This is a genomic window from Halorubrum ezzemoulense (genome assembly GCF_004126515.1).
GTDB classification, from domain to species: Archaea; Halobacteriota; Halobacteria; order Halobacteriales; family Haloferacaceae; genus Halorubrum; species Halorubrum ezzemoulense.
The window spans coordinates 170427-283184 of record NZ_CP034940.1 but is presented as its reverse complement, the minus strand read 5'-3'; the positions used below and the strand labels follow the sequence as shown (position 1 = coordinate 283184).

105 protein-coding genes, 1 tRNA gene and 4 pseudogenes (1 of these 110 cut by a window edge) are annotated in these 112758 nt (G+C 69.6%); 71 read left to right on the top strand and 39 right to left on the bottom strand.

The window, feature by feature from the left end; genetic code table 11:
- Positions 1-30 precede the first annotated feature (30 nt).
- The 3 genes from EO776_RS01290 (at position 31) to hisE (ending at position 1203) form a co-directional block, all read left to right on the top strand.
- Positions 31-192, top strand: coding sequence for a preprotein translocase subunit Sec61beta (locus EO776_RS01290; RefSeq protein ID WP_049910744.1), 162 nt, complete (start codon positions 31-33; stop codon positions 190-192).
- Between the two features lie 94 nt (positions 193-286).
- Positions 287-880, top strand: a complete 594-nt coding sequence (gene pdxT, locus EO776_RS01285; RefSeq protein WP_099288965.1) for a pyridoxal 5'-phosphate synthase glutaminase subunit PdxT — start codon at positions 287-289, stop codon at positions 878-880.
- Positions 877-1203 carry a phosphoribosyl-ATP diphosphatase gene (gene hisE, locus EO776_RS01280; RefSeq protein ID WP_049931812.1) on the top strand — a complete coding sequence of 109 codons (327 nt, stop codon included), beginning with the start codon at positions 877-879 and terminating at the stop codon, positions 1201-1203. The genes pdxT and hisE overlap by 4 nt, the downstream gene beginning before the upstream one ends.
- Positions 1204-1223: 20 nt before the next feature.
- Here hisE and EO776_RS19210 read toward each other — a convergent pair.
- Positions 1224-1463, bottom strand: a pseudogene (locus tag EO776_RS19210) (hypothetical protein); the annotation flags it as partial.
- Positions 1464-1649: 186 nt separating this feature from the next.
- Positions 1650-1877: a hypothetical protein gene (locus EO776_RS01270; RefSeq protein ID WP_099288759.1), complete on the bottom strand. Its 228-nt coding sequence runs from the start codon at positions 1875-1877 to the stop codon at positions 1650-1652.
- Positions 1878-1993: 116 nt separating this feature from the next.
- Here EO776_RS01270 and EO776_RS01265 point away from each other — a divergent pair, with 116 nt between their 5' ends.
- The 8 genes from EO776_RS01265 to EO776_RS01230 all read left to right on the top strand — a co-directional run bounded on the left by EO776_RS01265 (position 1994) and on the right by EO776_RS01230 (position 17511).
- Complete coding sequence (locus EO776_RS01265) at positions 1994-2956, top strand: glycerophosphodiester phosphodiesterase (RefSeq protein ID WP_241897876.1); 963 nt, start codon at positions 1994-1996, stop codon at positions 2954-2956.
- 69 nt (positions 2957-3025) lie between these two features.
- Positions 3026-5326, top strand: a complete 2301-nt coding sequence (locus tag EO776_RS01260; protein WP_129452290.1) for a hypothetical protein — start codon at positions 3026-3028, stop codon at positions 5324-5326.
- Positions 5327-5431: 105 nt separating this feature from the next.
- Complete coding sequence (leuS, locus tag EO776_RS01255) at positions 5432-8104, top strand: leucine--tRNA ligase (RefSeq protein WP_099288756.1); 2673 nt, start codon at positions 5432-5434, stop codon at positions 8102-8104.
- A 70-nt stretch (positions 8105-8174) separates the two neighbouring features.
- Positions 8175-9587: a kynureninase gene (kynU, locus tag EO776_RS01250; protein ID WP_099288755.1), complete on the top strand. Its 1413-nt coding sequence runs from the start codon at positions 8175-8177 to the stop codon at positions 9585-9587.
- A 111-nt stretch (positions 9588-9698) separates the two neighbouring features.
- The gene (locus tag EO776_RS01245) at positions 9699-12335 is read left to right on the top strand and encodes a PAS domain-containing protein (protein WP_099288754.1); all 2637 of its coding nucleotides are present in this window, start codon (positions 9699-9701) and stop codon (positions 12333-12335) included.
- 189 nt (positions 12336-12524) lie between these two features.
- Positions 12525-15479, top strand: coding sequence for a DEAD/DEAH box helicase (locus EO776_RS01240; RefSeq protein WP_186279038.1), 2955 nt, complete (start codon positions 12525-12527; stop codon positions 15477-15479).
- Positions 15480-15559: 80 nt separating this feature from the next.
- Entirely contained in the window at positions 15560-17065 is a 1506-nt protein-coding gene (locus tag EO776_RS01235; protein ID WP_099288753.1) for a stage II sporulation protein M, read from the top strand.
- Between the two features lie 92 nt (positions 17066-17157).
- Complete coding sequence (locus EO776_RS01230; protein ID WP_049931797.1) at positions 17158-17511, top strand: hypothetical protein; 354 nt, start codon at positions 17158-17160, stop codon at positions 17509-17511.
- 230 nt (positions 17512-17741) lie between these two features.
- Here EO776_RS01230 and EO776_RS01225 read toward each other — a convergent pair whose 3' ends face one another.
- The 10 genes from EO776_RS01225 to ahaH all read right to left on the bottom strand — a co-directional run bounded on the left by EO776_RS01225 (position 17742) and on the right by ahaH (position 27289).
- Complete coding sequence (locus EO776_RS01225; RefSeq protein ID WP_094495448.1) at positions 17742-18131, bottom strand: DUF6276 family protein; 390 nt, start codon at positions 18129-18131, stop codon at positions 17742-17744.
- 116 nt (positions 18132-18247) lie between these two features.
- Positions 18248-18946 (bottom strand): V-type ATP synthase subunit D, encoded by a 699-nt coding sequence (locus EO776_RS01220; RefSeq protein WP_094520634.1) that lies wholly within the window; start codon positions 18944-18946, stop codon positions 18248-18250.
- Between the two features lie 153 nt (positions 18947-19099).
- Positions 19100-20524, bottom strand: coding sequence for a V-type ATP synthase subunit B (locus tag EO776_RS01215; RefSeq protein ID WP_049931791.1), 1425 nt, complete (start codon positions 20522-20524; stop codon positions 19100-19102).
- Between the two features lie 2 nt (positions 20525-20526).
- Positions 20527-22290, bottom strand: coding sequence for an ATP synthase subunit A (locus EO776_RS01210; RefSeq protein ID WP_049931790.1), 1764 nt, complete (start codon positions 22288-22290; stop codon positions 20527-20529).
- 1 nt (position 22291) lies between these two features.
- Positions 22292-22621 carry a V-type ATP synthase subunit F gene (locus EO776_RS01205; RefSeq protein WP_006629423.1) on the bottom strand — a complete coding sequence of 110 codons (330 nt, stop codon included), beginning with the start codon at positions 22619-22621 and terminating at the stop codon, positions 22292-22294.
- Entirely contained in the window at positions 22618-23664 is a 1047-nt protein-coding gene (locus tag EO776_RS01200; RefSeq protein WP_049931788.1) for a V-type ATP synthase subunit C, read from the bottom strand. Before EO776_RS01200 ends, EO776_RS01205 begins: the two co-directional genes overlap by 4 nt.
- Complete coding sequence (locus EO776_RS01195) at positions 23661-24239, bottom strand: V-type ATP synthase subunit E (protein ID WP_129452289.1); 579 nt, start codon at positions 24237-24239, stop codon at positions 23661-23663. Before EO776_RS01195 ends, EO776_RS01200 begins: the two co-directional genes overlap by 4 nt.
- Before the next feature lie 21 nt (positions 24240-24260).
- Positions 24261-24512, bottom strand: a complete 252-nt coding sequence (locus tag EO776_RS01190) for an ATP synthase subunit K (RefSeq protein WP_049931785.1) — start codon at positions 24510-24512, stop codon at positions 24261-24263.
- 202 nt (positions 24513-24714) lie between these two features.
- Positions 24715-26928, bottom strand: a complete 2214-nt coding sequence (locus tag EO776_RS01185) for a V-type ATP synthase subunit I (RefSeq protein WP_094519947.1) — start codon at positions 26926-26928, stop codon at positions 24715-24717.
- 4 nt (positions 26929-26932) lie between these two features.
- Positions 26933-27289 (bottom strand): ATP synthase archaeal subunit H, encoded by a 357-nt coding sequence (gene ahaH, locus EO776_RS01180; RefSeq protein WP_049931783.1) that lies wholly within the window; start codon positions 27287-27289, stop codon positions 26933-26935.
- Positions 27290-27456: 167 nt separating this feature from the next.
- On the opposite strand from ahaH, the gene EO776_RS01175 reads away from it, so the two are divergent.
- The gene (locus EO776_RS01175; RefSeq protein ID WP_094519945.1) at positions 27457-29100 is read left to right on the top strand and encodes a nucleotide-binding protein; all 1644 of its coding nucleotides are present in this window, start codon (positions 27457-27459) and stop codon (positions 29098-29100) included.
- Between the two features lie 18 nt (positions 29101-29118).
- Here the strand turns inward: EO776_RS01175 and EO776_RS01170 are convergent, their stop codons facing one another.
- Complete coding sequence (locus EO776_RS01170) at positions 29119-30090, bottom strand: transcriptional regulator (protein ID WP_049931780.1); 972 nt, start codon at positions 30088-30090, stop codon at positions 29119-29121.
- Between the two features lie 197 nt (positions 30091-30287).
- On the opposite strand from EO776_RS01170, the gene EO776_RS01165 reads away from it, so the two are divergent.
- Both EO776_RS01165 and EO776_RS01160 read left to right on the top strand, forming a co-directional pair.
- Positions 30288-31676, top strand: coding sequence for a tRNA(Ile)(2)-agmatinylcytidine synthase (locus EO776_RS01165; protein WP_094495450.1), 1389 nt, complete (start codon positions 30288-30290; stop codon positions 31674-31676).
- Between the two features lie 26 nt (positions 31677-31702).
- A complete protein-coding gene (locus EO776_RS01160) occupies positions 31703-32056 on the top strand; it encodes a VOC family protein (RefSeq protein WP_049931776.1) in 354 nt (117 codons plus the stop codon).
- 45 nt (positions 32057-32101) lie between these two features.
- On the opposite strand, the gene EO776_RS01155 is transcribed toward EO776_RS01160, so the two are convergent.
- Both EO776_RS01155 and EO776_RS18765 read right to left on the bottom strand, forming a co-directional pair.
- Complete coding sequence (locus tag EO776_RS01155; RefSeq protein ID WP_094580245.1) at positions 32102-32332, bottom strand: DUF7543 family protein; 231 nt, start codon at positions 32330-32332, stop codon at positions 32102-32104.
- 91 nt (positions 32333-32423) lie between these two features.
- Positions 32424-32594, bottom strand: coding sequence for a hypothetical protein (locus EO776_RS18765; protein WP_167373102.1), 171 nt, complete (start codon positions 32592-32594; stop codon positions 32424-32426).
- Between the two features lie 93 nt (positions 32595-32687).
- Here EO776_RS18765 and EO776_RS01150 point away from each other — a divergent pair, with 93 nt between their 5' ends.
- From EO776_RS01150 to EO776_RS01125, 6 genes and pseudogenes are all read left to right on the top strand, one after another.
- A complete protein-coding gene (locus EO776_RS01150; RefSeq protein ID WP_099288751.1) occupies positions 32688-33848 on the top strand; it encodes a M24 family metallopeptidase in 1161 nt (386 codons plus the stop codon).
- 270 nt (positions 33849-34118) lie between these two features.
- On the top strand, positions 34119-34418 hold the full coding sequence (locus tag EO776_RS01145; protein ID WP_049931770.1) for a DUF5789 family protein: 300 nt from the start codon (positions 34119-34121) through the stop codon (positions 34416-34418).
- Positions 34419-35114: 696 nt separating this feature from the next.
- Positions 35115-35858, top strand: a pseudogene (locus tag EO776_RS01140) (IS110 family RNA-guided transposase); the annotation flags it as partial.
- An 81-nt stretch (positions 35859-35939) separates the two neighbouring features.
- Entirely contained in the window at positions 35940-37274 is a 1335-nt protein-coding gene (locus EO776_RS01135) for an IS4 family transposase (protein WP_129452284.1), read from the top strand.
- Between the two features lie 242 nt (positions 37275-37516).
- Positions 37517-37777: pseudogene (locus EO776_RS01130) on the top strand (transposase); the annotation flags it as partial.
- Between the two features lie 504 nt (positions 37778-38281).
- Positions 38282-38740 carry a hypothetical protein gene (locus EO776_RS01125; RefSeq protein ID WP_241897915.1) on the top strand — a complete coding sequence of 153 codons (459 nt, stop codon included), beginning with the start codon at positions 38282-38284 and terminating at the stop codon, positions 38738-38740.
- A 406-nt stretch (positions 38741-39146) separates the two neighbouring features.
- On the opposite strand, the gene EO776_RS01120 is transcribed toward EO776_RS01125, so the two are convergent.
- Entirely contained in the window at positions 39147-40154 is a 1008-nt protein-coding gene (locus tag EO776_RS01120; RefSeq protein ID WP_094580236.1) for an IS110 family RNA-guided transposase, read from the bottom strand.
- Positions 40155-40412: 258 nt separating this feature from the next.
- A pseudogene (locus tag EO776_RS01115) lies at positions 40413-40670 on the bottom strand (cation:proton antiporter); the annotation flags it as partial.
- Between the two features lie 51 nt (positions 40671-40721).
- On the opposite strand from EO776_RS01115, the gene EO776_RS01110 reads away from it, so the two are divergent.
- The 3 genes from EO776_RS01110 to EO776_RS01100 all read left to right on the top strand — a co-directional run bounded on the left by EO776_RS01110 (position 40722) and on the right by EO776_RS01100 (position 43064).
- Complete coding sequence (locus tag EO776_RS01110) at positions 40722-41093, top strand: DUF7562 family protein (protein WP_099288931.1); 372 nt, start codon at positions 40722-40724, stop codon at positions 41091-41093.
- 71 nt (positions 41094-41164) lie between these two features.
- A complete protein-coding gene (locus tag EO776_RS01105) occupies positions 41165-42466 on the top strand; it encodes an RNB domain-containing ribonuclease (protein ID WP_094495453.1) in 1302 nt (433 codons plus the stop codon).
- Between the two features lie 40 nt (positions 42467-42506).
- Complete coding sequence (locus tag EO776_RS01100) at positions 42507-43064, top strand: hypothetical protein (RefSeq protein ID WP_094592901.1); 558 nt, start codon at positions 42507-42509, stop codon at positions 43062-43064.
- 16 nt (positions 43065-43080) lie between these two features.
- Here EO776_RS01100 and EO776_RS01095 read toward each other — a convergent pair whose 3' ends face one another.
- The 3 genes from EO776_RS01095 to EO776_RS01090 all read right to left on the bottom strand — a co-directional run bounded on the left by EO776_RS01095 (position 43081) and on the right by EO776_RS01090 (position 44934).
- On the bottom strand, positions 43081-44364 hold the full coding sequence (locus EO776_RS01095) for an MFS transporter (protein WP_099288932.1): 1284 nt from the start codon (positions 44362-44364) through the stop codon (positions 43081-43083).
- 185 nt (positions 44365-44549) lie between these two features.
- A complete protein-coding gene (locus EO776_RS19565) occupies positions 44550-44678 on the bottom strand; it encodes a hypothetical protein (protein WP_255375966.1) in 129 nt (42 codons plus the stop codon).
- 184 nt (positions 44679-44862) lie between these two features.
- Positions 44863-44934 (bottom strand) — tRNA-Ala (locus EO776_RS01090).
- 258 nt (positions 44935-45192) lie between these two features.
- On the opposite strand from EO776_RS01090, the gene EO776_RS01085 reads away from it, so the two are divergent.
- The 3 genes from EO776_RS01085 (at position 45193) to EO776_RS01075 (ending at position 48063) form a co-directional block, all read left to right on the top strand.
- Complete coding sequence (locus EO776_RS01085) at positions 45193-45951, top strand: DUF120 domain-containing protein (RefSeq protein ID WP_049931759.1); 759 nt, start codon at positions 45193-45195, stop codon at positions 45949-45951.
- Positions 45951-46703 (top strand): 3,4-dihydroxy-2-butanone-4-phosphate synthase, encoded by a 753-nt coding sequence (gene ribB, locus EO776_RS01080; protein ID WP_099288933.1) that lies wholly within the window; start codon positions 45951-45953, stop codon positions 46701-46703. Before EO776_RS01085 ends, ribB begins: the two co-directional genes overlap by 1 nt.
- A gap of 430 nt (positions 46704-47133) precedes the next feature.
- Entirely contained in the window at positions 47134-48063 is a 930-nt protein-coding gene (locus EO776_RS01075) for a branched-chain amino acid transaminase (protein WP_049931757.1), read from the top strand.
- Between the two features lie 87 nt (positions 48064-48150).
- On the opposite strand, the gene EO776_RS01070 is transcribed toward EO776_RS01075, so the two are convergent.
- Complete coding sequence (locus tag EO776_RS01070) at positions 48151-48864, bottom strand: DUF502 domain-containing protein (RefSeq protein WP_049931755.1); 714 nt, start codon at positions 48862-48864, stop codon at positions 48151-48153.
- Between the two features lie 84 nt (positions 48865-48948).
- A complete protein-coding gene (locus EO776_RS01065; RefSeq protein WP_099288934.1) occupies positions 48949-49788 on the bottom strand; it encodes a proline dehydrogenase family protein in 840 nt (279 codons plus the stop codon).
- A gap of 132 nt (positions 49789-49920) precedes the next feature.
- On the opposite strand from EO776_RS01065, the gene EO776_RS01060 reads away from it, so the two are divergent.
- The 6 genes from EO776_RS01060 (at position 49921) to EO776_RS01040 (ending at position 55404) form a co-directional block, all read left to right on the top strand.
- Positions 49921-50463, top strand: coding sequence for a CDP-2,3-bis-(O-geranylgeranyl)-sn-glycerol synthase (locus EO776_RS01060; RefSeq protein WP_049931752.1), 543 nt, complete (start codon positions 49921-49923; stop codon positions 50461-50463).
- 151 nt (positions 50464-50614) lie between these two features.
- Positions 50615-50797, top strand: a complete 183-nt coding sequence (locus EO776_RS01055) for an HVO_0416 family zinc finger protein (RefSeq protein ID WP_049931749.1) — start codon at positions 50615-50617, stop codon at positions 50795-50797.
- A 78-nt stretch (positions 50798-50875) separates the two neighbouring features.
- Complete coding sequence (locus EO776_RS18760; RefSeq protein WP_006111597.1) at positions 50876-51034, top strand: DUF7563 family protein; 159 nt, start codon at positions 50876-50878, stop codon at positions 51032-51034.
- 106 nt (positions 51035-51140) lie between these two features.
- Positions 51141-52985 (top strand): UvrD-helicase domain-containing protein, encoded by a 1845-nt coding sequence (locus tag EO776_RS01050; RefSeq protein WP_049931748.1) that lies wholly within the window; start codon positions 51141-51143, stop codon positions 52983-52985.
- Positions 52982-54337, top strand: a complete 1356-nt coding sequence (locus EO776_RS01045) for a M24 family metallopeptidase (RefSeq protein ID WP_099288935.1) — start codon at positions 52982-52984, stop codon at positions 54335-54337. The genes EO776_RS01050 and EO776_RS01045 overlap by 4 nt, the downstream gene beginning before the upstream one ends.
- A gap of 158 nt (positions 54338-54495) precedes the next feature.
- Entirely contained in the window at positions 54496-55404 is a 909-nt protein-coding gene (locus EO776_RS01040) for a BGTF surface domain-containing protein (RefSeq protein ID WP_241897916.1), read from the top strand.
- 13 nt (positions 55405-55417) lie between these two features.
- On the opposite strand, the gene EO776_RS01035 is transcribed toward EO776_RS01040, so the two are convergent.
- Entirely contained in the window at positions 55418-55687 is a 270-nt protein-coding gene (locus EO776_RS01035) for a DUF7533 family protein (protein ID WP_049931745.1), read from the bottom strand.
- Between the two features lie 117 nt (positions 55688-55804).
- Here EO776_RS01035 and EO776_RS01030 point away from each other — a divergent pair, with 117 nt between their 5' ends.
- Positions 55805-56428 carry a riboflavin synthase gene (locus EO776_RS01030; RefSeq protein WP_099288937.1) on the top strand — a complete coding sequence of 208 codons (624 nt, stop codon included), beginning with the start codon at positions 55805-55807 and terminating at the stop codon, positions 56426-56428.
- A gap of 25 nt (positions 56429-56453) precedes the next feature.
- Here the strand turns inward: EO776_RS01030 and EO776_RS01025 are convergent, their stop codons facing one another.
- Positions 56454-57158, bottom strand: a complete 705-nt coding sequence (locus EO776_RS01025; protein ID WP_049931741.1) for a phosphoglycerol geranylgeranyltransferase — start codon at positions 57156-57158, stop codon at positions 56454-56456.
- A gap of 90 nt (positions 57159-57248) precedes the next feature.
- Positions 57249-58328, bottom strand: coding sequence for a tubulin/FtsZ family protein (locus tag EO776_RS01020; protein ID WP_049931740.1), 1080 nt, complete (start codon positions 58326-58328; stop codon positions 57249-57251).
- Positions 58329-58402: 74 nt separating this feature from the next.
- On the opposite strand from EO776_RS01020, the gene EO776_RS01015 reads away from it, so the two are divergent.
- The 12 genes from EO776_RS01015 to EO776_RS19560 all read left to right on the top strand — a co-directional run bounded on the left by EO776_RS01015 (position 58403) and on the right by EO776_RS19560 (position 71249).
- The gene (locus EO776_RS01015) at positions 58403-58972 is read left to right on the top strand and encodes a DUF7310 family coiled-coil domain-containing protein (protein ID WP_086216920.1); all 570 of its coding nucleotides are present in this window, start codon (positions 58403-58405) and stop codon (positions 58970-58972) included.
- A 7-nt stretch (positions 58973-58979) separates the two neighbouring features.
- Positions 58980-59444: a DUF7311 family protein gene (locus EO776_RS01010; RefSeq protein WP_086216921.1), complete on the top strand. Its 465-nt coding sequence runs from the start codon at positions 58980-58982 to the stop codon at positions 59442-59444.
- A gap of 143 nt (positions 59445-59587) precedes the next feature.
- A complete protein-coding gene (locus EO776_RS01005; RefSeq protein ID WP_094580731.1) occupies positions 59588-61606 on the top strand; it encodes an ATPase, T2SS/T4P/T4SS family in 2019 nt (672 codons plus the stop codon).
- Positions 61603-63426 (top strand): type II secretion system protein, encoded by a 1824-nt coding sequence (locus tag EO776_RS01000; RefSeq protein ID WP_129452288.1) that lies wholly within the window; start codon positions 61603-61605, stop codon positions 63424-63426. The genes EO776_RS01005 and EO776_RS01000 overlap by 4 nt, the downstream gene beginning before the upstream one ends.
- 85 nt (positions 63427-63511) lie before the next feature.
- The gene (locus EO776_RS00995) at positions 63512-64012 is read left to right on the top strand and encodes a DUF7283 family protein (RefSeq protein WP_049931733.1); all 501 of its coding nucleotides are present in this window, start codon (positions 63512-63514) and stop codon (positions 64010-64012) included.
- A 6-nt stretch (positions 64013-64018) separates the two neighbouring features.
- Complete coding sequence (locus tag EO776_RS00990) at positions 64019-64483, top strand: DUF7285 family protein (RefSeq protein WP_049931732.1); 465 nt, start codon at positions 64019-64021, stop codon at positions 64481-64483.
- Positions 64474-65082 (top strand): DUF7284 family protein, encoded by a 609-nt coding sequence (locus EO776_RS00985; protein WP_129452287.1) that lies wholly within the window; start codon positions 64474-64476, stop codon positions 65080-65082. Before EO776_RS00990 ends, EO776_RS00985 begins: the two co-directional genes overlap by 10 nt.
- Positions 65076-68297: a DUF7286 family protein gene (locus EO776_RS00980; RefSeq protein ID WP_094580729.1), complete on the top strand. Its 3222-nt coding sequence runs from the start codon at positions 65076-65078 to the stop codon at positions 68295-68297. The genes EO776_RS00985 and EO776_RS00980 overlap by 7 nt, the downstream gene beginning before the upstream one ends.
- A gap of 83 nt (positions 68298-68380) precedes the next feature.
- Positions 68381-68833 (top strand): DUF5791 family protein, encoded by a 453-nt coding sequence (locus EO776_RS00975; protein WP_086216871.1) that lies wholly within the window; start codon positions 68381-68383, stop codon positions 68831-68833.
- Positions 68830-69732, top strand: coding sequence for an NAD-dependent epimerase/dehydratase family protein (locus EO776_RS00970; protein WP_049931726.1), 903 nt, complete (start codon positions 68830-68832; stop codon positions 69730-69732). Before EO776_RS00975 ends, EO776_RS00970 begins: the two co-directional genes overlap by 4 nt.
- Positions 69733-69855: 123 nt before the next feature.
- On the top strand, positions 69856-71028 hold the full coding sequence (locus EO776_RS00965) for a DHH family phosphoesterase (RefSeq protein ID WP_049931724.1): 1173 nt from the start codon (positions 69856-69858) through the stop codon (positions 71026-71028).
- Between the two features lie 89 nt (positions 71029-71117).
- Positions 71118-71249, top strand: coding sequence for a hypothetical protein (locus tag EO776_RS19560; protein WP_254921855.1), 132 nt, complete (start codon positions 71118-71120; stop codon positions 71247-71249).
- Positions 71250-71321: 72 nt separating this feature from the next.
- Here the strand turns inward: EO776_RS19560 and pan1 are convergent, their stop codons facing one another.
- Positions 71322-72536 carry a proteasome-activating nucleotidase Pan1 gene (gene pan1 / locus EO776_RS00960; protein WP_094580727.1) on the bottom strand — a complete coding sequence of 405 codons (1215 nt, stop codon included), beginning with the start codon at positions 72534-72536 and terminating at the stop codon, positions 71322-71324.
- A gap of 193 nt (positions 72537-72729) precedes the next feature.
- On the opposite strand from pan1, the gene EO776_RS00955 reads away from it, so the two are divergent.
- The 4 genes from EO776_RS00955 to rad50 all read left to right on the top strand — a co-directional run bounded on the left by EO776_RS00955 (position 72730) and on the right by rad50 (position 77496).
- A complete protein-coding gene (locus tag EO776_RS00955) occupies positions 72730-72993 on the top strand; it encodes a MarR family transcriptional regulator (RefSeq protein WP_049931722.1) in 264 nt (87 codons plus the stop codon).
- Between the two features lie 86 nt (positions 72994-73079).
- Positions 73080-73496, top strand: coding sequence for a hypothetical protein (locus EO776_RS00950; RefSeq protein ID WP_094580726.1), 417 nt, complete (start codon positions 73080-73082; stop codon positions 73494-73496).
- Positions 73493-74812 carry a DNA double-strand break repair protein Mre11 gene (mre11, locus tag EO776_RS00945; protein ID WP_099288939.1) on the top strand — a complete coding sequence of 440 codons (1320 nt, stop codon included), beginning with the start codon at positions 73493-73495 and terminating at the stop codon, positions 74810-74812. Before EO776_RS00950 ends, mre11 begins: the two co-directional genes overlap by 4 nt.
- A complete protein-coding gene (rad50, locus tag EO776_RS00940) occupies positions 74809-77496 on the top strand; it encodes a DNA double-strand break repair ATPase Rad50 (protein ID WP_094580724.1) in 2688 nt (895 codons plus the stop codon). The genes mre11 and rad50 overlap by 4 nt, the downstream gene beginning before the upstream one ends.
- A gap of 381 nt (positions 77497-77877) precedes the next feature.
- Here the strand turns inward: rad50 and EO776_RS00935 are convergent, their stop codons facing one another.
- The 3 genes from EO776_RS00935 to EO776_RS18755 all read right to left on the bottom strand — a co-directional run bounded on the left by EO776_RS00935 (position 77878) and on the right by EO776_RS18755 (position 79064).
- Entirely contained in the window at positions 77878-78345 is a 468-nt protein-coding gene (locus EO776_RS00935) for a DUF7346 family protein (RefSeq protein ID WP_086216174.1), read from the bottom strand.
- Between the two features lie 25 nt (positions 78346-78370).
- Positions 78371-78793 carry a DUF7322 domain-containing protein gene (locus tag EO776_RS00930; RefSeq protein ID WP_086216173.1) on the bottom strand — a complete coding sequence of 141 codons (423 nt, stop codon included), beginning with the start codon at positions 78791-78793 and terminating at the stop codon, positions 78371-78373.
- Positions 78794-78890: 97 nt separating this feature from the next.
- Positions 78891-79064 (bottom strand): DUF7331 family protein, encoded by a 174-nt coding sequence (locus EO776_RS18755; RefSeq protein WP_167373101.1) that lies wholly within the window; start codon positions 79062-79064, stop codon positions 78891-78893.
- A 102-nt stretch (positions 79065-79166) separates the two neighbouring features.
- On the opposite strand from EO776_RS18755, the gene EO776_RS00925 reads away from it, so the two are divergent.
- From EO776_RS00925 to EO776_RS00900, 6 genes are all read left to right on the top strand, one after another.
- On the top strand, positions 79167-81965 hold the full coding sequence (locus EO776_RS00925) for a DNA-directed DNA polymerase (protein WP_094580723.1): 2799 nt from the start codon (positions 79167-79169) through the stop codon (positions 81963-81965).
- A 146-nt stretch (positions 81966-82111) separates the two neighbouring features.
- Positions 82112-83038, top strand: a complete 927-nt coding sequence (locus EO776_RS00920) for an ABC transporter ATP-binding protein (protein ID WP_049931712.1) — start codon at positions 82112-82114, stop codon at positions 83036-83038.
- A 52-nt stretch (positions 83039-83090) separates the two neighbouring features.
- Entirely contained in the window at positions 83091-84521 is a 1431-nt protein-coding gene (gene sufB / locus EO776_RS00915) for a Fe-S cluster assembly protein SufB (RefSeq protein ID WP_129452286.1), read from the top strand.
- Position 84522: 1 nt separating this feature from the next.
- Complete coding sequence (gene sufD, locus EO776_RS00910) at positions 84523-85737, top strand: Fe-S cluster assembly protein SufD (RefSeq protein ID WP_094495581.1); 1215 nt, start codon at positions 84523-84525, stop codon at positions 85735-85737.
- 139 nt (positions 85738-85876) lie between these two features.
- Positions 85877-86362, top strand: coding sequence for a rubrerythrin (locus EO776_RS00905; RefSeq protein ID WP_049932324.1), 486 nt, complete (start codon positions 85877-85879; stop codon positions 86360-86362).
- 43 nt (positions 86363-86405) lie between these two features.
- Complete coding sequence (locus tag EO776_RS00900) at positions 86406-86849, top strand: metal-dependent transcriptional regulator (protein WP_049932320.1); 444 nt, start codon at positions 86406-86408, stop codon at positions 86847-86849.
- A 29-nt stretch (positions 86850-86878) separates the two neighbouring features.
- Here EO776_RS00900 and prf1 read toward each other — a convergent pair whose 3' ends face one another.
- The 4 genes from prf1 to EO776_RS00880 all read right to left on the bottom strand — a co-directional run bounded on the left by prf1 (position 86879) and on the right by EO776_RS00880 (position 91952).
- The gene (gene prf1, locus EO776_RS00895) at positions 86879-88129 is read right to left on the bottom strand and encodes a peptide chain release factor aRF-1 (protein ID WP_100050426.1); all 1251 of its coding nucleotides are present in this window, start codon (positions 88127-88129) and stop codon (positions 86879-86881) included.
- 135 nt (positions 88130-88264) lie between these two features.
- The gene (gene argS / locus EO776_RS00890) at positions 88265-90073 is read right to left on the bottom strand and encodes an arginine--tRNA ligase (RefSeq protein ID WP_094520549.1); all 1809 of its coding nucleotides are present in this window, start codon (positions 90071-90073) and stop codon (positions 88265-88267) included.
- A gap of 285 nt (positions 90074-90358) precedes the next feature.
- Positions 90359-91294 carry an NAD-dependent epimerase/dehydratase family protein gene (locus tag EO776_RS00885; protein ID WP_094520550.1) on the bottom strand — a complete coding sequence of 312 codons (936 nt, stop codon included), beginning with the start codon at positions 91292-91294 and terminating at the stop codon, positions 90359-90361.
- A gap of 217 nt (positions 91295-91511) precedes the next feature.
- Positions 91512-91952 carry a DUF302 domain-containing protein gene (locus EO776_RS00880; RefSeq protein WP_049932310.1) on the bottom strand — a complete coding sequence of 147 codons (441 nt, stop codon included), beginning with the start codon at positions 91950-91952 and terminating at the stop codon, positions 91512-91514.
- Between the two features lie 162 nt (positions 91953-92114).
- Here EO776_RS00880 and EO776_RS00875 point away from each other — a divergent pair, with 162 nt between their 5' ends.
- The 7 genes from EO776_RS00875 (at position 92115) to EO776_RS00850 (ending at position 96895) form a co-directional block, all read left to right on the top strand.
- Positions 92115-92531, top strand: a complete 417-nt coding sequence (locus EO776_RS00875) for a helix-turn-helix domain-containing protein (protein ID WP_049932308.1) — start codon at positions 92115-92117, stop codon at positions 92529-92531.
- 84 nt (positions 92532-92615) lie between these two features.
- The gene (locus tag EO776_RS00870; RefSeq protein WP_089308653.1) at positions 92616-93899 is read left to right on the top strand and encodes a M20 family metallopeptidase; all 1284 of its coding nucleotides are present in this window, start codon (positions 92616-92618) and stop codon (positions 93897-93899) included.
- Positions 93900-93986: 87 nt separating this feature from the next.
- Entirely contained in the window at positions 93987-94136 is a 150-nt protein-coding gene (locus tag EO776_RS18750) for a hypothetical protein (RefSeq protein WP_158093825.1), read from the top strand.
- A gap of 2 nt (positions 94137-94138) precedes the next feature.
- On the top strand, positions 94139-94732 hold the full coding sequence (locus EO776_RS00865) for a class I SAM-dependent methyltransferase (protein ID WP_094520551.1): 594 nt from the start codon (positions 94139-94141) through the stop codon (positions 94730-94732).
- Positions 94733-94875: 143 nt separating this feature from the next.
- A complete protein-coding gene (locus tag EO776_RS00860) occupies positions 94876-95112 on the top strand; it encodes a sulfurtransferase TusA family protein (RefSeq protein WP_086216166.1) in 237 nt (78 codons plus the stop codon).
- Entirely contained in the window at positions 95109-96254 is a 1146-nt protein-coding gene (locus EO776_RS00855; protein WP_094520552.1) for an NAD(P)/FAD-dependent oxidoreductase, read from the top strand. The genes EO776_RS00860 and EO776_RS00855 overlap by 4 nt, the downstream gene beginning before the upstream one ends.
- Positions 96255-96256: 2 nt before the next feature.
- A complete protein-coding gene (locus tag EO776_RS00850) occupies positions 96257-96895 on the top strand; it encodes a DUF1641 domain-containing protein (RefSeq protein ID WP_086220081.1) in 639 nt (212 codons plus the stop codon).
- 144 nt (positions 96896-97039) lie between these two features.
- Here EO776_RS00850 and EO776_RS00845 read toward each other — a convergent pair whose 3' ends face one another.
- Together EO776_RS00845 and EO776_RS00840 are read right to left on the bottom strand one after the other, a co-directional pair.
- A complete protein-coding gene (locus EO776_RS00845) occupies positions 97040-97627 on the bottom strand; it encodes a DsrE/DsrF/DrsH-like family protein (protein ID WP_086220080.1) in 588 nt (195 codons plus the stop codon).
- Between the two features lie 2 nt (positions 97628-97629).
- Complete coding sequence (locus tag EO776_RS00840; protein WP_049932293.1) at positions 97630-97875, bottom strand: sulfurtransferase TusA family protein; 246 nt, start codon at positions 97873-97875, stop codon at positions 97630-97632.
- Between the two features lie 246 nt (positions 97876-98121).
- Here EO776_RS00840 and EO776_RS00835 point away from each other — a divergent pair, with 246 nt between their 5' ends.
- The 4 genes from EO776_RS00835 to EO776_RS00820 are packed head-to-tail and all read left to right on the top strand — an operon-like array spanning position 98122 to position 101528.
- Positions 98122-99315, top strand: coding sequence for an MBL fold metallo-hydrolase (locus EO776_RS00835; protein WP_049932291.1), 1194 nt, complete (start codon positions 98122-98124; stop codon positions 99313-99315).
- Positions 99316-99323: 8 nt separating this feature from the next.
- Positions 99324-99881, top strand: coding sequence for a YeeE/YedE family protein (locus EO776_RS00830; protein ID WP_049932290.1), 558 nt, complete (start codon positions 99324-99326; stop codon positions 99879-99881).
- Positions 99882-100340 carry a YeeE/YedE family protein gene (locus EO776_RS00825; protein ID WP_049932289.1) on the top strand — a complete coding sequence of 153 codons (459 nt, stop codon included), beginning with the start codon at positions 99882-99884 and terminating at the stop codon, positions 100338-100340.
- A 12-nt stretch (positions 100341-100352) separates the two neighbouring features.
- Positions 100353-101528, top strand: coding sequence for an inorganic phosphate transporter (locus EO776_RS00820; protein WP_094520554.1), 1176 nt, complete (start codon positions 100353-100355; stop codon positions 101526-101528).
- Positions 101529-101556: 28 nt separating this feature from the next.
- Here EO776_RS00820 and EO776_RS00815 read toward each other — a convergent pair whose 3' ends face one another.
- A complete protein-coding gene (locus EO776_RS00815) occupies positions 101557-102402 on the bottom strand; it encodes a universal stress protein (protein ID WP_049932286.1) in 846 nt (281 codons plus the stop codon).
- A gap of 259 nt (positions 102403-102661) precedes the next feature.
- On the opposite strand from EO776_RS00815, the gene EO776_RS18745 reads away from it, so the two are divergent.
- Both EO776_RS18745 and EO776_RS00810 read left to right on the top strand, forming a co-directional pair.
- On the top strand, positions 102662-102826 hold the full coding sequence (locus EO776_RS18745) for a DUF7512 family protein (RefSeq protein ID WP_167373091.1): 165 nt from the start codon (positions 102662-102664) through the stop codon (positions 102824-102826).
- Positions 102816-103874: a sulfite exporter TauE/SafE family protein gene (locus EO776_RS00810; protein ID WP_394334817.1), complete on the top strand. Its 1059-nt coding sequence runs from the start codon at positions 102816-102818 to the stop codon at positions 103872-103874. Before EO776_RS18745 ends, EO776_RS00810 begins: the two co-directional genes overlap by 11 nt.
- A gap of 158 nt (positions 103875-104032) precedes the next feature.
- Here EO776_RS00810 and EO776_RS00805 read toward each other — a convergent pair whose 3' ends face one another.
- Entirely contained in the window at positions 104033-105643 is a 1611-nt protein-coding gene (locus EO776_RS00805; RefSeq protein WP_049932282.1) for an ABC transporter permease, read from the bottom strand.
- 113 nt (positions 105644-105756) lie between these two features.
- On the opposite strand from EO776_RS00805, the gene EO776_RS00800 reads away from it, so the two are divergent.
- The 3 genes from EO776_RS00800 to EO776_RS00790 all read left to right on the top strand — a co-directional run bounded on the left by EO776_RS00800 (position 105757) and on the right by EO776_RS00790 (position 108889).
- Positions 105757-106320, top strand: coding sequence for a gluconate 2-dehydrogenase subunit 3 family protein (locus EO776_RS00800; RefSeq protein WP_094520555.1), 564 nt, complete (start codon positions 105757-105759; stop codon positions 106318-106320).
- The gene (locus EO776_RS00795; RefSeq protein WP_094495588.1) at positions 106317-107987 is read left to right on the top strand and encodes a GMC family oxidoreductase; all 1671 of its coding nucleotides are present in this window, start codon (positions 106317-106319) and stop codon (positions 107985-107987) included. The genes EO776_RS00800 and EO776_RS00795 overlap by 4 nt, the downstream gene beginning before the upstream one ends.
- A gap of 248 nt (positions 107988-108235) precedes the next feature.
- Positions 108236-108889 (top strand): dolichyl-phosphate hexose transferase, encoded by a 654-nt coding sequence (locus tag EO776_RS00790; protein WP_233125185.1) that lies wholly within the window; start codon positions 108236-108238, stop codon positions 108887-108889.
- A 472-nt stretch (positions 108890-109361) separates the two neighbouring features.
- Here EO776_RS00790 and EO776_RS00785 read toward each other — a convergent pair whose 3' ends face one another.
- A complete protein-coding gene (locus EO776_RS00785; protein WP_094520557.1) occupies positions 109362-111665 on the bottom strand; it encodes a DUF7846 domain-containing protein in 2304 nt (767 codons plus the stop codon).
- 64 nt (positions 111666-111729) lie between these two features.
- Positions 111730-112758: the 3' portion of an extracellular solute-binding protein gene (locus EO776_RS00780; RefSeq protein ID WP_049932273.1), read on the bottom strand. It continues 120 nt past the right edge of the window; the window shows 1029 of its 1149 coding nt (coding positions 121-1149); the start codon falls outside the window, past its right edge — the gene reads right to left on this strand; it ends in the stop codon at positions 111730-111732.

The following is a 112758-nucleotide window of genomic DNA, read 5'->3' as shown; positions in this document are numbered from 1 at the left end:
TTTAGGACGCGTCGCCGTCCAGAAGCGGACATGAGTGGTTCCAACTCTGGCGGGCTGATGTCCAGTGCGGGACTGGTCCGCTACTTCGAGAACGAGGACCGGAACGCCATCGCGATCGACCCCAAGACGGTCCTCGCGTTCTGCGTCCTCTTCGGCGTGTTCGTCCAGATCCTCTCGCTGACGGTCGCGTAACGACCCCGCCGTTCCCGTTCTGCCGACGCACCGATCCCGAGTCGACCGGTCGCGTAGCGCGCCCTTTTTCCACGCGCCCGCCCCACCGATACGTATGAAAGCAGGCGTCATCGCCGTCCAGGGCGACGTGGCCGAACACGCCGCCGCCGTCCGCAACGCCGCGGCCGCCCACGACGAGTCCGCGGAGGTCGTCGAGATCCGAGAGTCGGGGGTCGTGCCCGACTGCGACGTCCTCCTGATGCCGGGCGGGGAGTCGACGACCATCTCGCGGCTGATCCACCGCGAGGGGATCGCCGCGGAGATACGGGACCACGCCGCGGCCGGGAAGCCGATCCTCGCCACCTGCGCCGGACTGATCGTCTGCTCGACCGACGCGAAGGACGACCGGGTCGAGCCGCTGGGGCTGGTCGACATCTCGGTCGACCGCAACGCGTTCGGCCGGCAGAAGGACTCCTTCGAGGCGAAGGTCCCGGTGACCGGCCTCGACGACCCCTTCCACGCCGTGTTCATCCGCGCGCCGGCCATCGACGACGTGGGCGACGGCGTCGAGACGCTCGCGACCGTCGACGGGCGCCCGGTCGCGGTGCGCGACGGGCCGGTCGTGGCCACCGCGTTCCACCCGGAGCTCACCGACGACCCGCGGATCCACGACCTCGCCTTCTTCCCCGAGCGGGAGGTGGTCGCGTGAGCGATCCGGCCGAGGGCGAATCGAGCGCGGACGAGCCGCCCGAGGCCGTCCTCGACGAGCTGTTCGCCACCATCGAGTCGCGCAAGGAGGAGCTCCCGGAGGGGTCGTACACCGCGTCCCTGTTCACCCACGAGAAGGGAGAGAACGCGGTCTTAGAGAAGGTCGGCGAGGAGACGACTGAGGCCATCCTCGCGGCGAAGGACGACGACCGCGAGGAGCTCACCGCGGAGAGCGCCGACCTCGTCTACCACCTGCTCGTGTTGTTCGCGATGAAGGACCTCGGCGTCGACGACTTACGCGCTGAGCTCCGCGAGCGGTTCTGAGTCCCCGCGGTGGTCGACGCCTACCGCTCCCGTTCGAGTTCGCGGTCGATCTCGTCGACCTCCTCGGTCTCCAACTCCTCGCCGATGCGCCGCTCGAACTCCGCCTCGCTGATCTGTCCCTCGACGTACTGCTTCCGGAGGCGGTCCTGACGGCTGCTCCCGGCGTCGACCGAGGTCGACGAGGCGGACTCCGAGCCGATCGAGTCGAGCGACGGCGAGCCGCCCTCGCCGAGCAGCCACGAGCCGGCCTTGTAGGCGACTCAGCTTTGAACGTTGTCGTGTTGACACTATTGGACCCGAAATCGGAGGAAAAGACGTTCTACGAGGAGTTTACGGTATCGGCCGAACTGGAGAGTGATTCACAGAGGATAATGAAGGCAGCGTTCACGGCGTTTGAACCTCTAGTGGAAAGTGGAGCGTCTGCGGCTGAACCCCCTTTTCCGTGTTCACACCGTCTCAGCCGCCATTTTCGGTCGATTAAGTGTTGGATACTCAACGTTCAAAGCTGAGTAGGCGACGTAAACGAGCCCCGCCAGCACCGCGAGCGAGACGACCCCGGAGACGATCGTCCAGACGAGGCTCACGAGCGCGGAGACCACGCTGACGACGATACCGACCCCGATCAACACCGCGATCGCGATCGCCGCGTAGTAGAGGGCCTGCTTCCCGTCCATACCCCGGAATCGGGCTGCCGGCCGCAAATACCTTCTCCCGGAGACGCCGTCGCGCGGTTCGGTCCGTGCCCCCGGACTTTTGTCCGTGGCGCCGAACGTCAGACGGTGAGACCGCCGTGTGCGACGCCGCCCCGCCTGGATCCGACGCGCGGACGGAAGCGACCCGCAGAGCGATGCTTCGGCGGAGCGGGGCGCTCGCGGTCGGTGCGGTCGCGGCGACGGGGTCGGCCGCCCTCGCCGGTTGCGCCGGGCGCGGGAGCGGCGATGCCGGCGGAAACGACGGCTACGCCGCGGGGGCCGGCGCGGCCGCCGGTAGGGGGGACCCTCCGCTCGTCGCGCACCGCGGCTTCGCGGCCGAACACCCGGAGAACACGGTCGCGGCTATCGAGGCGGCGACGACCGTCGTCGACCGGGTCGAGCTCGACGTGCGCCGCTGCGGCACGGGCGAGCTCGTCGCCTTCCACGACGCGACGCTGGGGCGGGTGACGGACGCGACCGGTCGCGTCGGCCGGACCCCGGCGGGGCGGCTCGCCGAGCTCTCCGTCGAGGGGTCGGGAGAACCGGTGCCGACGCTCGCCGCGGCGCTCGACGCCGTGCCGTCGGACGCGTGGGTCCTGCTCGACCTGAAGGAGCGCGGCGTGGCGGCCGACGCGGTCGCGGCCGGCGCGGAACGCGACCACGGGCTCGCCGTCGCCGCCGACGACCCCGCGGCCATCGAGGCCGCGAACGCGGCCGACCCGACGGTCCCGACCGTCTACGGGGCCCGGGAGTCGGTCCCGGCGCGGCCGCTCAGGCCGCTGATCCCGGGGAGCCGAGCGGGGGTCGGACTGCCGAGGTGGGCGTATCCGCCGCAGGACGTGGCGGGGATCGTCGAGACAGCGACGGCACTGGGCTGTGCGGCGGTGTCGCCGCGGTACGAGCTGTGCCTCCGGACGGATATCGTCTCGCGGGCCGCGACCGCCGGGCTGCGGGTGCTGCCGTGGACGGTCGCCTCGGCCCGGGAGTACGGCGCGGTGGCGTCGGTCGACGGCGTCGGCGCCGTCGTCTCGGATGTCTCGCTGGGACGCCGGGAGCCGTGACAACCGAGACGAACGAGCGGCTCGCGGGCGGCAGAAGTGTTATTCGTGCGGCTCACGTCGCCCGAGAAAATGGATCGGGACGCCGACGCCGGCGACGGTGCGAGGGGGAGCGGGCCGGACGAAGCGCCCGGCGGGGCGCCCGCGAGCCGCGTCGACCGCCGGACCGTCCTCGGCGCGCTCGCGGGCGCCGGGAGCGCCGCGGTCGCGGGCTGTTCCGGCCCTGAGCCGGACGACGCGTCGACGACCGATCTCGACGCGGACCGGCTCGACGAACTCGCGGCGCGGTTCGCGCCGACGCTGTACTTCGACAGCGCCGAGCCGTGGTACCCGACCGACCCGCGACCGTACGCGAGCGAGGCAGACGGCGAGACGGTCGTCGACGGCTTCGCCGCGTTCGACGGCTACCACGAGCGGTACGACGAGGCGGGCGAGCCGCCGAACCCGACCGTCTTCTACAACGGGATGCGCTACGAGGACTCGCCGCTGGCGGTCGTCCAGTTCTGGCTCTACTCCGCGTTCGACCAGTTCACCGCGAACTTCCACTGGCACGACTGGGAGGTGCTCCACGTCTTCGTCGACCTCGACTCGGGCGACCCGCAGCTGTACGTCGCCAGCTCGCACTCGCGGAGCGTGCCCAACAACGAGTTCCTCGACCCCGACCCCGAGGTCGTCCCGCGGATCCTCCCCGAGCTCGGCTCGCACTCCAGCACGCTCTCGATCAACGAGATCCCGGACGGCTTCCGGCGCGTCGGCGAGGAGGGCCTGCTCGCCGACATCACCAACACGACGATCGACACGGTCGAGGACCTGCTCGGGATTCCGATCGCCTACGGTCTGCCCCGCGACGAGGGGGCCCGACTGCCGTTCGTCGTCCCCGAGTACGAAGGGGAGCCGATCTACGACCACCCTGACCTCCCGTCGGTCTCGGAGTCCTCGCTGGTCGACGGCGCGCTGACGGTCCGGTCGCTCGACGCGCTGCGTTCGCCGCCGACCGACCTGCCGCTCCGGGAGACGGGGATCGCCTTCCGACACGGCGAGCGCCCCGACGACGGTGACGACGCCGCGCTCGCCGCCGAGGCCGCCGAGTCCGTCGTCGAGTACGAGCTGGTGGAGAGCGCCGAGCTGGAGGACATCGACGCGTTCACCAGCCCGCAGCTCAGCTTCGAGTTCGCCGTGCCCGAGGCCGTCGAGGACGCGGTCGCGAGCCACATCACGACCACCGGGGTCCCGTGGGAGCAGCCGCGCTACGAGAACCCCGCGCTCGACGTCACTGCGGGGAACCACCGGTCCGAGATGGCGGACCGGTACGACGCGATCGCCGACGACCCGTCGTTCGGCGACGAGGCCGCCAGGGGGCTCGACGCCGTCGTCGCGCGCGTCACGCGGGCGACCGAGAGCGACGAGGCGCCCGACGGCGAGGGGTTGACCACGACCGAGTCGAGCGTCGAGTCGTTCGTGCTGATCGAGAGCGACCCGGAAGCGGTGCCGACGTTCGCCGGCGGCGTCGCGGTCGCGAACGGCGTCCCCGAGGGCGATCACCGCTTCACGGTCAACGGCGCCGGGCGGGCGCCCCACAGCGAGCGGCTGACCGTCGCGGCCGACGAGGCCGTGACGACCGCCGGCGTCGACGGCGAGATTCCGCTCGTCGCCCGCGAGAACGCGCGGAAGGTCGAGCTGTCGGACGCGGAGAGCGAGGTCGACCTGACCCGGACCGCGATCGAGGACGACTTCGCCGGGCGGATCTACGACTCCGCGATCGAGGGGAGCGACGCCGCCTACGTCCACGCCGGCGGCGCGTACACGACGGAGGTCCGCGACGACGACGACGAGGTCGGCGCGTACCGCGTCAACCCGGACCGGCCGGGGACGGGAGACGACGGCGACGAGGGAGACGGTCCGGACGCCGGCGACGACGCGATCCGGATCGAGCGCCCGGAGACCGGGGCGGCCCCGCTCGCGGGCTACGTCGCCGACGTGGCCGAGGAGACGCGCGCGGCGGTCGCGGCCGCGGCGGCCGAGAGCGACGGCGGGGACGGAGACGGCGGCGCGGGCGGCGGGAGCGGCGGCGGAAACGACAGCGGCGGGAGCGGCGGCGGTTCGGGGGGCCCGTCGAACGCGGTCAACGGGCTCGAACGCGCCCTCGCGGCCGCGGTCGACGCCGCGGAGCGGGCCGAGGAGCGCGCCCGCGAGGGCGACGCCGAAGGGACGGAGCGTCAACTGGCGAACGTGCTCGACCGGATCGCCCGGATCGAGGAGCGGCTCGCGGCCGCGCGGGAGGGGCTCCCGCCCGGGCTCGCGAACGCGACCGGAAAGCGGGTCGAGCAGGCGACGAAGCGGGTCGAGCAGGCGAGGAACGCCGAGAAGCTGTAGGCCGCCAGCGCGCGGGCGCGCGCAACGACCGCGTCGCCCCGTGTCACGGCGCACCACTGGATGGAAAGCTATACGACGCAGAACCGACCACGAGTATATAAGCAGATGTCTCAGGAGAGATACGACCACGCGGCGGTCGAAGAACGGTGGCAGGAGGCGTGGGACGACGCCGACGTGTACCACGTCCCGGACGAGGCCTCGGACCCGACGTACGTCCTCGGGATGTACCCGTACCCGTCCGGGAAGCTCCACATGGGTCACGTCCGCAACTACACGATCACGGACGCGTACGCCCGGTACCGGCGGATGCGCGGCGACGACGTGCTCCACCCGATGGGGTGGGACGCGTTCGGACTGCCCGCCGAGAACGCCGCCAAGGAGCGTGACACCAACCCCCGCGACTGGACGTTCGACTGCATCGACACGATGAAGGGGCAGATGAAGTCGATGGGGTTCGGCTACGACTGGGACCGCGAGGTCACCACGTGTACCCCCGACTACTACCGGTGGAACCAGTGGCTGTTCCGCCGCTTCCACGAGGCCGGCCTCGTCGAGCGCCGCGACGCGGAGGTGAACTGGTGTCCCTCCTGCGAGACCGTCCTCGCCGACGAGCAGGTCGAGGGCGACGCGGAGCTGTGCTGGCGCTGCGACACCCCCGTCGAGACCCGCGAGCTCGACCAGTGGTTCCTGAAGATAACCGAGTACGCCGACGAGCTGCTGGACGCCATCGACGACCTAGAGGGGTGGCCGAACTCGGTCCGGCAGATGCAGCGCAACTGGATCGGCCGACAGCACGGCAGCGAGGTCGACTTCTCGATCGACGGGTACGGGGACGTAACGGCGTTCACGACCCGGATCGACACGATATACGGCGCGACCTTCTTCGCGATCGCCCCCGATCACCCGATCGCCGAGGAGCTGGCCGAGGAGGACGACGAGATCCACGAGTTCGTCCACCACGAGGCCGACCCCGACGGCGACGAGCCGAACGGGGTCGAGACCGGACTGACCGCGACCAATCCCGCCACCGGCGAGGAGATCCCGGTGTACGTCGCCGACTTCGTCCTCTCGGACGTGGGGACGGGCGCGCTGATGGCCGTGCCCGCCCACGACGAGCGCGACCACGCGTTCGCGACGGAGAAGGGCGTCGAGATCCGACCCGTGATCGCGCCGGAGTCCGACGACCCCGACGGCGAAGCGGTCCCGGACGCACCGGACGTGGAGGAGGCCGCATTCACGGAGGACGGCGTCCTAATCGGCTCCGGCAAGTACACCGGACTGGACAGCGAGACCGCGCGCGAGCGGATCACAGACGATATCAGGAGCGCCGAGCCGGCCACGCAGTACCAGCTGCGCGACTGGGGCATCTCCCGGCAGCGCTACTGGGGGACGCCGATCCCGATGGTCCACTGCGACGACTGCGGCGCGGTCCCGGTGCCCGACGAGGACCTGCCCGTCGAGCTGCCCGAGTTCATCAACACCACCGGGAACCCGCTCGACGCCGCCGACGAGTGGCAGGAGACGACCTGTCCGGAGTGCGGCGGGCCGGCGACCCGCGAGACCGACACGATGGACACGTTCGTCGACTCCTCGTGGTACTTCCTGCGGTACGTCTCGCCGGACCTGGCGGACGCCCCGTTCGACCTCGGCCGCGCGAACGACTGGATGCCGGTCGACCAGTACGTGGGCGGCATCGAACACGCCGTGATGCACCTGCTGTACTCGCGGTTCTTCACCAAGGTGTTGGCCGACGAGGAGGACCTCGACCACCGCGAGCCGTTCACCAACCTGCTGGCACAGGGGATGGTTCAGCTGGAGGGCGAGAAGATGTCCAAGTCGAAGGGGAACGTCGTCTCGCCGCAGCGGATCGTCGACGAGTACGGCGCCGACACCGCGCGGCTGTTCATGATGGAGGCCGCCCAGCCCGAGCGCGACTTCGACTGGTCCGAGGAGGGCGTCCGGTCCACCCACCGATTCCTGACCCGCCTCAGCGACCTCGTCGAGGCGCACGCCGCGGGCGACGTGGCGACGGCCGACCCCGACGCCGACCGCGATGAAATCGACGACTACGTCGCCGACGAGACCGACGCCGCGGTCGCCATCGCCGGCGCGGAGTACGACCACCTGACGTTCAACGTGGCGCTGCGGGAGGCGCAGGACCTCGTGGGGACGCTCCGGAGCTACCGCGAGCACGCCGACCCGCACCCCGCCGTCTTCGAGCGCGGCGTCGACGTCGCGGTCCGCCTGCTCGCCCCCGTCGCGCCCCACCTCGCCGAGGAGCTGTGGGAGTCGCTCGGCCGCGACGGGTTCGTCGCGGAGGCCGACTGGCCGACCGCGAGCGTCGACCGCGAGACGGTCGAACGCCGGCGCCGGCTGGTCGAGAACACCCGCGAAGACGTGCGCGACATCGTCGAGGTCGCCGGGATCGACGACCCCGAGCGGATCGACGTGGTCGTCGCGCCCGACTGGAAGTACGACGCGCTGGAGATCGCGATCGACAGCGACGCCGACAACCTGATCTCCGAGCTGATGGCCGAGAGCCACATCCGCGAGCGGGGCGACGACGCCGCCTCGTACGGGCAGGACCTCCAGGCGAACCGCGAGGCGCTCCGTGAGACGCTCGACGGCGACGCCGAACACGACGCCCTGCGAGCGGCCGCGTGGCTGATCGAGCGCGAGTTCGACGCCCCGGTCCGCGTCGAGCGCGCCGCGGACGCCGAGGAGGCCGTCGTCAGCAAGGCGGAGCCGGGCCGACCCGCGATCGACATCGTCGAGTAGGTCACCCGACCGTTTCGCGGCCCTCGCCGGACCCCGGAAACGCTTAGTCGCCGGCGCGGCGCCCTCGTGTATGGACGACTCGTACGCCCCCGCGCGCGACGCCCTCGCGGGCGAGGGACTCGGCGCCGACGACGGAGAGGACGCCGACCCCGCGGTGCTCGCCGCGCGACTCGACGAGGACGATCCGCTCGCGTCGTTCGCGGACCGCTACCGGGTCCCTGACGGTGTTCTCTATATGGACGGGAACTCGCTCGGCCCCGCGAGCGACGCCGCCCTCGCGAGCCTCGACCGCGTGGTCGACGAGTGGCGCGAGCTGCTCATCTCCGGGTGGACCGACGCCGACCCGCCGTGGTTCGATGTCGGCGAACGACTCGGCGACGCGCTCGCGCCGCTGGTGGGCGCGGAGCCGAGCGAGGTGGTCGTCGGCAACTCGATCACGGTGAACATCCACACCCTGATCGGCACGTTCCTCGACGAGCTGCTGGCCGGGAACGGGCCCGAACGCGAGGACGTCGCGGCCGCGGACGGAGAGTGGGCGCCGGACGGCGACCCGGACGCCGACCCCGCGGTCCTCGTCAACGAGCTCGACTTCCCCTCCGACCACTACGCGCTCCGGGCGCAGCTCCGGCAGCGGGGGATCGACCCGGACGAGAAGCTCCGGGTCGTTCCGAGCCGCGACGGGCGGACGATCGATCCCCGGGACATCGAGGCGGCGCTGGCGGCGCACGACGACGTGGGGATCGTGTTCATGCCGACCGTGCTGTACCGCTCGGGCCAGCTGTTCGACGTCGAGCGGATCGCGACGGCGGCCCACGAGGCGGGCGCGTACGCCGGCTTCGACGCCGCCCACTCCGCGGGCGCCGTCCCCCACGCGTTCGGCGACGCCGGCGTCGACTTTGCGGTGTGGTGTACGTACAAGTACCTCAACGCCGGACCGGGGTCGATCGGCGCGCTGTTCGTCGCCGAGCGCCACCACGGGCTCGACCCCGCGCTGGCCGGGTGGTGGGGCCACGAGAAGGCGACGCAGTTCGAGATGAACATGACCTTCACCGCGGCCGACTCCGCCGGCGCGTGGCAGATCGGCACGCCGCCGCTGCTTTCGGCCGCGCCGCTTGAAGGGTCGGTCGAACTCCTGCGCGAGGCCGGGATCGACCGCCTGCGGGCGAAGTCGCTCGCGCTCACCGACTTCCTCATCGCCCTCGTCGACGACCGGCTCCCGGGGGTCTCGGTGGGAACGCCCCGCGAACACGCCGCGCGCGGCGGTCACGTCGCCCTCGAACACCCCGAGGCCGAGCGGCTGAGCGAGGCGCTCAACGACCGGGGCGCGGTCGTCGACTTCCGACCGCCGAACGTGGTGCGGGTCTGCCCCGCGGCCTCCTACACCTCCTTTGCCGACGTGCTGGAGGTCGTCGACGAGATCGAGGCGATCCTCGACTCGGGGGCCCACGAGGCGTACGCGACGGGCGAGGGCGGCGTAACGTAGCGGGCGCGGCGCCGTGAGGGGCCGCGAGCGGGGTCGACGGGCGGTCTGTTCCCCGCGTTGACATCCGCAGTATTATTACTCTCAGTAACGTAAAGAGAAAAGAGCGAGATCATGGGAAGAGGTTCATCTACGAACGGTGCCGATCGGTTCGGATCGGACGGCGATGAGGTGACGAGCGTTTACGAGGCGATGTTTCAGGAGGCTGACGACGCGATCTTTCTCGTTGACGTGGCGCGGACGGACGGCGAGTACGAGTTCACGTTCAGGCAGAACAACACCGCACACCAGCGACAGACCGGGCTGACCGAGGACGCGATGTTCGGGAAGACGCCGCGGGAACTCCTCGGAGAGCAACAGGGGGCCGCGGTCGAGGCGAACTATCGGCTCTGCGTCGAGCGGGGGACGACGATCGAGTACGAGGAGCGGCTCGAGTTCCCGGGCGGGGCGACCGACTGGCAGACGAAGCTTACCCCGGTCGTCGACGACGGAACGGTGACGCAGATCGTCGGCGTCGCCCGCGACGTCACGCAACAGAAGGAGCGGGAGCGGGAACACCGGCGCACGCACCGGCGGTTCCAGACCGTCTTGGAGACGATGTCCGCGGCGGTGTTCCTGAAGGACACCGAGGGGCGGTACCTGCTGATGAACCAGGCGTGCCGCAACGTGTTCGACGTCGACGAGGACCCCGTCGGGATGACCGACGAGGAACTCTTCCCGGAGGCCGTCGCGGCGCAGGCCCGCGCTGACGACCGCCGGGTCGTTGAAGACGGCGAACGGATCGAAGTCGAGGAGACGGTGCCGACGCCCGCCGGAGAGAGCGTTCGGCTGACGCGGAAGTCCCCCGTGTACGACGAGGAGGGGGAGATACGCGGTGTGTGCGGCGTGTCGACCGACATCACCGAACAACGGGAGCGAGAGCGAGCGCTCCAACAGATCAAAGACCGCCTCGAACTCGCGGTCGAGGGCGCACAGATCGGCGTCTGGGACTGGGACATGGCCACCGACGAGGTCGAGTTCAACGACCGGTGGGCCCGGATGTTGGGCCACGCGCCCGACGAGATCGAACCGCACCTCGACGCGTGGGAGCGGCGCGTTCACCCCGACGACCTCGGGCCCGTCGAAGACGCCCTGTCGAGCCACATGGCCGGCGAGACGGAGCTCTACGACACGGAACACCGGATGCGCACCGCGGCGGGGGACTGGAAGTGGATCCGGGACGTCGGGAAGGTCGTCGAGCGCGACGACGACGGGAAGCCGGTCCGCGCGGTCGGGGTCCACCTCGACATCGACGACCAGAAGCGCCGGGAGGCGGAACTGGAACGCACGCGATCGGTCATCGAGCGCACCCAAGAGAGCGCGTCGATCGGCTGGTGGGAGGCCGATCTGGTCGAGGACTCGCTCACGTGGAGCGACGAGGTGTACCGGATCCACGAGGTTCCGCCCGACGACACGATCCGCCTAGAGGACGGGCTCAGCTTCTACCACCCGGACGACCGCGACGCCATCGAGGCGGCGTTCGACCGCCTGACCGAGGCGGGCGAGTCGTACGACCTCGAACTCCGCATCGTGACGGAGTCCGATCGGACCAAGTGGGTGCGGGCGATCGGCGATCCGCAGTACGACGACGCGGGAAACGTCGTCGGGGCGCTGGGGCTGTTCCAGGACGTCACGGAGCGGAAGGAGTACGAGCGGGCCATCGAGGCGACGCGCGAGGAGCTCCGGCGGATCATCGACCTCGTGCCCGATCTGGTGTTCGTGAAGAACCGGGAGGGCGAGTACCTGCTGGCCAACGAGGCGACCGCGGCGGCGTACGGGAAGACGCCGGAGGAGGTAGAGGGCAAGTCCGAGGCGGAGATCATCCCCAGCGCCGAGGACTCCGAGGCGTTCAGACAGGACGACCTCGCCGTGATCGAGTCGGGCGAGCCGAGGACGATAGACGAGGAGACGCTGACCACGGCGGACGGGGAGACGCGCATCCTCCAGACGACGAAGATACCCTACGAGGTTGCCGAGACGGGCGAAGACGCCGTCCTTGGATACGCCCGCGACGTGACCGAGCTCAAGCAGTACGAGCGGACGCTCGAAGAGCAGCGGGACAACCTCACGCTGCTCAACCAGGTCGTCCGCCACGACATCAGAAACCAGCTGATGGTGGTCGAGTCGTACACCGGACTCCTCGAGGACGCGCTCGTCGACGACCAGAGCCGGACCTACGCGCGGACGGTCATCGAGGCGGCGAAGCAGGCGGCGGACATCACGGAGACCGCCAGGGACGTCACCGACGTGCTGCTACAGGCCGGCTCCGACCTGACGCCGATGAACCTCCGAGCCGAGCTCAACGGACAGATCGAACAGGTCCGGTCGGAGCAGGACCGGGCGACGGTCACGGTGAGCGAGTCGATCCCGGACGTGACGGTGGCGGCGGACGACCTGCTGGAGGCGGTGTTCCGGAACCTGCTGACGAACGCGGTCGTCCACAACGACAAGGAGAGGGCCGAGATCACGGTCTCGACGCGCGTCGCGGACGACTCGGTGCGCGTGTCGATCGCGGACAACGGCCCCGGGATCGACGACGACCACAAGGAGGACATCTTCCAGGAGGGCGCGAAGGGGCTCGAGAGCGGCGGGACGGGGATCGGTCTGTACCTCGTCGAGACGCTCGTCGACAAGTACGGCGGCGACGTGTGGGTCGAGGACAACGAGCCGACAGGGAGCGTGTTCGCCGTCGAACTGCCCCTCGCGAACTGATCGGCGCGCGCGAGGCGGGCGCCGTGCGTCGCCGTCCCGCGCGTCACCATCCAGCGCGTCGCCGTCGCCGCGCGTCTCCATTCAGCGCGTCGCCGTCGCCGCGCGTCGCCGCCGCCTCACGTCGACCGTGCGCGTCGCGCGGGGCGACGGGCTTAATCGCCCGAGCGCCCAAGGTCCGACGATCAGACAATGGCGGAATCGTCGGGCATGGACGCGTTCGCGCACCTCGGGAGCGATATCCGCGAGGCGCTCTCCGACCGGGGCTTTTCCACGCCGACGGAGCCCCAGCGCGAGGCGATCCCGCCGCTCGCCGACGGGCGGAACGCCCTCGTCCTCGCGCCGACGGGGACCGGGAAGACGGAGACGGCGATGCTCCCCGTCTTCGACGCGATCGTCGCGGCCCGCGACGCGCCCGGCGACCCGCCGCGGGAGGGTATCTCCGCGCTGTACATCACCCCGCTGCGCGCGCTCAACCGCGACATGATGGACCGGCTTGAGTGGTGGGGCGACCGCCTCGGCGTCGAGGTCGCGGTGCGCCACGGCGACACCACGCAGTACGAGCGGTCGAAGCAGGCCGACGACCCGCCCGACGTGCTCATCACGACCCCGGAGAGCCTCCAGGCGATCCTCACCGGCTCGAAGATGCGGGTCGCCCTGGAGGACGTGGCGCACGTCGTCATCGACGAGGTCCACGAGCTCGCCGCGGCGAAGCGGGGCGCCCAGCTCACGGTCGGCCTCGAGCGCCTCCGCCGCGTCGCGGGGCCGTTCCAGCGCGTCGGCCTCTCCGCGACGGTCGGTGACCCCGAGGAGGTCGGGCGCTTCCTCGTCGGCACCGGCAAGCGCGACCCCGACCGCCCCGGCGACCGCGCGTTCGAGACGGTCGAGGTCGCGGCCGGGACTCGGACCGACGTGCGCGTCCTCGATCCGGCGATCACGGACCGCGATACCACGCTCGCCGGCGAGCTCGCGGTCGACGAGACGACCGCGAGCCACGTCCGGACGATCCGCGAGATCGTCGCCGAGAACGAGTCGACGCTGATCTTCGTCAACACGCGCCAGACCGCGGAGGCGCTCGGCTCGCGGTTCAAGACGCTCGCCGAGAACGAGCGGGAGGCCGCCGAACGCGACGGGCGGGACGACGCCGCCGACCCCACGGAGATCGAGCTCCACCACGGATCGCTCTCGAAGGAGGTCCGGGTCGACGTGGAAGACCGGTTCAAGTCGGGCGATCTGGACGGGCTCGTCTGCACCTCCTCGATGGAGCTCGGGATCGACGTGGGGCGCGTCGACCACGTGGTCCAGTACGGGAGCCCCCGCGAGGTGGCCCGGCTGCTCCAGCGCGTCGGCCGCGCGGGCCACCGCCGCGACCTCGTCTCGGAGGGGACCGTCGTGACGCAGGGAGACGACGACACGCTCGAAGCGATGGCCATCGCGCGGCGCGCCGGCGAGGAGCTCGTCGAGCCCGCGAACATCCACCACGGGAGCCTCGACACGGTCGCCAACCAGATCGTCGGGCTCGTGATGGACGAGGGCGAGGTCCACGCCCGGGAGGCGTACCAGACGATCACGAACGCCTACCCGTTCGCCGACCTCTCGGAGCCCGAGTTCCAGGAGGTCGTCCGAGAGCTCGACGGGAACCGCCTGCTGTGGCTCGACGAGGAGACGGACACTCTCGAAAAGTCGGGCGGCACCTGGCAGTACTTCTACGCGAACCTCTCGATGATCCCCGACGAGTCCACCTACGAGGTGTACGACATGTCCTCGCGGCGGGGTATTGGCACCCTCGACGAGCAGTTCGTCGTCAACTTCGCCGGGCCGGGCGAGACGTTCGTCCAGCGCGGCGAGATGTGGCGGATCACCGAGGTCGACGAGGAGGAGGAGCGCGTGAACGTCACGCCGATCCCCGACCCGACCGGCGAGGTCCCCTCGTGGGTGGGCCAGGAGATCCCCGTCCCGAAGCCAGTCGCCGAGGAGGTCGGCCGGATCCGAGGCGAGGCCGCGGCCGCCCTAGCGGCCGGCTCCACGCCGACGGCGGTCGCCGCCGACCTCGCCGAGCGCTACCCGACCGACGAGGAGACGGTCGCGGCCGCGCTGAAGGCGGTCGTCGACCACGTCGACGCCGGCCACCCCGTCCCGACCGACGAGCGGATCGTGATCGAGGGGAGCGCCCGCACCGTCGCGGTCAACGCCGCCTTCGGCCACGAGGTCAACGAGACGCTCGCGCGGTTGCTCGCTGCGCTCGTCGGCCAGCGCGCCGGCTCGTCCGTCGGGATGGACGTCGACCCGTACCGGATCGAGTTCGAGGTGCCGAACGGCGTCAGTCCCGGAACCTTCCGCGAGGTGCTGGAGACGACGGACCCCGACCGGCTGGAGACGTACCTCGAACTCGCCGTGAAGAAGTCGGACGCGCTGAAGTTCACGCTCGCGCAGGTCGCGGCGAAGTTCGGCGCCGTCAAGCGGTACAAGGAGGGGCGCGGCCGATTCGGCGGCGACCGCCTGCTCGCGGCCCTCGAAGACACTCCCGTCTACGACGAGGCGCTCCGTGAGGTGTTCCACGCCGACCTCGCGGTGCCGGAGACCGCGGACCTGCTCGCGGCGCTCCAGCCGGACGACGGGGGACGGGACGGCCCGCTCGACCTCACTATCGCCCGCGAGCGCACCCCGCTCGGCACCGCGGGTCGCTCCGCCGGCACGGAGTTCCTCGTCCCCGACAACGCCGACGCCGACGTGATCGAGACGGTCAAAGAGCGCATCCGGGACGACCGAGTGATCCTCTTTTGTCTCCACTGTACGGACTGGAAGCACACGACGAAGGTCCGGCGCGTCCGCGACCAGCCCGAGTGCCCCGAGTGCGGGTCCACCCGGGTCGCGGCACTCAACCCGTGGGACGACGAGACGGTCGCCGCGGTGCGCGCGGCCAAGAAGGACGACGAGCAGGAGCGCCGCACCGAGCGGGCGCACCGCGCCGCGAGCCTCGTCCAGACGCACGGGAAGCGGGCGGTGATAGCCCTCGCGGCGCGCGGTGTCGGGCCCCACAACGCCGCGCGGATCATCAATAAGCTCCGCGAGGATGAGGACGAGTTCTACCGCGACGTGCTCCGCCAGGAGCGCGAGTACGCGCGCACGCAGTCGTTCTGGGACTGACCAACGGCGGCCCGGACCGCGCCGAACCGCTCCCCCGTCCGGACTCCCGTTTTTAAGTTGCGGACGACCGAACCGACCGTATGGACCTCTCCGCCGCCGTCACGGCAACGACTGCGACCCTCCGTCGACGCCCCGCCGACGTCCTCCCCTTTTACCTCCTCGGCACCGCGGTGCCGGCGATCGCTCGGCTCGGCCCGTTCGCGGCGCTCGCGGGGATCTACCTCCACCTCGAACTGAACGGCCGCCTCGCCGCGGCCCGCGACTCGCTCGCCGGGGTCGAGCCGCCGCCGGAGACGCAGGACCCCGAGGCGCTTCAGGCGTGGGCCGAGGGGTTGGGCCCCGCGTTCGAACCGCTGCTCACGCCGACCGTCGTGGTCCTCTTCGCCGGGGGCGTCCTCCTCGCGGTCGCCCTCTCGGTCCTCGCGTACGCCGTCGTCTCGGCCGGCCAGCTCTCGGCGGTCGCCGCGAGCCTCCGCGACGACCGCGGGCTCGTCGCCGGGATCGCGGGCGCCCGATCCCGGTGGCTCACGTTCCTCGGGCTGTACGTCGCCGAACTCATCCTGTGGATCGGCGTGGTCGCGCTCGGATTGATCGCGGTCGGCGCGGCGTTCCTCGCGAACCCGTTCCTCGGGGCGGCGGTGGCGATCGGCGCCCTGCTCGCCGGCTTCGTTGCCCTCGCGCTCGTTCGGATCCTCTTCGCGTTCGCGCCCGCGGCCGTCGTCGTCGACGACGCCGGCGTCGTCGCCGGGGTCGAGGGCGCCGGCGGCTTCGTTCGCTCGAACCCCGTCGACGCCGCCGCGTACCTCGTGGTCGCGATCGGCGCGCTGGTCGTCGTCGCGTCGGTCGCCTCCGGGATCGCGTTCGTCGGCGGGGGCCCCGTCGTCGCGCTCGCCAGCGCCGTCGTCGTCGCGCCCGCGCTCGACCTGCTGAAGACGGTCCTCTACGGCGACTACCGCGGGACGGTCGACCCCCTCTCGCCGACGGAGGCGGGCCTCCGGGCCCAGCTCGGCGGCGGCCTCCGACGCGGGTGGCGGGAGCTGCGCGGGTTCGTCCGGTCGACGCCGGGCTCCCACGCGCTCGCGCTCGGAGTGGCCGTCGGGTTCGGCGCGCTCGGGTGGGTCGCCGCCGCGCCGTTCGCGGAGATGGCCCCGACCTCGATCGAGGGTCGGATCGCCGGACAGATCCCGCCCGTAGCGGCGCTGACGTACTTCGGGAACAACTGGGGGGTCGCGATCGCGACCGCCTTCTCGGGCGTCGGGCTTGCCCTCCCCGCGCTCTCGTCGCTCGCGTTCAACGGCCTCGCGCTCGGCGCCACCGCGGCCTTGGAGGAGAACCTCTCCGCGCTCGTCGCGTTCGTGGTCCCGCACGGGATCTTCGAGATCCCCGCGCTCGTCGTCTCCGGCGCGCTCGGCGTCCGCCTCGGCGCGGTCTCGTGGCGGACGTTTCGCGGCCGCGCGAGCCGCGAGCGGTTCGCCGACGCCTTGGAGACAGCGTTCTGGGTGACCGTCGGGATCGGGATTCTGATCACCGTCGCCGCCGTTATCGAGGGGTTCGTCAGTCCGTACTACTGGCGGCCGTTCCTCTAGCTCGCGACCGAGCGGCGACCCGTCTGCGGGCGTCCGGCCGGAGAGGCGCCGGCCCGCCCGCAGCCTTATTACCGCGCGGGCGAAGCGTCGGTATGCGACCGCTCGTCGCCGTCATCCTCGTCGGCGTCCCGCTCATGTGGCTCGTCGGCTTCGCCGCCTACGCGTACGTCGACGCGCCCAAGTACGGAATGGACCCGCGCAAGTGGGCGCTCATCTCGTTCGTCGTCCCGCTGTTCGGCTTCTTCGCGTACGTCTTCGAGCGGGGTGAGCGCGACTACGACCCGGACACCGACCCGTACGCCGGCGGGAGCGACGAGCGGACCGGCGGCTTCGCCGTCCACGAGTCGCGGCAGGGCGAAGAGCGGCTCGGCCCGGCGGGGACGGAGGCGGACGACGGTGACGACGCGGACGACGAGTGGAACGACCCGGACGGCGTCGACCTCTGACGGGACGATCGGGACAGGCCCCGGTCAGTACCGAGACGGCGGTGAGTGAGACGGTACGTAATCACCGATGAGGCTGGGGAGGTGTGCGATGCTGTGTAGTGCCGTACTGGGCGGGGCGGGAGTCAAAAGGGCAGCCGCGGGGCTTTAGCGGGTTTCGCTGCCGATGTACTCGCCACGATTTAGTTACGGTCGGCGTCACCGTTCGACAGAAGCGACCAATCGTACCAGTACTAAATCGCGTCGCGGAGCGCCGTTCGCCGACGGTCGAGGTCGAACGCGGCGTCAGGTGCGTCGAGCCGGTCGAAGAACGCGAACGCGTCGGCGCCGGCGCGCTCGGCGTGGCCGATCAGCGCCTCGATCGCCGCACGGTTGAGCGCGAACGACTCCAGCTTGCCACAGCAGAGCGCCAGCGCGACGCCCGCCTCGCCGGAGGGGAAGGCAGGATCGATAACCGACAGGTCCGGGTCGACGGGCGCGTCGCCCGCGACCCCCGCCTCCGCGGCCGGGACGACCCGCAGGCACCGAGTACAGATCGCGACCGCGTCGGCCGGCGCGTACTCGCGGATCGGGGGCGGCACGGCGAACCCGACGGCGTCGGCGTCGCAGTGAGGACAGGGCACGACCGGAGATAGGCGGCGCTCGAAACTTAAACGCGGCCGTCTTCGGTGCGGCGAGAGCGGCGAGGGAAAACGGACAGAGCGATCGACAGAAAGAACGGCCGACGCGCGGTGGACGGTCAGTCGGCGGGCTCGGGTTCCTCGGTCTCCGCGGCCGCGACCTCTGCGGCCTCGGCCTCCTCAGCGGCCTCCTCTTCCTCCTTCTTCGCTTTGATCTTCTTCATGCGGAATATCTCCTCGCGCTCCTGCTCTTCGAGCTTCTGCTCGATGTACTCCTGATTCTCGTAGAGGCTCGGGAGCAGGGTGAACTCCAGGGCGTTCACGCGGCGCTTCGTGGTCTCGATCTCCGTGAGCATCTTCTTCATCGCCGTCTCCACCTCGGCGGCGAGGATGATCGACTCGAGCAGCTCCTCGTAGGCGTCGGCCGCCTCGTCGATCCGCGCCGAGGAGCCGAGGAGCCCGTACCCGCGCTCGTCGAGGCTCTTCTGTACCTTCGAGGACTCGATCTGCGGGACCACGACGCCCATGATGTTCTTCGACTGGGTCGTGATCTCCGGGTGCTCTTTCAGCGCCGCGGCCGCGCCGCGGACCGCCACGTCGCCCTCCATCGCCCGGGCCATGTCGATCTTCCGCTGGGCCGTCTCGTAGTTCTCGGAGACCTCCGACCGGACGTCCTGCGCCTGGTCGAGGATGTCCATGAACTCCATGATGAGCCCGTCGCGCTTCTGTTCGAGCGTGTCGTGACCGCGCTCGGAGAGCTCGATGCGGTCCTCGATCGCCATCAGGTTCTTGCGCGTCGGTTTGACGTCCTTGGCCATCTTGAGGGTAGGTTCCGCTCCGAGGCGGTTAATTCTTTTCAGACGCGCCGGATCGGCCGGGCAGCCGCCGCGGATCGGCCCCCGAGCGCGGTCACCGCGGCGCGGTCGCTGGCGAGGGGTATCGACCGCGGGTAAAAGGTGAGTCGAGGCGGATCAGTCGGCCGCTTCGACGACCTTGCGCTCGGAGTCGTCCTCGCGGTAGTGCTCCTCGATGAACTCCTCGTCGATCCGGTTGAGGGCGTCCTTCGGCAGCATCGAGAGGAGGTCCCAGCCGATCGAGAGCGTCTCGTCGATGTCGCGGTTCGTCTCGAAGCCCTGGTCGATGAACTCGGACTCGAACGCGTCCGCGAAGTCGAGGTACTTGTTGTCGAGCTCCGACAGCGCCTCGCGACCGACGATGTTCACGAGGTCGCGGAGGTCCTCACCTTCCGCGTACGCCGCGAACATCTGGTCTTTCACGTCGGCGTGGTCGGCGCGGGTGAGCCCCTCGCCGATCCCGTCGTCCATCAGCCGCGACAGGCTGGGGAGGACGTTGATCGGCGGCTGGAGGCCCTGGCTGTTGAGGTCGGGGTCGACGTAGATCTGCCCCTCCGTGATGTACCCGGTCAGGTCCGGGATCGGGTGAGTGTCGTCGTCGCCCGGCATCGTGAGGATCGGGATCTGCGTGACCGAGCCCTCGCGGCCCTTGATCCGGCCCGCGCGCTCGTACAGCTGCGCCAGGTCGGTGTACATGTACCCGGGGTACCCGCGGCGGCCGGGCACCTCCTCGCGGGCCGCCCCGATCTCGCGGAGCGCCTCGCAGTAGTTGGTCATGTCCGTCAGGATGACGAGGACGTGGTAGTCCTTCTCGAAGGCGAGGTACTCGGCCGTGGTGAGCACCATGCGCGGGGTGACCGTCCGCTCGACGGCGGGGTCGTCCGCGAGGTTCATGAAGACGACGGAGCGCTCCAGCGCACCGGTGCGCTCGAAGTCCTCCATGAACTCGTTCGCCTCCTCCTGGGTGATCCCCATCGCGCCGAAGATGACGGCGAACTCGGAGCCCTCCTCGTCGTCGCCGCCTTCCTCCTCCTCCGGCACGCTAGCCTGCCGGGCGATCTGCATCGCCAGCTCGCTGTGCGGCTGGCCGGAGCTGGAGAAGATCGGGAGCTTCTGCCCGCGGACGAGCGTGTTCATCCCGTCGATGGCGGAGACGCCCGTCTCGATGAACTCCTCGGGGTACTCCCGGGAGTACGGGTTGATCGCCGCGCCGACGATGTCCTGTCGCTCCTCGGGGACGATCTCCGGGCCGTCGTCGATCGGGCGGCCGGAGCCGTCGAGCACCCGCCCGAGGAGGTCCTCGGTGACGGGCATCTTCATCGTCTCGCCAAGGAAGCGGACGGACGCGTCTCTGTCGATACCGCTCGTCCCCTCGAAGACCTGGATCGCGACCACGTCCTCCGAGGATTCGAGCACCTGTCCGCGCAGCGTCTCGCCCTGTGCCGTCTCGATCTCGACGATCTCGTCGTAGCCGATCGCCTCGTCGACCTCGGCGTACACGAGGGGGCCGCTGATCTCGGTGATGGTTTGATACTCTTTCATGGTCAGTAGAGGCTCCGGAGCTCCTCGGTGATCTCCGACTTGAGATCCTCGACGTACTCCTCGTAGTCCTCTTGGACGCCGATACGGTTAATCCGCGGGGCCGACTCGATGTCGATGATCTCCTCGACCGGGACGCCGGCGTCGAGCGCGTCGAACGCCTCGTCGTTGAACGTCTGGATCGTCGTCAGCATCAGGTACGTCTTCTCCGGCGGACAGAACGTGTCGACCGGGTGGAACGCGTTCTGCTGGAGGTACGCCTCGCGCAGGTAGCGCGCGACCTCCAGCGTCAGCTGCTGGTCGTCGGGCAGGGCGTCCTTCCCGACGAGCTGGACGATCTCCTGAAGCTCCGTCTCTTCGTCGAGCACGTCGACCGCCCACTGGCGGCGCTCCGCCCAGTCGTCGGCGACCTCGTCCTCGAACCAAGGGTCGAGCTGGTCTTTGTACAGCGAGTAGGACTCGTTCCAGTTGATCGACGGGAAGTGGCGCCGCTCCGCCAAGTCCGCGTCGAGCGCCCAGAACGTCTTCACGATCCGCAGCGTGTTCTGGGTGACCGGCTCGGAGAAGTCGCCGCCGGGCGGCGACACCGCGCCGATCGCCGAGACGGAGCCCTCCGTCCCGTTGATGTTCTCGAAGTAGCCGGCGCGCTCGTAGAACTGCGCGAGCCGGGCGGCGAGGTACGCGGGGTACCCCTCCTCGCCGGGCATCTCCTCCAGCCGGGAGGAGATCTCGCGCATCGCTTCCGCCCACCGCGAGGTGGAGTCGGCCATCAGCGCCACGTCGTACCCCATGTCGCGGTAGTACTCGGCGATCGTGATCCCGGTGTAGATACAGGACTCACGCGCCGCGACCGGCATGTTCGAGGTGTTCGCGATGAGCGAGGTGCGGGCCATCAGCGGGTTGCCGTTGGCCGGGTCCTCGAGCTCGGGGAAGTCCTCGATGACCTCGGTCATCTCGTTGCCGCGCTCGCCGCAGCCGACGTAGACGATGATGTCCGCGTCGGCGTACTTCGCGAGCTGGTGCTGCGTGACCGTCTTCCCGGAGCCGAACGGGCCGGGGATCGCGGCCGTCCCGCCCTTCGCGATGGGGAAGAGTCCGTCGAGGATGCGCTGGCCGGACACCAGCGGCGTCCGGGGCGTCTTCTTGTCGTTGGCGGGGCGCGCCTCGCGCACCGGCCACTCCTGGTGCATCGAGACCTCCTCGCCGTTGTCGAGCTCGACGACCGTCTCGGTGACGTCGAAGGATCCGGACTCGGCGGCGACGACCTCGCCGCCCTCGTAGTCCGGCGGCACCATGACCTTGTGGTCGATGGTGACCGTCTCCTCGACGACGCCGACGATGTCGCCGGGCTCGACGACGTCGCCCGCCTCGACCTCGGGCTCGAACTCCCACTCCTCCTCGAGGTCGATGCCGGGCGCGTCGACCCCGCGGTCGAGGTACGGACTGCCCATCTTGCCCTCCAGCACGTCCAGGGGGCGCTGAACGCCGTCGTAGATGGCGTCCAGCATCCCCGGGCCGAGGTCGACCGACAGCGGCTCGCCCGTGTTCTCGACGGGTTCGCCGGGGCCGACGCCGGAGGTCTCCTCGTACACCTGAACCGTCGTGAGGTCGCCCTCGATCTCGATCACTTCCCCCATGAGCCCTTCGTCGCCGACGTAGACGACGTCGTTCATGCGGGCGTTGAGATCGCGGGCGGTCACGACCGGACCGCTCACGCTCTGGATGACGCCGCTGTCTTCGACGGCGTCGGTTGTGTCTGCTTTGCTCATATTAGTCGTCTTCCTCCATCAGGTCGATGCCGATGGCGCGTTTGATCTGGTCGCGCAGCCCGCCGCTCCCGGCGCCGGAGCCGCCGAGCGTCACGAGGACCGGTTCGATGCTGCCCTCGACCGCCTCGCGGGTCCCCCGCGAGAGGTGGTCGAGGTCGTCGTCGTGCATCACGATGATGCCGACGCCCTCGTCGTCGAGCGTCCGCTCGACGGCGTCGTCGAGCTTCTCGTCCTTCTCGTCGTCCGGCACGTTCTCGAACGCCCGAACGCCGGCGAGGCGGAATCCGGTCGTGAACTCCGGGCTGCCGACGACCGCTATCTCCTGGCTCATGTTATCACCAGCTCCGATTCGATCTCGTCGGCCGAGAGGCCGGCCTCCTTGCCGCGGGCGATCGCCCGGATGTTCTCCGTCTCGCGCTCCTTCGCGAGGATGTACGAGATGACCGGGGTGACCGACACCGGGTGGATCGTGCCGAGCCGGTCGCCGTACGCCAGCAGCGCGCCGTCGATCGCGTGTTCGAACGCGATGAGGCTGTCCGCCTCCTCGAGCTCGCGCAGCGCGGGCCCGAGCTCCTCGCCGTACTGGCTGTCGCCGATGTACTCGACCAGTTCGTCGAGGTTCTGCGCCAGCCGCGCGAGCGACGAGCGGGTGAACAGGTCGCCCCCCTCGATGAAGTACGCGGCGGGGTCGATGTCGGCGCCAGAGCGGGCGAGACGGAGCGCGTTCGTCGCGTTCCGGAAGTCGACCTCCGCCACCAGGAACGACTCGTACTGCCGGGTCGGCTCGTCGCCGCCGAGCCCGGAGAGGAGCCGCTCGTAGAACGCGCGGTCGACCGCGTTCTCTAAGGGCACCAGCACGTCCGTCTCCTCGAACTCGGCGTACGCCTCCCGCAGCGGCTCCCCGTAGATCGTGTCTTCGAGGACCTCGATCACGCCGTCGATCGAGTCCGCCTCAAGCAGGCGACGGATCCGGCGGTCGTCGAACTCGCCGGCGCGGATCAGGTCGACCTCGACGGCCGACTGCTCCGCGTCGGTGTAGACGCCGCGGATGACCGTCTTCACGTTCCAGGCGTCGAACTTCCGGAGGTACCGGGCGATCAGGTCGTACAGCGACCCCTCGCTCCAGTCGAGGATGGCGTCGAACTGCTCGGCGAGGTTCCGGTTCAGCGCGTACTCGATCAGGTCCACGCCGCCGTGGCGGCTGCCGAGCGCGTTGATCTCCTCGCCGTAGCTCGACTCCTCCATGAACCGGGCGATCTCGGCCGGGCCCATCCGGGTGAGCTTGCGGTACTCCTCGTCCCCGTAGAGGCTGCCGCGGCGGGCACGAACCCGCGCGACGACGTACTCGGGGTTCGGGCTGCCGGCGGCGCTCATTGGTCGAACAGCCGCTCCGAGATGTTCTTCAACTCGTCGTCCCAGACTGCCTCCAGGACCGAGTCGAACGTGTTGTTCACGCGAACGCGGGAGGTGTCGCTCTCCGCGACGACGCCGCCGAGGCAGTCGACCTCGCCGTCGACCTCGGCGTTGCGGTCCGAGACGAGGTCTTCGAGCAGGTCGACGTCCTCGGCGCGGGTGTAGACGGCGACGGCCTCGTCGTCGTCGAACTCCGCGAGGCTCGCGTCGAGTAAGGCCTCGGTGAGCTCGCGGCGATCGTCGCCGTCGAGGGCGGCGATGGCCGCTTCGACGTCGTCGTGGACGTCCTCCAAGACGTCACGTCGAGCGCCGAGCCGCTCCTGTTTGGCCTCGAGCTTCGCCGAGGAGAGCGTCTGTTCGCGCTCTTGGTCGATCTGGTCTTCGACCTCGGCGAGTCGCTCCTCGCGGATGCGCTCCGCGTCGGCCTCCGCCTCGGCGACGATCTCGTCGGCCTCCGCCTCGGCCTGTTCGCGGATCTCCTCCGCACGCGCGCGGGCCTCATCTTCGACGTCCTCAACGACGGTTTCCAAACTCATTGGTGTGGAAGGAAGTACCGCTTAGACGATGAAGACGACGACGAGTGCGAGGATGACGATCGTCTCGGGAAGGACGGTCAGGATGAGCCCGTTGACGAAGAGGTCGTCGTCCTCGGCCATCGCCCCGACGGCGGCCGACCCGATACCGCGCTCCGCGTAGCCCGCGCCCAGCGCCGCGAGCCCGACGGCCAGCGCCGCCGCGGCGTTGGGGTCAGTCAGCGTTCCACCAGTCGACAGTACGAGGTTCCCGAGTTCGTTGGTAGCTTCAAGCATTGGTAGTAGTTGCGGTTGCTCGTCTCCGAACGGTTGCTATTTGCCCCCAGAGGAGTCATAAAGCTTCCCAAAACGACCGGACAGAAGACGGAAGAACGGAGGCGAGAGCGGACGCTATCGCGTCGAAACCCGACGGAACCGTCGCGTTTCAACCGGCTGCGAAGCGGCGAGACCGGCGGACGACAGACGGTCGGGTCGACCGTCAGTCGTCGCGGGTGTACTTCCGGTCGCGGCCGAACGGGAGGTACGCCCGCCCGCCGCCCTCGTAGAAGTTCCCGAAGAACTCCACGTACTCGAGGCGGACCGCCTGGATGCCGGCGGACGTGACGCCGAGCAGCAAGACGACGAGGTGGCCGACGAGCGCCACGACGATGCCGCCCACGAGGGCGACGATGCCCATGAGACCGATCGAGGCGGGGTCAAACGCGGTGGTGATCCCCGCGAAGACCAGCTCCTCGCTCGGCGTCTCCTGGACGTGATGGAGGTGCTCCGCGGAGAAGATGAAGTGGAAGCTCCCCTCGCCCCCCTTGTCGATGTACGCACCGAACGCGAGCAGGTTGACCGCGAGCGCCATCCCGCCCTTCGCGAGCAGGACGGCCATGATCCGGGCGTACGAGATGACGTTGACGATGGGCGAGAGGAACTCCGCGAGCTCCGGCGGCTCGCCGATCCCGAGCAGGACGAGCCCAAGACCCGCGGCGACGGCGCCGGCGATACCGACGACGACCGGGAAGCCGCTGAACGAGACCGTGCCGAACGTGAGGAGCGACACCGACTCGAACAGGAAGTCGGGCTTCGGGCCGGGGACGTGCTGGCTGAAGATCCAGATCCACGCGCCGTTGAGGATCAGGAGCCACGAGCCGGCCTCGTAGAGCGCGTGCTTCACGTCGTGCTGCTGGAGCGTGCTCACGAACGAGAGCACGTGGCCGATGTTGAGGTGAACGATACCGAACACCACGCTGACGACGAGGAATGAGAGCCCCCAGTCGAGGTCGGCCGGTGAGAGCCCCTTCCCGGCGACGGGCCAGTGGACATCGCCCGGCAGCAGCTGGTAGGCGTGGTAGCCGAACAGGTCGATGCCGAAGTAGATCCCGAACAGTATCGTGAAGCCGCCCGCCCACATCGCGACGGAGCCGAGTTCGCGGAACGCGCCGTCGAACCGGGAGTACATGAAGAACCCGATGGCGGCGTACAGGACGCCGTACCCCACGTCGCCGATCATGAACCCGAACATCGCCGGGAACGTGAGGAACACGAGCAGCGTCGGGTCGAACTCGGAGTACTTCGGCCGCCCGAACGCCTGGACGAGCAGTTCGAAGGGGCCGGCCGCGCTCCCGTTGTCCTGGACGACCGGCGGGTCGTCGGTGCCGTGCGCCGCGTGGCCGCCGTCGGTAGCGACCGCCGCTTCTGTTTCGGCGGACGCACTGCCGTCGTCGGCCGACGGCGACTCGGTGCCGCCACTCCTGTCGACCGGCTCGGAGTGGTGGTCGCCGTCGGGGGTGAACGAGGCGCGTTCGAGCTCCTCGACCTCGACGTGGTCGCCGACCGCGTCGACGACCGCCGCCTCGAAGTCGGGGTACGACTCGGTCGGCACCCACCCCTCCGCGACGAACGCGTTCTCGGTGGTCGCGAACGAGAGCGGCGCCTCCTTCTTTTCGGCCTCGATCGTGAGCTTCTCCTCGGCGCGCAGCAGGAAGCCCGCGGCCTCCTCCTTCACCGAGTCGAGCTCGGCTTTGACGCCGTCGAGCTCGTCGCGGAGGTCGGCCTGCTCGGCCTCCAGCTCCGCGACGTACTCCTCCGGGCTCGCGTCGGCGTCCGGCACGTCGAGCAGCGCGATGTCGACGCCGACGAGCGCGTCCTGAACGACGCCCTCCGCGTCGCCGTCGGTCGGCCTCGCGACGATGGCGAGCACGTCGCCGCCGACGAACACGTCGAAGGCGTCGACCGTCTCGGCGTCCCCGAGCGCCGCCTCGACGGCGGCGGGTTTCGCCTCGCCGACGACGACCTCGACCGAGTCGTAGCCGCGCAGGTAGTCCAGGTCGATCCCGAGCTCCGCGAACGGCTCCATCCGGTCGATCTCCTCCTGTCGGTCGCGGATCGCGCCCTGTAGCTCGTCGCGCCGGTCGTTGAGCTCGTTGACGCGGTCGCGGACACGGTCGAGCTCGGCTTCGAGCTCGTCGTCGTCAAGCGACCGCGCGACCTCGGCGTCGTCCTCGTCGACGTCGAGGATGCTCTCCAGCGACCGAACCGTCACGAGCCGCTCGTTGACGGTCTCGGCCCCGTCGAGCGACGTTCCGGGGTCGAACCCCTCGTACCGGTCGTCGTAGTCGGTGACGTGCAGGGAGTGGTGGGCGTACGCCGCCTCGATGACGTCGTCGATGACGCGCTTCGAGCCCGTCACCGACACCCGGCTCATCTGCTCAGGCCTGAGCATCCACCGCCTCCTCGGCCTGCTCGTGAACCGCCGCCTCGAACCGCTCGACGGCGTAGTCGACGGCCGATTCCACGCGGTCGCGGGCCTCGCGTTCGAGCTCGTCGCGGTCGGCACGCCCCGACTCGAGGATCTCCTCGCGCCGCTCCTCGATCTCCGCTCGGGCCGTGTCGAGCCGCTCTTGGGCCTCGGACTCCGCCTCCTCCTCGGCCTCGGCGCGGATCTCGTCCGCGCGCTCTCGAGCCTCGGCGAGGCGCTCTTCGGCGTCGGACTCCGCTTCCGCGACGATCTCGTCCGCCTCCCGTTCGGCCTGCTTGATGGATTCGAGCACCTCTGGTCTCGCCATGCTACTAATCGCCTGAAACTCTAGAAGCGACGTATAAGGTGTTTGCGAAAGCCCGCGGGGGTGCGACCGGATTCTGAGGCGATTCGGCGGTACTTCGAGCCGAACGCGTCGGCCGCAGTCGCGCGCCGCCGCCTACATTTAAGTAGCAGTCGCCGGACCGTCACCGTATGGCAACGGTGTATGCGGTCGCGTCGGCGAAGGGTGGCGTCGGGAAGACCACCACGACCGCCGCGCTGGCGACGGTGCTGGCGGACTCGGGCGCCGACGTCGTCGCGATCGACGCCGACCTCGGCATGGCGAACCTCGCGGACGCTGTCGGGGTGACGCCCGGCGAGATCACGATTCACGATGTACTCGCCGGCGACGCGGACCCGGCGGCGGCGGTCCGGGAGGGGCCGTCCGGGCTGCGGGTCGTGCCGGGGGCGGCCGACCTCGACGCGTACGCGGCCGCGGACCCCTCCAGGCTCCGCGGGGTCGTCGAGGCGTTCGACGGCGCCGACTACGTGTTCGTCGATGCGGGCGCGGGACTGTCGCACGACTCCACGCTCCCGCTCGCGATCGCCGACGAGACGCTGCTCGTCTCGACGCCGGAGCGGAGCGCCCTCGGCGACACCGAGAAGACGCGGCAGTTGACGGAGCGACTCGGCGGGACGGTCGCGGGCGCCGCGATCACCCGCGTGACGGCCGACGCCGACGAGGTCGTCACGGCGCTGCTCGACGCTTCCGTCCTCGGACGGATCCCCGAAGACGAGGCCGTGGCCCGGGCCGCGGCGGCGGGCCGGTCCCTGCCGGAGGCCGCGCCCGACGCGCCGGCGACGCGGGCCTACCGCGACCTGACCCGAGCGCTGACCGGCGCCGAGGTGGAGGGGGCGGGACTCGACGGGTCCGCGGCCGACACCGCGAGCGGAGCCGGGGCGGACGACGCAGAGGGCGACGGCGAGCCGACCGCGACGGACGACGACGCCGTGATCGTCGACGACGGACCGGCGGCGGACGACGCGGACGACGGCGGCCCGAGCGAGGTGAGCGAGCGGGACGCTGCCGGGGAAACGGATGGGGACGCGGCCGCCGAGGCCGAGGCGGACCAAGACGAGGGCACGGAGCCCGAGTCGGACGAAGACATCATCGTCGCGGACCCCGACGCGAGCGGCGTGGCCGAGCCGGGCGACGGCGACGACATCATCGTCGCGAGCGAGAGCGAACCGCCGGACGGCGACGCGGACGAAAAGGTGAGCGACGACGCGGAGGGAGACGTGGGCGACGATACGGAGGAAGGCGGTGACGACGGCGCGGACGGAGACGTGAGCGACGATACGGACGGGGAAGCACGCGACGCCCGCGGCGACCCGAAAGAGCCCGTCGAGAACGACGAGCCGACTCGCGAGGCCGTCGGCGATGCGGCGAGCGACGACGAGGCCGGCGGAACCGACGCCGGTGACGAGTCCATGGCTGGAGGGAGGGCGGCCGCCGAGCTCGAGGCCACCGGCCCCGAGGCCGAGACGGAGGAGGAGCCGGACGCGATTCCCGACGCGGACGAGACGGCACGCGAGGCGGCCACCGAGCGCGGAGAGGCGGACGGCGAGGGGACCACGAGCGCCGACCCGGCGGCGGACGACATCGACGATGAACTCGCGGGGAGCATCCCGTTCCGCGACGACGACACCGGGACGATGAACACCGTGCTATCGGACGAGGACGAGCCGGACGGCGACGCCGGAAGAGAGGCGACAGACGACGCCGACGCGTCGTCCGCTGACGAGGAGGAGGAAGAGGGCGACGGCGGATTTTTCAGTCGGCTACTCGGTCGCTGAGCGGAGCGCGGCGGCTCGTCAGGCCTCCGAGGGAGCGCGGGCCCGGTCGCGGATCAGCTCGCGGATCTGCTCGGGGTCGGTGACGTCGGCGAGTTCCTCGCAGGAGACCAAGGCGGTGCCGTCGACCGATTCGCGCTTCTCCTTCTCCTCGGTGAAGTACACCGATCGGGTCCGGGCGACCTCGCCGATGGAGGACATGATCCGGGCGCGCTTCTCGGCCGCGGCCGTGAACGCGGAGTGGCCGGTGAGCACGCGCGTCTCGGGGCTGTCCTCGTCCTCGGAGACGGCCTTGAACGGGGCGCGGGCGGTCGGGTGGACCGTGAACCCGGCGCTCGTCAGCACGTGGAGGACGTGCTCGTCGTCCGGGTCGGCCTCGGGGGCCGACGGCGTCGGCTCCGAGTCGCGGACCTCGTCCGCGCCGTCGAGCACGTCGACCGGGCTGGAGAACGGCTGGTCGAACAGCTCCTCCAGCTGGATCGCCACCTCGATGGAGGCGTTCATCCCGTCCTCGTACTTCGAGACGGTGCGCCGGGAGACGCCCAGCTCGTTCGCGAGCCGGCCGAGCGACCAGCCGCGCTCCTCGCGCTCGTCGGCGAGGAGGTCGCCGTCGAGGCTGACGTACAGCCCGCCCGGGGCGGCGTAGATGAGCGGCGGCATCCCCTCGACGAAGAGGTCGTAGGCGGTGTCCGGGTTGATAACCGGGACGCCGTGTCGGAAGTAGACGACGCCGGGCTTCAGTTCCTCGTCGCGGGTCCGGATCCCGATCACCATCGGCGTCCCCCTGAGGTACTCGCCGAGCCGGCGCATCTCCGCGCCGGTCTCCGCGTCGAGCGCGTCGACGTTGCCGAGGATCTTCAGGAGGAGGAGGTCCTCGTTACGGCGGGCCGCCACGTCGAAGCTCTTGGGCCGGACCGCACACCGGTCGCTGACGAGGAACCCTGCGTCCTCCAGCATCGCGGTGACGTTCCCGATGAGCGCAGTCCGGGACATAGCCGGAACAAGCGTCTCGCCGTATATATGCGTTGTGTCGCCCGTTCGCCGGCGAACCCACCGCCCGCGGGCGATTTCTTCCTCCCGCGGCGGGAAACGGTTATATACCCGAGCGGTCGCTGTATCGCCTCAGCCGGCCCGGAGCAGCCTCGACCGGCCTCGAAAGGGGCTTGCCTCGGCGACGCGAACGTCGCGACATGCCGATCGTCGCCGTCGACGACACCGACTCCCGCGAGCGCGGGATGTGTACGACCTACGTGGCGACGCAGATCGCGGAGCGCCTCGCTGACGCCGGGGCTCGGGTCCGGCGCCGGCTGCTCGTCCGCCTCAATCCGGCCGTGAAACACAAGACACGCGGGAACGCCGCGGTCGCGCTCCACGTCACCGGGACGGACGCGGAGTCGGCCGCGTCGGTCGCGGCGGAGGCGGTCGAAGCGTTCGCCGCGGCCGCGGACCCGCGTACCTCGCCCGGCGTAGTGGTCGCGGACCTCGACGTCGCCGGCGACCCCTTCGATCCGACCGGAACGCCGATCCCCGACGCGGTGGCCGCGTTCGCGCGGCGCGCGCTCCGCGAGCGGCTCTCGGTCGCCGAGGCCGTCGGGCTGGCCGACGAACACGGGTTCCGACACGTCGCGGTCGGGTCGGCGGGCGGCGCGGGCGAATCGGACGCGGTCGCTGGCCGGGGGCGGATCGGCGCGCTCGCCGCGGTCGGCGCGCCGGCCGCGTTCGACGACTGGACGTTCGAGCGCATCACCTACCGCGAACTCGACCGCTGCGGGACGCCCCGCGAGGTCGACGCCGAGAGCGTCTTCGCCGCCGCCGACGAGGGGTATCCGGCGGTGTGGGACACGGTCGACCGCGGCACGGGGAAGACCGTCTGCGTGCCGAACGCGCCCGGCCCGATCCTCTACGGGATCCGGGGGGACGACGCGGCCGCGTGTCGAGCGGTGGCGGCCGCCGTCGACGGCGAGCCGACCGAGCGGGCCGCGACGTTCCTGACGAACCAGGGCACCGACGCCCACCTCGCACCCAGCCGGATCGGCGACCTCCGCGACGGCGCGGGCTATCGGGTCGCCGGCGCGGTGGCGAGCGCGCCGGAGACGAAGCGGGGTGGCCACGTCCACGTCGATGTCGCGAGCGACGCCGCCGGAGTGGAGTCGGACGGTGAGACCGACGCCGACCGCCTCCGCGCCGTCGCGTTCGCCCCGACGGGCCGGTTCCGCGACCGCGTCCGGGCGCTCCGCCCCGGCGACCGGGTCACGCTCTGCGGCGAGCACGAGGTCCGGGACAACGCGGACGAGCCGGCGAGCACCCTGAAGCTGGAGAAGTTCGCCGTCCGCGACCTCGTCCGGACCGCGCCCGCGGTGCCGACCTGCCCGGACTGCGGTCGCTCGATGTCGTCGGCCGGGAGCGATCAGGGGTACCGGTGCCGCGACTGCGGGACTGAGGCGCCGGGGAAGGTCGCGGAGCCGATCGAGCGCGACCTCGAGGCCGGCTGGTACGAGGTCCCGCCGAGCGCGCGCCGACACGTCGCGAAGCCACTCGTCCGGGGCGGGTTCGACGCGCCGACCCACCCGGAGCGATAAAGTGCTCGCCGCGCGAGCGGGCCGACGTGACCGGAATCGTCTTCCACGCGACGGAGCGGCGCGAGGCGGTCGTCGAGTTCTACCGCGAGCGACTGGGCGCGACGGTGCGGGTCGAACAGCCCGACTGTACGATCCTGGCGTTCGGCGGCTTCCTGTTCGGGTTCTGCGAGCGCGACGAGGTCGACGACTGCGGCATCCTCACGTTCGTCTACCCGGACCGTGACGCGGTCGACGCCGCGAGCGAGCGGCTCGGCGACGCGGTCGTGACGCCGCCGCGTGAGAACGAGACGTACGACATCTACCAGTGTTTCGCCGAGGACCCCGAGGGCCGGACCGTCGAGTGTCAGGTGTTTCTCGACGAGGAAGTCGACATCGAGTAAGTTGGAGAGCAGGCGAACCGCCCTCGGTTGTCGGAGCGGCCAGCGTCAGTCGTCGAGATCGCGGGCGTCGCGCCACGCCACCGCGCGCTCCTCGGCGGCATCGCGGTCGTTGAACCGCTCCCGCTCGTAGGCGGAGTCGTCGGCCGCCTGCTCCATCACGTCGAGGCGGACGACGAACTCCCCGTCGGTTCGTTCCCGGAGCCTGACGGTCGCGTACCCGTCCGATCGCTCCCACTCGGTGACCGTGCCGTCGTCGCGCTCCAGCGACCAGCCCATATCGGACCCGACGCGCCCCGCGGCTAAAGCGGTGCGGTTCCGAGGCGGTCGCGCGGGTGCCTCCCGACTTCGAGGCCTGTGTCCCCGCGAGTCAGTCGCCCGCGCTCGGCGAGCGGTCCGCGCTCGACGACCGCTCCGGCGTGGCCGCGTAGCCGCACACCGGGCAGACGACGTAGCCGAGCGAGTCGTACGGGACCGACGTCGAGGGCGCGCTCACGTCGCACTCGGGGCAGTCGAACGTCGCCGCGTTCTCGGTCGACATGGTATCACGTAACAACCGCTCACCAGTAGTTATGCGCCGCTTGCTGCCCCGTCAACGCCACCCTACTTATATACCGAGTCCGAACGTCGGCGCGTGACCGACGACGCACACGCGGGCGGGGCGGGAGCGGAGGGGTCGACCCGCCCGCACGAGCGACGACGCGGGCGGACCGCGCGCCGGTTGGACGCGGTCGACGCGGCCGGACTGGTCGCGTTCCCGAGCCGCAACCTCGAATACCTCACCGGCTTCGCCGAAGAGCCGGGCGAGCGACACTTCTTCCTCGTCGTGCCGGCGGCGGGCGCCGCCGACCCGGAGCCGGCGCTGCTCGTGCCGGCGCTGTACGAGACGCAGGTCCGCGAGGCGACGACCGTCAGTGAGGTCCGGACGTGGGCCGACGGCGAGGACCCGGTCGCGGCGACGCGCGAGCTGCTCGCGGACCGGGGGCTCGACGGCGGGCGGCTCCTCGTCGATGACACCATGTGGGCGCGGTTCTCGCAGGACCTCCGGGCGGCGGCCCCCGACGCGACGTGGGGGCTTGCGAGCGAGGCGCTCGCCGACCTCCGGGTCCGGAAGGACGAGGCCGAGGTGGCGGCGCTGCGGAAGGCCGCGGGGGTCGCGGACGCGGTCGTCGGCGACCTCCGGGAACTGGGCCCGGACGCGGTGGGCATGACGGAGGCCGCGCTCGCCGAGTGGATCGCGGACCGACTCGCCGAGCGCGGGGGCCGCGGCGTCAGCTTCGAGACGGTCGTCGCGGCGGGCGAGAACGGCGCGAAACCCCACCACGGCCACGGCGACCGGGAGATAGGCGCGGGCGAGCCGGTCGTCCTCGACTTCGGGACGCGCGTCGACGGCTACCCGTCCGACCAAACGCGGACCCTCGTCTTCGGCGAGGAGCCAGACGAGGCGTACGCCGAGGTCCACGAGGTCGTGCGCGAGGCGCAGGCGGCCGCGGTCGAGGCGGTCGTGCCCGGCGTCCCCGCGTCCGCCGTCGACCGCGCGGCGCGGGAGGTGATCGAGGCGGGCGGGTACGGCGACGCGTTCGTCCACCGGACGGGCCACGGTGTGGGCTTGGACGTCCACGAGGAGCCGTATCTCGTCGCCGGAAACGACCGCCAGTTGGAGCCGGGAATGGTGTGTTCCGTCGAGCCCGGGATCTATCTCGACGGACGGTTCGGCTGCCGGATCGAGGACCTCGTGGTCGTCACCGAGGACGGCTGCGAGCGGTTGAACCGGACCGACCGCGGCTGGGAGTGACGGGCGAGGGTGTCCCGGCTGCCGGCGGCGGAACACCTCGTCGTCAGGGTGAACGCGTCGGAAAAGCGCAGCGACAGGCGCTGCGAGCGTCGAATCGCAGATTCGGGAGTCGTGTGCTGTTCCCCCAACCGAAAATTACGGCCGGATAACATAACAGTATCACCGAATTATTTCGGTGTATTTCACCCGGCGGACCGAACGCGCGGACCGTCCCCGCGCGGCCCGAGCGGCATCGAAACCATTAGTGTCGCCCGAGCGGAACCGCGGGGCATGAGCGACACCGATGCGGACGAAGACGAGGAGGCGGAAGCGGAGCCGGCCGTCGAACTCGGCGACGGGCCGGACGTGGCCGGCGAGCCGGTCGCCCGCGTGGCGTCGCGGCTCACCTGGCCCGCGACGCGCAGCGACGTCCGCGAACAGGAGGGCGACGCCGAACTCCGGACGCCGGACGGCCCCCGAGAACTCGACGAGGTGCTCGCGGAGAGCGAGGTCCCCCTCTTCGAGAGCCGAAGCGACTTCGTCCAGGCGGTCGAGGACGTCGTCGGCCGCGGCCCGGTCGCGACCGAGTAGGCGTCGAGCGCGCCGAACCTATTTATAAACAGCAGCTGAGACGAGGAGGGACGCCCATAAATTGGCGATCGGCGCGCGCCTGCGAGCGGTCGATAGGCCGCGAGCCAGCACGCGCGAGGGAGTCGGCCGACCAGAGGGAGGCCGACGAGGCTGGGGAGGCGTGAGGTGCGGGGCGGTCGCGGTCGGGCTGGGACTCAAAGGGGCAGTTGTGAGGGCGGCGTAGACGACGTAAGCACCGAAACGAGGGAGCGAACGAAGTGAGCGACCGAGTGAGGAGCGCAGCGAGCGTACGCCGCCCTCACGACCGGGGCTTTAGAAGTGTTCGCTGTCGATCCACAGTCAGTTATTTATAAACGAGCGACGGGGACTTTGGTGGTTTCATCGGTCGATCAGCAATCAACTATTTATAAGTAAGCGGCTGGGGCTTTGGAGGTGTTCGCCACCGGTTTGAAATCGGCTATTTGGCTCTGTTGACTCGATGGAAACGCTGCTACCCTAGCAGAGCGTGAAACAAGATATGGGGCGCAAGAGACCGACCTGGATTTCGTGCCATAGAGCACGTTCTGTTGACTGGTCCGTGTGCGAAAGAAGCCGAGTCATGGGCGCTACAGCCCGGATGCCGCGCCCCGCGGCATCCGGGAAAGCCCGAATAGGTGAATCTCTGCTTCACGCACTGGCGTCCCGGGTGAACCAACCATGTACCTCGGAATCGACGTCCACAAACGGTACGCACAGGTGGCAGTAATGGATGAGGCTGGGAAGATCGTCGAAGAGGTTCGCGTCGAGAACGCGAACCTCGACGACCTCGCCCAGCGGTACGCCGGCGCACAAGCCGTGCTTGAGGCGACCTCCAACTACTACCACATCCACGACACGCTGTCGGAGCACTTGGATGTGACCGTTGCTCATCCCAAAAAGATCAACCAGATCGCAGACACCGACAAGAAAACAGACCGCGTGGACGCAAAAGAACTCGCGCGGATGCTCCGGTTAAATTCGGTGCCTGAAAGCTACGTTCCGACCGAGGAGGTCAGGGAAGCCCGCGCACTCGTGCGCGGGCGACAGACCCTGGTCGAAAACCGTACCAAGTACGCCAACAAGGTCCATGGACTCCTCTCCGATCACGGCATCACCGAAGACGTGAAACCGCTAACCGTGGAGGGACGAGAGTCCCTGCGGGGACTCTCGATCCCGACGCCGTTCGACACGCTGCTCGAGTCGTACCTCGACCTGATCGAGTCGCTCACCGAAGAGATTCAGAAGCTCGATGAGACGATCGAAGAGCGCGCTGGGTCTCTGAAGGAGACCCAGCTGCTCATGACGATTCCCGGTGTGAGTTACTACACTGCGCTGACAATCTACGCGGAGTTGGGTGGGATCGACCGGTTTGACGGTGACAAGGAGGTTGTCAGTTACGTGGGATTGAACCCGGTGATCCGCGCATTCGTTGTAGTTTAACGCCTCACGCCAGCGCCGTCTGCTGATTTGAATATCGTTGGGACTACCTGTCAGAGAAACCCGGTGGCTGCTGTGAGTTACGAACCACCGGATTCAGTGATTGTCGACCGGATCAAAAGAGCGTTTCCCTCTGAGGAGTTGCGCGAGCGCGCTCGCGCAACGAATCTCGTCCAACGAGAGCGCAAGTTCGACACTGTCGCGTTGTTCTACACCCTCTCACTGGGTTTCGCTGCTGGATCAGATCGCTCTATTCAGGCATTTCTCGAACGGTTTGTCGAAATGGCTGACTGTGACGAACTCGCTTATCCAACCTTCCACGGCTGGTTTTCACCCGCGTTCGTTGCACTCCTGCGAGAGATTCTCGATGACGCCATCGAGAATCTCGAACCGGGACAAACCGACCTCAGCGGACGTCTCGAACGCTTTCGAGACGTCCTCATTGTTGACGCTTCTATCATCACACTCTACCAAGACGCTACAGACGTCTACGCAGCGACTGGCGAAGATCAAGCTGGCGTGAAGCTTCACCTCACGGAATCACTCTCAACCGGACTTCCTACGCGGTTTCAAACGACTGACGCCAAAACGCAGGAACGGAGCCAGCTACCCACCGGCGAGTGGGTAGCTGGCGCACTCGTCTTACTCGATCTCGGCTTCTACGACTTCTGGTTGTTCGACCGTATCGACCAAAACGACGGCTGGTTCGTCTCACGGGTCAAAGATGACGCAAACTTCGAGATCGTCGAAGAGCTTCGCACATGGCGGGGAAACAGTATTCCACTCAAAGGCGAGTCGCTGCAGGACGTCCTTGACGACCTGCAGCGACAGGAGATCGACGCTCGGATTACCCTCTCATTCGACCGCAAGCGAGGGTCGGGCGTCAGCACGACCCGAACGTTCCGACTCGTCGGTGTGCTCAACGAGGACAGCGATGAGTACCATCTCTACCTAACGAATCTTGCCAGAGACAACTACCACGCGCCCGATAGAGCTGTGCGATATCGGGCGCGCTGGGAGATTGAGCTGCTGTTCAAGGAACTCAAATCGCGCTTCGGTCTCGATGAGATCAATACGACAGATCCCTACATCATCGAAGCGCTGATCATCGTAGCGGCGCTCTCGCTGCTGATGAGCCGCGTTATCGTGGATGAACTCCGCAAATTAGACGCAAAGCGGCAGGGGAGCGACGACGACGCGGCCGCGTCGTCGACGCGTCTTCCACGTCGTCGGTGTTCTCATGCGCTCGAACGTCACGCACACCTAGTCCAGCTGTACCTGATGCTGGATCTCGGGTATGAACTGCCAGATCTCGACGAATTGCTGTTGTGGTCGTCACGAGATCCAAATCCACATCGACCAAGATTACGTGAGCAGGTTGAGTCAGGCGAGTTCTGGTAGAAACTCGCCTGACGAGCCGGTTAGCTCAGAGGTAGGTAGTAGCGACAGCTCTGGATCGGCGACGCACTCACCGGAGTGAGTGCGCCGCCTTCAGAGAGTGACACAGATCTCAGCATCCGAGACAGAAGAACATCCGTTCAGTTCTCCGATCACGCTTCATTAGCGATTCGACTCAACACCGTCTTGCTCAACTATCCGCATAAACACCGCCTCGACGCGCCGCTAAACTACAACGGATGGTGATCCGCGAGTCAGGCGACTCGCGGATCGAAGGGAGTATTTCGAAACGTGGATCAGGGCGTGTACGATGGCTGCTCGTCCAAGCAGCAAACACCGCAGTTCATACGAGTAACGACGAGTATCTCAGTCGGTTTTACGACCGGTTAGCAAGCCGGAAGAACTCACAGAAAGCGATCGTGGCAGCAGCTCGGAAGATGCTGGTATCGATCTACCACATGCTTGATCGGGGAGAAGCGTACGATCCACCGGGTGTAACCGCATAGACGAGGGATCTGAGGGCCGCCGGTCCGGCGGCCCTCAGTGGCCGGCCGAGGCCCTCCGTGAGCGTCAGCTATCGCCAGACAGCGACCGCACCGCAGACACGTTCCGACCGCCTACCGGCTGTGAAAACAACAGATCCCTAGACGGCGTAATCATTTTGTCGCTAGACGTGGTTTGCCCGGGTAGCAGCGTTTCCATAGGTGAAATCCTCGACAGATAACATATACTCGCCCGGTCTCGCTCGGTACAGAGTAGAAATATGTCGACTGAGCTGTCTTCGATTATTCGGCGAGTAGACTGTTCTACCTGTGTATCTGGTCTATCCCGGAGTCGAGGCTGCCCCAGATAAGGAGATGGACAGCGAGCCACTGTCCAGCCGGCGGAACGAAGTACGTTCAGATACGATTTATCAGGGGGTGAGTGTCATGGTAGCCAGGCTGGACCGAGTTGTGCGGCTGTACGGTCGATACGGACCGTCACGGTTGCCGCTCGGAGACCGACAAGACGTGGGGGCTGGCTACAGTATGGCGGCCGGTGTCCTCGCCGGTGGAATCGTGTTTGCTCCGGTGAGTACGCTGGTTTCGGGTACGGCGGCTTCCGCAGGGGAGGTTCTGTCTGCGATCCCGGTGTACCTCGCCACGGGATTCGTGGTCGGGGCGCTCACGTGGCGCTTCCTGTCGTCAAGTGTCCCGTACTACAGGGCCGTCGCAGCGCTGGTCACGGTCATCGGGAACTACCTCGCCGGGACTGCCGTGTGGTTGCTACTGGCTCCGGTGTACGGCTACGAGGTTTTGAACCCGTACGTGGGGGCCGACCCGCTGACCTCGCTCACCGAGTTCCTCGGAGCGTTCTTCGAGCTGTACCCCCTTACCGTCTTGACAGTGGTCGTGTGGACGATCTGGATAGCCGTCCCACTCAGCCTGATTTTCAGCTACGTCCACGAGCGCAGCCGTAGCGGAGAATAGCCGATACGTTCGCACTCTTCAGCGATCGGCTGTTTCAGGCGAAAACGTATCTGAAGAACAGTGTTTCAACACCTATGAAAGCCTGCTAGCTCAACAAACCACGTCTGCGATACTATATTTTTCGTCAGGATCGATGCCGAGCTTGGTCACGAGAGAAAATTACAAGCAGGAACGGTGATGGCTCAGGAACCAGCCGGCACCTATGAAAGCCTGCTAGCTCAACAAACCACGTCTGCGATACTATATTTTTCGTCGGGATCGATGCCGAGCTTGGTCACGAGAGAAAATTACAAGCAGGAACGGTGATGGCTCAGGAACCAGCCGGCAGGCGGTCAGAACGTGAACGCGTTAGCTGTGGCTCACACCCGCTGCGACCGGCCGATGAGGGCCGCCGGCTCGGCGGCCCTCAGGCACTCACCTCTGGTGGATCGTACACCTCCGTGCGATCAAGCATATGGAAGATCGACACGAGCAGTTTTCGCGCCGTTGCGACAATCGCTATCTGGTGGTTCTTCCGCTGTTTCAATCGAGCGTAGAACCGTCCAAGATACGGATCGTTGCACCGGTGAACCGCTGTTTGAACACACTGAACGAGGATCCAGCGTAAGTCTCCACTTCCGCGTTTCGAGATCGATCCTTCCGTCCGCGAGTCGCCTGACTCGCGGACGACCGGATCCAATCCCGCGTAACTCACCACCTGCTTTGCCTCGTCGAACCGGTCGATCTCACCGATCTCCGAGGTGATTAGCAGCGACGAGTAGAAACTCACGCCCGGAATCGTCATCAACAGCTGCGTCTCCTCGAGAGACGCAGCGGTTTCCTCGATCAACGATTCGAGTTCTTCTATTTGAGCGGTTAACTCGTCGATGATCGAGAGGAACGACTCCATCAACTGATCGCCGACCACACCGAGCGAGACATCCTCGCCGGCGAGGATGTCTCGCCCGTTCACACTGAACGGATCCCAGTCGTAGGTGATCCCGTGTTTGTCGAGTAGGGCGTGGACTTCGTTTTTGAAGTCCGTACGCTTTTCGACGAGTCTCTTCCGGCCGCGCACAAGTGCGCGGCGCTCCCGGAGCTCTTCGGACGGAACGTAACTCTCAGCGATCATGTCGGCTCGGCGAAGTTGCGCGAGCAACTTCGCGTCGAGCCGGTCGTTTTTCACCTCAGCATAGCCGATCGCCTTGGTTTGGGTAGGATCTGCGACAACCACGTCGAGGTGTTCGTCGAGGGTGTCGTAGACCGTGTAGTAGTTGCTGGTTGCTTCGAGCGCCGCTTTGGCTCCAGCGTATTCTTCGGCAACGTCGTCGAGATTCGCGTTTTTGACGCGAATCTCTTCGACGACCTCGGCATCGTCGTCCAAAACAGCGACGTGCGACTCATCTTTATGAAGGTCGATTCCGAGGTAGTACATGGTTCCTGTGAGGCGGTTTGTGCGTGAAGGGAGCCACACCTATTCGGGCTCGCCGCCCGGATGCCGACGGCATCCGGGCGGCCTCCCATGATAGTGCGTCCTTGGCAGGTAGGCCAATCAGAGCCACGCGTTCTATGACGCTGTTGAATCATCGGCCTTTGACCACCCCAGTACCTCTTCACGCACGCTGGGGACTTAGCAGGCTTTCATCCCATCAGAGCCGACTGTTTATAAATAAACGCCCGCTGCGCCGAAATCCTATCCACTCGCCCCACTGCCGTCCGCTCCGTCGCGGTCCAGCCACGCGGTCGCGATCGACTCGAACGGCGCGGAGTAGCTCATCAGCGTCGTGCCCAGCACCGCCATCACGAGGACGTAGCCGACCGCGAACGCGTTGATCGTCCCCGCGAGCGCCGGGTCGAACGTCCCCGCGTTCGCGCCGGTGACCGCGACAGTCGCGATGATCAGCGAGAACTCGCCGCGGGTGGTCATCTCGAGTCCCACCCGCGTCGAACGCGCGTCGGCCGCGCACCAAACGCTAAGTGGGGCGGGAACGAGATGCGCGGTATGTGGGGCTCCCGGGGAAGTCGGGACCGGCGAACGGTCGTCTGTATCGCGTGCGGGGACTCGGTGCTGCGGGAGGACGCCCGCGAGTACGACAAGGAGGGCGACCGCTGGAGCCGGCGCGACAAGGAGTTCGAGTACCTCTGTGCCGACTGCGACGACGGGATCTGTCACCAGCCCCGCGACGGGCTCGAATCGCTACTGCGCTCCATCGAGGCGGACGGGCTCACCGACGAGGAGTTCCTCGACCGCTACGTCGAGGCGGTGACGAGCGGCGACGGTGACCGCACCGACGAGGACAGATCGGGTGCGCGCTCGGACCGCGGCCAGTCGGATAGGCAGCGCTCCGACCGCGACCGCGACCGAGACCGGTAGCCCCGTCGCCGGATCGAGTCCCCGTCAGCCCGCCCGACAGGCCTTTCTAACGGACCCGCGTTGGTGGAGGTATGTCAGACGACGAGCCGAAGCCCGGGTCCGCCGAGGACCAGGGCCCCGTGACGATCACGCCGGAGCTCGCGGACCGACTCGCGGAGAAGCGCGAGGAGCTGTTCGAGGAGTTCGAGATCCGCGACGAGTTCCCGAGCGAGGTCCTCCGCGAGGCGGAGGCGCGGACCGAGGGCGTCTACGAGGAAATCGAGGCCGAGATCGACAAGCGCGAGGACCTCCGTGACCTCACCACGTGGACCACGGACCCGGTCGACGCGCAGGACTTCGACGACGCGATTTCGATTAAACGCGAGGAGGGCGCCTACCGGCTGTGGGTCCACATCGCCGACGTCACCCACTACGTCACCCCGGACACCGCGATGTGGGAGGAGGCGGTCGAGCGCGCCAACACCGTCTACCTGCCCGACTACACGATCCACATGCTTCCGCCGGTGCTGGCCGAGACGGTCTGCTCGCTCGTCCCGAACGAGGACCGACTCGCGCACACCGTCGAGATGGAGATCGACGACGAGACGCTATCCTTCGAGGACATCGACATCTACAAGTCCGTCATCAACTCCGACGAGCGACTCACCTACAAGGAGTGCGAGAACCGGCTGGAGGACCCCTCGCTCCCCCTCGGCGAGGAGAACGCGCTCGCCTTCGAGCTCGCCGACCGCATGCACGAGCAGCGCAAGGCAGACGGCTCGCTCGTCTTAAATCCCCGGCGCGACCGCGCGCACACCATCATCGAGGAGTCGATGCTGAAGGCGAACAAGGCGGTGACGCACACGCTGATGTGGGACCGCGGCGTCGAGGCGATGTACCGCGTCCACCCGCAGCCGACCCCCGACCAGTGGAACGAGGCGCTCAAAGAGATCCAGGAGCTCGACGGCGTCTCCATCCCGGGCGAGGCGTGGGGCGACGACCCCCGGAAGGCGGTCAACGCCGCCTTGGAGGAGTCGCCCGAGCGCCAGCTCAACAAGATCCAGCGCGCCGTGCTGAAGGTGATGCCGCGCGCGAAGTACATGAACGACCCGTTCGGTGGCCACCACGCGCTCAACTTCGACATCTACGGCCACTTCACCTCGCCGATCCGCCGCCTGTCGGACACGATCAACCACTGGATCGTCCACGAGAACGACGTGCCCGAGACCCTCGTCGAACTCTGCGACCACGCCAGCGACAAGCAAAAGGACGGCGAGACCGCAGAGCGGCTGTACAAGCAGTTCCTCCAAGAACAGGGGCTCGACCCCTACGCGGTCAACAACCGCGGCGTCGAGATCGTCGAGGATTCAGAGGAAGCGAAACACACCGCCTGAGCGGCGAGAGATATAGACCTGTGCGGCCGCAAATCGTGGTATGGACGCACACGACCACGACAGCGCGGACCGGCACGAAGGGGACCCGCTCGAACCGACCGGCGATCCCGAGCGCGACGCGGAGCGCGCGGCGACGGTCGGCGGCTTCACCGGGGCGGTCCTCGGCGCTCGGGGCGGCCCCGTCGGCGCCGGCATCGGCGCGCTGCTGGGCGGGTCGACGGGCTACGCCGTCGGCTACGCACTGAGCGAGATGGAGTCGGCGGAGGACGAGCCGTTCGAGCACGACGAAGCCGGACGCGAGACGACGGAGGCCGATCCGGACGCGACCGAGACCGACAGCGGGCCCGTCACGATCGACGTCCAGTCGGAGGGAGAGCACGACGGAGATGCGGACGACGGAGGGGAAAGAGGCGATCACGAGGAGTACGAGGCGGACGACGAAGCGGCAGGAGCGGGCGACCACGGGGAGGGCGAGGCGGACGACGGAAGAGGGGAAGCGAACGGCCACGGGGCGGACGATCACGACGATTCCGGCGAACGAGCGCGCGACGACGACTCAGCCGAGGACGAAGGCGACCGCGACGGGGGCGCGGACTGACCGGCGGCGCCCCGGATCAGTCCCGTCGCGTCGCAAAGCGTGACACCGCCGTCGCTGACACCGCGCCGAGCGCCGCGATGATCGCCAGCACGACGAACAGCTCCGACGGGCCGGCCCGGGTGAGTATCGTTCCGGCCAGCGTCGACCCGAGCGCGCCGATCCCGAAGATCCCGACGTACGTGTAGCCGAACGAGAGGCCGCGCGCCTCGCTGGGCGAGTATGCCGCTACCGTCGCCTGCGAGAGCGGCTGGACGGTGAACAGCGCGACGCCGAGCGCGAGCGACACCGCGACGAACGTGGCGATCGTCCCCGTCGCGGGGATGAAGAGCAGCGCGAGCGCGGACAGAATACCCATCAGCGCCATCAGCCCGCGCTCCGGCGGCACGCGGTCGGCGATCCGACCGCCGAGGAACTGGCCGAACACGCCGACCGTGAGGACCGCCACGTAGAGGTACCGTCCCGCGTCGAACTGATCGGCGTACGGGCTCTCCGGGTCGACCAACTGGAGGTCGACGAGCCCGCCGAGCACGTCGCCGAGGAGGTCCGGCAGAAACGTGAGGAACGTCCGGTAGTAGAGCCCGCTGAACGTGACGAACGCGAACACGAGCAGGAACCCCCCGGCGATCAGGATCCGAGTGTCCGTCGCGACCGACGACAGCGAGACATCGCCGCTCGCGCCGCCGGTCGAGTCCCCGTTCGGACCCCCGTCGGCGGCCGACGCTCCCGGCTCGGGGTCCGCGGACGAGAGCGCCGCGTCCACGTCGACGGTGACGCCGTACGCGGCGACGGCGACCGCGGGGAGCGCGAGCGCGGCCGTGACGAGCCGCCAGTCGAACGCCAAGAGCAGCAGCGCGGTCGCCAGCGGACCGAGCGCGATCCCGAGGTTCCCGCCGATCCCGTGGTAGCCGAGCGCGGTCCCGCGCTGGTCGACCGAGGTCGAGAGCAGCGACAGCCCCGCGGGGTGATAGACGCTCGCAGTGAGTCCCCATATCGCGACGGCCACGGCGAGGACGGGGAGCGTCGGCGCGAGGCTCACGGCGAGGAACGAGCCCGCCATCCCGGCGAGGCAGGCGAGGATGAGCGGCTTCGACCCGAAACGGTCGACCAGGATACCGCCCGGCAGCGCACCGACCCCGAACAGCCCGTAGCCGAGCGTGACGATGACGCCGAGCGCGGCCGCCGTCGTCGAGAACTCACCCACCCACACCGTCAACAGGATTGGGATCGACAGCTCGTATGTGTGGACGAGCCCGTGCGATCCCGCGGTGAATCCGACTATCCGTCGCTCGGCGGCGTCCATGTGAGTCGCGGGTTCGGCGGGTCCGTTCATAACCTCGGGGGTACCCGCCGCGGTTGCCGAGAGTGCGGGGCGTCGGCGGCGTCCCGAGGCGGACGACGACGACGAACGCTGTTCCGAGAGGTCTGACGGGACGCAGAAAGCGCCTCGCACTCGGGCCGCGCCCGCCGGACCGGTCGGGAAGCCGGTTATAGCGTCGACGTGTACAGGAGCAGACCGACGGCGATCACCGAGACCAACAAGATCCACCCGACCATGATTACCCCCATCTGACGGTGCGTGAGGTTGGTTCCCTCGAGTATCTCAGAGACGCTCATACGCCGACGGATTCGCCGAGGGTATTTAATCGCTTCCAACGGGAGAGATCCAGCGTGCGAACCGGGTCGGAACGACCGAAACGGGAGTCGAGTGGGCTCACAGGGGTCTCGTGAGGATCAACGAACGGGACCGAGCGAGCTGCGCGGGTTGCGCCGCTCGCGACCTTGCTCGCGGCGGAAAACATGGACTCGCGGGGATTTGAACCCCGGGCCTCTTCCTTGCGAAGGAAGCGATCTGCCACTGATCTACGAGCCCTCATGACGAATCAATCGCCGTTCGTATTTGTACCTTACCTTTCGACGACCCGTGCGGGAGTCGCTCGCATCCGGCGGCCGAATCGGTTCGGTCGAGGAACCGAAACATCGCGAAGCCGGCCGGCACCGACGGGGTTACATGTCCAGCGGGCGAACTGTTTGATCCTGCGGTTCTTGGTCGGCTCTACGACTACATAACGTTTTTGAGATGCGTACCACATTCGTTACTCTTTTGCCCGCGGACGACCGACTGTAAGGTATGTCAGACGCGACGGCGACCGACGCGGACACCGACGTGGACTCGGCCGCGCTCGCGGCCCTCAAACACGTCGGGCTGGTCGGCGGGCTCTCCGAGACGAAGGTGTCGTGTGCGGCGCTCGGTGACCGGCTCGACGCCTCAACGCAGACCGCCTCTCGGCGCCTCCAGACCCTCGAATCCGCGGGTTACGTCGAGCGCGACGTGGTCAGTGACGGGCAGTGGGTCCGCGTGACGGACGCGGGCGAAGCCGCGCTCCGCGCGGAGTACGCCGACTACCGCCGGCTGTTCGAGTCGGACGTCGGACTCTCGCTCCGTGGGTCGGTCACCGGCGGGATGGGCGAGGGGCGCCACTACATCACGCTCTCGGGCTACGCCGAGCAGTTCCGCGAGCGCCTCGGCTACGACCCGTTCCCGGGCACGCTCAACGTCGACCTCACCGAGGAGAGCGTCCGCCGACGCGGCGAGATGGCCGGTATCGACGCCGTGCCCATCGACGCGTGGGAGAGCGAGGAGCGCACCTACGGCGCGGCCACCTGCTACGGGGTCACCCTCGTCGCGGGCGACGAGCGCTACGAGGAGGTCCACGCCATCGTCCCCGATCGGACCCACCACGACGACGACCAGCTCGAACTGATCGCGCCGGACCGGCTGCGCGACGCGCTCGACCTCGCCGACGGCGACGCGGTGGAGGTCCGCGTCGAGCCGACGAGCCGGGCCGACGAGCCCGGATCGGTCGCGGCCGAGACGGAGGTCGCCTGATGCGCGCCGACGTCGACGCCGACCCGGAGGCGAGCGCGGGCGGAGCGGAATCGGCCGACGCCACCGAGGGGACCGAGCCCGCGGACGACGCCGACGCGGTCGAGCGCGCGCTTGACGCCTTCCGCGCCGGCGACCCCGTCTGCGTCCACGACTTCGCGGACCGTGAGGGGGAGACAGACATCGTCTACCCCGCGGGCGCGGTCGACGAGGCCGCGGTCACGCACATGCGCAACGACGCGGGCGGCCTGATCTGCGTGGCCGTGAGCGACGCGGTGGGCGACGCGTTCGACCTGCCGTTCCTCGCTGACGCGCTCGACCACCCCGCGGTCGACGACGACCCGGACTACGACGACCGCTCCTCGTTCTCGCTGCCCGTGAACCACCGCGAGACGTTCACCGGGATCACCGACGCGGACCGCGCGAAGACCATCGCCGAGGTGGCGAACGCGGCCGGCCGCGTCCGCGGCGACCCGGGCGGGTACGGCCCGGAGGACTTCGCCGCGGAGTTCCGCGCGCCGGGTCACGTTCACGTCCTGCGCGGCGACCGCGACGGGCTCTCGGGGCGCACCGGTCACACCGAACTCGGCCTCGCGATGGCCGAGGCGGTGGGCGCCGCGCCCGCCGCCGTGGTCTGCGAGATGCTCGACGACGAGACGGGCGACGCGCTCTCGCCCGCGGACGCCGCCGCCTACGCGGCCCGCCGCGACATCCCGTACGTCGAGGGCGCGGCCCTCGTCGAGGCGCTGAAATAATCGACCGCCGCTGCTGTCGGCGCGCGCCTGCGAGCGGTCGCCCTCGGCGACCGCAAGTCAGCGCGTGCGAGGGAGTCAGTCGCCGGAGCGAAGCGGAGGCGACTGACGGGGCTGGGGAGGTGAGAGGTGCTGTGCGGAGCGGTGCGGGGTAGGACTCAAAGGGGCAGCCGTGAGAGCGACGTAGGCGACGCAAGCACTGGAACGAAGGAATAAACGCAGTGAGCGGCCGAGTGAAGCGCGCAGCGAGCGTACGTCGCCCTCACGGCTGGGGCTCTGGCGGTGTTCGTGTCGGGATCGTCTCTGTTTCGCCGAGCGGCTGGGGCTTTGTAAGTGGTTGTCGTTGTCCCGTCAGAGGAATCGAAACTCGGTCCGTCCCGACAACCCCGACCGGTTGTCACAGTTTTAAGCCCGCCGGCCGCAACTACCGAGTATGGGATTCGACGAGATGGACGTCGACACGATCTGGAAGAACGGGGAGTTCCTCGACTGGGAGGACGCGACGACCCACGTTCTGACCCACGCGCTCCACTACGGGAGCGGCGTGTTCGAGGGCGTCCGCTGTTACGACACCGAGCAGGGGCCGGCGATCTTCCGGTGGGAGGAACACCTCGACCGGCTGTTCGACTCGGCGAAGATGTACGACATGGACATCGAGCACTCGCGCGAGGAGATCACCGAGGCGACCCTCGAACTCCTCGATCGGCAGGACCTCGACTCCGCGTACGTCCGGCCGATCGCCTACTACGGGTACGATTCGCTCGGCGTCTCGCCGAAGGGCTGCCCGACCGACCTCGTCCTCGCCGCGTGGCCGTGGGGGGCGTACCTCGGCGAGGAGGCCCTCGAGGAGGGGGTCGACGTGATGGTCTCCTCGTGGCGGAAGCACGCCTCCTCGCAGGTGCCGACGAACGTGAAGACGACCGGGCTCTACGTCAACTCCATGCTGGCGGGCGAGGAGGCGCGCCGGAACGGCTACGTCGAGGCCATCGTCCTGAATAAGGAGGGGAACGTCGCGGAGGGACCGGGCGAGAACATCTTCATGGTCAACGACGGCGAGATATACACCACCGGCCCCGCGCAGTCGATCCTCGAGGGGATCACCCGCGACACCGTGATCGCCCTCGCCGAGGAGCGCGGCTACGAGGTCCACGACGAGGCGGTCATCTCCCGCGGACAGCTGTACACCGCCGACGAGCTGTTCTTCACCGGCTCCGCGGCCGAGGTCACCCCGATCCGCTCGGTCGACGACACGGAGATCGGCTCGGGAAGCCGCGGCCCGGTGACCGAGGAGCTTCAGGACGCGTTCTTCGACCTGGTCGAGCGGCGGACCGACGACCACGACGAGTGGTTCACCTACCTGTAGCTCGCCTCGCCTGCTTTCTCTCGATCTTTTTTGAATCGCCGCGCGCGAAGAGCCGCTAGTCACTCGAACTGCCGGCCGCTCGAACCGCTACTCGCTCGAACCGCTCCCGTCGGTCGCCGACCCCTCGCCGTCGCTCGGGGTCCCGTCCGTCCGGACGCGTCCGAAGCCGCCCGGGGTCCCGTCGCCGTCGCCCTCCGTGGGCGCCTCCTCGTGGACGGGGACCTGATGAGCGGACTCGGCGAATCCGGCGGAGAGGACCCGCGTCATCCCCTCCTCGACCGTCTCGCCGGTCTCCTCGACCCGGTCCGGTTCGACCTCGATAACGAAGCCGGTGGTGATGTTCGGGGCGGTCGGCATGAACAGGACGATCTTTCCGTCTCGGGTCTTTTTCCCCGTCCGGAACGCGGTCATCCGGATCCCGGGCCACGTCTCGATGTACACCGGGCTCTGTAGCTCGTCGGTGCCGGAGATCGCCGTCTCGATCGCGAGCTTCGAGGCGTTGTACACGACTCGGAGTGCTGGGATCCGGTTGATCGCGTCGTCCACCGCCGACTCCGCCAGCCGACCCAGCGTCGTCCGCATGAAGTACCCCACCGCGAGCACCACGGTCGCGAACACCGCGAACGCGATGACGACGCGGGAGACGGGCTCTAGCGGCGCCGGGATGACCTCGGGCTGGAGCCCCTCGATGAGCGGGATCGAGGCGATGTACTGGTAGATCCAGCGGAGGACTAACAGGAGGACGAGGAGCGGCGCCAGCACGATGAGCCCGCTGGCGAAGTCGCGTTTCCACGTGGACATCTATCGGATCGGTATGTGTCGGCAATCCTTAAGAGGGCTTCCACGCGCCGGCGGCGCGGGCGAGGTCGCGAGGCGTCGCGTCGACTACTGCCCCAGCACCGCCCGCGCCGCGAACGTCAGGTTCTCCTTGCGCTCGCGGACGCGGCGGTAGAAGTACGAGAGCCACTTGTCGCCGTAGGGCGCGTACCGGTGGACGTCGACCCCCTGCGCGGCGAGGTCGCGCTGGGCGTCCTCGCGGACCCCCATGAGCATCTGGACCTCGTAGTCGGCGCCGCGGTCGCGGGCGAGCCGGTCGGCGAGCGAGATCATCTCGGGGTCGTGACTGCCGACCGCGATCCCCCGGTCGCGCCGCTCGAACAGCGTCGTCAGGTCGTCGCGGTACGCCTCGTCGACGCGGGCCTTGTCGGTGTACGCGATCGAGGACGGCTCGTCGTAGGCCCCCTTCACGAGCCGGAGCTTCCCCGGAACGTCGATCAGGCGGTCGAGGTCGTCCGCGGTGCGCCTGAGGTTCGACTGGACGCACTGCCCGACGCTCCACGGGTAGTCGGCGGCGATCGACTTGAAGGCGTCGAGGGTGGCGTCGGTGGTGTCTGCGTCCTCCATGTCGCACCAGACGAACGCGTCGACCTCGTGGGCACGAGCGACGATCTCTCGGTAGTGCTCCTCAAACAGGTCGGTCGAGACGTCCATCCCGATCTGCGAGGGCTTCACCGAGACGCAGGCGTCGAGGCCGCTGTCGGCGATATCGTCGAGCAGCCCGAGGTAGGCGTCGGTGTCCGCGCGGGCGTCCGCGGGGTCGTCGTAGTGTTCGCCGAGCAGGTTCAGAATGACCGCGACGCCGTCCTCGTTCGCGGCGCGGACGTGGTCGAGGGCCGCCGGGACGCTCTCGCCGGCGACGAACCGGCTAGCGACTGGGGGGATCATACTGAGCGTTCCGGCTGGCGCGAACTTTACCTTTGTCGAGTCGGCGGCGACGACCGCAATCGCGTGTGCGGTGCGGCGACCGGCGGCGACGGATCCGGGGTTTATAACACGCCGCGCGCCGCCCGTGGGGACATGATCGGTACGCTCGTCGCGACCGCGTTCTGGGCGATGCTCCCGGCGTACGTCCCGAACAACGCCGCGGTGTTGGCCGGCGGCGGACGCCCCATCGACGGCGGCCGCGAGTGGCGCGGGGCGCGGCTGCTCGGCGACGGGAAGACATGGCGCGGCACCGCGGTCGGCACTCTCGTCGGCGTCCTGCTCGCGCTCGCGCTCAACGCGCTCGCCGCCCCAGCGAGCGCGGCGCTCGGGAGCGACCTGCCGACGTTCGCGCTCCCGGCGGCGTTCGCGCTCGCCTTCGGCGCGATGTGCGGCGACATCGGCGCCTCGTTCCTCAAGCGTCGCTCGGGCCGCGAGCGCGGCGCCGCGTTCCCCGGTCTGGACCAGCTGGACTTCGTCGTCGGCGCGCTGGGGCTCGTCTTCCTCGTCGACACCGACTGGGCGCTCGCTGCGTTCACACCGGGCGTCCTCGCCGTCGTCCTCGTGATGACTCCGGTCCTCCACGTCGTCACGAACGTCGGCGCGTACGCGCTCGGAGTCAAAAACGAGCCGTGGTGAGCGACGCTACGCTTCCGCCCGCGGCGTTCGGTCTGCCCTGATGTTTGGTTTCGACTCTTTTTGTATCTCTTGTTGATCGATTGTCCGCGTAATTCGCAGCGACGAGAACGGCAGAAAGACATATATATTGGTGTGGCATACGATGACACGCATGTCTAGTAGTGCACCCAGCTCGGACGACGACGTGTTCGACGAGTTCCTCTCCGACCGCGGCCACGAGACGGAGATCGTAGGCTGGGAGCGATCCTATAACAAGCTCCAGTGTCCCGAGTGCGGTGCGCTCCACGAGGAAGGAACCGCGACGTGTTCGGTCTGCGACTGGCGGCCGAACTGACGCGCGCCGCGTTCCGCGAATTTTCTTTCCGTCATACCCCCCGGTAGTATTATGTGGAATTACTCGATAGTGACTATCATGCCGACCTGTCAGAACTGCGGTTCCTTCGTCACGACAGATTACGTTCGGGTTTTCACCCCGAACGAGGTCGATCGGCCCCGCGTCTGTCCGGCCTGCGAGGACCTGGTCCGCGACGGCGCCGACGTGCGGGAAGCGCGCGCGACGCGGAGCGGCTGACGGACCGACCGGACGATGACGCGACGCTCTGCCGCCGCGGTCCGGCGCGCGCATCGAGGGCAACCGAGCCACGGCGTTTAAGGAGAACCGGAATCTGGAGGTAATAATGACTGATACCACGGTGACGCGGCTGTTCGGGGGGCCCGGGAGCGGGAAGACGACCGCGCTCCTCGACCGCGTCGAGGAGATCCTCGACGAGGAGGGCGCCGACGTGCGCGACGTGCTCGTCGTCTCGTACACGCGCGCGGCCGCCGCCGAGATCCGCGAACGGCTCGCCGAGCGGCTCGACATCTCCCCGCGCAGCCTCCAAGGGAACGTGAGCACGATGCACGCGAAGGCGTACGAGCTGCTCGACCTCTCGCGAGGCGACGTGGTGGGCGAGGACGACAAGGAGGCGTTCTGCGAGGAGTACGGCATCGAGTTCGAGGACCAGCACGGCGGCGCCGGTCGCCGGACCGCGCGGTCGACGACCATCGGCAACAAGATCATCGCCACCTCGCAGTGGCTCCAGCGCACCGAGCGCGACGTGGCCGACTGGTACGACGTGCCCTTCCAGTGGAATGTCGAGGAGGTCCGGCTCCCGCCCGAGGAGGACCCCAACGCCCAGCAGGGGAACAAGTACACGCCGACGTGGCCCTCCGACGACGACCGGATCGACATCCCCGAGACGATCCGGGCGTGGCGGACGTACAAGGGGGAAAACGACCTCGTCGGCTTCGCGGACATGCTCGAACGGGTCGCGCAGCGCTCGCTCGTCCCCAGCGTCGACTACCTGATCATCGACGAGTTCCAAGACATCACGACGCTCCAGTACAACGTCTTCGAGGAGTGGCGCCCGCACATGGAGAAGGTGCTCATCGCCGGCGACGACGACCAGGTCGTTTACGCGTGGCAGGGGGCCGACCCCGACCTCCTCCTCGACACCGACGTCGACGAGGACGTGGTCCTCCCGAACTCCTACCGGCTCCCCTCGGAGATCCTCAACGTCGTCAACGCCGAGATCCGCCACATCGACAAGCGGCAGGAGAAGGACCTCCACCCGCGCACGGAGGGCGGTTCCGTCGAGGCGATCGAGTCGCCGTCGATGATCGAGCTCGTCCGGAACGTCCGGTACACCGTCGAGGACGACGAGGGCGACGTGATGTGCCTGTTCCGCGCCCGGTACCAGATGTTCGACTTCATCGACGAGTTCATCGACCACGGCATCCCGTTCACGATGCTCACCGACGGGCGGATGTGGACCGACCGCGTCCAGGACTACGTCAGCGCGATCGAGAAGGCCGAGGCCGGCGACCCGGTCACCGGGCTGGAGGCGCGGCGGCTGGCGGACATGCTCCAGGAGTCGGCGTTCGGGACCCACGACCGCGAGGAGTTCTACGACTTCCTCGACGACCGCGAGGAGGCGGCCGACTCCGACGATGTCGCCGACATCGACATTGCGGCCGACACGCTCGACGAGTACATCCCGTTCATGCCCGACACCGCCAGCGCCGACGACATGGTCCGGAAGGTAACGAGCTTCCAGCGCAAGTCGATGGGCGCGTACTTCGAGGGCGAGTACCAGGGCACTGACCCGACCCGCGTCCGCGTCGGCACGATCCACTCGGCGAAGGGCCGCGAGGCCGACCACGTGTTCGTCGCTACCGACCTCACGGAGAAGGTCGTCGAGCAGATGGCGGCCTCCATCGACGACCCGACCGACGTCGACGGCGTCGAGGAGTTCACGAAGTCGACGAGTCCCGTGCCCGTCCTCACCGACAACGAGCGCCGCGTCTTCTACGTCGGGATGTCCCGCGCCCGCGAGCGGCTCGTGATCATGGAGAGCCTCATCAGCGGTGCGCCGACGCTGCCGATCAGCGTCCTGTTGTTCAACGAGCTCCGGGAGGAGCCGGCCCAGGAACTCGTCGAGGAGGTCCAGGCGGAGCTGGCGGTGCCAGAGCCCGAGCCGTGAGCGAGGACGACGCGGCCGCCATCGACCGCGAAAAAAATCCCCGCCCGCTCCGGACCGACCTCCGACCAATCGTCGAGGCGGTCCGCGACGCCGACGCGGCCGCGTTCGTCGCCGTCGGCGACCGCTTCGACGGCGACCTGCGCTACCTCTCCCGCTTCGCCGGCCCGGACAGGCCCTCCGCGCTGGTCGTCGTCCCGACGGGCGAAGCGACCGCCGACACCGTCGGCCGCGCCGTCCTCTGTGCGCCCGCCCTGTTCGGCGAGCAGGCCGAACGCGAGTTCGTCGCGAGCGCGCGGGTGTCCCACGAATCGGGGAGCGGTGGGCCGACCGACGACGAGGTCGGCTTCCACGACGGGGTCGCCCGCGAGGTCCGGACGGAGCGCGTCGGCGACCACGCCGGCGAGCGCGCGGCCGCGGCCGCCGCGGATCTCGCGGGCGGAGCGAGCGGCGACGGGGAAGGAGTCCTGACGCCCGCGTCGATTCCGCACGACGCCGCGGTGTACCTCGAACGGGCGGGGTTCGAGCCGGCGTCGACGGAGGCGGTCGCGACCGCTAGGGCGCGAAAGACGCCGGCGGAGCGGGACCGCATCCGGCGCGTCCAGCGCGCGACGGTGGCCGGGATCGCCCGCGCCGAGGCCGTCCTCACCGACTGCGAGGCCGTCGACGAGGGGAGCGAGGAGACGGCGGCCGGGCGGGCCGACGACGACCGCCGACCCCCGCTCCGGTGGGACGGGGATCCGCTGACGACGGAGCGACTCCGCCGCGAGGTGAACGCGGCCCTCGCCGCGCGCGGCGTCCGCGACGCGGGCAACACCGTGATCGGCGCCGGTCCCTCGGCGGCCGACCTCCACTACGTCGGCGACGACCCGGTCCGGCCGGGCGAGACCGTACTGCTCGACGTCTCGCCCCGCGGTCCCGACGGGTACTACGGCGACGCGACCCGGACGTTCGTCGTCGACGGCGACGGCGGCTGGGCGCGGCGGGCGTACGTCGCGGTCGAGGCCGCGCGCGAGGCCGCGCTCGACGAGGTCGAGCCGGGCGTCCCGGCGAAGACCGTTCACGGCGAGGCGGCGGCGGAGCTCGCCGCCTACGGCTTCGACCCGAACGCCGGGGAGGGCGAGGCCGGCTTCACCCACGGCACCGGCCACGGCGTGGGCGTGAGCCTCCACGAGAGGCCGTCGCTGTCGGGCGCGGGCGAACTGCGTCCGGGACACGTCGTCACCGTCGAGCCCGGCGTCTACGATCCAGATATCGGCGGCGTCAGGCTGGAAGACCTAGTCCTCGTCACTGAAGACGGATACGAGATACTGGCGGAGCATCCGTTCGGCATCGCGCCGCGCGAGCGGGAGTGAGCGGCGGGTAGCTACGACCGGTCTTTGCGCTATCGGCGCGCTTTTGAGACTCCCGCCGAAGCCCGATACGCATGCGATCCGAGCCCTCCGTCGGATCCGGCGCCACCGCCGGGTCCGAATCGGTCTGGCGTATCGCGAGGCGTAGATGTTCGACGGCGGTGGCGGTTCTCGTGGCCGCGACGGCGCTCGTCGGGGTCGTCGTCGCCGGGAGCGGCGTCGCGGCCGCCGACGGAACCGCCGAACTCGGCGCGGGCGTCGTCACCGTAAGCGAGGACGGGAGCGCCGAGTTCACCGTCGAGACCGACGGCGTCGACGCGTTCGAGGTCGTCGTCGGCAACGAGGAGGAGGTCGGATACGAACTCCGCGCCACGGTGACGCCGGACGGCGACGGCGTCACGACGCTCGTCTTCACCCACGCCGAAACCGGCGGGAGCGGCGCCCCGCTGACCGCCGCCGACGGCGGCGCGGTGGAGATCGACTACGAGACGACCCTGAGCGAGGCGATCGCTCCCGGAAGCTACGACGCGGAACTGTTCGTCGGCGGCGACCCCGCGGACGTCGCCACGCTCGTCGTCGAAGACCGAACGGGCGACGAAAGCGGGGGCGACGGAAGCAGCGGGGACGGCGCGACCGACGGCGAGTCGGCCGAGGCCGTCACGGTCACCGAGGCGGACATCGAGGCGGCCGATCTCGTCGTCGCCCCGGCGGAGACCGAGCTGAGCGTTCCGGTGACCGCCGAGGACGGCGAGACCGTGACCCTCCGGATCCGCTCTGACGGCGACGCGAGCCCGAGCTTCCTCATGACCGAAGCGGCGACGGTCGAGAACGGGACGGCTAGCGCGGCCTTCGATCTGCGTCGGACGACCCACGGAGACCGCGCGACGCTGACCGTCGGCGGGAACGAGGCGGTCAACGGGTCGGGCGCGCGCGAGGTGCTCGTCGTCGACGAGGAGATCGGATTCGAGGAACGCGACGGCGTCCTCGGCCTCGAAGCGCCCGGGTTCGGGGTCGTCGCCGGCGGGCTCGCTGTGCTCGTCGTCGCGATCGTTGCCCGGCGGCGGGAGTGAGAGCCGGGCCGAGTCACTTTTCGACCGAATCGCCCTCGGAGCCGGCGGCGTCGTCGTCTCCACGAAGCTGTCGCGGTAACAGTCCCGAGAGCAGCCGTCGGAGTATGGTGGCGGGGTCGAGGAAGTACTGCGGGAGGACGACCATCGCGGCGGCGACGACGAGCAGGCCGGCGCCGAGCGCGACCTCGCCGGCGAACAGGCGGACGACGGCGTAGTTCGCGAGCGGGAGCGCGAAGACGAGCGACGCCGCCAGCCCGATCATGTCCAGCACTCCGAGTCGCATCGACCCTCCGTTGATCCCCGGGGGGCAAAAGGGGCCCGGCCGCGACGACGGGCGGTCGAACTCCCAGATCCCGGCCGGACCCAGAACCGATATCCGTCGCCCGCCCCCAGTTCCGGTATGTTCACCGGCATCGTCGAGGGCACCGGTACGGTCCGCGAGCGGACCGAGACCGACGACGGCCTCCGGCTTCGGATCGGCGTCGACGGATTCGACGACCTCCACCACGGCCAGTCGATAAGCGTGAGCGGCGTCTGTCTGACCGTCGAGGAGCACGGGAGCGACGACGGCGGCACGACCGACGGCGGCGACTGGTTCTCGGTGTTCCTCGCGAGCGAGACGGTCGCGAAGACGTACCTCGGCGGGATCGAGGCGGGGGACGCCGTCAACGTCGAGCGCGCGATGCCCGCCGACGGGCGGTTCGACGGCCACGTGGTCCAGGGACACGTCGACACCATCGCCGAGGTGACGGGAATCGAGCGCGTCGGAGAAGACTGGCGGTTCACGTTCGCGACTCCGGAGGGACACGACGACTACCTCGTCGACAAGGGGTCCGTGACGCTCGACGGCATCTCGCTGACGGTCGCCGAGAAGCGCGCGGGCGAGTTCGACGTGGCGGTCATCCCGACGACCTACGACCTGACGACGCTCTCGGAGAAGTCGGTCGGCGACCCGGTGCACCTGGAGGTGGACGTGATCGCGAAGTACGTCGAGAACATGCTGGACGGGTACGCGGCCGACTAACTGGCGACGGACCGACCCGTCCCCCTCAGTCCCCTGCGTCCTTCGCGCCCTTCACCGTCTCGCGGACGGCGTCGACGCCCTCGTCGTGGAGCAGGTCGCCGACGACGATCACGTCGCTGTGAGCGGCCATCTCGTTGGCCGACTCGTAGTCGTGGATGCCGCCGCCGTAAAAGAGCGTGGCGTCGTCTAAGGCGTCGTGAGCGGCCGCGACCTTCTCCGTGTCGCCGAACGTGCCCGAGTACTCGACGTAGACGATCTCCTGGCCGAACATGCGCTCCGCGACCTTCGCGTAGGCCGCCACGTCGTCGGCACTGAGGTCGCAGTCGGCCTCCGTCAGCTGGGCGACCGACGCCTCCGGGTTCAACACGATGTACGCCTCGGTGTGGGTCCGGGTCCAGTCGAGGTCGTCGATCCGGACCCACTCCTTGTGGGCGCCGGTTATCCAGAAGGGGCCGCCAGCGTTGAAGACGGTCGGGATCAGGTAGCCGTCGAGCGCCGGCGAGTCGATCACGACTCCCGGATTCGACGGCTCCTGGTACAGCGGCACGTCGTACTCCGCGGCGGCGTCGACCACGCGGGTCATCTTCTCCGCGGTGACGTCGAGGGTCCCACCGATCTCGATCGCGTCCGTCCCGGTCCGGCAGACGTCCTCGAAGGTCTCGCCCGCCCGGAGGTCCTTGTCGGGGTCGACCTTCAGCACGTGGTCCCAGTCGTCCCACGGGTTAGTCATCGGCCGAGACTCCACCGGGCGAGAACAAAAAGGTGCGGAAGCTATCCCGCCCCGGAGCCCCGAGCCGCGCCGCGCGGGAGGGCGGGGGCCTCACAGCAGGTCGTCGATCTCGTCGTTCTCGAACGCGGCCGCCGGGTCGGGCTTCTCCTCGCGCTCGTCGCGGACCGCCTGCCGAGCGCGCTCCAAGAACGCCTCGACGCGCTGCGAGCGCTCGACCCCCGCGAGGAGGACCAAGGCGGCGATCCGGTCGGAGTCGAGCGGGAAGTCGCCGCCCCGGACCTGCATCGACCCCGTCTCCTCCTGAAGCCACTTCCGCGCCTTCTCCGCGCCCTTCCGGGAGATCCGGTCCGGGTCGCCGGCGACCGCGACGAGGGCGGCGTCGGCGTCGGTGGCGCTCGGCAGCGACAGCCCGGTCATCACCGAACTCCGGACCGCGCTCGTCACGGTGTTGACGTTCTCTTGCGGGTCCTCGGCGGCGGGCGCCGACGCGAACCCGACCGCGGCCATCCCGCCCGCCCGGAGCGTGTTGATCACCTCGCTCGTGTCGACGACGGACTCGGCGACGCCCTCGACCGCCTCGCCGGCGGCGAGGACGAGCCCGATCCGCTTCGCCATCGAGGCGTTGATCGCCTCGTAGCCGCCCTCGACGGACTCGCCCGCCGAGCGCCACGCGTCGTTGTCGAGCAGGATCGTCGCGTCTGACTCGCGGACCAGCGTCTTGAGCGACCGGCCGGCGTTCACCTGATACATCGTCCCCTCGTCGCGACCGGGGAGGACGCCGATGGCGTACACCGGTACGTCGTACACCCGGTTCAGCTCGCGGACGAGGACCGGCGCGCCGCCGGAGCCCGTCCCGCCGCCGAGGCCGGCCACGACGAATACCGCCTCGGCCTCCGCGGTGACCTTCGGGGCGAGCGCGTCCAACACCTCGACCGCGTCTTCGTCCATCACTTCGGCGCCGAGTTCGTTGTCGCCGCCGACGCCGTGACCGTTGACACGCGACTGCCCGACGAGGACCGTTTCGAGCGGGAGGGGGTCGAGGTCGGCCGCGGCGGTGTTGACAGCGATCGCGTCGAGGACCGCGCCGTAGCCGGCGTCGGCGTCGAACTCCGCGAGGGCGGTCGTGAGCTTGCCGCCCGCCTGTCCGACGCCGAGGAGGACTGCTTTCATGCCCAGACGTACCGGTTCCCCCGATAATATCCTTTCCCCGACGTTTAAGAGTGAGACCGTGGGCAACAGGCCGCATGACCGACCACGCGCGGGGCGCGGAGCCGACGGACGCGGAAACGGACGCGACGCCGACGGGAGCGGACGGACCGGACGACCGGATCGAGTCTCGGCTCCGCGCCGTCGAGCGCGCGGTGACCGGGAGCGAGGCGCGGCCGGTCGACGCCGCCGCGGACGCAGAGGCGACGGCCGAGCGCGAGCGACTCGAGTCGCGGCTCGACGACCTCGAGGAGCGCGTCGCGGAGTTGGAGGCGGCGACGCAGGCGGTCCGCGGCTACGCCGGAGCGATCCGGGCCGTCAACCGCGAGGTCGAGCGCCGGGCCGACCTCGCGCTCGCGAGAGCGACCGAGGCCGGGCGGGAGAACGAGCGGAGCGGCGGCAGTGTCGGCCGCGAGAGCAGTGCGAGCGACGGGCAGCGGGCCGACGACACCGTTCCGTCGGAGGGCGCCCTCGACGCCGCCCTGCCGGACGATCGCTCGCGGTCCGGACCGCGTACCGGCGGCAGCGGAACCGACGAGGCCGCCGGGGACGGCGACGGCGGGGCGTGGGCGACGGACGCGCTCGACCGCCTCCGGGAGTCGCTGTGAGCGAGCCGTGATCCGCGTGGCCCTCACCGTCCTCGTGGCAGTCGCGCTGCTGACGGCGTCGATGCCCGCGATCGAGACGGCCCGGACCGCGACGACGGCGGACCGGATCGGCGCCGAGGCGGACCGTCTGGAGCGGGCGATCGGCGGCGTAGTCGCCGGATCGTCGCCCGTAGACGACCCCGCCCTGGCGGCGCAGGCGACGGTGCGTTTCCGGGTCCCGACTGGGTTCGCCGCGGCGGAGGTCGACCGCGTCGCGCTCGTCGAGCCGCCGGACAGGCCGGGCGGCGTCGTGCTCGCGTACCGCGTCGAGGACCGGCCGAAGCGCACGGTCCGCGTCGGAACGGGACCGGTGGAGGTGACTGTCGATCTCGGCGGCGGACCGATCGAACTTCGCCCGGGCGGGACGAACCGCATTCGGCTCCGGTACGTCGACGACGAGGGGCCGACGGTCCGGATCAACCGAGCGGGGTAGACCGGGGCGGAGGGACGCGACGGCGCGGGACAGAATAGATTACGACAGGGCAGACCGGGACGACGCGGATCGTTTCGAGACGCGGCGGAACGGAACGGCGGGACGGCCGACGACTTATATATCAAACCGCGGGCACGCCCGTCATGAACCTCGGTATCACCGATCAACTCGCCGACGGGGCCGGCGAGACGCCGCTCCGAGCGCTCCCGTGGGTCGACGAGGACCGCGACGAGTGTCGGTGCGAGCCGGCGTTTCGCGAGCCCGTGGGAACTGGCGTCGAGGACAGGGTTATACTCGACGTCGACGCCGGCGCGTGTCCCGGACGCGGCGACCTCGCCGCGAGCGCCGACTGTCTCGCGACCGTCGTGGAGGCGCTCGGCGACCGCGACGCCGACGTGATCAGGACACGACACCGCGGCCGCGAGCGGTCGTACGCCGACCACGCGGCCGACCTCCTGACCGCCGCCGGACGGTTCCGCGAGCGGGTCGGGTTCCGTGAGGAGCGGCTCGCCGAACGAGTCCTCCGCGACCCGCTCGGCGCCGCGGTAGAGGCCGCCGGGCGGGCGGGCCCTACGAAGCGCATCGCGGCCGAAACGGGGCTGCTGTCGGCCGCGGAGGATCTCGGCGGCGGCGAGAACTGGCCCGAGAGCGACGGCGTTCTGAGCGATCGCCTGCGGGCCCACGTCGGTCCGACGGCCGCGACCGCACGAGTCGCGGCCTCGCCGCCGCCGGGTGCGACGCTGGTCGATCGCTGGACGGTGCCGACCGGGGCAACGGTCCGGCTCTACGACGGCGACGACTCCCTCAGGACGTACCACCTCACGCCGCCGACGGTCGATCTGGACGCCGACGCCGTAGCGACGCTGGCCGCGGCGCGAGACCGGCTGCTCGACGACCCCCGCGGCGGCGACAGGGCCCCCGGACGAGCGGTGCGGGCGGCGGCGGAAGACGGCGACCCGGTCGCCGATCTGACGGAGATCCTGCGCCGACACACGCACGGCTACGGCGTGTTCGAACACGTCTTCGCCGACGAGAGGGTGAGCGACGCGACGGTGACGGCGCCGGTCGCGGAGAACCCGCTCCGCGTCGTGCTCGACGGGGAGCGGTGCCGGACGAACGTGCGGCTCCCCCCGGAAGGGGCCGCCACGCTCGCGTCGCGGCTCCGCCGGTCGAGCGGTCGGGCGTTCTCGCGGGCCACGCCGACGCTCGACGCGACGATCGAGTCCGAAACCGGTCGGGTCAGGGTCGCCGCGGTCACGGCCCCAGCCAGCGACGGGCTCTCGTTCACGTTCCGACGCGGGGATCCGGAGGCGTGGACGCTCGCGCGACTGGTGTCCGTCGACACCCTCACGCCCGCGGCGGCCGGGCTGTTGTCGGTGGCCGTCGAACGCGGGGTAGCGGGGCTTATCGCGGGCGGCCGGGCAGCCGGGAAGACGACCGCGCTCGGCTCACTGCTGTGGGAATTGCCCGCGGAAACGAGGGCGATCGCAATCGAGGACACGCCGGAACTCCCGGTAGACGCTCTCGCGGACGCCGGGCGAGACGCGCAGCGACTCTGCGTCGGTGACGGGGCCGAACTCGCCCCGGCGGACGCCGTTCGGACGGCGCTCCGGATGGGCGGCGGCGCGATAAGCGTCGGCGAGGTGCGCGGCGAGGAGGCGCAGGCGCTGTACGAGGCGATGCGTGTCGGTGCCGCCGGCGAGACGGTGCTGGGGACGATTCACGGCGAAGACTCGGCCGGGGTGGAGGAACGCGTCGTCACCGACCTCGGCGTCCCCCGCTCGTCGTTCGCCGCGACCGATCTGATCGCCGTGCTCGACGACCACCGCGTGGAGTCGATCGTCGAGGTCGGCGACCGCGACGGCGGCGTGAGCTTCGATCCGCTGTTCGAGCGGACCGAACGGGGACTCGTCGGCACGGGTCGGATCGACCGCGGTGAGAGTCGACTCGTCGAGGCGCTCGGGGGGACGAACGAATCGTACGCGGCGGTTCGGGAGGTCATCGATCGGCGGAGCGACCGGATCCGCGAGGCGGTTCGGGCGGGACGCGTTTCGCCGGCGCGGTACGTCAGGGGAGACGTATCCGGCGATCCGAGCGGAGACGTGGGAGCCCCGGCCGATCGACCACGCGAGGGAGGAGTGAAGCACGGAGGCGGCGCATGAACGAGGACCGGTCGAAACCGACCGAGCGATCGGCTCGTGTCGACGGAGAAGACGACGCGACCGCCTCGAAAGAACTGCGGCGGGCCGTCGCGTTTCTCGGCTGGGGCGTTTCCGCGGAGCGCGTCGTGGCGATCGGGTACCGGGCCGGCGTCGTCGTCGGGGCGGTTGTCGCCGCGGCCGCGGCGCTCGCTGCCGGCGCGGTCGTCGCCGCGCCGGCCGGACTAGCCGCCGCCGTCGGCGGCGTACACGCGGTCCACCGGGCGCCGGTGTGGCTCGCGTCGCTCCGGCGGACGCGGGCGCTGGGCGCGGCGCCGGGGCTCGTCGGGCGGCTCGTGTTGCGGATGCGGCTCGATCCCTCGACAGAGCGTGCGGTGCGGTTCGCCGGCCGGACGGGAGAGGGACCGTTGGCCGCGGCTCTCTCCCGCCACGAACGGGGCTGTGCGGACGGGCCGACGAGCGGCCTTCGAGCGTTCGCTCGCGAGTGGACTCCGTGGTTCCCGGCGATAGACCGCGCCGCCGCGCTGGTCCGGACCGCGGCGACCGCGCCGCCGGAGCGCCGCGGGCGGTGCCTCGACCGCGCCCTCGACGCGACGCTTTCGGGGACGACCGATCGGCTCGCGTCGTTCGTCGGCTCCGTCCGCGGGCCGGTCTCGGCGCTGTACGCGTTCGGCGTGCTGCTCCCGCTGGCACTCATCGCGCTCCTTCCCGCGGGCGCCGCCGCCGGCGTCGCGGTGGGTTCCGGACTCGTCGCCGGCCTGTACCTGATCGCGCTTCCGGGCGGGCTGGTGGCCGCCTCGGCGTGGCTGCTCTCCCGTCGCCCGGTGGCGTTTCCGCCGCCGCAGATCGGCGGAGACCATCCCGACGTGCCGGACCGACGCGGCCACGCGTTGGTCGTCGGCTGCGCCCTCGGTGCGGCCGCGGCCGCCGTCGCCGCGCGAGTCGTCGCGCCGTGGGCGTGGCCGGTCGCGGGGGTCGGCGTCGGAGTCGGGAGCGCGCTGTTCGTCCTCGCGCGACCCCGCCGCGCGGTGCTGTCCGAGGTCCGAGGCGTCGAGCGGGGGCTGCCGGACGCGATGACCGTGATCGGCGGAGACGTGGCGGAGGGGGTCGCGGTCGAGACCGCGGTCGCGAACGCCGGCGAGCGGCTCGACGGCGCGACCGGCGAGGTGTTCGAGCGCGCCGGTCGGCGGAGCGACACGCTGCGCGTCGGCGTCCGCGAGGCGTTTCTCGGACAGGGCGGGCCGGCCGCGGACGTGCCGTCGTCCCGGGTTCGCGGGGCGATCGCGCTGCTCTCCGTCGCCGCGCGGGAGAGGCGTCCCGCCGGCGACGTCCTGTTGGAGCTCGCCGACCAGCTGGAGTCGCTACGGGAACTCGAACGTGACGCGCGCCGCCAGCTCGCGACCGTGACGGGGACGCTCTCGAACACCGCGGCGGTGTTCGCGCCGCTCGTGGGTGGAGCGACCGTCGCGCTCGCGACCGGGATCGACGCCGCCGATGTCGGGAGCCTGGGAGCCGGAGCGGCAGCGGGCGCCGACGCGCTCGGCGGAGACGGACTGGGCGCGGAGAGCGGAGTGGCCGCTGGCGGGAGCGGGGCGGCGAGCGACGGCGCGAGGACCGGCGGAACGGCTGCCCTGTCGGTGCCGGTGCTCGGACGGATCGTGGGGACGTACGTGCTGTTGCTCGCCGCCCTCCTCACCGGGCTGGCGACCGGACTGGAGTGCGGATTCGACCGGACGTTGGTGGCCTATCGGGTCGGGATCGCGCTGCCGACGGCGACGGCCACGTTCCTCGTCGCGTTCGCCGGCGCCGGACTCCTGTTCTGAGCCCGATCGGTGGGGCAGTCGGCCCTCGATCGACCGCGACGCTCGGGGCCGATCGTTTATGTATGAAAGCGCGGCCAGCCGCGCCATGTTCGAGACGCACCTCGACGCCACGTACGCGTGGCTCGGCTTGGCCGTCGTGAGCGTCGCGGCCGTCGGCGTGGCCGCCGCGTTCCCGGCGTCGCCGCCGCCGGACGCGGACGGCGTCGCGCGCACCGTCGATTCGGTCGCGGACGGGTCGTACCCGGCGACGGCGGAGCACGGTATCGCGGCGGACAGACTCCGGCTCGCGGAGGGATCCGTCTCGCTTAGAGACGAGCGAGGGACGGCGCGGGCGACGCTCGATGCCCCGCGGATCACCCCGGTCGTCCGACCGACAGCGGGGGTGACGCCGGGCGCGGCGACGGACGCCCGGCTTCGGCGCGTCCTCGACGGCGCCCCTCCGGACGCAGCGTTCGACGATCCGGCGTCGTTCGCGGCGGCCGCCGAGCGTGCGCGAGCGGCGGACGCGAGGTGGACGACCGCACCGAGGCGGATAACGGTCCGGCGCGTACACTACGGTGACGTCCGGGTCACGCTGGTCGGGTGATCTCGCGTGTCGCGTGACTCCACGGAATCCGGCGCGTCGGCGACTCGGAACGGGCCGAGCGCGGCGTTCCCGACCGCCGACCGTGCCGCCGTTGAGCCGATCGCCGCGCTCGTCGCGGTGGTGGTCGTCGGACTCGCGTTGGGGCTATACGCCGGCGCCTTCGCGGACGCGGCGCCGGACGACCGTCGGTCGGCCGCGAAGTCGGCGCTGGACCGGGTCGAGGGGAGGGTCACCGTCGGCGGCGTCCTCGACCCGGACCGGATGCGGCGGGTCGAAGCGCCGGGGACCGCGATCGCGATCGAACTGGAGGCGGACGGCGAGCGGTGGTTGGCCGCGTCGGGGCCGGACGCGCCGGGACCGCCGGGAGTCCGGACCCCGGAAGCGGTCGCGGTCGCCGAGCGACGGGTGACGGTCCGCGTGGCGCCGGGCCGTAACGTCCGCGGAACGCTCCGGGCGGTGGTGTGGCGGTGACCAGCACCGTCCTCGACGTGACCGTGCTGCTGCTTTGCGTCTCCGCGAGCGTCGTCGCGCTCGGCGCGAGCGACGCCGGCGGCCCCGACGGCCCGACCGCGACCGACGCCGCCGACCGGCTCGTCACCGAGACCGAGACCGTGGCGTATCCCGACGAGGGCGCGCCGAACGACACCCGACGAATCCACGCGACGCGCGCGGAGTTGCTCGCGCTGGTCGCCGAACGAGTCGGTGACGGGGGCACGAAAACGGCGTTCGACCGCCGCGCGATCGACGCGGTTCACACCGGGATCGGTCCGCGGACGCGCGTCGACGTTGCCCTCGACGGGCCGACGCGGACGGCGGAGAGAGTGGGTGGGGTGCCGGAGCGATACCGGGTGCCTGGCGCGTTTCGAACGACCGAACCGGCGGCCGACTCGTCCGGATCGACCGCGGACGAGACCCGACGGGTGGTCGCCGTCGGACCGGAACCGCCGCGAGACGCCACCGTCGGGGTCGCGGTCGTCAGACAGCCGCTTCCGGCAGGAGTCGACGGCAGTGGGGAATCGGACCGACGCGGAGCGGGTGCTACGGTCCGGATCGTCGTTCGGAGGTGGTGAGCGTGAAGGGCAGCGACTCCGGTCGGGCGGGTTCCGGCCGACGGAGCCGGACGTTCGCGGTCGACGAGCGGGCGCGAGTCCCGTTCGCGCTGGTCGGCGTGCTACTGCTCGTGACGAGTTCGGCGTACGCCGCCGGACTCGCCGAGCAGGGGCTCGTCGGCGAGGACCGCCGCGTCGAACGCGCCGTCGAGCGAGTCGACGCCGACGCCACCGCCGCGCTCAGGAGCGCGGCCCGGGAGGCCGCCCACGAGGCGGCGGCGGAGCCGGTGACGCGGCCACCGAGTGGACCGGGAGCGGCGGCCAAGGCCGTCCGGGAGGGATCGGCCTTCGAGGACGCGTTCCGGATCCGACTCGCGGTCGCCGGATCGAAGGCGCTGGGTGCCGTCGAGAGCGACATCGGCACCGTGACGGCGACCGCGTCGCTACCGGCCGTCGAGTCGCCGAGCGACCTCGTCGCCGCGCGCGAGCGGGTCCGCGTCGAGCGGGTCGCCAACGGGACCGCGACGCGAGTGACGTTCGAGGGCGTCGCGACGACCGCAACCCGGAACGGGCGAACCGTCGTGAACCGGACGCGGTCCCGAACGGTCACCGTCGCGGTGCCGACGTTGGCCGCTCACGAGCGGACCGAGCGGTTCGAGCGCCGACTCAACCGCGGTCCGGTCGAGGGGCCCGGACTCGGGCGACAGGTCACGGCCAGCCTCTACGCGATGGCGTGGGCCCGGGGGTACGGGCAGTACGCCGGCGCACCGGTCGAGAACGTGGTCGCGAACCGCCACGTGGAGCTGTCGACGAACGCCGGGATCGTCCGCGTCCAGCGGGACGTGTTCGGAACGAGCGATCCCGACGCCCGCGGCGGCGTCGCGCGAGCGACCGCCCGGACCGGTGTGACCGACCTGCTGTCGCCGACCGGCGTCGACGAAGCCTCTTGGACGGACGCCGTCCTCGGAGCGCCGACGCCGACGGCGGAGACCGAGAGAGAGCGGACGGCCTCGGACGGGAACGCGGCGACGAGCGAGGACGCGGCGTTCGACTCGGCCACGGATCCGACGAGCGAGACGGCGTCGGTCGAGGTCGGGCACGCGGCCGACCGCGCCGCGACCCGCGTCCACGACGACCTCGAATCGATCGTGCGGGCGAGCCACCGAGTCGAGGCGACCCTAGAGACGGAGGCGACGCGGGTCGTCGAGGGCGGTCCCGTGAGCCCGGGTCGTCCCCGGTCGCAGCTCGGAGAGCCCTGGCGGCGGGTCGACACGTCGCGGACGGAGCGCGTCCGCGTCGCCGACGGGAGCGACCTCCGAACGGGAACCGACGGCGAGACGGTGTCGGCCGGCGAGTCGGTGTCCTTCGGCGGCGCGACTCGGGAGGTCGTCGTCGAGCGCGCAGCGACAGCGACGTGGGAGCGACGGGTCGTCGAACGGGGACCGAACGGAACGGTACAGGACGTGAGCGTCGACCGCGCCGTGACGAGCGACGAGGCGACGGACCGGTACCGCGTCCGCGTGTCGGTGACCGGGACGTACGCGCCGCGCGACGACGCCCCCGACGGGCCGACGGCGACGTTCGGCGCCGCCGACCGGGACGTTGCCGGGCCCGACCTCGCCGACACGCCGGCGGCCGCGAGGGCAGAGCTGAACGTCGAGACGGCGGGCGACGTCGATCGGATGGCTCGCGACGCCGTCGAACGGGGCGACGAGAGGCGGTCGACGGTCGTGTACGGCGACCGATCGGGCGCCGACCTAGGCCGGATCGCGGCGGACATCTCGACGCTGTCGGAGCGCGTCCGCGACCTGGAGACCGAGGCGTCGATGGCCGACGCCGCGGTCGGCGAGTCGACGCCGTACGGCGATCTCGCCGCGGCCGTGCGCGATCGACGCGACGCGCTACGCGACGCCCCGAGGCGGTACGACGGCGCGGTCGACCGGGGGCGCGTCGCCGCCCGCGTCGCGTATCTCGACGCCGTGATCGGGGAGCTCGAATCGGCGTCGGACGACAGGAAGGCGGCGTCTAACGGAGTTCTCGACCGCGTGAACGACGCGTTCGGTGGACCGCCCGTGGGCGAGGTGATCGCCAGCCGCGAGGCCGCACGCGACCCGGGGACCTACGCGGTCGGCGACGAGGGGCCCGCCGGCGCCGTCACGTTCGCTCCGGAGGGGTCGCCGGGGTATCTCCCGCGGACCGCGGTCGACGGCGAGCGCGTGGAAGGCGTCGACGGCACGACCACGAGGCCGCTCGCGGCTCGAAACGTGAACTACGCCACGCTCCCGTACAGCGACGTCTCCGGCGGGATCGCCGACCGGATTCTCGGCACCGACGACACGGTCCGTCTCGGCGTCGCCGGGCGATCGCTCCTCGCGGCCGACGAGGCCCTCGCGGCGGCCGACGACGACGACCTACGGGCCGACCGAAACGCGCTCGCCGGACGGGTTGACGCCTCGCTGGGACGCGTCGACGACGCGTTACAAGACCGGCTCGCGAAACGGACCGACCTCTCGCGCGAGCAGCGGAACGCGGTCGTAGAGAGCGTCGCGTCCGAGTACGGTTCGCTCGGCGACAGGGCCGTCGCGGTCGGCGACGGCGAGTACCCGAACCGCGTCGCGAGCGAGGCGGCCCGGGTCGGGTCGCTGTCGAGGGCCGAACGGCTCGGCCTCGCGGCGCACCTCCGGGTGGAGACGCGGAAGGCGGCGGGACGGGACGCGGTCCGCGTCCCGGCTCGCTTCGTCGACGCGACGACGACGGCGTCCCGGACGATTCGTCGAGACAGAGTCGAGTCGAAGATCGAGTCCCGCGCCCGGAAGGCGGTCGCGTCGGTGCCGGACGAGCGGGTGCCGAAGCCCGTTCGGAGCGTCGGCGCGGGACTCCCCGTCGCGCCGGTCCCCGGGTACTGGGTGGCGACGGTCAACGCGTGGAACGTTCAGGTGCGCGGAGAGTACCCGCGCTTCGCGCTTCGTGCGAACGTCGGGACGCCCGACCGCCCGTTCGAGTACGTCCGGGAAGCCGACGAGGTCAGCGTCGATGTGAACGGCGAGTCGGTCGCGCTCGGCGCGACGGAGCCGGTCGCGTTCGAGGCGCGGACGGTCGTCGTCGTCGCGGTCCCCGCCGGGCCGCCGGGCGTCGGCGACGTCGACGGGACGCGCGAGGAGACGTCCGGCGGCTGGCCGTGTCCGGGATCGCTGAGCGCGTCGCCCGGAGAGGGGGACGAGTGTACGGAGCATTGAGGGAGGGAGGGAGAACGCGGGCGGTGAAGCGCCGGGACGCGACCGACCGCAGGCGTTTTGCGACGGCGCGACCCAGAGGGAGTATGTTCCACGAGGTCGTTGACGACCGCGGAAGCGGGCCCGACGTCGACGCGGACGAACCGGCGGCGGCGGAGTTACTCGCGGCCTTCGAGACGCTGGTCACGGAGGCCGCGTCGGGCGTCGACGGCGACCGGCTCGTCGGCGAGGTCGGCCTGACGGAAGCGGACGCGAGCGCCGTCCGCGACGGGGACGTCGCGGCGCTCTCGCTCGCGGACGCGGCGGCCGTCCTCGCGGCGGCGGAGCCGGGGCGCGACGCCGACGCGATGGTCGCGGAGGTGCGCGATCACCTCCTGATGGGGATGGCGACCGCCGTCCTCGACGTCGACGCGATCGCCGCGCGGATCGACGCCGACCTCACCGGGCAGGAGGTCCAACAGGCGCTGGAGGGGCGGACCAGATTAACTCTTGGCCAGCTCGCGGAGATACTCGCGGTCATCGAGCGTCGGAAGCCATGAGAGTCGTCGTCGTCGGCTGCGGCTACGTCGGGCTGGCGCTGGCGGAACAGCTCGACGCCCGCAGCCACGAGGTCGTCGGTGTCCGCCGGTCAAACGCCGGCCTCGACGCGGTCGACGCGGTCGGCTCCGGGGTCGAGGCCGTCCGGGCGGACGCGACCGATCCCGAGTCGCTCTCGGCGCTACCGGACGCGGACGCGGTCGTCTTCGCGGCCAGCTCCGGCGGCCGCGGTGCCGACGCGGCCCGGGAAGTGTACGTCGACGGCTTGGCGAACGTCGTCGACGAGTACGGCTCGCGGGCCGCGCCGCCGGACCGGCTCGTGTACACCTCCTCGACGGGCGTGTACGGTGACCACGACGGCGGGTGGGTCGACGAGGAGACGCCGGTCGACCCGACCACGGAGAAGACCCGCGTCCTCGCCGAGGCCGAGCGGATCGCGACGGAGCGCGCGGCCGACGCCGGGATCGACGGGACCGTCGTCCGGTTCGCGGGGCTGTACGGGCCGGAACGCTACCGGCTGGATCGGTACGTGGATGGCCCGGTGACGGCCGGTTACCTGAACATGGTCCACCGCGACGACGCCGCGGGATCGATTCGACATCTGCTGGAGACGGACCGCGCACGCGACCGCGTCGTCCTCGTCGTTGACGACGAGCCGGTCGGCAAGCACGTGTTCGCCGACTGGCTCGCGGACGCCTGCGGCGTCCGGCGCCCGGAGAAGCTGTCGAAGGACGAGCGGATCGCGGCGGGGAACCTCTCGGCGGCCGCGGAGCGCCGGATCCGAACCAGCAAGCGCTGTTCGAACGCGCTGCTCCGCGAGCTCGGCTACGAGTTCGCTCATCCCACGTTCCGGTCCGGCTACCGCGACGCGGTGCGAGCGTACCGGACGCGGACCGAGTAGCGCGTCTCGGACGGACGGCGGCCGGTTCGGCCCGTCGTCGTCCGACCGCGGTCGGTTCCGTCGGTTTCACTCCGTCAGAACGGTAACGAACCTTCATGTGTCGGGAGCGACTCGACACAACGCATGCGAGCGATGAGCGCGGTCGGCGACCGACTCTCGCAGGCGGAGGCAATGGTCCGGGAGAACCCGGAGATCGCCGTCGCCGGGGCGCTCATCGTCCTGATCGTCGTCGCCGTGGGGCTCGTCGTGCTCCGTGCCCGCCGGACGCCTGGAGTCAGGTTCCGCCGGCTGCTGGCCGACGAGGACGAGATAACGGTGTTGATGCACCCGAACCCGGACCCCGACGCGATGTCGGCCGCGGTCGGCGTGGCCTCGCTCGCCGATCAGGTGGACGTCGACGCAACCGTCCAGTACCCCGGTCAGATCCGTCATCAGGAGAACCGGGCGTTCCGGACGGTCCTCGACTTGGAACTGGAGCCGATCGAACACGTGAGCGACCTCGCGTCGGAATCGGTCGTCTTGGTCGACCACAACGAGCCGCGGGGGTTTGCCGGCGCCGACGGCGTGTTGCCGATGGCCGTCGTCGATCACCACCCCGGCGACGGCGCCGGTGGATCGTTCACCGACGTACGGACCGACTACGGCGCGAGCGCGTCGGTCGTCGCCGAGTACTTTCAGGACAACGACGCGGTCCCCGTCCCGCCGGACAAACACGCGAGCGAGACCGGGAGCGACCTGACGCTGTCGACGGACACGGCGACCGGGCTGTTGTACGGTATCTTGGCCGACACGAAACACCTCACCGTCGGCGCCAGCGAGCCCGACTTCGCGGCGGCCGCGTACCTCTATCCGGGCGTCGATCAGGACCGGCTCGACCGGATCGCGAACCCGGCGGTCGACGCGGAGGTGCTGGAGGTGAAGGCCCGGGCGATCGCCGGCCGTCGCATCGAGGGGTCGTTCGCGGTCGCGGACGTCGGCGGCGTGAACAACGTGGACGCGATCCCGCAGGCCGCGGACGAACTCATCCAGCTGGAAGGAGTCAGCGCGGTCGTGGTGATCGGCGAGCGAGACAAGACCGTCCACCTCTCGGGACGCTCGCGGGACGACCGGGTCCACATGGGTAACGCGATAGCGGCCGTGCTGGACGACGTCGACAACGGGAACGGTGGGGGGCACTCCCGGATGGGCGGCGGTACGATCGAACCGGAGCTCGACCCCACCGGGGAGGAGCCGAAGACCGTCGACCGCGACGCCCTCGCCGACGGGCTGTTCCGGGCGATGGCCGGGGACGTGTGACCGCGATCGACGCGGCGGGCCGGCGGGGCGAGGCGTCCACGCCGGACGTGAGCGTGCGGATTTAAGTTCCGGGCGGCGATCCCTCCGCTATGTACATCGCTGACGCGCTCGACGACGGGTGGCTCGCGCTCGCCGGCGTCGGCGCCGGCTACGGTATCGCGGTCGGACTGGTGTTCCTGCTGGTCTTCGTCGTCCCGTACCTAGCCGTCACGGCGCTGTAGCGGGGCGCTTTCGTCAACGACCGAGAGGTGAAAACAGCGATCGGCGGGTCTCGATCTGTGGTCGTCCGGGTCTCAGGCGAACGCCAGCGAGTCGTCGGCGTTCGTCTCCTCGTCCTGCCGGAGCTTCTCGTGGGCCTCGAGGAAGTCGTCGAGCGTGACCTCCGTGCGGTCGTCGCGGATAGCGAACATCCCGGCCTCAGTACAGATCGCCTTGATGTCGGCGCCGGAGGCGTCCGGTGTCAGCTCGGCGATTTCCGCGAAGTCGACCCCGTCGGCGAGGTTCATGTTGCGGGTGTGGATCTGGAAGATGATCTCGCGGCCCTCGGTCTCCGGCTTGGGAACCTCGATGAGCCGGTCGAAGCGGCCGGGACGGAGGATCGCGGGGTCGAGCATGTCGAAGCGGTTGGTGGCGGCGATGATGCGGACCTCGCCGCGCTCGTCGAAGCCGTCCATCTCGCTGAGTAGCTGCATCATCGTGCGCTGGACCTCAGCGTCGCCCGAAGTCTTCGAGTCCGTCCGCTTCGAGGCGATGGCGTCGATTTCGTCGATGAAGAGGACGGCGGGCTGGTTCTCGCGAGCGACTTCGAACAGGTCCCGGACCAGCTTCGCGCCCTCGCCGATGAACTTGTGTACCAGCTCGGAGCCGGCCATCTTGATGAACGTCGCGTCCGTCTCGTTGGCGACCGCCTTCGCGAGCATCGTCTTTCCGGTGCCCGGCGGGCCGTACAGCAGCACGCCGCTCGGGGGCGTGATGCCCACATCCTCGAACATGTCGGGGTGTTCGAGGGGCATCTCGACCGTCTCGCGGACCTCCGTCATCTGGTCTTCGAGCCCGCCGATGTCGGCGTAGGTGACATCCGGGGAGTGTTCGACCTGCATCACGCGGGCGCGGACGTCGGTCTCCTTCTCCAGCTTCTTGACCACCGAAAGCGAGTTGTTGACCGCGACGCGGTCGTCGGGGTCGAGCTGCTCGCGCAGCTCGTCGGTGATCTCGGTGAGCGCCTCCTGGTTGTTCCCGTGCTGTTTGATCACGGCGCCGTCGGGCGTTATCTCTTGGACCGTCGCCACGAACAGCGGGGACTGCTTCAGCTTCTTGTTCTCGTGAGTGAGCCGCTCGAGCTTCTGCTGGTACTTGTTGTTCTCCGCGTTGGCGTCGAGGAGCTTGTCGCGCATCTCCTCGTTTTGCGACTCGAGGACGTCGAGCCGCTCCTGTAAGGAGTCGATCTTCTCTTGTTTCGACGCCGAGCCCTCGTAAGGCATGTCGACGTCGTCGACCGTATCGCTCATTGTGTTTATTAAAGGGTCTCGCGGATAAGAGGCTTCGGGTGGGGGCACGATGGCGGCCGTACCGCCGGCGAACCACCGAACGACGGCGGTCCGGGTCTACGCTGATTCGCAGGTTTGACGGGAAATAATTCCCAGTAGTAATCAAAATGGATAGTAAATATTATTATCCGGCATGCCAAGGATCGGTATACGAATGAGCACGACCGACGCCGTCACCGCCGACGACGGGACCGCGGACCGCTGGGCGGCCGTTCGCGACCTGCCGCCGAGCGCCAAGCTGGTCGCGAAGGTGTTAGACTACAACGACACGCTGACGCAGAGCGAACTGGCCGAGGAGACGCTGCTCCCGCCCCGGACGGTCCGGTACGCGCTGTCGCGGCTCGAGGAGGAGGACGTCGTCGACTCGCGGTTCTCCTTCACTGACGCCCGCAAGCGGCTGTACTCGCTGGGTATCTGAGCGCGGACCGCCCGATCCGCCGCCGACGCTGACGCCCGGACCGCCCGCGTGCGACGATTTATCGGCGATACCGCGGCAGTCGTCCCGTGGTCTCGACTACCGCCGTCAAGCGCGCGCTGGCCGCGCTCGCGACTCGAACCGACACCGCGAGACGTCCGTACGTCGCCGTGATCGACGAGGCGGACGCCGCGCGATCCGACCTCCGGCGCGCGGCCGGATTCGTCGACGCGATCGGGCTCGACGGGCTGGCGGAAGCGATTGACGCCGCGGACCGCGCGGACGACGACGCCGCCGTCGAGCGGGGGCGCGGCGCGCTCGCCGCGTACCGGTCGTTCCGGCGGGCGGCGGCGGGCGACGCCCCCGGAAACGACCGCGAGGCGAACGCCGGGAGCGACGCCGACCAAGACAGCATCGGCGACCGAGACGGCGGCGCCGAGCGCGATCACTTCCGCTCCGGCCCCGGAATCCCTAAGCCGGACACCGGCCAAGACGCGGACAGATGACACGGGTGATCCACACCGGCGACACCCACATCGGGTACTCGCAGTACCACTCGCCGGTCAGACGCCAGGACTTCCTCGACGCCTTCGAGGCCGTGGTCGACGACGCGGTCGACGGCGGCGTCGACGCGGTCGTCCACGCGGGCGACCTCTTCCACGACCGCCGGCCCGACCTCCAAGACCTGATGGGGACGATTTCCGTCCTCCGTCGGCTCGACGACGCCGGAATCCCCTTCCTCGCAGTCGTCGGTAACCACGAGTCGACGCGGGGCGGCCAGTGGCTCGACCTCTTCGAGCGGCTGGGGCTCGCCACCCGGCTCGGCGACGAGCCGGTCGTCGTGGGCGACACCGCCTTCTACGGCCTCGACCACGTCCCCGTCTCGCGGCGCGACGACCTCGACTACGCCTTCGCCGACCACGACGCCGACTACGCCGCCTTGGTCGCGCACGGTCTCTTCGAGCCGTTCGGCTACGCCGACTGGGACACCGAGACCGTGCTGACGGAGAGCGACGTCGCCTTCGACGCGATGCTCCTCGGCGACAACCACACCCCGGACACCGCCGAGGTCGCAGACACGTGGGTCACGTACCCCGGGTCGACGGAGCGCGCGAGCGCGAGCGAACGCGAGGGCCGCGGCTACAACCTCGTCGTCTTCGACGCCGACACGGCGGGCGGCGACGACCGCGTGGAGATCCGGCGCCGCGCGCTCGACACGCGCCCGTTCGTCTTCGTCTCCGTCGAACTGCGCGAGGGCGAGGGCGAGTCGCGGGTCCGCGAGCGCGTGCGCGAGTTCGACCTCGCGGAGGCGGTCGTCCACGTGGAGATCACCGGGGAGGGTGACCCGGTGACGCCGGCTGCCGTCGAGGAGTTCGCGACCGACGAGGGCGCGCTCATCGCGCGCGTCGTCGACCGGCGCGAGGTCGACGCCGACGGCGAGGTGGACGTGAGCTTCGCCGACCCGGAGGACGCGGTCCGCGACCGACTCGACGAGATGGCGCTCTCGACCGCCGCGCGCGACGTGGAGCGCGCGGTCCGCGAGGACACCGTCTCCGACGCGAACGTCCGCGAGACGGTGAAACGCAGGGTCGAGGAGCGGCTGGACGGAGACGGTGATCTCGACGCGTTCGACGCCGTCGAGGCCGGCGGCGACGGAGCCGAATCGGACGCCGACGGAGACGAATCGGACGGCGGCGGAGCCGAAGCGAACGGCGACGCGTCGGAGCCGACGGAGCCGAACACCGAGCCGGAGGCCGCGGAGCCCGAGGACTCCGACCCGGCGTCGACGGATGGCCAAGTCTCCATGGAGGACTACCTGTGAAGTTCGACCGCGTCCGCCTCGCGAACTTCAAGCCGTACGGCGACGCCGACCTGCGGCTGACCGAGGGCGTCACCGTGATCCACGGGCTCAACGGCAGCGGGAAGTCGTCGCTGCTTGAGGCCTGCTTCTTCGCGCTGTACGGGTCGAAGGCGCTCGACGGGACCCTCGGAGACGTCATCACGAACGGCGAGGAGGAGACGGAGGTCGAACTGTGGTTCACCCACGACGGCGTCTCCTACCGGGTCGAGCGGCGACTCAAATCGTACGACGGTCGGATCGACCACAAGTGTACGCTCGAGTCGACCGACGGGAGCGACGTGGCCCGCGACGGCGCGCGCGCCGTCCGCGAGTTCGTCACCGAACTGCTGCGCATGGACGCCGAGGCGTTCGTCAACTGCGCGTACGTCCGGCAGGGCGAGGTGAACAAGCTGATCAACGCGACGCCCCGGGAGCGGCAGGACACGATCGACGACCTCCTCCAGCTCGGGAAGCTGGAGGAGTACCGCGAGCGCGCCGGTGACGCCCGGCTCGGCGTCGAGGACGTGCTGGAGAACCGCCGCGGGCGGCTCGACCAGCTCGACGAGCAGATCGCCGCGAAGGAGGACCGCGACCTCCACGCGCGGCTCAACGAGCTTGAGGGCGAGCTCGGCGACGTCACCGACGACATCGACCGGTACGAGGCCCAGCGGGAGCAGGCGAAGGAGACGCGCGACGCGGCCGCGGAGACGCTGGAGACCCACGCGGAAAAGCGGGAGGAGCTGGAGTCGGTCGAGGCCGAGATCGACGAGATCGAGGCCGCGATCCGCGAGGCCGAGCGCGATCGCGACGACCACCGCGACGCGATCGGCGAGGCCCGCGAGCGGATCGCCGAGGTCGAGGCCGCGATCGACGACCGACTCGACGACGCCGGCCTCGACGCGCCGACCGAGGCGGCCGTCGCGAACCGGCGCGCGGAACTCGACGACCGTGAGGAATCGGTCCGCACGGACCTCGACGACGCGCGGGTGAACGCCGAGGGGCTGCGGAACCAAGCGACGAACCTCGCCGGGAAGGCCGACGACCGCACCGAGCGCGCGGAGGAGATCGAGTCCGAGGCCGACGACCTTGACGACGAGGCCGAGACGGCGGCGGAGGAGGCGGCGGAGCGCGAGTCGTCGATCGGGACGCTCCGCGAGGAGGCGGCGGAGCTCCGCGAACGGTTCGCGGCCGCCGACGTCGACCGCGACGGCGTCGCCGACGAGCGCGAGACGCTGCGCGACGAGCGGGGAGAAATCCGCGAGCGAATCGCCGAGCTGTCGGCGGAGCTGAAGAACGCCCGCGAGCGCGTCGAGGAGGCGGAGGCGCTGCTCGCGGCCGGGAAGTGCCCGGAGTGCGGCCAGTCGGTCGAGGACTCGCCGCACGCGAGCGGGATCGACGAGGATCGCGAGCGAGTGGCGGAGCTCGAATCCGAGCTGGAGGCCGCCCGCGAGCGCGAGGGCGACCTCGACGAGCAGGTCGCGGAGTTGGACGAGCTCGCGAGCGCGGCGGACAGACTCGACGAGATCGACGAGCGGATCGCGACCCTCGAAGAGCGCGCCGAGGAGAAGCGCGCGGCGGCGGAGCGGAAGCGCGAGCAGGCCGCGGAGAAACGCGAGCGCGCCGCCGAGCTCCGCGCTGAGGCCGAGGACACGCGTGAGGTCGCCGCGGAGAAGCGCGAGGAGGCGGAGGCCGCCGCGGCGCGCGTCGAGGAACTCGAAGCCGATCTGGAGGCGGTCGCGGACGCCCGTGAGGCGGTGACGGCGGTCGAGGAGCGCCTGTCGGCGATCGCGGACGCCGAAGACGAGATCGAGCGGCGCCGCGAGAAGCGCGAGAACCTGGCGGAGGTGAACGACGAGCGGCGCGACCGACTGGCGGACAAGCGCGAGCGGCGCGACGAGCTCGCCGACGCCGTCGACGAGTCCGCCGTCGAGACGGCGAAAGAGCGGAAGGAAGAGGCGGTGGAGTACCTCGAGAGGGTCGCCGGCGAGCTCGAGCGACTCGACGAGCGGAGAGAGGAGCTTCAGAACGCGATCGGCGGAGTGAAAGGCGACATCCGCGAGCTAGAGGGGCTCCGGGAGGAGCGCGAAGCGCTCGGCGATCGGGTGGACGCGCTCGAGACGCTCCACGAAGAGACGAGCGAGCTGGAGACGATGTACGGCGACCTGCGGGCGGAGCTCCGCCAGCGCAACGTCACCGAGCTGGAGCGCACGCTCAACGAGACGTTCGAGCTCGTCTACGGGAACGACGCCTACTCGCACATCGAGCTCGACGGCGAGTACGTCCTCACCGTCTACCAGAAGGACGGCGAGCCGCTCGACCCCGAGCAGCTCTCCGGCGGGGAGCGCGCCCTCTTCAACCTCTCGCTGCGCTGCGCGATCTACCGGCTGCTCTCGGAGGGGATCGAGGGCGCGGCGCCGACGCCGCCGCTCATCCTCGACGAGCCGACGGTGTTCCTCGACTCCGGGCACGTCTCGCGGCTCGTCCGGCTGGTCGAGGAGATGCGCGGGTTCGGCGTGCGCCAGATCGTCATCGTGAGCCACGACGACGAGCTGGTGGGCGCGGCCGACGAGCTGGTCACCGTCGAGAAGGACCCGCGCTCGAACCGCTCGACCGTCCGCCGGGAGGACGCGGCGGAGCTCGACGTCGCGTCGCTCGCGGACGACTGAGCGTCACCGCCGCTTCACCGGGTCCTTTTATAAATATCAGACGGCGGCAGGAACGGTAGAAGCCCGCGGCGACGCCGCCGCTGAGAGGGACGGCGGCGACGGCTCGCACCTCCACGTCGGCGCGTGCCTGCGAGCGGCCGCCACCGGCGGCCGCGAGGAGCACGCGCGAGGGAGTCGGGCGCTCCGAGGGCGACCGAAGGGAGCCCGAAGGACGCGCCCGACGAGGCTGGGGAGGCGTGAGGTGCCGTGCGGTCGCGGTCGGGTGGGGCTCAAATGGGCAGCCTCGCGGCCGGGGCTTTGAGCTGTTCGCCGTCGATCTAGATCAACAATTTATAAGCGAACAGCCGCAGCCGGCCGCAGATCGCGGTTATATGTGAGATATCAGTCGCCGTCGCCCTCACCAACCTCGTCGCCCTCGTCCGCCGACCCGTCCCGCAACAGCCCCAGCGCCTCGGCCGCGACCGGGGTCGCCTCGTAGCCGCGTCGCCCCGCGACCTCGGCCTCGTCGACCAGTCCCGCCGCACGGAACTCCGTGAGCGTCCCGTGAAGGTCGGACTCGCACATGTCGGCCGCGTCGAGGAGGTCGATCGCGGCGATCGGTCCCTCGTCGGCGACCACGGCGAGCAGGCCGAGCGAGCGGTCGTCGCGGACCGCCCCGAGCGTCCGGCGGACCGGCTCCGGCACGCCCGAAGCGGCGGTCGCGAGCGGCGACTCGCCGTCGACGACGCTGAGCTCCTCGTTGTCGACGTACCGCTCCGCGCCGGTCGCGGGGTCGCGCACGCGACTCGACTCGGCGGATCGCTTCACGAGGAGGTACGTCTCGCCGTCGCCGTCGCGGACCGTCTGCATGGTCGAACCAGCGCCCCGTCGGACATTACGCTTCCGGGGGATCAGCGGTGGAGTCGGCATCAGTGTCGTCGGCCTCTTCGGGGGGATCCGACTCCGACTCGTCGGCCTCGCCCTGCGAGCGCCGCCACGACCGGTACGTCTGGTACGTTCGGACCCCGGCGAGGAGACCGGCGACGAGCAGCGCCGGGCCGGCCCGCGACCACCCCTCGAAGAACCACACCATGGGGCCGAGCGCGACGAGGAGGACGGCGGCGTTGGCGTAGACGACGGCGACGACGAACGCGCGGAGGGTCCCCTGGTCGACGTCGCTCGCCCCCTCGAAGTCACCGCCGTCGTCGAACGTCTTCACCGACGGGGCTTTGGGGATGTCGGGCGTCATCTCCCGCTCGGCGTCGGAGCTCTCGCCGACGGAGATCTCGCCCTCGTCGTCCTCGTCGAGGCTGAACACGCCCGCACCTACGCCGGGCCGGGGCAAAGGGGTTCCGTCCGGGCGACGCCGCGGCTACGGGAGGAGACGGACGGAGCGCGCGGGGTCGGCGGGCCGGTCAGAGCGCGTCGGCGAGCCGCACCGTTCGGCTCGCTTCGACCCAGGCGAGGGGGTTCGTCGCGTCGAAAAGCACCACGTTCCCGTCGTCCTCGTACACCTCCACCTCGGCGTCGACCGCGTCGGAGTCGGCCGGGCGAGCCGCCTGGGGTCCGGAACGTGGGTCCGAAGACATGGGTCGTGGTAAGAAGTCACACAATATATGCCTTTCCGTGGCGGGATACCTCGCCGCACCCGAAAGCCGTGTTTTTTAGCCGGGTGACGCCGAAGGACGGATATGACTCAGTCGGGGCTGTCGGACTTCTCGTCGGCCGGGGACGCGGACGGCGAGGCCGACGGCGACACGGACACCGAACGGGAGGAGCTGGCCGCGCAGGAGGCGGCCGTCGTCGCCGGGGGCGGACGGGGCCACGTGAACGACGTGGTCGACGTGGACGAGGCGAAGTTCCCGGAGTCGACGGGGACCGTCGAACTGATGATCACCCAGATCGACTACGCCGTCGAGGGGTACGGCAGCGACGAGTACCCGGTCGTCCACGTGTTCGGCCGGCGACCGGCGGAACACGTCGAGGACGCCGACCACGACGTGGTCGAACACCTCCGCGTGCTGGGCGTCGAGCCGTACTTCTACGTCCCGACGGCCGACCTCGACCGCGACCCCGTCGAGGAGTACGACGTGGTGATCGGGACGCGCGAGGCGGGCCCCGACGGCGAGCCCTACGAGAGCATCCGCGGCGAGCCGCTCACCCGGATCGTCACCCGGACCCCGCGCGACGTGGGGAACATCCGCGACGACTTCGCGACCAGCTTCGAGGCGGACATCCTCTTCCCGAACCGCTTCCTGATCGACAACGGGATCAACGGCGGCATCCGCGTCGAGGAGCGGCGCCTCGACGACGGGGAAGAGACGATTCAGGTCCACGAGGGGCACCTCGAACCGGCCGAGGTCGACGCCGACCTGCGCGTGAACACCTTCGATATCGAGGTGGACGACCGCCGCGGCTTCCCCGAGGACGGCGAGGAGCCGATCATCTGTCTCACCAGCCACGACTCCTACGAGGACGAGTACGTCGTCTGGCTGTACGACGCGCCGGAGGCCGAGATTCCCCCGCCGGAAGACCTCCCGGAGTACGAGGGGATCGTCGGCGACGGCGCAGAGGTCGACTTCAGGGTCCGCACGTTCGACGAGGAGGCCGCGATGCTCGACGCGTTCGTCGAGTACATTGACGACACCGACCCGGACCTCCTGACCGGGTGGAACTTCGAGGACTTCGACGCGCCGTACGTCCTCGACCGGCTGGAGGTGCTCGACGACGGGAGCGAGTACGACCTCGACGTCGACCGGCTCTCCCGGATTGGCGAGGTGTGGCGCTCCGGCTGGGGCGGCCCGGACGTGAAGGGGCGGGTCGTCTTCGACCTGCTGTACGCCTACAAACGCACGATGTTCACCGAGCTGGAGTCGTACCGCCTCGACGCGGTCGGCGAGCGCGAGCTCGGCGTCGGTAAGGAGCGCTACACGGGCGACATCGGCGACCTCTGGGAGCAGGACCCCGAGCGCTTACTGGAGTACAGCATCCGCGACGTGGAGCTGTGCGTGGAGATCGACCGCAAGCAGGACGTGATCGCGTTCTGGGACGAGGTGCGCACCTTCGTCGGCTGTAAGATCGAGGACGCGCCGACGCCGGGCGACACCGTCGACATGTACGTCCTCCACAAGGCGTTCGGGAAGTTCGCGCTCCCGACGAAGGGCCAACAGGAGTCGGAGGAGTTCGAGGGCGGGGCCGTCTTCGACCCGATCACGGGCGTCAAGGAGATGGTGACGGTCCAGGACCTGAAGAGCCTCTACCCGATGTGTATGGTGACGATCAACGCCGGCCCGGAGACGAAGGTCGACCCCGACGAGTACGGCGGCGAGACGTACGTCGCGCCCAACGGGACCCACTTCCGGAAGGAGCCGGACGGGATCATGCGCGAGATGGTCGACGAGCTGCTCTCCGAGCGCGAGGAGAAGAAGGCGCTCCGGAACGACCACGACCCGGGCACCGAGCCGTACGAGCAGTACGACCGGCAGCAGGGAGCTGTCAAGGTTATTATGAACTCGTTATATGGGGTTACGGGATGGGATCGGTTCCGCCTCTACGACAAAGAGGGCGCGGCAGCCGTTACTGCGACCGGTCGCGAGGTCATCGACTTCACGGAGGAGGCGGCAGAAGAGCTTAATTATCAGGTAGCTTATGGTGACACCGACTCGGTTATGTTGTCTCTTTCTGATATGTCTGAGCGGGAGGCGATCGAGACCTCCTTCGAGATAGAGGATCACATCAACGAGCGCTACGACGACTTCGCGCGCGACGAGCTCAACGCCGACGAGCACCGCTTCGAGATCGAGTTCGAGAAGCTCTACCGGCGCTTCTTCCAGGCGGGGAAGAAGAAGCGGTACGCGGGCCACATCGTCTGGAAGGAGGGGAAAGAGGTCGACGACATCGACATCACCGGCTTCGAGTACAAGCGCTCGGACATCGCCGGGATCACGAAGGAGGTCCAACAGAACGTCATCGAGACGATCGTCACCGGCGACGACATCGACGAGGACATGGAGGAGGTGAAGTCGTACCTCGAAGGCGTCATCGCGCGGGTGCTCGACGGCGACGTGGACCTCGACGAGATCGGGATCCCCGGCGGGATCGGCAAGCAGCTCGACGCCTACGACACGCCGACCGCGCAGGTCCGCGGCGCGAAGTACGCCAACCGCATGCTCGGGACGAACTTCGGGAGCGGGTCGAAGCCGAAGCGGCTGTACATCGAGAAGGTCCACCCGGACTTCTGGACGCGAATGGAGGAGGAGGAAGGGCTCGACCCCCAGCGCGACCCCCTGTACGGGGAGTTCAAGCGCGACCCGGACGTGATCTGCTTCGAGTACGCCGATCAGGTGCCCGAGGAGTTCGAGGTCGACTGGGAGAAGATGCTGGACAAGACGCTCAAGGGGCCGATAGAGCGCGTGATCGAGGCGCTCGGGATGTCGTGGGAGGAGGTGAAGACGGGGCAAGAACAGACCGGACTCGGCTCGTTCATGTGACTGCCGACGAGCGCGAACGCGCTCTCTGGAAAGCACTTTTCGATTGCTAGAAAATTTCTTGGTCGATATGCGATTTTTGACGGGGAGATGCGTAACCATTAACCCCCTCAACCCCCACCATCGATGTACGAGGCACGAGAATACATATGGCTACTCTCGAAATCAACGATCTTCACGCACGAGTGGCGGAAGAGGGCGGCGAACGCATCCTTCTCGGCGTCGATCTGACCGTCGAGTCGGGCGACATCCACGCGCTGATGGGACCGAACGGCTCGGGGAAGTCGACGCTCGCGAAAGTGATCGCCGGCCACCCCGCCTACGAGGTCACCGGCGGTGAGATTCTGCTCCACCTCGACGAGGCCGACGTCGCCGACGTGGACGTCGACCTCGACGACGAGGACTATCACTGGGAGCTCTTGGAGCTGGAGCCGAACGAGCGCGCCGCGCTCGGCATCTTCCTCGGCTTCCAGTACCCCGCGGAGATCGAGGGCGTCACGATGACGAACTTCCTCCGACAGGCGCTCAACGCGAAGGCGGACGAGCGCGAGGAGCTGTTCGAAGACGAGGAGGAGGAGGCCGCCGAGGCCGAGGCCGAGGACGACGACGAGGGGTACGAGACCTCCCCGATGGAGGGCCCCGCCGACGACGGCGAGATCGGCGTCGCCGAGTTCCAGGAGATTCTCTCCGAGAAGATGGAGCTCCTCGACATGGACGAGAAGTTCATGCAGCGCTACCTCAACGCCGGGTTCTCCGGCGGCGAGAAGAAGCAGAACGAGGTCCTCCAGGCCGCGATGCTGGAGCCGAGCGTCGCCGTGCTCGACGAGATCGACTCGGGGCTCGACATCGACCGCCTGAAAGACGTCTCGAAGGGGATCAACGCGCTCCGCGACGAGCAGGGCACGGGCGTCCTCCAGATCACGCACTACCAGCGCATCCTCGACTACGTCGAGCCCGACCACGTCCACGTCATGCTCGACGGGGAAGTCGTCAAGAGCGGCGGCGCGGAGCTCGCCGAGAAGCTCGAGGACGAGGGGTACGACTGGGTCCGCGAAGACGCCTACGAGGCGGCGTAACCGAATGTGGGCACGCGACACACGTAAACACGGGAATCAGTAACAATACACTATGAGTTCACAACAGGACGACCTCAAGGAGACAGACACCGAGGCTCGCTTCGAGTTCAAGAAGGAGGAGAAGTCCGCCTTCCAGACCGAGAAGGGTCTCACCGAGGAGACGGTCCGCGTCATCTCGGAGGACAAGGACGAACCGGAGTGGATGCTGGAGCGACGCCTGCGCGCGCTCGAGCAGTTCCAGGAGATGCCGATGCCGACCGACTGGCCCGGCCAGCCGGACCTCTCCGAGATCGACATCGACGAGATCGTACCGTACATCCGCCCGGACATCGAGGCCCGCGGCGGCGCCGAGAGCTGGGAAGACCTCCCCGAGGAGATCCAGGACACGTTCGACAAGCTGGGCATCCCGGAGGCGGAGAAGAACGCGCTCTCGGGCGTCGGCGCGCAGTACGAGTCCGAGATCGTCTACCAGAACATGCAGGAGCGGTGGGAGGAGAAGGGCGTCATCTTCTGTGACATGGACAAGGCCGTCCAGGAGCACGAAGAACTCGTCCGCGAGCACTTCATGACGAAGTGCGTCCCCCCGAGCGACAACAAGTTCGCGGCGCTTCACGGCGCCATCTGGTCGGGCGGCTCGTTCGTCTACATCCCCGAAAACACCACCGTGGAGATGCCGGTCCAGGCGTACTTCCGGATGAACTCCGAGGGGATGGGTCAGTTCGAGCACACGCTCATCATCGCCGAGGAGGGCTCCGAGGTCCACTACATCGAGGGCTGTTCCGCGCCGAAGTACTCGGCGTTCAACCTCCACTCGGGCGGCGTCGAAGTGTTCGTGGGCGAGGACGCCCACGTCCAGTACTCGACCGTCCAGAACTGGTCGAAGAACACGTACAACCTCAACACGAAGCGCGCCATCGCCGAGAAGGGCGGGCGCATGGAGTGGATCTCCGGCTCGATGGGCTCGAAGGCGACGATGCTGTACCCCTCGACGATCCTGAAGGGCCGCGGTGCCTCCGACAACCACATCACCATCGCCTTCGCGGGCGAGGGCCAGGACATCGACACCGGCGCGAAGGTGTACCACAACGCGCCCGAGACCAAGTCGACCGTCGAGTCGAAGTCGATCGCGAAGGACGGCGGCCGCACCAACTACCGCGGGCTCGTCCACATCGCGGACGGCGCGGAGAACTCCTCGACGGCCGTCGAGTGCGACGCGCTGATGTTCGACAACGAGTCGACGTCGGATACGATGCCGTACATGGAGATCAACGAGTCGAAGGTCGACGTCGCCCACGAGGCGACCGTCGGGAAGATCGGCGACGAGGACATCTTCTACCTCCAGTCGCGCGGGCTCGACGACGACGACGCCAAACAGATGATCGTCTCCGGGTTCATCGAGCCGATCACGGAGGAACTGCCGATCGAGTACGCCGTCGAGCTGAACCGCCTCGTCGAACTCGAGATGGAGGGCTCGCTCGGATAACATGAGCACGCAAGCAATCGAGAGCCTCTCGGAGGACACGGTACGACGCATCGCCGACGAACGCAACGAGCCCGAGTGGCTCTTGGAGACCCGTCTGAACGCGCTGGCCGCGCTGGAGACCGCGGAGCTGCCCGATGTCATCCAGACGCCGGGCCGCCGCTGGACCGACCTCGAGGCGCTGGACTTCGAGTCGCTCGTCGACCCGCTGAACCAGGCGGACGAGACCGAGCGGACCGCGGGCGACGACGAGGTCGTCGTGCTGCCGTTCACCGAGGCGCTCGCCGAGTACGGCGACGTCATCGAGGCGAACTTCGGCTCCGTCCTCGACCCCGAACACAACTATCTCACGGCGCTTTCGGTCGCGCTGTTCACCACCGGTACGTTCGTCTACGTCCCCGAGGGCGTCGACGTCGAGGACGTGACGGTGCGCGCGGAGATGAACTCCCGTTCGCTGTTCAGCCAGACGCTCGTCGTCGCCGAGGAGTCGTCGTCGGTGACGATCCTCGAGTCGATCACGTCGGGCGACGCCGACGTGAGCGGCGACCGGTACTTCTCGAACCTCGTCGAGGTCGTCGCGGGCGAGAACTCGAACGTCCAGTTCGGCTCGCTCCAGAACCTTGACGACGACGCCTACACCTACTCGCTGAAGCGCGGCGTGACCGACACGTACGCGACGGTCGACTGGATCGAGAGCAACTTCGGCTCGAAGCTCACCCGCTCCGACATCGAAACCGAGCTCGAGGGCGACGGCTCCGAGAGCCAGATCGTCGGGACGTTCTTCGGCACGGACGACCAGCACTTCGACATCAACGCCCGCGTGTGGCACCAGGCGGAGCAGACGACCGCCGACCTCGTCACCCGCGGCGTGCTCGACGACGTGGCGCGCTCCGTCTACGAGGGCGTTCAGGACGTCGGCGAGGACGCGTGGAACACCTCCAGCTACCAGCGCGAAAACACGCTGATGCTGTCGGACGACGCCGAGGCCGACGCGTCGCCGAAGCTGATCATCCACAACCACGACACCGAGGCGTCCCACTCCGCGACGGTCGGACAGGTCGACGCCGAGGACCTGTTCTACCTCGAGAGCCGCTCGATCGACTCGCGGACGGCCCGGAACATGCTCGTCGAGGGCTTCTTCGTGCCCGTCCTAGAGGAAATCGCGGTCGACGAGTTCCGCGACGACGTCGAGGAGCTCGTCTTCGAGCGGCTCCAGTAAGCCGCCGGCGCCGAACGGATTTTTTCAGCCCCGCCCGGAGTCCCGGAGCGACCGGCGAGCGAGGGGAACCGCTTAAGACCGACGACGCCCGAGTTGTTCGTATGCGAACCCGCGTATCGTGCCGTCTCGGGTGGTCGCGGTGAGCGTGAGCCAGCGGGTCGCCTCCGACGACCAACTCGCGCGGCTGCTCCAGATCGGAATCGTGCTGGAGGAGGTCGTCGAAGCGCGAGCGCATCGCCACTACCAGCAGTTGGACGCCGAACTCGACGCGGAGGTGGAGACGCTCCTCGCGGACGCGGCCGAGGAGTCGGCGGACCACCGCGAGCGGCTGGAGTCGCTCATCGACGGGCTCGGTGTCGACAGCGTCCCGTTCGACGAGATCGAGTCGCTCGTCGACGCCCGCTACGGGCGGACGCGGCCGGAGGACTTCGACGACGTGCTGTACGACCAGCTGTGCAACGAGGAGACGGCGTACAAGTTCTACGACGACCTCATCGAGGCGATCGAGGGGTCCGACGGGTCGTTCTCGGTCGACCGTGAGGAGCTGATCGCGACCCTGGCGGCGATCCGCGACGAGGAGGCCGAGGGCGTACGCGAGGTCACGGAGGTCATGGAGCGCCGATGAACCGGACAGACGAGTCGCCGACGAGCGCCGACGGAGGACAGCCGTGAACACCGCAGATCAGTACCTCAAGACGATATACGTCGTACAGGACAGCGAAGACGGACCCGCCTCGACCGGGTCGATCGCCGATGCGCTCGGCGTCAGCCCGGCCAGCGCCAACGAGATGATCGGCAAGCTCGAAGAGCGCGGGCTCGCCGAACACGAGAAGTACAAGGGCGTCAAGCTGACCGACGACGGCATCGTCCGGGCCAGGGACGCCCTCCAGACCTACTGTATCATCGAGCGGTTCCTCGCGAACGTCCTCGCGGTCGAGGACTATCAGGCCGAGGCCCGGGAGCTCGAGGCCGTCATCGACGACACGGTCGCCGAGCGGCTCGACACGATCATCGACCGGCAGCCGGAGTGTCCGGACTGCTTCGACCCGGAGTCCGACGCCTGCGCGTGTTTGGAGATCGCGCCGGGGCCGGTCGAGCCGGAACAGCAGTAAAACGGCCGCAGAAACTTCTTCAGAGGTCCTTAGACTCCGGTCGAGTACCGCAGGATACCGGCGATGCCGCCGAACGCGTCGAGCAGCTGTTCGCCCTTCTCGAAGTCCGTGGAGATGAACTTCGTGTCCGTCCCGCGCTGTTCGGCGATGGCCATCAGGTGTTCGATGATGTCCTCTCGCTCCTCGACCTCGGCCGCCTCGCCGCACTCGCTACATTCGTGGTCCGGCGTCGAGTGGCGGGCGTCGACAACCTCGTACTCCTCGTGGCCGTCGGGGCACTCGTAGACGACGACGTCGGAGCGAAGGTCCTCGGAGATGAGCAGGCGGTCCACCGATCCCATGATCAGGTTGCGGCGGGTCTGCTCGAACCCGTAGGTCGCCTCCTGCCCGGTGTTGAGCTTCTCGAAGAACTCTTCCATGTTGCGTTTGTCCTCGACGATCTCCTGGTCGGCGAGCGCCTCGCTGGCGTTGTCGACGAGGTCTTTCAGGCCGGACTCATCGGTGTAGGCCACGTCGAACTTGCCGAGCACCTTGTCCTGAAGCTCGTGGTGGAGGTAGTCGCCGTCGAGGAACTCGTCTTTGGTCGGCGAGGGACCGCCGACGAGGATGCCGTCGAGCTCGTGGCGCTTGTCGACGAACAGGTCGTTGGCCATCCCAGCGACCTCCTGATAGAAGTTGTCGATCGCTTCGAGGCGCAGGCGGGCGAATCGCTGTGCGGACTGACCCCCCTTCCGCTGTTTGCCGGGGACGAGCGAGGAGGCGGACTTGACCGCCTCGACGCGTTTCCCCTTCAGCCAGCCGACGTTCGCCTCGCGGCGGTCCAAGACGATGAGCCCGAACAGCCCGGAGTCCTCGAGCATGTGTTCGAGCGGCTCGGTGAGGAACTCCGAGTCGCAGTGGTAGCGGAACGACTCGACGGGCTGCGGGGGCGACTCCAGCGTCCGGGTGACCATGTCGGTCTGGCCGCCGCCGCTGTCGATGGCGCCCGAGAATATCACGATCCCGTTGTCCGGCGGGAAGGTGTCGTAGTAGCGCAGCCGGTCCTTGATCGACGTCAACGCGTCCTGAACGGCCGTCCGCGTCTGCTTGGACTTGATGTTGGACGCCTCGCTGTGCTCTTGGGTGACGTGCGCCACCACGTCGGAGATCTGCCTGTCCTCGGGGATGTAGATGGTGACGAGCTGGGTGCCGGAGCCCTCGTACTCCTTGAGTTCCTCGATGACCTTGCGGAACTCGTACTTCCGGCGGTCCGCGTTCGCCTCCTGTGCGTCGCTACTCATTACTCCGAATACGGTCGCGTGCGTGTAAGTAATCTTTGACCTGTCGATACGGGCGGAAGCGTCCGTCTCGGCCGCGTTTGGCGGTGGATCGCTCGGAGCCCCGCTCCGGGCGACGGAGGGCGGGATACCCTCGATTTACATCGACTCCGGCGCCTCGACGCCCAGCACGTCGAGCGCGTTCGCCATCGTGTGCTTCGCGGCCGCGACGAGCGCGAGCCGGGCGTCCCGCAGGGCCTCGGTCTCGGCGGTCACGACGGGGCACTCGCGGTAGAAGGCGTTGTACGCGTCCGCGAACTCGCGGGTGAACGTCGCGATCGTGTGCGGCTCCAAGTCGTCCGCGGCGGCCTCGATTGCGGCGGGGAAGCGCGCGACCTCGCGGAGGAGCTCGCGGGCCGCGTCGGTTTCGAGCGCGCCCGCGTCGACGTCCAAGGCGTCGGGGTCGACCTCGCCGTCGGCGTCCGCCGTCACGCCCGGCACGTCGATCCCGGCGGCGGCCGCCTCGCCGAGGATGCCGGCGCAGCGCGCGTGGACGTACTGGACGAACGGCGCCGACTGCGCCTCGAAGTCGAGCGCGTCCTCCCACTCGAAGGTGATCGCCTTCGCGGGCTGTTTGGAGACGATGTCGTACCGGACCGCGCCGATCCCGACCTGGTGGGCGATGCGCTCGACATCCTCGTCGGTGAGGTCGTCGTCGCGGATGCGGTCGTCCATGCGCGACTCGACGGCGTCGCGAGCGCGGTCGATCGCCTCGTCCAGCAGGTCGTCGAGCATCACGCCGGTCCCCCGCCGGGTCGACATCTTCCCCTCGGGCAGGTTGACGTACGAGTAGATGACGTGGCCGAGGCGGTCGGTGTCGTTGCCGAGCAGTTCGAGGGTCGCGTCGAGCTGGTCGGCCTGGAGCTTGTGGTCCTCGCCGAGGACGGTGACGGCGCGGTCGTAGTTCGCGAACTTCCACTCGTGGTGCGCCAGGTCGCGGGTTGTGTAGAGGCTCGTGTCGTCCGAGCGGAGGAAGACGAGGTTCTTGTCGATCCCCCACTCGTCGAGCTCCAGCTGCCAGGCGTCCTCCTCGTAGACGGCGTGGTCGGTCTCTTTCAGCCGGCCCGCGATGTCGTCGGTGGATCCGTCGCGCATGAACCGCGTCTCCTTGACGAACTCGTCGAACTCCGCGGGGAGGCGGCCGAGGCACGCCTTCATTCCACCGAGGACGGCGTCGACGACCTCGCCGACGCGCTCGTACGTCTCCTCGTCGCCCGCCTCGAGCCCCTGGAGGATCGACTGGATCTCCGCCTCCGCGGCCTCGACCGCGTCGTCGTCCGCCTCCTCTAAGAAGGCGTTCCCCTTCCGGTAGTAGCGCACGAGGTCGTACTCGGCGCGGTCGCGGGCGGGCTCCGCGTCGAGGTCCGGCTCGTCGAACCGCTCGTACGCCCAGGTGAACACCGCCATCTGCCGGCCCGCGTCGTTGACGTAGTAGTGGCGGTCCACGTCGTAGCCGGCGTACGCGAGGAGGTTCGCGACCGCGTCGCCGACGATGGGGTTGCGCGCGCGGCCGACGTGGACGGGGCCGGTCGGGTTCGCGCTGGTGTGTTCGACCACGACGCTCGTGTCGCGGTCGGGGAGCGCGCCGTAGTCGGCGTCGACCGCGGCCGCGTCGAGCGTGTCGGCGAGGTAGCGCTCGTTCGCGTGGAAGTTGACGTACGGCCCCGCGGTGTCGACGCTCGCGACGTAGTCCGCGTTCCCGACCGACACCGCCTCGGCGACAGTCGCCGCGACGTTCGGCGGCGCGTCGCCGACCTCGCCCGCGAGTCGGAAGGCGACGCTGGAGGCGAGCGTCGCGTCCATGTCGTCGGGCGGGCGTTCGATGCCGAGGTCGTCGGTCGGGAGGTCGAGCGAGTCGAGCGCGTCCGCGAGCGCCGCCTCGACTTCCGACCGGAACTGCCGGAACATACCGTCCGTTCGACGGGCGGGTTAAAAGGCCCTTCCGAAGCGGCGCGGCGGGCGGAGACGCGGATCGAACCGCGAGCGACACCGCCACGGGAAACCCACCGGGTTGTGCGCAACAGCCGTCCGTATCGCTCCGTTGACGCCGCCGCCTCCGGTCGGTTATCGGGACAGCTTCGGCAGTCGAGCGATCCGGTCGGCGTTCGGGACCCCCTTCGGTTCGCCTGCGGCGGGACTGAAGCGCCTCCGCGGTCCGCACCCGACCGGCGGAGTTCGTCGGAGGGGATCGCGCTACTCCACGATCTCGTCGATCAGCTCGCGCGCACTGCGCCGAACCGCCGCGTCGCTCTCGACCGACGGCTCCCACCCGAGGGCGGCGAGCTTCTCGATCGACAGCCGCATCTTCGGTACGTCGCCGGTCCAGCCGCGGTCGCCGCCGGTGTAGGCGTACTCCGGGTCGACGCCGAGCTCCTCGCTCACGATGTCGGCGATGTCGGTGACGGAGGTCGTCGTCCGCGTCCCGAGGTTGTAGACGTTGTACGCGGCGTCTGCGTTCTCGACCACGTGCCGGATGGCGTCGACACACTCCGAGACGTGCATGTACGACTTCTCCTGCCGGCCGTCGCCGAGGATCTCCAGTTCGGTCGGATCCTCGGCTAACTTCTCGATGAAGTCGGGGATCACGTTGCCGCGCTGGCGCGGGCCGACGATGTTCGCGAACCGGAACACCCACGACCGGACGCCGTAGGAGTGCGCGAACGTCGATATCAGCGCCTCGTCCGCGAGCTTCGCGGAGCCGTACATCGAGATCGGTTCGAGGGGGGCGTAGTCCTCGGGGGTCGGTCGCGGCGCCTCGCCGTACACCGTCGAGGAGGAGGTGAACGCGAAGCGGTCGACGCCGACCTCGCGCATGCGCTCCAAGACGTTGTACGTCATCTCCGTGTTCTCCTCGAACAGCGCGCGGTCGTCGTCGTAGTTCGTGTCGGTGTACGCCGCGAAGTGGAAGACGACATCGAGGTCGTTGGTGACGACGCGCGCCACGTCGTCGGGGTCGGTCATGTCCGCTTCGACGAACGCCGCGCCCTCGGGGACGCGGTCGCGGGTCCCCTTCGAGAGGTCGTCGGCGACGCGGACGGTCGCGCCGCGGTCGAGCAGGTCGGCCGCGAGGTGGCTTCCGACGAGACCGGCGCCGCCGGTGACGAGGACGCGCGAATCGGCGAGGTCCATATCGGCCCGTCGGCGGTCGCGGATAAGTAGGTGTGGAATCGCGACGAGCGGGGTCGACACGGAGGCGAGGCGAACGGAACCGGGTCACGTCCGTGTCGGTCGAAGCGCCGGCCGCACCGATCCGAGCGCAGACCGCGCCGATCCGATCGTCGCCGACGGCGAGTGCCGCCGAGCAGAGCGCCGGCGACGCCGTAGGGGCGGCTGTGTCAGAGCGTGGTCAGAGGTTCTCGAACGCCTCGTCGACCATCTCGCCGGTGTCGGCGATGATGCCGGCCATCTCGTCGTCGTCGGGCGCCATGCCCGCGAGGCGAGCGAGGCGCATGATAGAGACGTGATAGACGCGCTGCGTCCCGGGCGCTTCCTCCCAGACGACGACGTTACACGGCATGAGCGCGCCGAGCTTGTTGTCGGTCGCGTCGAGCGCCCGGTCGGCGACAGCCGGGTTACACGCGCCGAGCACGTAGTAGGGGTCGCGACCCGCGTCGACCTTCTCGTTGAGCATCTCGGACGGCGAGAACTCGACCGGGACGCCGAATCCGGCGTCGGTGAACACCTCGCGGACATGTTCGATCGCCTCCTCGTGGCCCATCTCAAGGGTGGCCTGCTCTTCGCCGATGTCGTCCGGGTCGATCTGCGTCGGGTCGATCGGAAGCGTCATTCGTGTATCGTCTTGGGCCTACGTAACAAAGGCTCTTCGGATGTCCTACCGAGAGAGCGGAGCAGCCGTGAACTGAACCGGACTGTCGCCGACTCGACTATAGTAGTATTGTACTAATTAGGAACAACTTTAACCCACTCTGTCGCCCTATTGTCCGATACGATGACCGCGTCAGTGCGTGACGACCTCGAACGGGACTTGGGGTGTATCGACCTCCTCGAGTGTATTCACGGGCTCAACGAGCGGGATCAGGCGGTGTTTCAGGCGCTCCAAGGAGTGAACGAAGGGCTCACCGTCGACGACGTGGCGGACCGGCTGGAGTGTGAGCGGTCGACGGCGTACCGGTCGATCTCGCGGCTCGTGGACGCCGGCGTCGTCGTCCAGCGACAGGAGAACTACGATCAGGGCGGGTACTACTACGTCTACCGGCCGCGAACGCCCGAGGAGGCCGCTCGCGAGATGCAGCAGCTGCTCAACAGCTGGTACGCGACCGTCGGTCAGCTCATCCAAGAGTTCGAGGACCGGTACGGCGGCGAGGCGGACGAGCGCGGGGATCGGTCGCTCCAGCCCGGACCGTGACGCGCGGGCGACCGCGACGCTCACCGATTAGTATTGTGCGAAATATACAAAATAAATAAATCGTTGGGGATCGAAGGGGACGGCATGGCCGAAGACACGGGAGCGACCCGGCCGCCGACGGACCCGGACGACGCTCCCGCCGAGTACGTGCGAGCACACCGGGAGGAGCTGGTCTCGCTGGCCCTCGATCTGCTCGCGGTCGACACGTCGAACCCGCCCGGCGACACGCGCGAGATCGTCGCGGCGATCGAGCGGTTCCTCGACCCGCTTCCGGTCGAGGTCGAGCGGTTCGCCGTCGACCCGGCGAAGCCGAACCTGCTCGTCCGGGTCGACGGCGCGTCCGACCGAACGCTGCTGTACAACGGACACCTCGACACCGTCCCGTTCGACGCCGACGCGTGGACGCGCGACCCGCTCGGCGAACGCGCCGACGGCCGCGTCTACGGCCGGGGCGCGACCGACATGAAGGGCGCCGTGGCGTCGCTGCTGTTCGCGCTCCGGGCCGTCGTCGCGACCGACGCGGAGCCGCCCGTCGACCTCCTGTTCGCCTTCGTGAGCGACGAGGAGGTCGGCGGCGACGCGGGGCTCCCGGCGCTGCTCGATGCCAGAGCGCTCGACGCGAACGCGTGCGTGATCGGCGAGCCGACCTGCGAGGAGGGTCGCCGCTCCGTCACGGTCGCGGACCGGGGGAGCATCTGGCTGACGCTCGAAGCCGCCGGCGAGGCGGCGCACGGCTCTCGACCGATGCTCGGGGTCAACGCGGTCGACCGGCTCTACGGCGCCGTCGAGACGATACGCGAGCGGTTCGGCGCCGAGCGGCTGGAGATCGACGCCGAGATGGAGCCGATCGTCGAGGAGTCGGTCGAGTACTACGCCCCGTCGATGGGCGAGGCGACCGCTCGGGACCTATTCCGGTACCCGTCGATCAACCTCGGCGTCCTCGAGGGCGGCGACGCGGTGAACGCCGTCCCGGGGTCCGCCCGCGCCGAGGTCGACGTGCGGCTGACGGCGGGCGTCCACACGCCCGACGTGCTCGCGGCCATCCGCGACTGCGTCGCCGACTGCGAGGGGATCACGGTCGCCGACGTTTCCTGGAGCGTCGGCACCACAGAGGACCCCGCCAGCCCGCTGGTCGACGCCGTCGCGTCGACGGCGGCGGCGGTCACCGGGGACCGCGTCTTCCGTCGGAGCGCCACGGGCGGCGGCGACGCCAAGAAGCTCCGGAACGCCGGGATATCGACCGTCGAGTTCGCCCTCGGGACCGACACGCTCCACGCCCCCGACGAGTACGTCCCGGTCGACGCGCTCGTCGACAACGCGGTGGTCTACGCCCGGCTCCCCGCCGCGTGGCGCTCTCGGGTCGACTAGCTGCCCGCGGACGAGCGGGGCGACTCGGGCACGCCGGTCGGCGACGGTCGAGAAAGACTTAGATAGCGGACTGGTTCACATATGGGTATGAAGGACAAGACCGATGCGACGAGCGAGCCGCCTCGGGGGGCCGACGACGGGTCCGTGAGCGGCGGACACGGGTTCGCGGGCGGCGGGAGTGACGGACGCCGCCTTCCGGCGGACGGAACGGGAGCCGGCGCGTCGGGCCCCCGCTGACGATGGAGCGGTTCCAGAACACCGGCCAGCCCGACTGGGACTGGTGGGGGAAGCTCTGGCCGACGCCGGGCGCGACGCTCCGGCAGCTCGGGGTCGAGCCCGGCCTGTCGGTGGCCGAGGTCGGCTGCGGGAGCGGCTACTTCGCGCTCCCGGCCGCCCGCATCACCGAGCCCGCGCCCGTGTACGCCGTCGACTTGGACGAGGCGCTGCTCGACGAGCTCGACGCGCTCGCCGGGCAACAGGCGATCGGGAACGTCGTCCCGGTCCACGGCGACGCCCGGGACCTGACCGGTGTCCTCCCGGAGCCGGTCGACGTGCTCGTCGTGGCGAACACCTTCCACGGCGTCGACGACCGCACCGAGTTCGTCGAGGAGACGTTCCGAGCGGTCGCGCCCGGCGGCAGCCTGGTCGTCGTCAACTGGCACGACCGGCCGCGCGAAGCGACGACCGTCGGGGGGGAGCCCCGGGGACCGCCGACGGGGCTCCGGATGGACCCCGAGGAAACGGCGGAGGCCGTCCGGGGGGCGGCGCCGTTCGAACTCGACCGGCGGGTCGATCTGCCGCCGTACCACTACGCGGTCGTGTTCGACCGGTAGCGCCGCCGACGCCCCAACCGTCAGCGACACCCCGACTGCCGCCGACGCTGACCGATCCGCGCCGAACACGAGGATTTTTAGATTGTGGAACGATCGCACAAGACTAATACGCCACGCGCGTAACTGTCTGGTGTGAGACCCCCATGACCGACATCGAACCCGAAGAAACCGTCGACGCCAGAGGCGCAGCGTGCCCCGGTCCCCTGATGGACCTCATCGGAGCGATCCGGAGCGCGGAGTCGGGCGACGTGGTCCGGCTCCTGAGCGACAGCGACGGGTCGCTCACCGACGTTCCCGAGTGGGCCGATGAGGCCGGCAACGAACTGCTCGCCGTCGAAGAGCTCGACGAGCACAACGCGTTCTACGTGGAGAAAGCATGACCGAACGCATCGTCATCGTGGGCGGCGGGACCGGCGGATCGGTGCTCGCCAACGACCTCGCCGACCAGCTCGGTCCGGAGCTCGACGCCGGCGACGTGGAGGTCACCCTGATCAACGACGGCCCCGACCACGTGTACAAGCCGGTCTGGCTGTACGTGCCGTTCGGCAAGCGCGAACCGGCGGACGGTCGCCGCGCGCTCGACGAGCTGGTCGACGACGCGGTCGACCTCCGGATCGACCGCGTGTCCGAGATCGACACGGATTCGCAGACGCTCCGGTTCGACGGTACCGCGCCGTCGATGGAGTACGACCACCTCGTGCTGGCGACCGGGTCGACGCTGGAGCCCGAGCAGATCCCCGGGCTCGTCGAGGGCGGACACGACTACTACAGCGAGTCGGGCGCGACGGCCCTTCGAGAGGAGCTGCTGGAGTTCACCGAGGGCGAGCTCGTCTTGAGCGTCATCGGGACGCCCCACATGTGTCCCGCGGCGCCGCTGGAGTTCGTCTTCATGACCGACGACTGGTTCCGCGAGCGCGGCCTGCGCGAGGACGTCGAGGTCACCTACACGTACCCGATCCAGCGCGTTCACGGGAATCCCCACATCGCCGAGTGGGCCCGTCCCATCATGGAGGACCGGGACATCAACGTGGAGACGTTCTTCAACGCCGAGTCTGTCGACCCCGACGCGGAGACCATCACGTCGATGGAGGGGACCGAGCTCGACTACGACCTCCTCGTCTCGATTCCGCCTCACGGCGGCGTCGACCTGATCGAGGAGGCCGGCCTCGGCGACGACGGCTGGGTCGACGTGGACAAGCACACGCTAGAGGCGGCGGCCGCGAACAACGTCTACGCGCTCGGCGACACCGCCGACACGGGCGTCCCGAACGCGGGCAGCGTCGCGCACTACCAGGCCGGCGTCGTCGGCCAGCGCCTCGCCAGCGAGGTCCGAGGCCGCCCCGCGACGGCGACGTACGACGGGAAGACCCTGTGCTTCATCGAGACCGGGATGGACGCCGCCTCGTTCGTCGAGTTCGACTACGAGCGCCCGCCGTCGCCCGCGCCGCCCTCGGAGAAGCTCCACTGGTCGAAGCTGGCGTACAACGAGTCCTACTGGCTCACCGCGCGAGGGTTGCTCTGACCATGTCCGAGACGCACGAACCCGAGCCGGACGACCTCGAAGCGGCCATCGCGGAGAACCCGGAGGCGGTCGCCGAGCTCGTCGAGCGGCTCGACGCGGTCAACGAGCTGTTGGACGTGCTCTCGCTGGGCGAGGGCGCGCTCTCAGACGAGATGGTCCGCGAGCTCTCGGCCACGGGGTCGACGCTCGCGGAGTCCGCCGACGGCCTGGCGACCGACGAGACCGTGGGGCTGGCCGAGGCGGTCGGCGAGAACGGCGACGAGCTGCGGGAGGCGCTCGACACGCTGCTCACGCTCCAGCGGAGCGGCACGCTCGACGAGCTGGCCGAGGTCGCGGAGGTCGGGTCGCTGGCGACCGCGGCCCTCGACGACGAGATGGTCGCGTCGCTGGCCGGGACCGGCGCCGCGCTCGGCGAGGTGGCGCAGACCGCGGCCGACGACGACACCCGCGAGGGCGTCGAGACGCTGCTGAAGGGGGTCGGCGAGGCGGAGCGCGACCCGCCGGATCGGGTCGGGGCCGTCGGGCTGATCCGCGGGGTGCGCGACCCGGACGTCCAGTACGGGCTGGGCTACCTGCTGGCGGTGGCGGGCGCGATCGGCCGCGAGCGCGCCGGGCGCGAGCGGAGCGAGGGATCGCGCTAGCGGGGGCGACGCGCCGTTCCGCGGCGCGAGCGGGCGGAGTCGGTCGTGGTCACTAGTGGTTTTTGCGTTGTATCGAGGGTGTCTGGAGCGACGACGCCGGCGACGGCGCGGGCAAAACAGAACCGGGGGCTCGTTCCGCGGCGGTCAGACGAGCAGTTGGATGTCCGCCTCGGCCATGTCCTGAAGCGCGGTGGCGGCGCCGACGCCCGTGGTGACGCCGTCGTAGAAGTTGTCCTCGTCGTAGTCCATCAGGTCGATGGTCATCTGACAGGCCTGGAACTCCACGCCCATGTCGAGGCTCGTTTCGAGGAGCTCCTCGATCGTGGCGGTGTCGTTGTCCGAGATCCGGCGCTCCATCATCTTCGTCGTGACGCGGTCCATCCCGGGGAGCGCGGCGACGGCGTTCGGCACGGGCATGTTGGGGTTGCCGACGGAGCTGAGCTGGAGGTTCTTCGACCGCTCCTCGTGGAGGATGTCGAGCCCCCAGAACGTGTGGAAGACGGTCACCTCGTAGCCGAACGCGGCAGCGGTGCTGGCGAGGATGAGCGGCGGGTACGCCATGTCGAGCGTCCCCTTGGTGGCGATGATGCTCATCTTCTTGCCGCCGTCGTCGGCGGTGGCCTCGGCGAGCGCCTCCTCGAGCTCGTCGACGCGCGCGGCCAATTCCGCGCGGGAGGGCGCGTCGTCGGTCGGCGCGTCGTCGGCCGACGCGTCGGGTGTGTCCGTGCTCATCGTTACTCCGTCTTGCGGACGTAGTGTTTGTACACGTCGTCGCCTTCCGTCTGGTCGAGGAGCTCGACGCCCTCGGTGCCGTCGGCCCAGCCGTCGAGGTCGCTCATGCTTCCGGGGTCGGTCGCCAGCACTTCAAGGACCTCGCCCGCGTCGAGGCCGTCGACGGCGGACTTCGTCTTCACTACCGGCATGGGGCACGATGCGCCTTTCACGTCGAGCGTCTCCGCGATGTCGAATTCAGCACTCATTGTGTATCTGCTCCGGTGTCTGTATTGGAGCTAGCGCACAATACCCCCCGGTGAAGTAAAACTGTGTCGGTTCTTGGGAATTCTCCCAACTACTGTATAAAGTGAAACCTGTTTAGCCGCCGCATAAGCCCCTGAGTACAACAGTAGGAGATACAAACCGGATTCTATTGAATATAGTATTGCTTAGAAAAGGAAATACTATGAAAATGCTTTTGTGCGTCGACCCGGTATGAACGACTGCGAAACATGAATGCCGACGACTTCCCGACTCCGGACGTCGACGTCGACTCCGTCGACCCGGAATCGCTCAAAGACCGAATCGACGCCGGCGAAGACGTCACGATCCTCGACGCGCGCATGCAGTCGGACTACGAGGAGTGGCGCATCGACGGCGAGAACGTCACGTCGATCAACGTCCCGTACTTCGAGTTCCTCGAAGACGAGATCGACGACGACGTTCTCGACCGGATCCCCGACGACCGCGAGGTGACCGTCCTCTGCGCGAAGGGCGGCGCCAGCGAGTACGTCGCGGGCACGCTCACGGAGCGCGGCTACGACGTCGACCACCTCGAAGACGGGATGAACGGCTGGGCGAGCATCTACGAGGCCGTCGAGGTCGACCGCTACGACGGCGCCGGCACGCTCCTCCAGTACCAGCGCCCCTCCTCGGGCTGTCTCGGCTACCTCCTCTACGACGACGGGGAGGCCGCGATCATCGACCCGCTGCGGGCGTTCACCGACCGCTACCTCGACGACGCCGACGAGCTCGGCGTCGAACTGAACTACGCCCTCGACACGCACGTCCACGCCGACCACATCTCGGGCGTGCGCGACCTCGACGCCGCGGGCGTCGAAGGCGTCATCCCCGAGGCCGCGGTCGACCGCGGCGTCACGTACGCCGACGAGCTGACCACGGCCGCCGACGGCGACACGTTCGCGGTCGGCGACGCCACCGTCGAGACCGTCTACACTCCCGGCCACACGACCGGGATGACCTCATACCTCGTCGACGAGAGCCTGCTCGCGACCGGCGACGGGCTGTTCATCGAGAGCGTCGCCCGCCCCGACCTTGAGGAGGGCGACGAGGGCGCCCCCGACGCCGCGCGCCTGCTGTACGAGTCACTTCAGGAGCGGGTGCTGACGCTGCCCGACGACACGCTCATCGGCGGCGCGCACTTCAGCGACGCGGCCGTCGCGGCCGACGACGGCACCTACACGGCGCCGATCGGCGAGCTCGTCGAGGAGATGGACGCGCTCACGATGGACGAGCAGGCGTTCGTCGACCTGATCCTCTCGGACATGCCGCCGCGCCCGGCCAACTACGAGGACATCATCGCGACGAACCTCGGACAGAACGCCGTCGACGACGACGAGGCGTTCACCCTGGAGCTCGGGCCGAACAACTGCGCCGCCAGTCAGGACTCGCTCGCGGGTGACTGACGACGCCGATGGTCGCTGACCCAGTACTGCTGCAGGCGGTCGCCGAGCTGTTCCCGAACGGGGTCAGCCGGTACGCCGTCGGCGGACTGCTCGTCGGTCTCGGGACCGTCGTCATCTACGTCGGAACGGGTATCCCGGCCGGGGCGAGCACGTTCCTGGAGTCGACGCTGTCGTACGTCTCCGGCCAGTCCCGGTTCCGGCGGTACGTCGGATCGCGGGACTGGCGGCTCGTGTTCACCGCCGGCATCATCCTCGGCGGGCTCGCGTTCGCCGCGACGTTCCAGTCGGGGCTAGTCACGAGCCCGCTCTACGAGCCCGGGACGACCGGCACGCTGTACGAGGTCGCCGGCGTGACGCTCTGGGCGACCGACGTCCAGCCGTGGCGGCTGTTCTTCGGCGGGATCCTCGTCGGGATCGGCACCCGCATCGGGAAGGGGTGTACGTCCGGCCACGGGGTCTGCGGCGTCGGATCGGCGTCGAAGACGTCGCTGGTCGGCGTCGCGACGTTCCTCGCCGTGGCGATCGGGACCGCCCAGGTCGTCGCCGCGCTGGGGGTGAGTCCGTAGATGGCGGATCGACATCCGCTGTTCAAGCCGCTGATCTTCGTCGGCGGCCTGATCTTCGGGTTCGGACTCGGGTTCAGCCACATGGCGCGGCCGGAGGTCGTGCTGAACTTCCTCACATTCGAGGACCTCGGCCTCCCGTTCGTCATGTTCGGGGCCGCAATCGTCTCCGGGATCGCGTTCGCGCTGCTGCCGCGCATCCGCGACGCCGCGCCGCTCACCGGCGCTCCCTACGAGCGCCGGCTGAAGCCGTTCGACCGGAACGTCCTCGTCGGCGGCGCCGTCTTCGGCGTCGGCTGGGGGCTCTCTGGCATCTGTCCGGGCGCGGCGTACGCGAGCCTCGGGGTCGGTAACGTCACCATCCTCTGGGCGCTCGGCGGAATGTTCGTCGGCGCGTACGCGCAGGGGTACTGGCGGAGCCGGAGCGGAGCCCGCGACGCCGCCGCGGCGGGCGCGGACTAACGCACCGGCTCCATGGACCCCGCTCTCATCGCCCTCTCCGTCGGCGCGGCGCTCGCGAGCCTGTTCATGGCGTGGGTGATCGGCGCCGGGTCGAGCGGCGCGACCCCGTTCGCGCCCGCCGTCGGCGCGAACGCCATCGGAACGATGCGCGCGGCCCTGCTGGTCGGCGTCTTCGGCTTTGCCGGCGCCGTCACGCAGGGCGGGAACGTCTCTGAGGCCGTCGGGAGCGGCCTCGTTGGCGGGATCAGCCTGCCCGTCGCCGGCGTCATCCTCGTGCTCGTGCTGGGCGCAGGGCTGATGGCGGTGGGCATCACCACCGGGATTCCGATCGCGACCGCGTTCACCGTGACCGGCGCCGTCATCGGCGTCGGGCTCGCGCTCGGCGGGACGCCGGTCTGGGCAAAGTACCAACAGATCGGCGCCGTCTGGCTCCTGACGCCGTTCATCGGCGGCGGCATCGCGTTCGCCATCGCCAGCGTCCTCCCGCGACCCGGCGCGCCCGAGCGGTACAGCGTCCCGGTCCTCGCCGGGCTGGTCGGGAGCGTCCTCGTGAACGTCCGGTTCAGTTTCCTCGGCAAGGGGACCGCGCCCGGGACCGTCCGCGGTCTCGGACAGCGGACCCTGTCGCTCGACGGGACCGCGTCGGCGGTCGCGATCACCGGCCTCGCGGCGCTGGCCGTCGCGGCCGTCGTCTGGTGGGACGTGAGCCGCGACGAGCAGGGCGGGCTGCGGCGCGTGCTGCTCGCGCTCGGGTCGCTCGTCGCGTTCTCCGCGGGCGGGAGTCAGGTCGGGCTCGCGGTCGGACCGCTCCTACCACTGCTCGACGAGGTGGGAATGGTGTCGGCCACCGCCGTCCTCGTCGGCGGCGGGCTCGGGATGCTGGTCGGCTCGTGGACCGGCGCGCCCCGGATGATAAAGTCGCTGGCGCAGGACTACTCCTCGCTCGGGCCGCGCCGCTCCATCTCGGCGCTCGTCCCGTCGTTCCTGATCGCGCAGCTGGCCGTGCTGCTCGGCGTGCCGGTCTCGTTCAACGAGATCGTCGTGAGCGCGATCATCGGGAGCGGCGCGGCCGTCGGCGGTCGGGAGGCCGTCGACGCGGAGAAGATCCTCACGACCGTGGGGGCGTGGGCCGGCTCGTTCGGCCTCTCGTTCGCGCTCGCGTACGCGGCCGCCGCGCTCGTCTTGTGATTGGCGCGCGCCGCGGCGTCGCCTACGCTTAAACCGCCCGAGGCGGCGGGACGAGGAAGACGTTGCCCGTCGCCCGCGTGACGATCTCCTCCGAGACGCTGCCCAGCAGGAGCCGCCGGATCCGGCTCCGCCCCTTCGACCCGACGAGGACCGTCGACGGAGTGACCTCGGCCTCGACGGCGAGGATCTCCTCGGCGGGGTCGCCGCGGCGGACCTCGGTCCGCGTCTCGATCCCCCAGCCCTCCAGCGTGCTCGCCCGCTCTGCCAGCCGCTCCGCGGGACCGCCGCCGGCGTCCGGCCCGTCGTCCTTCGGCGACCGGACGTGGACGAGCGTCGCCTCCTCGGTCGCGCGACGGAGGTACGAGAAGGCGTCGAACGCCCGGTCGGCGTGCTCAGAGAAGTCTGTCGCGAAGAGGACGTGCCGGAAGAGGTGTTCGCGGAGGACATCGGGGTCGTCGGCCGCCCGCTCGACGCGGTTGACCAGCAGCGGGACGACGGTGGTCCGGGCGAGGTTGCGGGCGGTCGAGCCGACGACCCGGTTCTCCAGCGGGCTCTGTCCGCGCGAACCCACGATCGTCAGGTCGGCGTGAACGGTCTCCGCGATGCCGTTGAGGCGGCGGTACGGGGTCCCGCGAACGACGTGCGTCTCGACGTCGAACCCCGCGGCCTCGATCACCTCGCGGTACCTGTCGAGCCCCCGCCGCCGGCGCTCCTCGAAGTCGACGCCGGGCATGCCGGGGTGGACGTTCGCCGAGACGACCGTGACGAGGTGGACCGTCCGGACGCCGATTCGGTCCAGGCAGCCGAGGCAGGTCTCGTTCTCGATCGTCGCCTCGCTGGCGGCCGACAGGTCGGTTGCGCACAGGGCCCTCATGTCGATCCCTTCGGCGGGCGGCGACAACACGATTTTGTTCGTCGTTTGATACTTCAGCGAGCGCGAGCGCGTAGCCGGCGCTCGGGCCGACGGAGGCGCCGTATTATCTCTGTAAGTTATCGGTACTCCCGCCGAGGTTACCGGGATATAGTATTGTACATCAAGCCCAAAACCGTTATAGGCACGAAGCGGATAGTGGACACCGAGCAGAAATGTGCCAAGACCGAATTTCCGCGTTCGGAAGCCGGAGGACGAATAGATGGCTGGACTAGAGATACCCTCGTGGGACCCAGAGACGGTCCTACTCATCGGCACGATTCTCCTGGAAGCGTTCGTGTTGTACGTGGGGTACGGCGGCCTCGAACGGCTCGTCGGGCCCTATCTGATGCGGCTCTTAGTCGGGGGTGACGCCAGTGCTCGGTAACTTCCTCGGCGGCCTCGGCATCTTCGAGACGAGCCCCGAGATGTTGGCGCTGTTCGTCGGGTTCGGCCTCGTCGTCGGGGTGCTGTTCGGGTTCTTCGGCATGGGCGGGTCGTTCCTCGTCACCCCGGCCCTCCTAATGCTAGACTACCCGGCCTCCGTCGCCGTCGGGAGCGGGATGGCGTTCGTCTTCGGAACGGCCGTCATCGCGACGCTGAAACACCACGACCTCGGGCAGGTGGACTACAAGCTCGGGGTGATCATGATCACCGGGACGACCATCGGCATCGAGGCCGGGCGCGCCAGCGTCTACTACCTCGAATCGATGGGGCTCGCCGGCGGCGTCATCAGCGTCGCCTACGTTGTCCTGCTCGGCGGCGTCGGCGCGATGGTCACGCGCGACGCCCTCAAGGGCGACGACGACGGCGGCGTCGACCACGAGGCCGCCGACAAGGACCTCGACGAGTACGAGATCCCCGACGTCGCCAAGAAGATCCAACGGACCGTTCGGATCCCGCCGATGGTGACGCTCCGCGGCGACGTCACCGTCTCCGTGTGGGTCATCACGGCCGTCGCCTTCTCGACCGGCGTCCTGTCCGGGTTCCTCGGCGTAGGCGGCGGCTTCATCCGGATGCCCGCGATGATCTACGCGATCGGCGTCCCGGTGCCCGTCGCCGTCGGGACCGACCTCTTCGAGATCGTCTTCTCCGGCGGGCTCGGGAGCTACCTCTACGGACAGGACGGCGGCGTGAGCCTCGGCATCGTCGCCCCGCTGCTGTTCGGGAGCGCGCTCGGCGCGCGCGTCGGCTCCGCCGCGACCGCCGTCGTCGACTCCGATGAGATCAAGGTGTACTTCGGCGGGATGCTGCTCGTCGGCGCCCTCGCCGTGGGCATCGGCGAAGTGGGCTCGTACATCGGCAGCTCGACGCTCGAACTGCTCGGACTGGTGCTTACCATCGGCGCGGCGGTCGTCGTCGCCTTCGCGGTCCTCTACACGACGATCAGCTCGCTCCGCGTGACGCGTCAACAGCAGACGTCTGCCGCGGACTGACCCGTTTTTCTCCAGTCCACGGCCGCGGTATTGTTAGTTTCTTTCAACACTATCGAGAGCGACCGGTCTCTCGGACCGACGGGAGCGGCGGCGACCGCCGCATCTGGTGGCGGCGACCCGGCGTGGACCGCCACATCCGAGGACGGTGACCGCGACCCTCACAGCCCTTCTTCGCCGCCCTCCTGCGTGAGGAGGACGACCATCGAGAGCCCGGAGATGAGGAGGAGGATGAGCGTCGGCACCACGGCGTACTGGTAGAGCGCGGTCGACTGTGCGCGCCAGATCTGCGTGACGATCGTGTCGAACCCCGTGGGGCGGAGCACCAGCGTGACCGGTAGCTCCTTCATCGTCGTGAGGAACACGAGCGCGGCCCCGGCGACGATCCCCGAGCGCGTGAGCGGGAACGTGACGCGCTTGAACGCGCCGGTCGGCGACTCCCCGAGCGTCCGCCCGGCCTCGACGAGCCGCGGGTCGACCTGGAGGATCGACGTGCGGGCCGAGCCGACCGCCTGGGGGAGGAAGCGGACGACGTAGGCGAACACCAGCAGGGGGAGCGTCTGGTAGAGCCACGGGACGTAGCCGGAGCCGAAGTACACCAGCGCGAGCGCCAACACGATGCCCGGCACCGCGAACCCGACGTACGTCGCGCGCTCGAAGACGACCGCGAGCGGCGAGTCGTGGTTCGCGGCGAAGTACGCGATCGGGAGGGCGGCCAACGCGGCGACGACCGCCGCGGCCGCCGAGACGGACACCGAGTTGAGCACCTGTATCGGCTCGAACGCGAGCGAGGGGCGGCGGCCGGCCTCCGAGCGAACGAGCCACAGCCCGAGGATCCACAGCGGGACCAAGAGCGCAAACGCGGAAACGCCGGCCGGGAGCAGCGTCGCCGGCCACCGCAGCCACCCGAGCGACACCCGGTCGTCGGTGCGGCCCGCGTCGTCGCCGCTCGTGTCGCGGTCCGAGCGGACGGCCCACTCCAGCGCGAGCACGAGGACCACCACGACGAGCAGCTGGAGCGACAGCAGCGCCGCGTAGTCGCGTCCGAACGCGTTGTACTCGACGTAGATCTGGCGGGTGAACACCGGGAGCCGCATGATCGACGGCGTCCCGAAGTCCGAGACCGCGTACAGCGCGGCGAGCAGCGACCCGGCGGCGATCGCCGGCCGAATAGTCGGGAGGGTCACGCGGCGGAACGCCGCGAGCCGCCCGTGGTTCAGCGTCCGGGCGGCCTCCAGCAGCGTCGTGTCGAACGACAGCAGCGCGGCCCGGGTCGTCAGGTAGACGTACGGGTAGGTGTACAGCGTGATGACGAGGATCGACCCGGAGAGGCCGCCGATCTCGGGGACGCGCTGGACGCCGAGCGGCGCGAGGACCTCGTGGAACTCGCCCTGCGGACCGAACGCGGAGACGAACGAGAAGGCTCCCACGTAGCTCGGGACGACGAGCGGAAGGGCGGCCGCGACCGACCAGAAGCGACGGAAGGGGAGGTCGGTCCGGGCGGTGAGGTACGCGAGCGGCACGCCGATCGCGACCGAGAGGCCGGTGACGCCCGCCATCAGGAGGAGGCTGTTGACGAGGACCTCCGCGGTGCCGGCGCTGAAGAGGAGGTCCGTCGCGCGCCCGCGGTCGACGGCGATCGCCTCGATGACGAGCCACGCCAGCGGGAACACGAGCGTGGCGGCGATCGCCGCGCACAGCAGCGTGAGCCCGATCGGCAGCCTGTCGTCGCCGTCGGTCAAGCGGTCGCGGAGCCGGTTTCGCAGGGTCATTGTACGGGGCAGAGTCTCTGTCCGAGCGTGGTCGCGGCCGGCGTTAGGGGTTCCGATCGCGCGTCGAGCGCGCTCCGACGGATATATTAATTTAGGGCTGCCTAAAATATTCCATGGAAATGACGCGACGCGACGCGGCGGCCGCGCTGGCCGCGATCGGCGCGACCGGCGGCGTCGCGCTTGGTGTCCGTCGGGCGACCGGCGACGGCGGTCGGGGAGGCGCCGAGGCGGAGCCCGCGCGGGACGGCGACGGCACCCCCGGCGACGAGGCGGTCCGCGAGGCGATGACGGCGGTCGCGCGGACCGTCTACCCGGAGGCGGTCTCCGGGCTCGACGCGTTCGTCGACGGCCTCCTCGACGGCCGCCTCGACGGGTCGGCGCACGCCGAGGGGATCCGAGCCGCGGTCGCCGAGGTCGAGTCGGCCGCCCGGTCGTGGTACGGCGCGCCGGTCGCCGACCTCTCGCCCGCCGACCGCGACGATCTGCTCCGGGAGATGGGCGCGGACGTGGCCGAGGAGAACCCGGACGGAACGACCGCGGAGCGAGTCCGGTACTACGTCGTCAACGAGCTGCTGCTCGCGCTGTACGCCTCGCCGACGGGCGGGGAGCTCGTCGGCATCGAGAACCCGCAGGGGCACGCGGGCGGCGCGGAGAGCTACCGGCAGGGGCCCCGATGAGCGGCGCGGAGGACGCGAGCGGCGGACGGGACGCTCGTTACCGGCAGACCGGCGACCGGGCCCGCGGCGACGTCGACCGCACGCCCGTGCCGGACACGGACGTCTGCGTCGTCGGCGCCGGCCCCGCGGGAGCGCTCGTCGCCGACCGGCTGGCGGGCGACCGGGAGGTCGTCGTGCTCGACGCGGGCCCGCGATTCGACCCCGCCGACCGGCTCGCGAGACAGGAGCGCGCGATCCGCCCGTTCTACGACCGGCCGGACGTCTGGGACGTGGGCGGCGAGCGCGACGCCCACGAGACCGCCGGCGACCGCCCGTACCCGCTCAACCACGCCCGCGTGAAGGGCGTCGGCGGGTCGACGCTCCACTGGCAGGGGATGGTGATGCGGCTCCACGAGGACGATTTCAACTCCGGCACGGCGCGGGGCGTCGGGCCGGACTGGCCGATCGACTACGAGGACCTCCGCCCCTACTACGCCGAGGCCGAGCGCGAGCTGGGCGTCGCGGGCGCGTCGGACAACCCCTACGCGCCGCCGCGCGAGGAGCCGCACCCGATGCCGGCGTTCGAGCCCTCCTACAGCGACTCGCTGTTCGCCGAGGCCTGCGAGTCGCTCGGGATCGCCATGCACTCCGTGCCGAACGCGCGCAACTCCGAGCCGTACGACGACCGGTCCCCCTGCGTCGGCTACGGCACCTGCCAGCCGGTGTGTCCGAGCGGCGCGAAGTACGACGCGACGGTCCACGTCGAGCGCGCCGAGGAGCGGGGCGCGACCGTCATCGACCGGGCGTCCGTGCGGTCGCTGGAGCACGACGGCGACGACAGGGTGACCGCGGCGGTGTACGCGACCCCTGACGGGGCTGAACACAGGCAGACAGCCGACGCCTTCGTCGTCGCCGCGGGCGGCGTGGAGACGCCGCGGCTCCTGCTCCTCTCCGCCTCGGACCGATACCCCGACGGGCTCGCGAACGGGAGCGGTCACGTCGGCGAGTTCTTCATGGACCACCTGTTCGCGGGGGCGGGCGGCACCCTCGACGAGCCGACCAGACAGAACCACGTCGGCTTCTACACCAGCGCCTGCGACCAGTTCTACGACGAGGCCGACGAGGCGCAGGCCCCGTTCAAGCTGGAGTTCTTCAACTACGCCGGCCCCTCGCCGGTCGAGACGGCCCTGTCGGGCGACGACTGGGGCGACCCGCTGCTCGACCAGCTCCGTGAGGGGTACGGGAATCACGTCGCCATGGGCGGGCTCGTCGAGCAGGCCCCGCGGGCCGACAGCCGGATCGCCCTCGCCGACGACCGCACCGACGATCACGGGGACCCGGCGCCGCGGGTCGAGTGGAGCGTGGGCGAGCGCGCGCTCGACACGATCGAGCGGGCGAACGAGATCCAGGTCGCGATCTTGGAGGAGCTCGGCGCCGACGTGGAGTGGGTCGCCGGGCCGGACGCGACCGGGCCCGCCTACCACCACATGGGCACGACGCGGATGAGCGACGACCCCGACCGGGGAGTCGTCGACGCCGACTGCCGGACCCACGACCTCGACAACTGCTGGATCGCCTCCAGCTCCGTCTTCCCGACGAGCGGCGCGATGAACCCCACCCTCACCATCGCCGCGCTCGCGCTCCGCGTCGCCGACGACGTGGAAGCCCGCCTCTCGGCGCAGACCTGACTGCCGTCGAACATTATTTTAGGTAAACCTAAAAACTCAAGTAGGTGCGAGCGGAGATCCGGGTAATGAGCGACTCAGCACACGCGACGAACGGATCTGCGAGCGCCGTCGACGTGACGGAGACCGTCGGGGAAGAGAGCGGAGGCTCGGCGGACGAGGAGATCGAGAGCGCGGCGGACGAGAAAGGCGAGAGCGTGGCGAACGGGGGGGACGGCGGGGCATACACCTTCGACGACCTCAGCGTCGTGATGGGGACGTACAACGAGGCGGAGGCGATCGGGACGGTCCTCGATGACATCGACGAGGTCACGGACGGGAGGGCGGAGGTCGTCTGCGTCGACGGATCCGACGACCGCACTCCGGAGATCGCCCGCGAGCACGGCGCTCGGGTCATCGAACAGGAGCCGCAGGGGTACGGCGTCGCCGTCCGCGAGGCGATCCTGACCCCCGACCGACCGGTGGTCGTCACGACCGACTGCGACGACACCTACCCCATGGAGGCGCTGCCGGAGTTCCTCGCCGAGGTCAACGACGGCGCGGACGTGGTAAGCGGCGACCGGCTCTACCACGGCGCGGAGGCGATGCCGGCGTTCAACCGCTTCGGAAACCACGCGTTCGCCGCGGTCGCGAGCCTGCTCATGGGTGAGCGCGTCCACGACACCACGACCGGGATGCGCGCGTACCGTCGCGAGGTGGTCGAGGAGATCGGCTGGACGGAGAACACCGGCCTCTCAGCGGAACTCCTCATCCGCCCGCTGATGCGCGGCTACGACGTGCGCGAGCGCCCGATCGCCTACGCCGAGCGGCTCGGCGACACGAAGCTCGACCCAATCGGCGGCGGCGCCGCCATCGCGAAGTCGATCGTCACCGTCTGCCTCGAAGAGCAACTGCGGCGCTTCTGAGGGCGCTTCGCCCCCGACGCGACGCCGTACGGCGGTCCGGACGGACGCTGTGGGCACAGTGGACCGCCGCCGGCGACGGTTTCTACCACCCTGAGCGACAGCGCCGATCATACATAAACAGACGCGGCGGTCGGCGCGTGCCGACGAACGCCGGCGGGGCGTGAGTCGCACGCGCGAGGGAGTCGCTGGCTCACGGAGCGAAGCGGAGGGTGCCAGCGACGAGGCTGAGGAGGGGTGAGGCGCGGTGCTGTGAGGGGCGGGACTCAAAGGGATAGCCCCGAGGCCGCGGTAGGCGACGTAAGCATCGCAGCGAGCGGAGCGACCCAAGAGCGCAACGAGCGTACCGCGGCCTCGCGGCTGGGGCTTTGGAGGTGTTCGCCGCGGAGTCGTCGATCAGCGATTACCGAGCTGCTGGGGCTTTGGAGGTTGTCACCACCGATCCACCAGCAACTGCGTGTGAGATATCGACGTATTAGTCGCTCGCCTCGGCGGCCGTCTCGAAGACGACCCACTCGGGGTGGGCGTCGGGCTCGTCGGGGAGGTACGTCCCCTCAGTCCCGCACGCCGTGACGAGCCGACAGGTCGAGCGCTCGGGCGGCCAGACGACCTCGACGCGCTTGCCGCTGGCTCCCGCCTCGCTGCCCTCCGTCACCCGAACCGTCACCTCCTGCCGGTAGGTGAACGTCGCGCCGGCGGGGTCGACGAGCGTCACGGTCACGGCGACCGCGTCGCCCTCGGGGTCGAACGGCACGGGGTCGCCCGCCTCGGGGTCGCCCGCGGCCGCCGCGCCGGGCAACCGGACGCCCTCTGGCGTCACCACCCAGTCGACCGCGAGCGAGTCGCCGAGGTCGCTCACCGTGTAGGAGACGTGGTCCGGACCGCCCGGAGCGCCCCGTCGCGGGTCGACGCGGACCTGCGCGCGGGCGACGCGGTCCGGCACGCCGACGGTCGTCTCGGCGTCGACCCGAGCGCCAGTGCGCCGGTCGAGCGGCTCCAGCTTCGGCGTGACGCGGGTCTCCGGATCCGCGGTCCAGACCCCCTGATAGCCGTAGCGGTACAGGGTGCGGTCCGGGTACGCGTCCAGCACCGCGAAGTTCTCGACCGGGTCGCGGTCGAGCGCGTACACGACCTCGCCGTCGAGCCCCGGCCCGTTCCGGAGGTACTGGAACGGATGGTTCTGCCACTCGCCGTACGGCGTCGGCACGAAGACGAGCCCGTCCTCGAAGGTCGTCTCGTCGAACGGCGCGTACGCGGCCTCGTGTTTCGCGTCGACCGCGGCGTTCCGCTCGATCGGATCCGCGGCCGCGTCGACCGCGGCCACGCCCGCGACGACGACCGCGCTCGCGACGACGACCGCGATCGCCACGCGGGCGACCGTCCCCGAGGCGCCGCGGGAGACGAGCCGGTCGCGGGCCGCGGACAGCGCCCGGGCGGCGGCGGCGACGGCCAGCCCGCCGAACACCGACAGCGGGACGAGCAGGTCGAAGTGATAGAACGGGCCGAACAGCGACGCGAGCCCGTCGGTCGGGTCCGAGAGGTCGGCGAGCGCGTTGTGCGTCCCCCAGAAGTAGAGGTTCCCGACGACGACAGAGACGGCGACGCCGACGAGCAGCGCCGTCGCTGTCCGTCGGAAGCCGGGCGTACCGGACGCGTCGTCGGCCGCCCGGTCGTAGAGGAGTCCGCGCGGATCGCCGGTCGCGCGCCACCCGCGGAGCGCGACCGCGCCGCCGACGAGCGCCGCGAGCGTTCCGAGCGGGCCGGCGGCGAACCAGCGGGTCGCGATCTCCCGGAGCGCGTACCCGTTCGACTCCAGCGCCAGCCCGAGCGTGTAGTCGACCGAGTGGCCGAGGATCCGGCGCTCGCCGAAGCCGGGGCCGTCCATCGGCGCGAACACCTGGTACGGGAACACGAGCGGGGACCCCGTCATCCGGGCGTTGTACGCGAGCGTGACGCCGACGAACAGGGTACCGAACAGCGCCGTCAGCCCGTGGCGGCGGACCGGGTCGGGGAGCCCGCGGACGCCGGCGTCGACCAACGCGCGCGTCGTCGACGCCGCGGACTCGGCGCCGAACCGCCGGGTCGCCGACGCGACGCGCCACAGCGCGTGACAGATGAACGGGGCGGCGAACAGCACCGCCGTGTACGGCCGCGCGAAGAAGGCGACCCCGATCGCGAGGCCCGCGACGCCCGCGGCCCTGAGGGACTCGTCCCGGACGCTCCAGAGGTACGCGACCGCGAAGACTAGGTTGAAGAGCGTCGTCGGCGCGTACGGAAGGAACGCCGAGGAGGTCGCGATCGCCATCGGCGACGCGGCGAAGAGGACGGCCGCGGCGAGGCCCGCCCGGCGACCGACGGCCGCGGAGCCGAGCAGGTACACCAGTGCGGCGTTCCCGGCGGCGACGACCGCGAGAGTCACGCGCGGCTCGCCGAACAGGGCCATCGAGACGGCGAACGTCGCCGCGGGAACGGGGTTGTACTTCGGGTAGAGCCGCCCGCCGTCCTCGATGAAGAACCACGGGTGGACGGCATCGGCGAGCGAGCCGGCGTGGAACGCCAGCTGACCGTCGAGGAGGAGGGCGGCCTGCGTGAGGTAGACGCCCTCGTCGTGGTTCGCCGAGTGGTGCGAGAAGACGGTGACGGCGACCGCGAACGTCAGGGCGCCGGCGGCGACGGCGACGAGCGCCGCGGCGAGGCTCACCCGGTCGGCGCGTTCGAGTCGCTGGCGGAGGTGGACGAGGAGCCGGCGGGGACGGAGCGACGGTGGGAGAACTGACACGGTCGGTGGAGTGAGGCTGTGAGCGTGACGGGCGCGCGGCGCGACGCGGCGGTGAGGCGGCGGCTCAGATCTGGACGCCGGCGTCGCGCATGAGGTCGATCGTCGGTTCGAGGTTGGACAGCTCCGAGAGGTCGATGTCCGGGACGTCGAGCTCGTCGATCGTCGGGAGGTCGCCGATCGGCTCGACCTCCGGAATCAGCGGGTACTCGAAGGTGGAGCGCGCGAAGTAGTCCTGCGCCTCCGCCGACAGCAGGTGGCGAACGAAGTTCGCGGCGAGGTCAGCGTTCGACGCGGTGTCGACGACCGCGGCGCCCGCGACGTTGAACACCGCGCCCGCGTCGCCCTGCGTGAAGGAGGTCGCGATCGGGGCCTCCGGGTTCCCGTCGAGCACGCGCTGGATGTAGTAGTGATTGGTGAACGCGGCGTCGATCTCGCCGTCGGCGATCTCCTGACACGCGCGGAACTCGTCCGGGTACGTCGCGGCGCCGCGCTCGACCATCGCTTCGAGCCACTCGCGGGTGGCCTCCTCGCCCTCCAGCAGCCGCATCGCGGTGACGAACGCCTGCGCGGAACCGTACGACGGCGCCCAGCCGAGGTCGCCCTCGAACTCGTCGGGGTACGCCATGATGTCGTCCGGGAGCCCGTCTTCGGAGACCGACTCGGTGTTGTACGGGACCGTCCGGGCGCGCCCGGAGGTGCCGACCCACTGCTCGGTGTGGAACTCCCCGCGGACCTTCCCGGTCACGTCGTCGGGGAGCGCCTGCGTGCGTCCCGCGTCGGCGAGCGCGCCGAGCGAGCCAGCGTTCACCGAGTAGAACACGTCGGCCGGCGACCCCTCGCCCTCGTTGATGATCGCGTTCACGTGGTCGGTCGAGCTGTTGTACCGAACGGTCAGGTCGAGGTCGTCGTACAGGTCGTCGATGTAGCCGACGAGGTCGCCGACGAGGAACTCGCCGCGGCCGGAGTAGACGGTGAGTTCGCCCTCCAGCGCCGGCATCTCCGCCATCGGCGTCCCGCCGGGGGCGTCGCGCCCGGCGCGACCGGAACCGATCTGCCCGATCGCCGGTCCGCCGTCGCCGCCGTCGGAGCCGTC

Excerpts from the sequence above, each read along its gene's own strand:
- EO776_RS01290 (WP_049910744.1), top strand. The coding sequence starts at position 31 with ATGAGTGGTTCCAACTCTGGCGGGCTGATGTCCAGTGCGGGACTGGTC.
- pdxT (WP_099288965.1), top strand. The coding sequence starts at position 287 with ATGAAAGCAGGCGTCATCGCCGTCCAGGGCGACGTGGCCGAACACGCC.
- EO776_RS01270 (WP_099288759.1), bottom strand. The coding sequence starts at position 1,877 with ATGGACGGGAAGCAGGCCCTCTACTACGCGGCGATCGCGATCGCGGTG.
- EO776_RS01260 (WP_129452290.1), top strand. The coding sequence starts at position 3,026 with ATGGATCGGGACGCCGACGCCGGCGACGGTGCGAGGGGGAGCGGGCCG.
- leuS (WP_099288756.1), top strand. The coding sequence starts at position 5,432 with ATGTCTCAGGAGAGATACGACCACGCGGCGGTCGAAGAACGGTGGCAG.
- kynU (WP_099288755.1), top strand. The coding sequence starts at position 8,175 with ATGGACGACTCGTACGCCCCCGCGCGCGACGCCCTCGCGGGCGAGGGA.
- EO776_RS01245 (WP_099288754.1), top strand. The coding sequence starts at position 9,699 with ATGGGAAGAGGTTCATCTACGAACGGTGCCGATCGGTTCGGATCGGAC.
- EO776_RS01240 (WP_186279038.1), top strand. The coding sequence starts at position 12,525 with ATGGCGGAATCGTCGGGCATGGACGCGTTCGCGCACCTCGGGAGCGAT.
- EO776_RS01235 (WP_099288753.1), top strand. The coding sequence starts at position 15,560 with ATGGACCTCTCCGCCGCCGTCACGGCAACGACTGCGACCCTCCGTCGA.
- EO776_RS01230 (WP_049931797.1), top strand. The coding sequence starts at position 17,158 with ATGCGACCGCTCGTCGCCGTCATCCTCGTCGGCGTCCCGCTCATGTGG.
- EO776_RS01220 (WP_094520634.1), bottom strand. The coding sequence starts at position 18,946 with ATGGCCAAGGACGTCAAACCGACGCGCAAGAACCTGATGGCGATCGAG.
- EO776_RS01215 (WP_049931791.1), bottom strand. The coding sequence starts at position 20,524 with ATGAAAGAGTATCAAACCATCACCGAGATCAGCGGCCCCCTCGTGTAC.
- EO776_RS01210 (WP_049931790.1), bottom strand. The coding sequence starts at position 22,290 with ATGAGCAAAGCAGACACAACCGACGCCGTCGAAGACAGCGGCGTCATC.
- EO776_RS01205 (WP_006629423.1), bottom strand. The coding sequence starts at position 22,621 with ATGAGCCAGGAGATAGCGGTCGTCGGCAGCCCGGAGTTCACGACCGGA.
- EO776_RS01200 (WP_049931788.1), bottom strand. The coding sequence starts at position 23,664 with ATGAGCGCCGCCGGCAGCCCGAACCCCGAGTACGTCGTCGCGCGGGTT.
- EO776_RS01195 (WP_129452289.1), bottom strand. The coding sequence starts at position 24,239 with ATGAGTTTGGAAACCGTCGTTGAGGACGTCGAAGATGAGGCCCGCGCG.
- EO776_RS01190 (WP_049931785.1), bottom strand. The coding sequence starts at position 24,512 with ATGCTTGAAGCTACCAACGAACTCGGGAACCTCGTACTGTCGACTGGT.
- EO776_RS01185 (WP_094519947.1), bottom strand. The coding sequence starts at position 26,928 with ATGAGCCGGGTGTCGGTGACGGGCTCGAAGCGCGTCATCGACGACGTC.
- ahaH (WP_049931783.1), bottom strand. The coding sequence starts at position 27,289 with ATGGCGAGACCAGAGGTGCTCGAATCCATCAAGCAGGCCGAACGGGAG.
- EO776_RS01175 (WP_094519945.1), top strand. The coding sequence starts at position 27,457 with ATGGCAACGGTGTATGCGGTCGCGTCGGCGAAGGGTGGCGTCGGGAAG.
- EO776_RS01170 (WP_049931780.1), bottom strand. The coding sequence starts at position 30,090 with ATGTCCCGGACTGCGCTCATCGGGAACGTCACCGCGATGCTGGAGGAC.
- EO776_RS01165 (WP_094495450.1), top strand. The coding sequence starts at position 30,288 with ATGCCGATCGTCGCCGTCGACGACACCGACTCCCGCGAGCGCGGGATG.
- EO776_RS01155 (WP_094580245.1), bottom strand. The coding sequence starts at position 32,332 with ATGGGCTGGTCGCTGGAGCGCGACGACGGCACGGTCACCGAGTGGGAG.
- EO776_RS18765 (WP_167373102.1), bottom strand. The coding sequence starts at position 32,594 with ATGTCGACCGAGAACGCGGCGACGTTCGACTGCCCCGAGTGCGACGTG.
- EO776_RS01145 (WP_049931770.1), top strand. The coding sequence starts at position 34,119 with ATGAGCGACACCGATGCGGACGAAGACGAGGAGGCGGAAGCGGAGCCG.
- EO776_RS01120 (WP_094580236.1), bottom strand. The coding sequence starts at position 40,154 with ATGTACTACCTCGGAATCGACCTTCATAAAGATGAGTCGCACGTCGCT.
- EO776_RS01110 (WP_099288931.1), top strand. The coding sequence starts at position 40,722 with ATGTGGGGCTCCCGGGGAAGTCGGGACCGGCGAACGGTCGTCTGTATC.
- EO776_RS01105 (WP_094495453.1), top strand. The coding sequence starts at position 41,165 with ATGTCAGACGACGAGCCGAAGCCCGGGTCCGCCGAGGACCAGGGCCCC.
- EO776_RS01100 (WP_094592901.1), top strand. The coding sequence starts at position 42,507 with ATGGACGCACACGACCACGACAGCGCGGACCGGCACGAAGGGGACCCG.
- EO776_RS01095 (WP_099288932.1), bottom strand. The coding sequence starts at position 44,364 with ATGGACGCCGCCGAGCGACGGATAGTCGGATTCACCGCGGGATCGCAC.
- EO776_RS19565 (WP_255375966.1), bottom strand. The coding sequence starts at position 44,678 with ATGAGCGTCTCTGAGATACTCGAGGGAACCAACCTCACGCACCGTCAG.
- EO776_RS01085 (WP_049931759.1), top strand. The coding sequence starts at position 45,193 with ATGTCAGACGCGACGGCGACCGACGCGGACACCGACGTGGACTCGGCC.
- ribB (WP_099288933.1), top strand. The coding sequence starts at position 45,951 with ATGCGCGCCGACGTCGACGCCGACCCGGAGGCGAGCGCGGGCGGAGCG.
- EO776_RS01075 (WP_049931757.1), top strand. The coding sequence starts at position 47,134 with ATGGGATTCGACGAGATGGACGTCGACACGATCTGGAAGAACGGGGAG.
- EO776_RS01070 (WP_049931755.1), bottom strand. The coding sequence starts at position 48,864 with ATGTCCACGTGGAAACGCGACTTCGCCAGCGGGCTCATCGTGCTGGCG.
- EO776_RS01065 (WP_099288934.1), bottom strand. The coding sequence starts at position 49,788 with ATGATCCCCCCAGTCGCTAGCCGGTTCGTCGCCGGCGAGAGCGTCCCG.
- EO776_RS01060 (WP_049931752.1), top strand. The coding sequence starts at position 49,921 with ATGATCGGTACGCTCGTCGCGACCGCGTTCTGGGCGATGCTCCCGGCG.
- EO776_RS01055 (WP_049931749.1), top strand. The coding sequence starts at position 50,615 with ATGTCTAGTAGTGCACCCAGCTCGGACGACGACGTGTTCGACGAGTTC.
- EO776_RS18760 (WP_006111597.1), top strand. The coding sequence starts at position 50,876 with ATGCCGACCTGTCAGAACTGCGGTTCCTTCGTCACGACAGATTACGTT.
- EO776_RS01050 (WP_049931748.1), top strand. The coding sequence starts at position 51,141 with ATGACTGATACCACGGTGACGCGGCTGTTCGGGGGGCCCGGGAGCGGG.
- EO776_RS01035 (WP_049931745.1), bottom strand. The coding sequence starts at position 55,687 with ATGCGACTCGGAGTGCTGGACATGATCGGGCTGGCGGCGTCGCTCGTC.
- EO776_RS01030 (WP_099288937.1), top strand. The coding sequence starts at position 55,805 with ATGTTCACCGGCATCGTCGAGGGCACCGGTACGGTCCGCGAGCGGACC.
- EO776_RS01025 (WP_049931741.1), bottom strand. The coding sequence starts at position 57,158 with ATGACTAACCCGTGGGACGACTGGGACCACGTGCTGAAGGTCGACCCC.
- EO776_RS01020 (WP_049931740.1), bottom strand. The coding sequence starts at position 58,328 with ATGAAAGCAGTCCTCCTCGGCGTCGGACAGGCGGGCGGCAAGCTCACG.
- EO776_RS01015 (WP_086216920.1), top strand. The coding sequence starts at position 58,403 with ATGACCGACCACGCGCGGGGCGCGGAGCCGACGGACGCGGAAACGGAC.
- EO776_RS01005 (WP_094580731.1), top strand. The coding sequence starts at position 59,588 with ATGAACCTCGGTATCACCGATCAACTCGCCGACGGGGCCGGCGAGACG.
- EO776_RS01000 (WP_129452288.1), top strand. The coding sequence starts at position 61,603 with ATGAACGAGGACCGGTCGAAACCGACCGAGCGATCGGCTCGTGTCGAC.
- EO776_RS00995 (WP_049931733.1), top strand. The coding sequence starts at position 63,512 with ATGTTCGAGACGCACCTCGACGCCACGTACGCGTGGCTCGGCTTGGCC.
- EO776_RS00975 (WP_086216871.1), top strand. The coding sequence starts at position 68,381 with ATGTTCCACGAGGTCGTTGACGACCGCGGAAGCGGGCCCGACGTCGAC.
- EO776_RS00970 (WP_049931726.1), top strand. The coding sequence starts at position 68,830 with ATGAGAGTCGTCGTCGTCGGCTGCGGCTACGTCGGGCTGGCGCTGGCG.
- EO776_RS00965 (WP_049931724.1), top strand. The coding sequence starts at position 69,856 with ATGCGAGCGATGAGCGCGGTCGGCGACCGACTCTCGCAGGCGGAGGCA.
- EO776_RS19560 (WP_254921855.1), top strand. The coding sequence starts at position 71,118 with ATGTACATCGCTGACGCGCTCGACGACGGGTGGCTCGCGCTCGCCGGC.
- pan1 (WP_094580727.1), bottom strand. The coding sequence starts at position 72,536 with ATGAGCGATACGGTCGACGACGTCGACATGCCTTACGAGGGCTCGGCG.
- EO776_RS00955 (WP_049931722.1), top strand. The coding sequence starts at position 72,730 with ATGAGCACGACCGACGCCGTCACCGCCGACGACGGGACCGCGGACCGC.
- mre11 (WP_099288939.1), top strand. The coding sequence starts at position 73,493 with ATGACACGGGTGATCCACACCGGCGACACCCACATCGGGTACTCGCAG.
- EO776_RS00935 (WP_086216174.1), bottom strand. The coding sequence starts at position 78,345 with ATGCAGACGGTCCGCGACGGCGACGGCGAGACGTACCTCCTCGTGAAG.
- EO776_RS18755 (WP_167373101.1), bottom strand. The coding sequence starts at position 79,064 with ATGTCTTCGGACCCACGTTCCGGACCCCAGGCGGCTCGCCCGGCCGAC.
- EO776_RS00925 (WP_094580723.1), top strand. The coding sequence starts at position 79,167 with ATGACTCAGTCGGGGCTGTCGGACTTCTCGTCGGCCGGGGACGCGGAC.
- EO776_RS00920 (WP_049931712.1), top strand. The coding sequence starts at position 82,112 with ATGGCTACTCTCGAAATCAACGATCTTCACGCACGAGTGGCGGAAGAG.
- sufB (WP_129452286.1), top strand. The coding sequence starts at position 83,091 with ATGAGTTCACAACAGGACGACCTCAAGGAGACAGACACCGAGGCTCGC.
- sufD (WP_094495581.1), top strand. The coding sequence starts at position 84,523 with ATGAGCACGCAAGCAATCGAGAGCCTCTCGGAGGACACGGTACGACGC.
- prf1 (WP_100050426.1), bottom strand. The coding sequence starts at position 88,129 with ATGAGTAGCGACGCACAGGAGGCGAACGCGGACCGCCGGAAGTACGAG.
- argS (WP_094520549.1), bottom strand. The coding sequence starts at position 90,073 with ATGTTCCGGCAGTTCCGGTCGGAAGTCGAGGCGGCGCTCGCGGACGCG.
- EO776_RS00885 (WP_094520550.1), bottom strand. The coding sequence starts at position 91,294 with ATGGACCTCGCCGATTCGCGCGTCCTCGTCACCGGCGGCGCCGGTCTC.
- EO776_RS00880 (WP_049932310.1), bottom strand. The coding sequence starts at position 91,952 with ATGACGCTTCCGATCGACCCGACGCAGATCGACCCGGACGACATCGGC.
- EO776_RS00875 (WP_049932308.1), top strand. The coding sequence starts at position 92,115 with ATGACCGCGTCAGTGCGTGACGACCTCGAACGGGACTTGGGGTGTATC.
- EO776_RS00870 (WP_089308653.1), top strand. The coding sequence starts at position 92,616 with ATGGCCGAAGACACGGGAGCGACCCGGCCGCCGACGGACCCGGACGAC.
- EO776_RS18750 (WP_158093825.1), top strand. The coding sequence starts at position 93,987 with ATGAAGGACAAGACCGATGCGACGAGCGAGCCGCCTCGGGGGGCCGAC.
- EO776_RS00865 (WP_094520551.1), top strand. The coding sequence starts at position 94,139 with ATGGAGCGGTTCCAGAACACCGGCCAGCCCGACTGGGACTGGTGGGGG.
- EO776_RS00860 (WP_086216166.1), top strand. The coding sequence starts at position 94,876 with ATGACCGACATCGAACCCGAAGAAACCGTCGACGCCAGAGGCGCAGCG.
- EO776_RS00855 (WP_094520552.1), top strand. The coding sequence starts at position 95,109 with ATGACCGAACGCATCGTCATCGTGGGCGGCGGGACCGGCGGATCGGTG.
- EO776_RS00850 (WP_086220081.1), top strand. The coding sequence starts at position 96,257 with ATGTCCGAGACGCACGAACCCGAGCCGGACGACCTCGAAGCGGCCATC.
- EO776_RS00845 (WP_086220080.1), bottom strand. The coding sequence starts at position 97,627 with ATGAGCACGGACACACCCGACGCGTCGGCCGACGACGCGCCGACCGAC.
- EO776_RS00840 (WP_049932293.1), bottom strand. The coding sequence starts at position 97,875 with ATGAGTGCTGAATTCGACATCGCGGAGACGCTCGACGTGAAAGGCGCA.
- EO776_RS00835 (WP_049932291.1), top strand. The coding sequence starts at position 98,122 with ATGAATGCCGACGACTTCCCGACTCCGGACGTCGACGTCGACTCCGTC.
- EO776_RS00830 (WP_049932290.1), top strand. The coding sequence starts at position 99,324 with ATGGTCGCTGACCCAGTACTGCTGCAGGCGGTCGCCGAGCTGTTCCCG.
- EO776_RS00825 (WP_049932289.1), top strand. The coding sequence starts at position 99,882 with ATGGCGGATCGACATCCGCTGTTCAAGCCGCTGATCTTCGTCGGCGGC.
- EO776_RS00820 (WP_094520554.1), top strand. The coding sequence starts at position 100,353 with ATGGACCCCGCTCTCATCGCCCTCTCCGTCGGCGCGGCGCTCGCGAGC.
- EO776_RS00815 (WP_049932286.1), bottom strand. The coding sequence starts at position 102,402 with ATGAGGGCCCTGTGCGCAACCGACCTGTCGGCCGCCAGCGAGGCGACG.
- EO776_RS18745 (WP_167373091.1), top strand. The coding sequence starts at position 102,662 with ATGGCTGGACTAGAGATACCCTCGTGGGACCCAGAGACGGTCCTACTC.
- EO776_RS00805 (WP_049932282.1), bottom strand. The coding sequence starts at position 105,643 with ATGACCCTGCGAAACCGGCTCCGCGACCGCTTGACCGACGGCGACGAC.
- EO776_RS00800 (WP_094520555.1), top strand. The coding sequence starts at position 105,757 with ATGGAAATGACGCGACGCGACGCGGCGGCCGCGCTGGCCGCGATCGGC.
- EO776_RS00795 (WP_094495588.1), top strand. The coding sequence starts at position 106,317 with ATGAGCGGCGCGGAGGACGCGAGCGGCGGACGGGACGCTCGTTACCGG.
- EO776_RS00790 (WP_233125185.1), top strand. The coding sequence starts at position 108,236 with ATGGGGACGTACAACGAGGCGGAGGCGATCGGGACGGTCCTCGATGAC.